Annotated in this window: 102 protein-coding genes, 3 tRNA genes and 1 pseudogene (2 of these 106 running past the window's edge); 56 read left to right on the top strand and 50 right to left on the bottom strand. The window is 65.8% G+C overall.

Annotation, left to right across the window (positions count from 1 at the left end):
* A protein-coding gene (locus ACQR1Y_RS02945; protein WP_434875479.1) for a tannase/feruloyl esterase family alpha/beta hydrolase crosses the window boundary here: on the top strand, positions 1-23 show its final stretch. The gene continues 1,663 nt to the left of window position 1, outside the view; the window shows 23 of its 1,686 coding nt (coding positions 1,664-1,686); its start codon lies off the left edge, out of view; it ends in the stop codon at positions 21-23.
* On the opposite strand, the gene ACQR1Y_RS02940 is transcribed toward ACQR1Y_RS02945, so the two are convergent.
* Together ACQR1Y_RS02940 and ACQR1Y_RS02935 are read right to left on the bottom strand one after the other, a co-directional pair.
* The gene (locus ACQR1Y_RS02940; RefSeq protein ID WP_434875480.1) at positions 4-486 is read right to left on the bottom strand and encodes a DUF488 domain-containing protein; all 483 of its coding nucleotides are present in this window, start codon (positions 484-486) and stop codon (positions 4-6) included. The two genes, ACQR1Y_RS02945 and ACQR1Y_RS02940, sit on opposite strands and share 20 nt — an antisense overlap.
* Positions 487-496: 10 nt before the next feature.
* On the bottom strand, positions 497-1,336 hold the full coding sequence (locus tag ACQR1Y_RS02935) for a DUF72 domain-containing protein (RefSeq protein WP_434875481.1): 840 nt from the start codon (positions 1,334-1,336) through the stop codon (positions 497-499).
* A 155-nt stretch (positions 1,337-1,491) separates the two neighbouring features.
* Here ACQR1Y_RS02935 and ACQR1Y_RS02930 point away from each other — a divergent pair, with 155 nt between their 5' ends.
* From ACQR1Y_RS02930 to ACQR1Y_RS02920, 3 genes are all read left to right on the top strand, one after another.
* Positions 1,492-1,692, top strand: coding sequence for a hypothetical protein (locus tag ACQR1Y_RS02930; protein ID WP_434858532.1), 201 nt, complete (start codon positions 1,492-1,494; stop codon positions 1,690-1,692).
* Between the two features lie 265 nt (positions 1,693-1,957).
* Positions 1,958-3,091, top strand: coding sequence for a glycosyltransferase (locus ACQR1Y_RS02925; protein ID WP_434858533.1), 1,134 nt, complete (start codon positions 1,958-1,960; stop codon positions 3,089-3,091).
* Entirely contained in the window at positions 3,088-4,605 is a 1,518-nt protein-coding gene (locus tag ACQR1Y_RS02920) for a glycosyltransferase family 39 protein (protein ID WP_434875482.1), read from the top strand. The genes ACQR1Y_RS02925 and ACQR1Y_RS02920 overlap by 4 nt, the downstream gene beginning before the upstream one ends.
* An 8-nt stretch (positions 4,606-4,613) precedes the next feature.
* Here the strand turns inward: ACQR1Y_RS02920 and ACQR1Y_RS02915 are convergent, their stop codons facing one another.
* Positions 4,614-5,414 carry an FkbM family methyltransferase gene (locus ACQR1Y_RS02915; protein ID WP_434875483.1) on the bottom strand — a complete coding sequence of 267 codons (801 nt, stop codon included), beginning with the start codon at positions 5,412-5,414 and terminating at the stop codon, positions 4,614-4,616.
* A gap of 515 nt (positions 5,415-5,929) precedes the next feature.
* On the opposite strand from ACQR1Y_RS02915, the gene ACQR1Y_RS02910 reads away from it, so the two are divergent.
* Positions 5,930-7,114 (top strand): tlde1 domain-containing protein, encoded by a 1,185-nt coding sequence (locus ACQR1Y_RS02910; RefSeq protein WP_434875484.1) that lies wholly within the window; start codon positions 5,930-5,932, stop codon positions 7,112-7,114.
* A 649-nt stretch (positions 7,115-7,763) separates the two neighbouring features.
* On the opposite strand, the gene ACQR1Y_RS02905 is transcribed toward ACQR1Y_RS02910, so the two are convergent.
* Positions 7,764-8,087 (bottom strand): hypothetical protein, encoded by a 324-nt coding sequence (locus ACQR1Y_RS02905; protein WP_434875485.1) that lies wholly within the window; start codon positions 8,085-8,087, stop codon positions 7,764-7,766.
* 82 nt (positions 8,088-8,169) lie between these two features.
* Between ACQR1Y_RS02905 and paoA the strand changes: the two genes are divergently transcribed.
* From paoA to ACQR1Y_RS02880, 5 genes are all read left to right on the top strand, one after another.
* On the top strand, positions 8,170-8,811 hold the full coding sequence (gene paoA / locus ACQR1Y_RS02900; RefSeq protein ID WP_434875486.1) for an aldehyde dehydrogenase iron-sulfur subunit PaoA: 642 nt from the start codon (positions 8,170-8,172) through the stop codon (positions 8,809-8,811).
* Positions 8,808-9,758: an FAD binding domain-containing protein gene (locus ACQR1Y_RS02895; protein ID WP_434875487.1), complete on the top strand. Its 951-nt coding sequence runs from the start codon at positions 8,808-8,810 to the stop codon at positions 9,756-9,758. The genes paoA and ACQR1Y_RS02895 overlap by 4 nt, the downstream gene beginning before the upstream one ends.
* Before the next feature lie 3 nt (positions 9,759-9,761).
* Positions 9,762-11,981, top strand: coding sequence for an aldehyde oxidoreductase molybdenum-binding subunit PaoC (gene paoC, locus ACQR1Y_RS02890; RefSeq protein ID WP_434875488.1), 2,220 nt, complete (start codon positions 9,762-9,764; stop codon positions 11,979-11,981).
* A 351-nt stretch (positions 11,982-12,332) separates the two neighbouring features.
* Positions 12,333-12,521: a hypothetical protein gene (locus ACQR1Y_RS02885; protein WP_434875489.1), complete on the top strand. Its 189-nt coding sequence runs from the start codon at positions 12,333-12,335 to the stop codon at positions 12,519-12,521.
* Between the two features lie 105 nt (positions 12,522-12,626).
* Positions 12,627-13,163: an HNH endonuclease gene (locus tag ACQR1Y_RS02880; protein ID WP_434875490.1), complete on the top strand. Its 537-nt coding sequence runs from the start codon at positions 12,627-12,629 to the stop codon at positions 13,161-13,163.
* Positions 13,164-13,280: 117 nt separating this feature from the next.
* On the opposite strand, the gene ACQR1Y_RS02875 is transcribed toward ACQR1Y_RS02880, so the two are convergent.
* Positions 13,281-13,661, bottom strand: coding sequence for a hypothetical protein (locus ACQR1Y_RS02875; protein WP_434875491.1), 381 nt, complete (start codon positions 13,659-13,661; stop codon positions 13,281-13,283).
* Between ACQR1Y_RS02875 and ACQR1Y_RS02870 the strand changes: the two genes are divergently transcribed.
* From ACQR1Y_RS02870 to lepB, 9 genes are all read left to right on the top strand, one after another.
* Positions 13,647-13,717 (top strand) — tRNA-OTHER (locus ACQR1Y_RS02870). The genes ACQR1Y_RS02875 and ACQR1Y_RS02870 overlap by 15 nt on opposite strands.
* Before the next feature lies 1 nt (position 13,718).
* Positions 13,719-13,784: transfer RNA gene (locus ACQR1Y_RS02865), tRNA-His, on the top strand.
* 375 nt (positions 13,785-14,159) lie between these two features.
* On the top strand, positions 14,160-15,311 hold the full coding sequence (locus ACQR1Y_RS02860; RefSeq protein WP_434875492.1) for a slipin family protein: 1,152 nt from the start codon (positions 14,160-14,162) through the stop codon (positions 15,309-15,311).
* A gap of 229 nt (positions 15,312-15,540) precedes the next feature.
* Positions 15,541-15,828, top strand: a complete 288-nt coding sequence (locus ACQR1Y_RS02855; RefSeq protein WP_434875618.1) for a GIY-YIG nuclease family protein — start codon at positions 15,541-15,543, stop codon at positions 15,826-15,828.
* A gap of 284 nt (positions 15,829-16,112) precedes the next feature.
* On the top strand, positions 16,113-16,244 hold the full coding sequence (locus tag ACQR1Y_RS02850) for a hypothetical protein (protein WP_434875493.1): 132 nt from the start codon (positions 16,113-16,115) through the stop codon (positions 16,242-16,244).
* A 202-nt stretch (positions 16,245-16,446) separates the two neighbouring features.
* Complete coding sequence (locus ACQR1Y_RS02845) at positions 16,447-17,787, top strand: RtcB family protein (RefSeq protein WP_434875494.1); 1,341 nt, start codon at positions 16,447-16,449, stop codon at positions 17,785-17,787.
* A gap of 191 nt (positions 17,788-17,978) precedes the next feature.
* Entirely contained in the window at positions 17,979-18,560 is a 582-nt protein-coding gene (locus ACQR1Y_RS02840; RefSeq protein WP_434875495.1) for a 2OG-Fe(II) oxygenase family protein, read from the top strand.
* Between the two features lie 246 nt (positions 18,561-18,806).
* Positions 18,807-20,150 (top strand): RtcB family protein, encoded by a 1,344-nt coding sequence (locus ACQR1Y_RS02835; RefSeq protein ID WP_434875496.1) that lies wholly within the window; start codon positions 18,807-18,809, stop codon positions 20,148-20,150.
* Between the two features lie 72 nt (positions 20,151-20,222).
* Entirely contained in the window at positions 20,223-21,005 is a 783-nt protein-coding gene (gene lepB / locus ACQR1Y_RS02830; protein ID WP_434875497.1) for a signal peptidase I, read from the top strand.
* Here the strand turns inward: lepB and ACQR1Y_RS02825 are convergent.
* A complete protein-coding gene (locus tag ACQR1Y_RS02825) occupies positions 21,002-21,598 on the bottom strand; it encodes a cysteine hydrolase family protein (RefSeq protein ID WP_434875498.1) in 597 nt (198 codons plus the stop codon). The two genes, lepB and ACQR1Y_RS02825, sit on opposite strands and share 4 nt — an antisense overlap.
* Before the next feature lie 142 nt (positions 21,599-21,740).
* On the opposite strand from ACQR1Y_RS02825, the gene ACQR1Y_RS02820 reads away from it, so the two are divergent.
* Positions 21,741-22,580: a LysR family transcriptional regulator gene (locus tag ACQR1Y_RS02820; RefSeq protein WP_434875619.1), complete on the top strand. Its 840-nt coding sequence runs from the start codon at positions 21,741-21,743 to the stop codon at positions 22,578-22,580.
* Positions 22,581-22,970: 390 nt separating this feature from the next.
* Here the strand turns inward: ACQR1Y_RS02820 and ACQR1Y_RS02815 are convergent, their stop codons facing one another.
* From ACQR1Y_RS02815 to groES, 3 genes are all read right to left on the bottom strand, one after another.
* A complete protein-coding gene (locus tag ACQR1Y_RS02815; RefSeq protein ID WP_434875499.1) occupies positions 22,971-23,258 on the bottom strand; it encodes a hypothetical protein in 288 nt (95 codons plus the stop codon).
* An 857-nt stretch (positions 23,259-24,115) separates the two neighbouring features.
* Positions 24,116-25,756 (bottom strand): chaperonin GroEL, encoded by a 1,641-nt coding sequence (gene groL, locus ACQR1Y_RS02810; protein WP_006612114.1) that lies wholly within the window; start codon positions 25,754-25,756, stop codon positions 24,116-24,118.
* Positions 25,757-25,907: 151 nt separating this feature from the next.
* Complete coding sequence (groES, locus tag ACQR1Y_RS02805) at positions 25,908-26,222, bottom strand: co-chaperone GroES (RefSeq protein ID WP_006612113.1); 315 nt, start codon at positions 26,220-26,222, stop codon at positions 25,908-25,910.
* A 381-nt stretch (positions 26,223-26,603) separates the two neighbouring features.
* Between groES and ACQR1Y_RS02800 the strand changes: the two genes are divergently transcribed.
* The 3 genes from ACQR1Y_RS02800 (at position 26,604) to ACQR1Y_RS02790 (ending at position 30,354) form a co-directional block, all read left to right on the top strand.
* Entirely contained in the window at positions 26,604-26,888 is a 285-nt protein-coding gene (locus tag ACQR1Y_RS02800; RefSeq protein ID WP_009030613.1) for an usg protein, read from the top strand.
* Between the two features lie 626 nt (positions 26,889-27,514).
* Positions 27,515-28,120 carry a cupin gene (locus ACQR1Y_RS02795; RefSeq protein WP_434875500.1) on the top strand — a complete coding sequence of 202 codons (606 nt, stop codon included), beginning with the start codon at positions 27,515-27,517 and terminating at the stop codon, positions 28,118-28,120.
* A gap of 158 nt (positions 28,121-28,278) precedes the next feature.
* Positions 28,279-30,354 (top strand): acyltransferase family protein, encoded by a 2,076-nt coding sequence (locus ACQR1Y_RS02790; RefSeq protein ID WP_434875501.1) that lies wholly within the window; start codon positions 28,279-28,281, stop codon positions 30,352-30,354.
* On the opposite strand, the gene ACQR1Y_RS02785 is transcribed toward ACQR1Y_RS02790, so the two are convergent.
* Positions 30,292-31,542 carry a NupC/NupG family nucleoside CNT transporter gene (locus ACQR1Y_RS02785; protein ID WP_434875502.1) on the bottom strand — a complete coding sequence of 417 codons (1,251 nt, stop codon included), beginning with the start codon at positions 31,540-31,542 and terminating at the stop codon, positions 30,292-30,294. The two genes, ACQR1Y_RS02790 and ACQR1Y_RS02785, sit on opposite strands and share 63 nt — an antisense overlap.
* A 117-nt stretch (positions 31,543-31,659) precedes the next feature.
* On the opposite strand from ACQR1Y_RS02785, the gene ACQR1Y_RS02780 reads away from it, so the two are divergent.
* Positions 31,660-32,874 (top strand): MFS transporter, encoded by a 1,215-nt coding sequence (locus tag ACQR1Y_RS02780; RefSeq protein WP_434875503.1) that lies wholly within the window; start codon positions 31,660-31,662, stop codon positions 32,872-32,874.
* Between the two features lie 218 nt (positions 32,875-33,092).
* Here ACQR1Y_RS02780 and ACQR1Y_RS02775 read toward each other — a convergent pair whose 3' ends face one another.
* The 5 genes from ACQR1Y_RS02775 to ACQR1Y_RS02755 all read right to left on the bottom strand — a co-directional run bounded on the left by ACQR1Y_RS02775 (position 33,093) and on the right by ACQR1Y_RS02755 (position 38,552).
* The gene (locus ACQR1Y_RS02775) at positions 33,093-33,845 is read right to left on the bottom strand and encodes an SDR family oxidoreductase (RefSeq protein WP_434858558.1); all 753 of its coding nucleotides are present in this window, start codon (positions 33,843-33,845) and stop codon (positions 33,093-33,095) included.
* A 45-nt stretch (positions 33,846-33,890) separates the two neighbouring features.
* Positions 33,891-34,649 (bottom strand): peptidase, encoded by a 759-nt coding sequence (locus ACQR1Y_RS02770; RefSeq protein WP_434858559.1) that lies wholly within the window; start codon positions 34,647-34,649, stop codon positions 33,891-33,893.
* Between the two features lie 242 nt (positions 34,650-34,891).
* Entirely contained in the window at positions 34,892-35,746 is an 855-nt protein-coding gene (locus ACQR1Y_RS02765) for a transglutaminase family protein (protein ID WP_434875504.1), read from the bottom strand.
* 170 nt (positions 35,747-35,916) lie between these two features.
* Positions 35,917-36,861 (bottom strand): alpha-E domain-containing protein, encoded by a 945-nt coding sequence (locus ACQR1Y_RS02760; RefSeq protein ID WP_434858561.1) that lies wholly within the window; start codon positions 36,859-36,861, stop codon positions 35,917-35,919.
* Positions 36,862-37,133: 272 nt separating this feature from the next.
* Positions 37,134-38,552 carry a circularly permuted type 2 ATP-grasp protein gene (locus ACQR1Y_RS02755; protein WP_434875505.1) on the bottom strand — a complete coding sequence of 473 codons (1,419 nt, stop codon included), beginning with the start codon at positions 38,550-38,552 and terminating at the stop codon, positions 37,134-37,136.
* 229 nt (positions 38,553-38,781) lie between these two features.
* Here ACQR1Y_RS02755 and ACQR1Y_RS02750 point away from each other — a divergent pair, with 229 nt between their 5' ends.
* From ACQR1Y_RS02750 to ACQR1Y_RS02740, 3 genes are all read left to right on the top strand, one after another.
* Positions 38,782-39,519, top strand: a complete 738-nt coding sequence (locus ACQR1Y_RS02750; RefSeq protein ID WP_434875506.1) for a competence/damage-inducible protein A — start codon at positions 38,782-38,784, stop codon at positions 39,517-39,519.
* Between the two features lie 37 nt (positions 39,520-39,556).
* Positions 39,557-40,078, top strand: a complete 522-nt coding sequence (gpt, locus tag ACQR1Y_RS02745) for a xanthine phosphoribosyltransferase (protein ID WP_434875507.1) — start codon at positions 39,557-39,559, stop codon at positions 40,076-40,078.
* A 142-nt stretch (positions 40,079-40,220) separates the two neighbouring features.
* Positions 40,221-40,850, top strand: a complete 630-nt coding sequence (locus ACQR1Y_RS02740; protein WP_434875508.1) for a hypothetical protein — start codon at positions 40,221-40,223, stop codon at positions 40,848-40,850.
* Positions 40,851-40,953: 103 nt separating this feature from the next.
* Here ACQR1Y_RS02740 and ACQR1Y_RS02735 read toward each other — a convergent pair whose 3' ends face one another.
* Together ACQR1Y_RS02735 and ACQR1Y_RS02730 are read right to left on the bottom strand one after the other, a co-directional pair.
* Positions 40,954-43,761, bottom strand: coding sequence for an autotransporter outer membrane beta-barrel domain-containing protein (locus ACQR1Y_RS02735; protein WP_434894294.1), 2,808 nt, complete (start codon positions 43,759-43,761; stop codon positions 40,954-40,956).
* A 455-nt stretch (positions 43,762-44,216) separates the two neighbouring features.
* Positions 44,217-45,239 (bottom strand): methionine synthase, encoded by a 1,023-nt coding sequence (locus ACQR1Y_RS02730; RefSeq protein WP_434858567.1) that lies wholly within the window; start codon positions 45,237-45,239, stop codon positions 44,217-44,219.
* Positions 45,240-45,378: 139 nt separating this feature from the next.
* On the opposite strand from ACQR1Y_RS02730, the gene ACQR1Y_RS02725 reads away from it, so the two are divergent.
* The 3 genes from ACQR1Y_RS02725 (at position 45,379) to ACQR1Y_RS02715 (ending at position 47,890) form a co-directional block, all read left to right on the top strand.
* Positions 45,379-46,083, top strand: coding sequence for a glutathione binding-like protein (locus ACQR1Y_RS02725; protein WP_434875510.1), 705 nt, complete (start codon positions 45,379-45,381; stop codon positions 46,081-46,083).
* 227 nt (positions 46,084-46,310) lie between these two features.
* Positions 46,311-46,913, top strand: coding sequence for a 2-hydroxychromene-2-carboxylate isomerase (locus tag ACQR1Y_RS02720; RefSeq protein WP_434875511.1), 603 nt, complete (start codon positions 46,311-46,313; stop codon positions 46,911-46,913).
* Entirely contained in the window at positions 46,913-47,890 is a 978-nt protein-coding gene (locus ACQR1Y_RS02715; RefSeq protein WP_434875512.1) for an NADPH:quinone oxidoreductase family protein, read from the top strand. The genes ACQR1Y_RS02720 and ACQR1Y_RS02715 overlap by 1 nt, the downstream gene beginning before the upstream one ends.
* 261 nt (positions 47,891-48,151) lie before the next feature.
* Here the strand turns inward: ACQR1Y_RS02715 and ACQR1Y_RS02710 are convergent, their stop codons facing one another.
* The 8 genes from ACQR1Y_RS02710 to ACQR1Y_RS02675 form a co-directional block, all read right to left on the bottom strand.
* On the bottom strand, positions 48,152-49,042 hold the full coding sequence (locus tag ACQR1Y_RS02710; RefSeq protein WP_434875513.1) for a crotonase/enoyl-CoA hydratase family protein: 891 nt from the start codon (positions 49,040-49,042) through the stop codon (positions 48,152-48,154).
* A 416-nt stretch (positions 49,043-49,458) separates the two neighbouring features.
* A complete protein-coding gene (locus ACQR1Y_RS02705; protein ID WP_434875514.1) occupies positions 49,459-50,874 on the bottom strand; it encodes an amidase in 1,416 nt (471 codons plus the stop codon).
* A 66-nt stretch (positions 50,875-50,940) separates the two neighbouring features.
* Positions 50,941-52,104, bottom strand: a complete 1,164-nt coding sequence (locus ACQR1Y_RS02700) for a M20 aminoacylase family protein (protein WP_434875515.1) — start codon at positions 52,102-52,104, stop codon at positions 50,941-50,943.
* 23 nt (positions 52,105-52,127) lie between these two features.
* Positions 52,128-53,627 (bottom strand): M81 family metallopeptidase, encoded by a 1,500-nt coding sequence (locus ACQR1Y_RS02695; protein WP_434875516.1) that lies wholly within the window; start codon positions 53,625-53,627, stop codon positions 52,128-52,130.
* A gap of 297 nt (positions 53,628-53,924) precedes the next feature.
* Positions 53,925-55,571, bottom strand: coding sequence for an ABC transporter ATP-binding protein (locus tag ACQR1Y_RS02690; protein WP_434875517.1), 1,647 nt, complete (start codon positions 55,569-55,571; stop codon positions 53,925-53,927).
* 112 nt (positions 55,572-55,683) lie between these two features.
* Positions 55,684-56,574 carry an ABC transporter permease gene (locus tag ACQR1Y_RS02685; RefSeq protein ID WP_434858576.1) on the bottom strand — a complete coding sequence of 297 codons (891 nt, stop codon included), beginning with the start codon at positions 56,572-56,574 and terminating at the stop codon, positions 55,684-55,686.
* Positions 56,575-56,584: 10 nt separating this feature from the next.
* Complete coding sequence (locus tag ACQR1Y_RS02680; RefSeq protein WP_434858577.1) at positions 56,585-57,526, bottom strand: ABC transporter permease; 942 nt, start codon at positions 57,524-57,526, stop codon at positions 56,585-56,587.
* 419 nt (positions 57,527-57,945) lie between these two features.
* A complete protein-coding gene (locus tag ACQR1Y_RS02675) occupies positions 57,946-59,076 on the bottom strand; it encodes a M20/M25/M40 family metallo-hydrolase (RefSeq protein WP_434858578.1) in 1,131 nt (376 codons plus the stop codon).
* A gap of 337 nt (positions 59,077-59,413) precedes the next feature.
* On the opposite strand from ACQR1Y_RS02675, the gene ACQR1Y_RS02670 reads away from it, so the two are divergent.
* Positions 59,414-60,970: an ABC transporter substrate-binding protein gene (locus ACQR1Y_RS02670; RefSeq protein ID WP_434875620.1), complete on the top strand. Its 1,557-nt coding sequence runs from the start codon at positions 59,414-59,416 to the stop codon at positions 60,968-60,970.
* A 425-nt stretch (positions 60,971-61,395) separates the two neighbouring features.
* Positions 61,396-63,009 (top strand): ABC transporter substrate-binding protein, encoded by a 1,614-nt coding sequence (locus ACQR1Y_RS02665; protein ID WP_434858579.1) that lies wholly within the window; start codon positions 61,396-61,398, stop codon positions 63,007-63,009.
* 93 nt (positions 63,010-63,102) lie between these two features.
* On the opposite strand, the gene ACQR1Y_RS02660 is transcribed toward ACQR1Y_RS02665, so the two are convergent.
* Positions 63,103-63,246 (bottom strand): hypothetical protein, encoded by a 144-nt coding sequence (locus tag ACQR1Y_RS02660; protein WP_434875518.1) that lies wholly within the window; start codon positions 63,244-63,246, stop codon positions 63,103-63,105.
* 241 nt (positions 63,247-63,487) lie between these two features.
* Between ACQR1Y_RS02660 and ACQR1Y_RS02655 the strand changes: the two genes are divergently transcribed.
* Both ACQR1Y_RS02655 and ACQR1Y_RS02650 read left to right on the top strand, forming a co-directional pair.
* On the top strand, positions 63,488-65,098 hold the full coding sequence (locus ACQR1Y_RS02655) for an ABC transporter substrate-binding protein (protein WP_434875519.1): 1,611 nt from the start codon (positions 63,488-63,490) through the stop codon (positions 65,096-65,098).
* Positions 65,099-65,434: 336 nt separating this feature from the next.
* The gene (locus ACQR1Y_RS02650; RefSeq protein WP_434875520.1) at positions 65,435-68,566 is read left to right on the top strand and encodes an autotransporter domain-containing protein; all 3,132 of its coding nucleotides are present in this window, start codon (positions 65,435-65,437) and stop codon (positions 68,564-68,566) included.
* Positions 68,567-68,584: 18 nt separating this feature from the next.
* On the opposite strand, the gene ACQR1Y_RS02645 is transcribed toward ACQR1Y_RS02650, so the two are convergent.
* On the bottom strand, positions 68,585-69,988 hold the full coding sequence (locus ACQR1Y_RS02645) for a methyl-accepting chemotaxis protein (protein ID WP_434875521.1): 1,404 nt from the start codon (positions 69,986-69,988) through the stop codon (positions 68,585-68,587).
* 181 nt (positions 69,989-70,169) lie between these two features.
* Here ACQR1Y_RS02645 and ACQR1Y_RS02640 point away from each other — a divergent pair, with 181 nt between their 5' ends.
* The 3 genes and pseudogenes from ACQR1Y_RS02640 to ACQR1Y_RS02630 all read left to right on the top strand — a co-directional run bounded on the left by ACQR1Y_RS02640 (position 70,170) and on the right by ACQR1Y_RS02630 (position 71,661).
* Complete coding sequence (locus ACQR1Y_RS02640) at positions 70,170-70,499, top strand: ArsR/SmtB family transcription factor (RefSeq protein ID WP_434875522.1); 330 nt, start codon at positions 70,170-70,172, stop codon at positions 70,497-70,499.
* A pseudogene (locus ACQR1Y_RS02635) lies at positions 70,492-70,971 on the top strand (SRPBCC family protein). Before ACQR1Y_RS02640 ends, ACQR1Y_RS02635 begins: the two are co-directional and overlap by 8 nt.
* 30 nt (positions 70,972-71,001) lie before the next feature.
* Positions 71,002-71,661, top strand: coding sequence for a glutathione S-transferase family protein (locus tag ACQR1Y_RS02630; RefSeq protein ID WP_434875523.1), 660 nt, complete (start codon positions 71,002-71,004; stop codon positions 71,659-71,661).
* A 26-nt stretch (positions 71,662-71,687) separates the two neighbouring features.
* Here the strand turns inward: ACQR1Y_RS02630 and ACQR1Y_RS02625 are convergent, their stop codons facing one another.
* Together ACQR1Y_RS02625 and ACQR1Y_RS02620 are read right to left on the bottom strand one after the other, a co-directional pair.
* Positions 71,688-72,419 (bottom strand): SDR family NAD(P)-dependent oxidoreductase, encoded by a 732-nt coding sequence (locus ACQR1Y_RS02625; RefSeq protein ID WP_434875524.1) that lies wholly within the window; start codon positions 72,417-72,419, stop codon positions 71,688-71,690.
* Positions 72,420-72,552: 133 nt separating this feature from the next.
* A tRNA-Leu gene (locus ACQR1Y_RS02620) sits at positions 72,553-72,639 on the bottom strand.
* Positions 72,640-72,959: 320 nt separating this feature from the next.
* On the opposite strand from ACQR1Y_RS02620, the gene ACQR1Y_RS02615 reads away from it, so the two are divergent.
* On the top strand, positions 72,960-73,427 hold the full coding sequence (locus ACQR1Y_RS02615; RefSeq protein ID WP_434858588.1) for a hypothetical protein: 468 nt from the start codon (positions 72,960-72,962) through the stop codon (positions 73,425-73,427).
* A 10-nt stretch (positions 73,428-73,437) separates the two neighbouring features.
* Here ACQR1Y_RS02615 and ACQR1Y_RS02610 read toward each other — a convergent pair whose 3' ends face one another.
* Together ACQR1Y_RS02610 and ACQR1Y_RS02605 are read right to left on the bottom strand one after the other, a co-directional pair.
* Positions 73,438-74,637 carry an FAD-dependent monooxygenase gene (locus tag ACQR1Y_RS02610; RefSeq protein ID WP_434858589.1) on the bottom strand — a complete coding sequence of 400 codons (1,200 nt, stop codon included), beginning with the start codon at positions 74,635-74,637 and terminating at the stop codon, positions 73,438-73,440.
* Between the two features lie 10 nt (positions 74,638-74,647).
* Entirely contained in the window at positions 74,648-74,890 is a 243-nt protein-coding gene (locus ACQR1Y_RS02605) for a zinc-finger domain-containing protein (protein WP_434858590.1), read from the bottom strand.
* A 293-nt stretch (positions 74,891-75,183) separates the two neighbouring features.
* On the opposite strand from ACQR1Y_RS02605, the gene ACQR1Y_RS02600 reads away from it, so the two are divergent.
* Both ACQR1Y_RS02600 and ACQR1Y_RS02595 read left to right on the top strand, forming a co-directional pair.
* On the top strand, positions 75,184-76,335 hold the full coding sequence (locus tag ACQR1Y_RS02600) for a hypothetical protein (protein WP_434875525.1): 1,152 nt from the start codon (positions 75,184-75,186) through the stop codon (positions 76,333-76,335).
* Positions 76,336-76,378: 43 nt separating this feature from the next.
* Positions 76,379-77,128 (top strand): alpha/beta fold hydrolase, encoded by a 750-nt coding sequence (locus ACQR1Y_RS02595; RefSeq protein WP_434875526.1) that lies wholly within the window; start codon positions 76,379-76,381, stop codon positions 77,126-77,128.
* 122 nt (positions 77,129-77,250) lie between these two features.
* Here ACQR1Y_RS02595 and ACQR1Y_RS02590 read toward each other — a convergent pair whose 3' ends face one another.
* Entirely contained in the window at positions 77,251-78,456 is a 1,206-nt protein-coding gene (locus tag ACQR1Y_RS02590; RefSeq protein WP_434875621.1) for a hypothetical protein, read from the bottom strand.
* A gap of 599 nt (positions 78,457-79,055) precedes the next feature.
* Between ACQR1Y_RS02590 and cysE the strand changes: the two genes are divergently transcribed.
* Positions 79,056-79,883: a serine O-acetyltransferase gene (gene cysE / locus ACQR1Y_RS02585; RefSeq protein ID WP_434858594.1), complete on the top strand. Its 828-nt coding sequence runs from the start codon at positions 79,056-79,058 to the stop codon at positions 79,881-79,883.
* 269 nt (positions 79,884-80,152) lie between these two features.
* Positions 80,153-80,365, top strand: coding sequence for a DUF3126 family protein (locus tag ACQR1Y_RS02580; RefSeq protein ID WP_006611186.1), 213 nt, complete (start codon positions 80,153-80,155; stop codon positions 80,363-80,365).
* A gap of 240 nt (positions 80,366-80,605) precedes the next feature.
* On the opposite strand, the gene ACQR1Y_RS02575 is transcribed toward ACQR1Y_RS02580, so the two are convergent.
* A complete protein-coding gene (locus ACQR1Y_RS02575) occupies positions 80,606-81,304 on the bottom strand; it encodes a hypothetical protein (protein WP_434858595.1) in 699 nt (232 codons plus the stop codon).
* 197 nt (positions 81,305-81,501) lie between these two features.
* On the opposite strand from ACQR1Y_RS02575, the gene ACQR1Y_RS02570 reads away from it, so the two are divergent.
* Together ACQR1Y_RS02570 and ACQR1Y_RS02565 are read left to right on the top strand one after the other, a co-directional pair.
* Positions 81,502-81,831, top strand: a complete 330-nt coding sequence (locus ACQR1Y_RS02570) for a DUF6949 family protein (protein ID WP_434875527.1) — start codon at positions 81,502-81,504, stop codon at positions 81,829-81,831.
* 75 nt (positions 81,832-81,906) lie between these two features.
* Entirely contained in the window at positions 81,907-82,437 is a 531-nt protein-coding gene (locus tag ACQR1Y_RS02565; protein ID WP_316170253.1) for a gamma carbonic anhydrase family protein, read from the top strand.
* Positions 82,438-82,441: 4 nt separating this feature from the next.
* Here ACQR1Y_RS02565 and ACQR1Y_RS02560 read toward each other — a convergent pair whose 3' ends face one another.
* Both ACQR1Y_RS02560 and ACQR1Y_RS02555 read right to left on the bottom strand, forming a co-directional pair.
* Positions 82,442-82,609, bottom strand: coding sequence for a hypothetical protein (locus ACQR1Y_RS02560; RefSeq protein WP_434875528.1), 168 nt, complete (start codon positions 82,607-82,609; stop codon positions 82,442-82,444).
* Entirely contained in the window at positions 82,606-82,914 is a 309-nt protein-coding gene (locus tag ACQR1Y_RS02555) for a hypothetical protein (RefSeq protein ID WP_434875529.1), read from the bottom strand. The genes ACQR1Y_RS02560 and ACQR1Y_RS02555 overlap by 4 nt, the downstream gene beginning before the upstream one ends.
* Before the next feature lie 75 nt (positions 82,915-82,989).
* Between ACQR1Y_RS02555 and ACQR1Y_RS02550 the strand changes: the two genes are divergently transcribed.
* From ACQR1Y_RS02550 to ACQR1Y_RS02540, 3 genes are all read left to right on the top strand, one after another.
* Positions 82,990-83,577 (top strand): hypothetical protein, encoded by a 588-nt coding sequence (locus ACQR1Y_RS02550; protein ID WP_434875530.1) that lies wholly within the window; start codon positions 82,990-82,992, stop codon positions 83,575-83,577.
* Between the two features lie 160 nt (positions 83,578-83,737).
* The gene (locus ACQR1Y_RS02545; RefSeq protein ID WP_434875531.1) at positions 83,738-84,043 is read left to right on the top strand and encodes a hypothetical protein; all 306 of its coding nucleotides are present in this window, start codon (positions 83,738-83,740) and stop codon (positions 84,041-84,043) included.
* 142 nt (positions 84,044-84,185) lie between these two features.
* Positions 84,186-84,338: a hypothetical protein gene (locus tag ACQR1Y_RS02540; protein WP_434858792.1), complete on the top strand. Its 153-nt coding sequence runs from the start codon at positions 84,186-84,188 to the stop codon at positions 84,336-84,338.
* Between the two features lie 75 nt (positions 84,339-84,413).
* Here the strand turns inward: ACQR1Y_RS02540 and ACQR1Y_RS02535 are convergent, their stop codons facing one another.
* The 8 genes from ACQR1Y_RS02535 to ACQR1Y_RS02500 all read right to left on the bottom strand — a co-directional run bounded on the left by ACQR1Y_RS02535 (position 84,414) and on the right by ACQR1Y_RS02500 (position 92,537).
* Positions 84,414-85,226 (bottom strand): dienelactone hydrolase family protein, encoded by an 813-nt coding sequence (locus tag ACQR1Y_RS02535; protein ID WP_434875622.1) that lies wholly within the window; start codon positions 85,224-85,226, stop codon positions 84,414-84,416.
* Positions 85,227-85,635: 409 nt separating this feature from the next.
* Complete coding sequence (locus ACQR1Y_RS02530; RefSeq protein WP_434875532.1) at positions 85,636-86,151, bottom strand: hypothetical protein; 516 nt, start codon at positions 86,149-86,151, stop codon at positions 85,636-85,638.
* A gap of 262 nt (positions 86,152-86,413) precedes the next feature.
* A complete protein-coding gene (locus ACQR1Y_RS02525; protein WP_434858602.1) occupies positions 86,414-86,827 on the bottom strand; it encodes a hypothetical protein in 414 nt (137 codons plus the stop codon).
* A gap of 221 nt (positions 86,828-87,048) precedes the next feature.
* The gene (locus ACQR1Y_RS02520) at positions 87,049-89,208 is read right to left on the bottom strand and encodes a vWA domain-containing protein (protein ID WP_434875533.1); all 2,160 of its coding nucleotides are present in this window, start codon (positions 89,206-89,208) and stop codon (positions 87,049-87,051) included.
* Positions 89,198-89,788 carry an RNA polymerase sigma factor gene (locus ACQR1Y_RS02515; RefSeq protein ID WP_434875534.1) on the bottom strand — a complete coding sequence of 197 codons (591 nt, stop codon included), beginning with the start codon at positions 89,786-89,788 and terminating at the stop codon, positions 89,198-89,200. Before ACQR1Y_RS02515 ends, ACQR1Y_RS02520 begins: the two co-directional genes overlap by 11 nt.
* Positions 89,789-90,261: 473 nt before the next feature.
* A complete protein-coding gene (locus ACQR1Y_RS02510; protein ID WP_434858605.1) occupies positions 90,262-90,888 on the bottom strand; it encodes a transglutaminase-like cysteine peptidase in 627 nt (208 codons plus the stop codon).
* Positions 90,889-91,220: 332 nt separating this feature from the next.
* On the bottom strand, positions 91,221-91,835 hold the full coding sequence (locus tag ACQR1Y_RS02505) for a PilZ domain-containing protein (protein WP_434858606.1): 615 nt from the start codon (positions 91,833-91,835) through the stop codon (positions 91,221-91,223).
* Positions 91,836-91,979: 144 nt separating this feature from the next.
* Positions 91,980-92,537 carry a PAS domain-containing protein gene (locus tag ACQR1Y_RS02500; RefSeq protein WP_434875535.1) on the bottom strand — a complete coding sequence of 186 codons (558 nt, stop codon included), beginning with the start codon at positions 92,535-92,537 and terminating at the stop codon, positions 91,980-91,982.
* A gap of 525 nt (positions 92,538-93,062) precedes the next feature.
* Here ACQR1Y_RS02500 and ACQR1Y_RS02495 point away from each other — a divergent pair.
* Together ACQR1Y_RS02495 and ACQR1Y_RS02490 are read left to right on the top strand one after the other, a co-directional pair.
* Positions 93,063-93,857 carry a rhomboid family intramembrane serine protease gene (locus ACQR1Y_RS02495; protein WP_434875536.1) on the top strand — a complete coding sequence of 265 codons (795 nt, stop codon included), beginning with the start codon at positions 93,063-93,065 and terminating at the stop codon, positions 93,855-93,857.
* A gap of 286 nt (positions 93,858-94,143) precedes the next feature.
* Complete coding sequence (locus ACQR1Y_RS02490) at positions 94,144-94,572, top strand: CBS domain-containing protein (RefSeq protein ID WP_434875537.1); 429 nt, start codon at positions 94,144-94,146, stop codon at positions 94,570-94,572.
* On the opposite strand, the gene ACQR1Y_RS02485 is transcribed toward ACQR1Y_RS02490, so the two are convergent.
* Entirely contained in the window at positions 94,559-95,587 is a 1,029-nt protein-coding gene (locus tag ACQR1Y_RS02485; protein WP_434858788.1) for a patatin-like phospholipase family protein, read from the bottom strand. The two genes, ACQR1Y_RS02490 and ACQR1Y_RS02485, sit on opposite strands and share 14 nt — an antisense overlap.
* Before the next feature lie 242 nt (positions 95,588-95,829).
* Between ACQR1Y_RS02485 and ACQR1Y_RS02480 the strand changes: the two genes are divergently transcribed.
* A complete protein-coding gene (locus ACQR1Y_RS02480) occupies positions 95,830-96,903 on the top strand; it encodes a hypothetical protein (RefSeq protein ID WP_434875538.1) in 1,074 nt (357 codons plus the stop codon).
* A gap of 332 nt (positions 96,904-97,235) precedes the next feature.
* The gene (locus tag ACQR1Y_RS02475; RefSeq protein WP_434875539.1) at positions 97,236-97,403 is read left to right on the top strand and encodes an RNA polymerase sigma factor region1.1 domain-containing protein; all 168 of its coding nucleotides are present in this window, start codon (positions 97,236-97,238) and stop codon (positions 97,401-97,403) included.
* An 87-nt stretch (positions 97,404-97,490) separates the two neighbouring features.
* On the opposite strand, the gene ACQR1Y_RS02470 is transcribed toward ACQR1Y_RS02475, so the two are convergent.
* The gene (locus ACQR1Y_RS02470; RefSeq protein WP_434875540.1) at positions 97,491-98,144 is read right to left on the bottom strand and encodes a TetR/AcrR family transcriptional regulator; all 654 of its coding nucleotides are present in this window, start codon (positions 98,142-98,144) and stop codon (positions 97,491-97,493) included.
* A gap of 98 nt (positions 98,145-98,242) precedes the next feature.
* Between ACQR1Y_RS02470 and ACQR1Y_RS02465 the strand changes: the two genes are divergently transcribed.
* Positions 98,243-99,088 (top strand): class I SAM-dependent methyltransferase, encoded by an 846-nt coding sequence (locus tag ACQR1Y_RS02465; RefSeq protein WP_434875541.1) that lies wholly within the window; start codon positions 98,243-98,245, stop codon positions 99,086-99,088.
* 77 nt (positions 99,089-99,165) lie between these two features.
* Here the strand turns inward: ACQR1Y_RS02465 and ACQR1Y_RS02460 are convergent, their stop codons facing one another.
* The 3 genes from ACQR1Y_RS02460 to ACQR1Y_RS02450 all read right to left on the bottom strand — a co-directional run bounded on the left by ACQR1Y_RS02460 (position 99,166) and on the right by ACQR1Y_RS02450 (position 101,188).
* Positions 99,166-99,732, bottom strand: a complete 567-nt coding sequence (locus ACQR1Y_RS02460; RefSeq protein WP_434875542.1) for a TetR/AcrR family transcriptional regulator — start codon at positions 99,730-99,732, stop codon at positions 99,166-99,168.
* Between the two features lie 93 nt (positions 99,733-99,825).
* The gene (locus tag ACQR1Y_RS02455; RefSeq protein WP_434875543.1) at positions 99,826-100,323 is read right to left on the bottom strand and encodes a DinB family protein; all 498 of its coding nucleotides are present in this window, start codon (positions 100,321-100,323) and stop codon (positions 99,826-99,828) included.
* Between the two features lie 49 nt (positions 100,324-100,372).
* Positions 100,373-101,188: a class I SAM-dependent methyltransferase gene (locus tag ACQR1Y_RS02450; protein ID WP_434875544.1), complete on the bottom strand. Its 816-nt coding sequence runs from the start codon at positions 101,186-101,188 to the stop codon at positions 100,373-100,375.
* Between the two features lie 793 nt (positions 101,189-101,981).
* Between ACQR1Y_RS02450 and ACQR1Y_RS02445 the strand changes: the two genes are divergently transcribed.
* On the top strand, positions 101,982-104,450 hold the full coding sequence (locus ACQR1Y_RS02445) for a putative bifunctional diguanylate cyclase/phosphodiesterase (RefSeq protein ID WP_434858616.1): 2,469 nt from the start codon (positions 101,982-101,984) through the stop codon (positions 104,448-104,450).
* Between the two features lie 263 nt (positions 104,451-104,713).
* Here ACQR1Y_RS02445 and ACQR1Y_RS02440 read toward each other — a convergent pair whose 3' ends face one another.
* Positions 104,714-105,277 (bottom strand): nitroreductase family protein, encoded by a 564-nt coding sequence (locus ACQR1Y_RS02440; protein ID WP_434875545.1) that lies wholly within the window; start codon positions 105,275-105,277, stop codon positions 104,714-104,716.
* Positions 105,278-105,584: 307 nt separating this feature from the next.
* On the opposite strand from ACQR1Y_RS02440, the gene ACQR1Y_RS02435 reads away from it, so the two are divergent.
* The gene (locus ACQR1Y_RS02435) at positions 105,585-106,502 is read left to right on the top strand and encodes a hypothetical protein (RefSeq protein WP_434875546.1); all 918 of its coding nucleotides are present in this window, start codon (positions 105,585-105,587) and stop codon (positions 106,500-106,502) included.
* Positions 106,503-106,620: 118 nt separating this feature from the next.
* Here ACQR1Y_RS02435 and thrS read toward each other — a convergent pair whose 3' ends face one another.
* On the bottom strand, positions 106,621-108,687 hold the full coding sequence (gene thrS, locus ACQR1Y_RS02430) for a threonine--tRNA ligase (RefSeq protein WP_434875547.1): 2,067 nt from the start codon (positions 108,685-108,687) through the stop codon (positions 106,621-106,623).
* 254 nt (positions 108,688-108,941) lie between these two features.
* Here thrS and ACQR1Y_RS02425 point away from each other — a divergent pair, with 254 nt between their 5' ends.
* Positions 108,942-110,381 carry a hypothetical protein gene (locus ACQR1Y_RS02425; protein ID WP_434875623.1) on the top strand — a complete coding sequence of 480 codons (1,440 nt, stop codon included), beginning with the start codon at positions 108,942-108,944 and terminating at the stop codon, positions 110,379-110,381.
* A gap of 91 nt (positions 110,382-110,472) precedes the next feature.
* A protein-coding gene (locus ACQR1Y_RS02420) for an MFS transporter (protein ID WP_434875548.1) crosses the window boundary here: on the top strand, positions 110,473-111,588 show its 5' portion. Its footprint extends 60 nt past the window's final position; the window shows 1,116 of its 1,176 coding nt (coding positions 1-1,116); the start codon lies at positions 110,473-110,475; its stop codon lies off the right edge, out of view.

The following is a 111,588-nucleotide window of genomic DNA, read 5'->3' as shown; positions in this document are numbered from 1 at the left end:
CCTTCACCTGCGCCGCGGAATAGCGGTCTCCACTTGCGGCGCGACGAGGTTCTCGACCCGGACCTTGTCGCGCTCCTCGATGATCTCGGCGATCCATTGCCGGTGGCAATGCGCATGGTCGCGCTCGTAGCAGAGCAGGCAGACGGGGCCGGCCGTCTTCACCAGCGACGCCAGCTCGTCCATCTGCTCCCTGGCCTGCGGCGTCTTCAGATGCGCGCTGTAGATATTGTGCAGCGTATCGTAATGGCCGCTGCGCGCCGCCTCGCGGCCTTCCTTCGGTGTGCCGAGCCCGCGCAGATGGACATAAGCGATGCCGCGCTCGTCGAGCCCGGCGGCGAGCTGGCTCTTGGCGAAGCCCGGCCGCCGTGACGCCGCCACGGCGCGGACGTCGACCAGCAGCTTCACGCCGGCCGACTGCAGCTCGTCGAGCACGGCCTTGGCCGGCGTGTGCTCGTAGCCGATGGTGAACAACGTTGTCTTGGCCATCGCCGCCTCGTCAGGCTACGCGTTCGATCAATTCCATCGCGCCGGCTGGCGCGCGTACTTTGCCCTCGTGGATGACGTAGGCGAACACGTCGCGCGGCTTTTTCTTCGCCGGCTTGTCGTCAACTCGCGGCAGGTCGTCCGGTTCATCGCCGCTGGCCCATAGCTGCAGCCGCTTGGCCCAGGCATCCAGCTGCTTCGGCGGATAGCAGGTCTTGAGCTCGTCATTGCCCTTCTGCAGGCGCGCATAGACGAAGTCGCCGGTGACGTCGGCGATCGCCGGATATTTGCCGTGCTCGGCGAACACCACGGGCGTTTCGAATTCGCGCAGCAGCGCGACGAATTCGGGCACGCAGAAACTGTCATGCCGGACCTCGACCACGTGGCGCAGCTTGCGGCCGTCGATCTCGCGCGGCAGCACTTCGAGAAACTTGCCGAAGTCCACCGCATCGAATTTCTTGGTCGGCGCGAACTGCCACAGCACCGGACCGAGCCGGTCGCCGAGCTCGAGCACGCCGGTGTCGTAGAAGCGTTTCACCGAGTCGCCGGCCTCCGCCAGCACCTTGCGGTTGGTCGCGAAGCGCGGACCCTTCAGCGAGAAGATGAAGCCGTCGGGCACCTCGCGGGCCCATTTGCGAAAGCTCTCCGGCTTCTGCGATCCGTAATAGGTGCCGTTGATCTCGATCGAGGTCAGCTTGGACGCTGCATATTCGAGCTCCTTCGCTTGAGGCAGCTTGTCCGGATAGAACACGCCGCGCCAGGGCGCGAAGGTCCAGCCGCCGATGCCGATATAGATCTGGCTCTTGGATGTCGAGCTCTTGGAGTGCGAGGCGCGTGCAGGAGCTTTGCTCACTGGATGTTCCGTTGCTGGCGGGAGGGTGGTTTGGCCTGTGGCAGAGTAGTCAACTGCGGCGCGTCTGACCAGTTTCGGCGGTGTTGCGTTGCCGCTCTTCCAGCCGTGCTGAGCCTCGTGTATCGAGGGGGCGGCTGGGAAGGGGAGATGTGACCATGAAAGCGGAATCGGTCGGCGGCCTGCTGGGCGCGATCGTCGGGGCGGCCGCGCTTGCGGCGGCGTTCTATTACGTTCCCGTCGGGCCGATGGCCCGTCCGGTGCAGCCGGCCAAGGTCGAGGTGCCGCCCACGCCCGTGCAGACCGTTCCGGTCGCGCCGGCCGTCCGTGGGCCGGTCGTGCGCGAGGTTCCGAACTAGGCAAAACTCCGGGCGGCCCTTGCATCTTCGCGGGGGCACCCCATCTAGGTAGGGACGGTGACGTCGAGCTCTCTGGGCTCCGGCACCGAGACGACCACGGCAGAGCGGTTGCGCCGGATGTACGCGCGCCCTTTGTTTGTGGTCGTTGGCATTTTGGGGCCTTGCCGGAACGGTGCAGGCCGGCACCACCGGCCGGGTTTTCTGCGCCATCCCCCAGCGGCCGTGCTTGGCAGTGCTGAAAGCGGCAGATATACGCATCGGCACCATGACCGAAGCCATCCGAACGGCCCCGCCAGTGTCCCTGCAAACCGCTGATATTCCGATCGTTTCGGTGGTCGTCCCGACCTTCAACGAGCGTGACAATGTCACCACGCTGTACCGGCGGCTGGAGGCGGCGTTCAAGGACGTGCCGTGGGAGGTGGTGTTCGTCGACGACAACTCCCCCGATGGCACCTGGCAGGTTGTGCGCGAATTGTCGCGTGGCGACAATCGCGTTCGCTGTATCCGCCGCATCGGCCGCCGCGGCCTTTCCGGCGCCTGCATCGAGGGCATCCTCGCCGCCAGCGCTCCTTTTGCGGCCGTGATCGACGCGGATCTGCAGCATGACGAGACCCAGCTGCCGAAGATGCTGGCGCTGCTGCAGAGCGGTGCCGCCGAGCTCGTCGTCGGCAGCCGCTACATCGAGGGCGGAAGTGCCGCGAGCTTCGACAGCAAGCGGGCAGGGGCCAGCGCCTTCGCCACCGAGATCGCGCGCCGCGCGCTCAAGGTCGAGGTCAACGACCCCATGAGCGGCTTCTTCATGATCCGCCGCGACCGTTTCGAGCAGATCGCGCCAAAGCTGTCGACGCAGGGCTTCAAGATCCTGCTCGACATCATCGCCAGCGCCGAGGGCGGGCTGAAGACCGTCGAGGTGCCCTATACATTCGGCTCGCGCCTGCATGGCGAGAGCAAGCTCGATTCGATGGTCGCGCTCGACTTCCTCGGCCTCGTGCTGGCCAAGATGACCAACGACGTCGTCTCGCTGCGCTTCCTCTTGTTCGCCATGGTCGGCGGCACCGGCCTGGTCGTGCATCTCGCCACGCTCTTTCTCGGTCTCAACCTGTTCGACCTGCCATTCGCGGAAGCCCAGGCGCTCGGCGCCTTCGTGGCGATGACCTCGAACTTCATCCTCAACAACTTCCTCACCTATCGCGACCAGCGCCTGAAGGGCTTTGGCATCCTGCGCGGCCTGCTTGCGTTCTATCTGGTCTGTTCTGTTGGCCTGCTCGCCAATGTCGGCGTCGCCTTCTCGGTCTATGACCAGGAGCCGATCTGGTGGCTGGCGGGCGCAGCGGGCGCGCTGATGGGCGTGGTGTGGAATTACGCGATCTCCGGATTGTTCGTCTGGCGCAAGCGATGATCCCTGCCACTGCTGGCGACGACACGCGGCTGGCGCGCAACGCCTGGCTGACCATTGCGGGCCTCGTCGTTGTCCGGCTGATCGCGGCCGCGGTCACGCCGATCACCTTCGACGAAGCCTATTACTGGATGTGGTCGAAGCATCTCGCCGGCGGCTACTACGACCATCCGCCGATGGTCGCGGTCGTGATCCGCCTGGGCACGATGATCGCCGGCGACAGCGAGCTCGGCGTGCGCTGCGTTTCGATCCTGCTCGGCCTGCCGATGACCTATGCGGTCTATCGCACCGCGCAGATCCTGTTCGGCAGCGTGCGCGTAGCAGCGACGGCGGCGCTGCTGCTCAACCTCACCCTGATGGCCGCGGTGGGCACGCTGATCGTGACGCCCGATGCGCCGCTGCTGGTGGCCTCGAGCTTCGTACTGTTCTTCTGCGCCAAGCTCGTGGAAACGGGCAGGGGCGTCTGGTGGCTCGCGCTCGGCGCGGCCGTCGGCGCAGCGCTGCTGTCGAAATACACCGCGATGTTCTTCGGCGCGGCGATCCTGATCTGGCTGCTCGCCGTCCCAAAGATGCGGCCCTGGCTGGCTTCGCCCTGGCCCTATCTCGGCGGCGCCGTGGCGTTTGCGATCTTCTCGCCGGTGATCCTGTGGAATGCCGATCACCAATGGGTGTCGTTCATCAAGCAGCTCGGCCGCGCCAAAATCGAGGATTTCCGGCCCGTCTTCATCGCCGAGCTGATCCCTACCCAATTCGTCTTTGCGACGCCCCTGATCTTCATCCTCGGGGTGATGGGTCTCTACGGTCTGGCGCGGCGCCGGGCAGGGGATGCGGCGGGACGCGTCCTGATCGAGGCGATGGTCTGGGTCATCGTCGCCTACTTCTTCTGGCATGCGCTGCACGCCCGGGTCGAAGCCAACTGGTTCGCGCCGATCTATCCGGCCTTCGTGGTGGCTGCCGCGGCGGCCGCCCATGCTATGACCTGGTCCCCGCGTGAGCAGCGCACCGCAGCGTTCTGCCTGCGCTGGGCGCTGCCGGCCGGCATCGTCATGTTCGTCGCCCTGATCGTGCAGGCCGACACCGGCGTGCTGTCCGGCTACAAGCGCGACGCCACCGTGCGCAGCGTCGGCGTCGGCTGGCGTCCCCTGGCCGCCGAGATCGAGGCGGCGCGCCGGCGTGCCGGTGCGACCTGCGTGCTCGCCATGGACTACGGCACCACCGCGTGGCTTTCGTTCTATCTGCCGCGCGGCACCTGCGTGCTGCAGCCGATCCAGCGCATCCGCTGGGTCAATTTCCCGGAGCCGGATCCGGCGCAACTGGCGGGCACGCAGCTGTTGGTGGATGAGGCGCAGATCGGGCCGCGGTTCTATGTCACGAACACATTCGGCCGGGCCGAAAAGATCGGCGAGGCCGAGCGCAAGCGCGGGCCCTTGACCATCGAGACCTATGCCTTCTACGCGCTCAGCGAGCCCAAGCGCGACGTGCTCGACCGCACGCCGCCGCTGGAGTTGCAGCGCTGACGCTCGCGTCAGGATTGCTGTGGAATGATATCCGCCAGCGACGGGTCCTGGGCATGGATCCCCACCATGTTGATGCCGGCGTCGACCGTCTTGTAGCCGCGGCGCTCCAGCCATTGCCGCAACTGGTCGGCATCGCTCTTGATCTTCTCGATCAGCATGATCGGCGTGCAGCGCTCGATCGTCGCCGCGGCGCCTTCCAGCGCCTCCAGCTCCATGCCCTCGACATCGAGCTTGATCAGGTCGCAACGCGGCAGGTTGAAGTCGTCGAGCGGAAGCTTGCGCACCTCGACCGTGTTGTTTCCATAGTCGATCGGCTGGCCGATGAACTCGGTGTTCGGCCGCTGGCGCAGCTCGAGGCTGCCGAAGCTGGACGGGGTCAGATAGTCCGGACACGGGATGTTCAGCACGCCGCGTTCGGACGACACGGCGGCATGGATGGCGATCGCATTGAAGCAGTTGTTGATCGCGACGTTGCCGGCGAGCGCGTAGTAGATTCGCTCCTGCGCCTCGATCGACAGCACCGATCCCCAGCCGGTCATCGCCTTGGCCCACTCGATCGTATGGACGCCGATATTGGCGCCGCAATCGATCGCGACCGCGCCGTCGCCATGATGCTTGCGGCGGATGGCGAGCATACGCACAGCCAGTTGGACCTCGGAGGGGTCGAAGGCGCCGGTCTGCAGGAGCTGGTAGCCGACGCCGTAGCCTCTGTTGGCGTCGACCATCCGATAGTCGAGCCGGTTCACGATCATCGTGCCGTGGTTGCTGGAGGCGAGAACGAAGGCCAGCTTCCGGTCGGGAATCTGCATGGGTGTCCTTATCGTGTCGTCGCGGCAGGAAGCGGACGCGGTACGATGTGCCGACGAGGCGTTGCGGAGAATCGGTCGCTACCATACTGCCGTCGTGGCCCTGGCGGCGCAAAATCCGGAAGGTTACGGGGGCGGGCAGGGTCCTCAAACCTTGGAAAACCGCGCATTGCTTGCGGCGAGTTGGTGAAAGACCGAGATGATCGGCCGCACAGCGGCGCCGCAGCCCAATGGTTAACGCCGCGTGCGATGTTTTACTGATCCGCACCGAGTAAAACCGCACCGTCTCCGGAGTTGTGCGGGGCTGATTTCCCGGCCCGGAGCGCAATTTTGCCCTGTTTCCGCCCTGTTTGGCGGCAAAACAGAACTCCATGGTTAACCCGCCCTTAATCCGCCAAAACTTAATCAGCATTTAACTAAAAGTCGCCTTAATGAAGCTCTGTGCTTCTGCGAGATGCAAAGCGGGTGTCCGTGGCGCATCGAGCGAGAGTTTCAAGTCTTCGTTCGGGCGTGAGTAAATGAGTAACAGTCGAGCTGCGTTGGCCGCACGAAATCGCAGGAAGTCCTCCCTGATCGCTCTCTCTCACAAATTGATCGGTGGCGCGGCAATCGCATGCCTGATCGGGGGCTGCGCGGTGACGGTCTATACCAAGATCATCGCGGCCGACGCCTATCCGACCCTTGGCCCCTCTGTTGGCAGCATCGAGCAGGATGAGCCCGTCGCGCGCCCGGCGCCGCGGATCGCGACCCGCAGCGCCGCGGAGGCCGTCGGCGACGCGTTCTCGGCGCTCCCGGAATCGCCGCCGGTGACGACCGTCGCCGCGATTACGCCGCAGATGTTCAACGACCGCTTCGGCGCAGCCGTGCCCCAGGGCGTCGCCTCCAACGCGGCCGCCGGCGCACCGCCGCTGCCCAGGCTCGCCGACACTGCGCCCAAGCTGCCCGACCTGAAGCTGGCCGATGCCAAACCGGCCGAGACCGCCAAGGTCGCCGACGCGCCGAAGAAGGACGCCCGGCCGCCGATGCAGCTGGCTCTCGCCAATACCAATCCGAAGCAGGCGCCGAAGCCGCAGGCCGACGCGCCGGCGCAGGCGACTGATGCCAATTCCTCGAAGTCCGGCGGCTTCTCGCTGCGCGCCATGACCGAACGCGCCAAGGCTGCCGTGATGTCGATCGCCGGCGAGCGCCATTCGATCCAGGAGAAGCTCTGGGGCAAGCCGGAGAACCAGGAGGGCGGGCTCTTGGCCTACGCCTCGGCCGACTCCAACATCACCGCCTCGATCGCCAAGGATCCGACCCGTGGCGGCCGGCCGCCTTACGATTTGAGCACGGCGGTGTACGACATCTCGGCCAAGGCGGTGTACCTGCCTGACGGCACCAAGCTCGAGGCGCATTCCGGCCTCGGCGAGAACCTGGACAAGCCGAGCTCGGAGAAGATCAAGATGCGCGGCGTCACGCCGCCGCACATCTACGAGCTCAAGCCGCGCGAGGCGCTGTTCCACGGGGTGCCGGCGCTGCGCCTGAACCCGATCGGCGGCGAAGACGCGATCCACGGCCGCAACGGCCTGCTGGCGCACACCTTCATGCTCGGACCGAACGGCGACTCCAACGGCTGCGTGTCGTTCCGCGACTATTACGCATTCCTCGATGCCTACAAGAACAAGGGCATCCGCAAGCTCGCCGTGCTCGCCCGCATCGATTGAGGCGGGCAGGGGGAAGCATCCTCCCGTTCCGTCGTTGGTGATCAGCTGAACTTTCTCCGCATTGTCATTCCGGGGCAGCCCGCAGGGCTGAGCCCGGAATCCATAACCACGATCGTGAGTATGGATTCCGGGCCCAGCCGCTGGCGCGGCTGTCCCGGAATGACGAGCTGAGCTGGGTTGCGACATCCCCTCTCTGTCGGTTTTGCAAGGGCAGCGCGTCGAAGTTGGTGCCTCGCTCACGCGCCTCTCGACGAAATTGTTGATCGACGACGGACACGAGGCGGTGCTTCTGTCTACAAGTGCTGCAGCCCGAGTCATGACATCGCAATCTCGCGGCCGATGACGCCCGAGTCTTGCTGACGATATCGCCCTCGAAATCGTTGAGAGGGCGCGGGGAATGCCGGGTGAGGGCCTCACCCATGGCCCGCCTGCAACAAGAAAAGCAGGCGGCAGTCACCACAGGTTCAGCCGGACACTCCGGCATTCCCCGCGCGATGGCGTTACGGCTTATACGTGGTCTCCCTGGTGCGCCGGCTGTCTGGCCACCATCGGTCGGAGCATGTCGGGCTCCTCGCTTGACACCAGCATCGGGGTGTCAGGACATCACGATTTCGCCGTGCGCACCGGATCGTTCGTCCGCATGATCAGATCACGCTGCGACCGGCGCGCCCACCGCATCCCGCCCTCCACGTTCGTGACGATCGCGAGGCGCCCCTCTCATGAGAGCAGGACAGGCCCAGATTGCACGATTTCTGATTTTTGGAAAGTAAAAAATCGGCGCGTTTCGGCTGATCGGCGCGATCGCCTTGGCGGCATTGATCAAATGAGCTTTATCGCGCACGCGCTTTTCTGACGATTGGAGCGAGGCCTGCGTCGCGTGCTGACCGGACCGCGCAATTGATTTGCCCGTCGGGCAGGGTTCGGTGGAGGGCAACCAGGCGCGGGAACATGCGTCACCGGCGGTCAGCGCCATCGGGTGAGACACGTGATCGCGACGACGCAACCGATCCGTGCGGGGCGCGTTGCTCCTCACGAGTCGAGGATCGAGAACCGTGATGGACAATCCACCCTTCAGAATGAATCGCCGCGACCTGATGGTCGGCGGCGCCGTGTCGGTGGCCGGGCTGGCGATGGCGTTTTCGCCCGGCGCCTTTGCAGCAGAGCCCGCCGCCGCGGTGCCGCCTGCGACGACCAAAGTCTCCCTTGCAGTCAATGGCAGCGTCAGGGAACTCGAGCTCGACACGCGCACCACCTTGCTCGATGCGCTGCGCGAGCATCTCCAACTGACTGGAACCAAGAAGGGCTGCGATCACGGCCAGTGCGGCGCTTGCACCGTGCATGTCGACGGCCGGCGCATCAATTCCTGCCTGACGCTGGCGGTGATGCACGAGGGCGATGCGATCACCACGATCGAGGGCATCGGCACGCCCGACCATCTCACGCCGATGCAGGCGGCCTTCGTCAAGCATGACGGCTTTCAATGCGGCTATTGCACGCCCGGACAGATCTGTTCGGCCACCGCCGTGCTCGACGAGATCAAGGCCGGCATTCCGAGCCACGTCACCGGCAGCCTGACCGAGCCGCCGCAACTCACCCGTGACGAACTGCGCGAGCGCATGAGCGGCAACATCTGCCGCTGCGGCGCCTATTCCAACATCGCCGAGGCGATCCTCGAGGTCGCGGAGAACAAGGCATGAAGCCCTTCACCTATGAGCGCGCTCAATCGCCAGCGCAAGCGGCCGCTGCCCTCGCGACCAAACCCGGCGCCAAGTTCATCGCCGGCGGCACCAATCTGCTCGACCTCATGAAGCTGCAGATCGAGGCGCCCACGCATCTGATCGATGTCAACGGCTTGGCGCTCGACAGGATCGAGGATACCGGCGACGGCGGCGTGCGGATCGGCGCGCTGGTGCGCAACACCGATCTCGCGTCCGACGCCCGCATCCGGCGCGACTACGGCCTGCTGTCGCGGGCGCTCGTCGCCGGTGCCTCGGGGCAGTTGCGCAACAAGGCGACCACGGCAGGCAATCTGCTTCAGCGCACGCGCTGCCCGTATTTCTATGACACCAACATGCCGTGCAATAAGCGCCGGCCCGGCAGCGGCTGCTCGGCGATCGGCGGCTACAGCCGCCAGCTTGCGGTGATCGGCGCCAGCGAGGCCTGCATCGCCACGCATCCGAGCGACATGGCGGTTGCGATGCGCGCGCTCGACGCCAGCATCGAGACCGTGAAGCCGGATGGCGCGACGCGCAGCATCCCGATCGCAGCGTTTTATCGCGAGCCGGGCACGACGCCGCATCTCGAGACCGCATTGGCGGCGGACGAACTGATCACCGCCGTGACCTTGCCGAAGCCGATCGGCGGCACGCAGATCTACCGCAAGGTCCGCGATCGTGCGTCCTACGCCTTCGCGCTGGTCTCGGTGGCCGCCGTGGTTCAGCGCGACGGCTCGGGACGCGTGGCGCTGGGTGGCGTCGCGCACAAGCCGTGGCGCCTGGATGAGGCCGATGCGCAGCTCGGCCAAGGCGCCAAGGCTGTCGCGGCAAGGCTGCTGGGCGATGCCAAACCGACCAACGACAACAGCTTCAAGATCCGTCTGGCCGAGCGCACTCTCGGTGCCGTCATCGCCGAAGCACGAGGCTGAGCCATGAAGTTCGACACTCCCGCCACCACCAATCCGATCGATCAGCAGAAGGTCGTGGGCCGGCCGACCGATCGCGTCGATGGCCGCTTCAAGGTCACCGGCACCGCGCCCTATGCCTATGAGCGCCACGACGTCGCGCCGAACCAGGCCTATGGCTACGTGCTCGGTGCCGGCATCGCCAAGGGCCGCATCCGATCGATGGATCTGGGCAAGGCCAAGGCGGCGCCCGGCGTGATCGCGATCGTCAGCACGCTCGACATGAACAGGCTCGAGCTCGGCCGCATGAACACCGCATCGCTGTTCGGCGGGCCGGAGGTTCAGCACTATCACCAGGCCATCGCGCTGGTCGTGGCGGAGACATTCGAGCAGGCGCGGGCTGCGGCTTCGCTGATCGACGTCGACTATCAGAAGCAGGAGGGCCGGTTCGATCTCGGCGCTCTGGCCGGCAGCGCGCCGCCGGTGGCCGGCGACAGCGGTGAGGGCAGCGGCGCCAAGCCGGTCAACGGCATCGGTGATTTCGACGGCGCGTTCGCGGCCGCCCCGGTCAAGCTCGATGCGATCTACACCACGCCCGACGAGAGCCACGCGATGATGGAGCCGCACGCCAGCATCGCGGCGTGGGACGGCGACAAGGTGACGATCTGGACCTCGAACCAGATGATCGCCTGGGGCAAGGGCAGCATCGCCAGGATTCTCGGTCTCAAGCCGGAGAACGTCCGCCTCGACTCGCCCTTCATCGGCGGCGGCTTCGGCGGCAAGCTGTTCATTCGCGCCGACGCCGTGCTGGCGGCACTGGGCAGCCGGGCCGCGAAGCGCCCGGTGAAGGTCGCGCTGCAGCGGCCGCTCGTCATCAACAACACGACGCACCGTCCGGCAACGATCCAGCGCATCCGCATCGGCGCGTCGCAAGATGGCAAGATCACCGCGATCGCGCATGAGAGCACGTCCGGCAATCTGCCCGGCGGCCGGCCGGAGACGGCGGTCGACCAGACCAAGTTGCTCTACGCGGGCGCCAACCGGCTGACCGCCATGAAGCTCGCCGAACTCGATCTGCCCGAAGGCAACGCCATGCGCGCGCCCGGCGAGGCGCCGGGCATGATGGCGCTCGAGATCGCGATGGACGAGATGGCCGAGAAGCTCGGCCTCGACCCGGTCGACTTCCGCATCCGCAATGACACGCAAGTCGATCCGGAGAATGCCGAGCGGCCGTTCTCACACCGCAATCTCATCGGCTGCCTGCAGCTCGGAGCGGAGCGCTTCGGCTGGGACAAGCGCGTAGTCCGTCCTGCGCAGGTCCGTCACGGTCGCTGGCTGGTCGGCATGGGCATGGCGGCGGGTTTTCGCAACAATCTGCTGCAGAAGTCCGCAGCGCGCGTGAAGCTCGGCCGCGACGGCATCGTGACGGTCGAGACCGACATGACCGACATCGGCACCGGCAGCTACACGATCATCGCGCAGACTGCGGCCGAGATGATGGGGGTGCCGCTCGACCGCGTCGTCGTGAAGCTCGGCGATTCCGACTTTCCAGTATCCGCCGGCTCGGGTGGACAATGGGGCGGCAACAACTCGACGGCGGGCGTCTATGCGGCCTGCGTGAAGCTGCGCGAGGCCGCCGCGGCGCGGCTCGGCTTCAACTCATCGGAGATCGTGTTCGCCGACGGCGAAGTCCGCGTCGGCAACCGCAGCGCGCCGCTGACGCAGGCGGCGGCCGATGTTGAGCTCGTGGCCGAGGACGCGATCGAATATGGCGATCTCGCCAAGACGCATCAGCAATCGACCTTCGCGGCGCATTTCGTCGAGGTGGGCGTCGATGCCGCGACCGCCGAAGTGCGGGTGCGGCGCATGCTGGCGGTCTGTGCGGCGGGGCGCATCCTCAATCCGAAATCGGCGCGCAGCCAGGTGATCGGCGCGATGACCATGGGCGTCGGCGCCGCGCTGATGGAGGAGCTTGCTGTCGATCGCCGCTACGGCTTCTTCGTCAATCATGATCTCGCCAGCTACGAAGTCCCGGTCCATGCCGACATTCCGCATCAGGACGTCATCTTCCTCGACGAGACCGATCCGATGTCCTCGCCGATGAAAGCCAAGGGTGTGGCCGAGCTCGGCATCTGTGGCGTCGGCGCAGCCGTGGCCAACGCCGTCTACAACGCCACCGGCATTCGGGTGCGAAAATATCCGGTGACGCTGGACAAGCTCATCGGTGGCTTGCCGGAGGTTGCGTAAGCCGCGCCATGTTGCTCCGCCTTGCTCCGACGCGGAGCGGGGCGAAGGCCGCTGCTCTTGACGATCCCGGGAAAATCTGCGCATAGGACTGCCCCATCGCAACTGGGCCGCCGATCATCGCCGGCCTGCTGCTCTCGAGGATCACGACCGTGTCGAGCCTAGGCTCACATTTTGCGAACGCCACCACCAGCGAACGACCCTTCGATCGGTCGGGCGGCTGGTCGGGTCTGCGCGTCGCCTGTCAGGGTCCGCGCTATCTGGTGATGGCCCCGAAATGGTCGGGCCTGCGGATTTCAGCAAGAGCATAACAGCGGCGGGCACTCCCCCTCCGCACATTGAGCGGAGGGTCGGATGACCCGGACAATCAGCGAAGAGACCGATATCTGCGATATGTCACGCGTGCTGGCCTCGCCGGTGGCGACGGCCTTCGTGCGCATCGTGATGGCGTGCCGCGGCGTCACCGAGGCGCGCGCCCGGCAGCTCTACCTCGACTACATCAACCGCGCCCAGCCCGACGGTGTGCCGTCGGCGCGTGACTGATTGCGCCCAGCGCCGAGGCGCGGACACGCGTCTAGCCTGGCTGATCGGCGTGTCATGGGCGCGCCAACGAATTTCGATACGGTCGCCACGGAAAGGAGGTCGACGATGTCTGCAACTCATCCCGCACTCGTTCTCAACGCCGACTTCCAGCCGCTGAGCTACTTTCCGCTGTCGGTGTTCAGCTGGGAAGATGCGATCAAGGCCGTGGTCAGCGAGTCCCACGTCGTCGTCGCCGAGTACGACCGGGTCGTTCGCAGCCCGAGCGTCACCATGCGGCTGCCGTCGGTGATCGCGCTGCGCGACTATGTGAGGCCGGCGATGCGCGTGCCGTTCACGCGCTTCAACGTCTTCCTGCGCGACCGCTTCGAATGTCAGTATTGCGGTGGCCGTTATCTCCACGGCGAGCTGACGTTCGATCACGTCGTGCCGCGCGCCGATGGCGGCGAGACGTCGTGGACCAACATCGTCGCGGCCTGCAGTCCCTGCAATGCGCGCAAGGACCGGCGTTACCTCAAGCCGCGGCGGCCGCCGTTCGAGCCGACACGGCACGAGCTGATGGCCTCCCAGCGCCTGTTCCCGCCGCGATTCCTGCATGTGACTTGGCAGGATTATCTGTATTGGGACGTGGAGCTGGAGCGATGATGAAAAGCGTGTAGCCCGGATGAGCCTGCGTCGATGCCCGAAGGGCATCGGCGTAGGCGACATCCGGGTTTTCATCGGCCGCGCGTGTGAACCCGGATGTCGCTTCGCTCATCCGAGCTACGAAACGGTTTGCATATATACGGCCGTCATTCCTGGTCGCGCATAGCGCGAGCCCGGAATCCATAGCCACATCTGGTCATGTGGCGCGAGATGCGAGTGGCCAAAGTCTTCGACCAGCTGCCGTTCGTGGTTATGGATTCCGGGCTCGCGCTGCGCGCGCCCCGGAATGACGATGTGGATGTAGTTGCACCAGTCACGATCGACCGATCCAGAATATTCGACGAAGCGACAAACTAACACTTGCATCGACATATTAGTTGATATATGTGCACCGTCCTTCGCTTCGGACATGGGTTCGGGCTCGCTGAGATCCCGACTGGTGCGCGCCGGTTTCCGGTGGCGTATTCCGCTGAAGAGAGGATGTGCTTCGAAGCTCATGGTGAGCATCGGGTGTGAGCCCGACGGCATCGGTTCGAATCCGATCGACGCAACCAAGGATAGCTCAGTTGGTTAGAGCAGATGACTGTGAATCATCGGGTCGCGGGTTCGACTCCCGCTCCAGCGCTCCGCGCATTAGCCTTGCAAGCTAATTTCCTCTGACGAGGACCGGACGCGTGCTTCAGTCGCGGTTCGGCCGTTTTGCTCGAAAGAGCAGTTCGACCTGATCAGGACACTGCAGAGCCGGCTCTGTGCCGCGGTGGATACCGCGTCGCGCATGGCCGGGACAGCCGGCGCATCGCCGCGTCCGCTTCGGCGGCCGTGAGGTGTGCAGGCGCCCGGTCGCACCCGACGCTCAAGCCGCAGCCCGCTCGGTTCAGGCAGGAAGCGCCGTCCGGTCCTCACGTCCTTTGAATTTCAAACTGCTGCAGGCAGAGGCCGGCAGCCAACAGAGCAGGGCCCGGCATCCGGCCGGACCTTGCATGACAGGAGAGTGCCATGAGCTGGCATGTGATGATGAAGACGCAGACGGTGGCGGATGGCGAGCGGGCGCTGGTCTGGCGCGACGGCCAGCTGGTGCGCGTGCTCGCTCCCGGCCGGCATGCGCTGCTCGATCCGCTGCACCGGCTGACCGTGCAGGTGTTCGACGTGGTCAAGGCCGAATACCCGGCTGATCGTTACGCGGTGCTGAAGGCGGCGCGGCCCGATCTTGCGGCCGAGCTGTTCGAGGCGGTGGAGACCGGCGCGAACGAGATCGCGATCGTGAGCCTCGACGGCCGGCCGGCGCACCTGCTGACGCCGTGGCAGACCCGCGTCTACTGGAAGGTGGCGACGCGGGTCGAGGTCGAGCGGATCGACGTCACCAGCGACGTGCGCGTGAGCGCGCGCCACCTGGCGATGATCGAGCGCAACCGCCCGGGCATCGTGACCGAGGCCGTGGTCGAGAACCACGAGGCCGGTCTGCTCCACGTCGACGGCAAGCTGACGGAGCGGCTGGCGCCGGGACGGCATGCGTTCTGGGTGGTCGGCCGCAAGATCGAGGTCAAGCGCCTCGATCTCAGGCCGACCGCGCTCGAGATCACCGCGCAGGAGATGCTGACCAAGGACCGCATCGCGTTGCGGGTGACGCTCACCGCGTTCCGACGGATCGTTGATCCGGAGGCGGCGGTGGCGACGACGCCGGACGTGGATGCGTGGCTGTACCGGCTGGTGCAGTTCGCGATCCGGGAGGCGGTGGCGTCACGCACGCTCGACGAGGTGCTGGCGGCGAAGGCCTCGCTCGATGCCGAGCTGCGTGACTACGTGCGCGCGCGGCTCGATGGCTCGGGTGTTGAGGTGACGGAGCTCGGCGTGAAGGACGTGATCCTGCCCGGCGAGATCCGCGAGCTCGTCAACAAGGTGGTGGAAGCGGAGCGGCTGGCGAAGGCCAATCTGATCCGCCGCCAGGAGGAGACCGCGGCGACGCGCTCGCTCCTGAACACCGCCAGGTTGATGGAGGAGAACCCGCTGCTGCTGCGGCTCAAGGAGCTGGAGTCGCTGGAGCGCCTCGTCGAGAAGGTCGGCCGCATCGACCTGCACGCCGGTGAGGGTGCGGGCCTGGATGCGCTGCTCACAAGGCTGGTGCGGCTGAAGGCGCCGGATGCTGCGTGAGGCTGCATTGCCGAGTTACTGATGAGAAAGGCCGCCTACGGGCGGCCTTTTGTTTGTCTGAAACAATCGGAAGAGGCAGTTGTAAATCCAACTGGGTTTCGGGAGTATGGATGCCGGGCTCTCGCTGCGCGAGCCCCGGAATGACGAGCGGATAGAGTACGGACTCTCTCCGCTCGTCATTCCGGGGCGCCCGAAGGGCGAGCCCGGAATCCATAACCACGGCTGTCCGATGGCGTATTACGTCTATCTGCTTGCGAGCAAGAAGCATGGCACGCTGTATCTTGGCGTGACGAATGATCTTGTGCGGCGTGTCTACGAGCACCGTACCAAGGCCACGCCAAGCTTCACGTCCCGTTACGACGTTGGTAAGCTCGTCTGGTTCGAGGTCTATGATGATCCCGGCACCGCCATCACCCGCGAGAAGGAGCTGAAGAAATGGCGGCGGGATTGGAAGATCAGGCTGATCGAGGAGCAGAACCCGAACTGGGATGATCTGTATCCGGGGATCTGTAGATGAGCAGCGGGGCTCAAATGCTCATAATGAGTATGGATTCCGGGCTCTCGCTGCGCGAGCCCCGGAATGACGGATGAGAGAGTGCGTCATCCATCCTCCCGTCATTCCGGGGCAGCCGCGCAGCGGCTGAGCCCGGAATCCATAGCCACGAAACTCCATGACGTGCTTCGGCGGTCCCACATCGTCAGGATTGCTCATCATTAGTAGACTCCTCGCTTTACAAAACCGAAATCACCCTGTATCTGCACGCGCCAAGTTACATGCGGATGATCCGCAGCGAGAGACCGATGTCGTATCCGACCCCACGCCACATCATGGACAGCGCGCTGCCGCAATCGCGGCGCCGTGGGCTGGTCCTGCGCGTGCCGGCGGTCTCCGCGGCCAACGCGCTACCCGTCAATATCAGACTGATAGCCTAACGCGGCAGCGGGATCGTCCCTCTGCCGACCCGGCCAGAGCGACGATCATCCCGAGACTGGGCTCCCCGTGCGGAGTCCCCCTCAACTCAGATCCACCTCCTGGCCTGCACCACCTGCTTGCGCGACGGTTCGCGCGAGCGTCGATCGCGGAAGCACCGTGTTGGTGCTCCGTGTCCTGATGCGAGCAAGAAAGGAGGATCCGATGCGAGCCGATCCCTACAAAGACCGAGCGCGAGAGCTGGCCATCGAGGCCGGGCTCGATCCGGATGCGCGGATCGAACGGCCGGGGCAGCGCTCGATGCCGCTGTGGTGCACGTTCCGTGACGCCGCGCGCAAGGAGCAGCTCGCGCGTGAGGCCGAGGCGCTGGCCGATACGGTGGCGAGCCGGCCGCAGGCGGCGCAGTACCAGAACAGCCCGCTGAAGGTGTTCGGGGCTCATGAGGACGCGACGATCGCGCAGATGCGTAACTGCATGAGTGTGGGCAACGCCGTCGCCGGCGTGATCTGCGCCGACGGCCATCTCGGCTACGCCCAGCCGGTCGGCGGCGTCATCGCCTATGAGAAGCAGATCAGCATCTCCGGCGTCGGCTTCGACATCGGCTGCGGCAACATGGCGGTGCGGCTCGACACACCGTTCAGCGCGATCGCGGACAAGGTCGGCGCGATCATCAAGGACGTGTCGAAGGTGATCTCGTTCGGGGTCGGCCGCAAGAATGCCGAGCGCGTCGAGCATGAGCTGTTCGACGATGCCGATGCCTGGCGGGAGTCCGACATGGACGCCTACCGGCAGAAGGCGGTCGGGCAGCTCGGCACGGTGGGCTCGGGCAACCACTATGTCGATCTGATGCGCGACGAGGACGGCTTCGTCTGGATCGGCGTGCATTTCGGCAGCCGTGGTCTCGGCCATACCTCGGCGACGCGCTACCTCAAGGCCGCGGGTGGCAAGGACGGCATGAACGTGCCGCCCGCCGTGGTCGACGAGGACTCGGAGGTCGGGCAGCGCTACATCGCCGCAATGCAGCTCGCCGGGCGCTATGCCTATGCGGGCCGCGAGTGGGTGGTAGAGCGCGTGCGCCAGATCATCGGCGGCGCGGTCACCGACAGCGTGCACAACCACCACAACTACGCCTGGCGTGAGACCCACGACGGGCGTGATCTGTGGGTGGTGCGCAAGGGCGCCACGCCGGCCTTTCCGGGCCAGCGCGGTTTCGTCGGCGGCTCGATGGGCGACGATGCCGTCATCATCGAGGGCGTGGAGTCGGAGGAGGCGAAAGCTTCGCTGTACTCGACGGTGCATGGGGCCGGGCGAATGTTCGGGCGGCGTGAGGCCAAGCGGCGCTTCACGCGCGACGAGATGGACGCCTGGCTGCAGAGCCGCGGCGTCACCCTGATCGGCGCCGACCTCGATGAGAGCCCGATGGCCTATCGGCGCCTGCCCGAGGTGCTCGCCGAGCATGCCGGCTCGTTGAAGGTGGTGCATACGCTGCGGCCGTTCGCCGTGGTGATGGCCGGCGAGGGCGAGTTCGATCCGTTCAAGGATTGAGCTTGTCCTTGCGCTCCCCTCGTCATTCCGGGGCAGCCCGCAGGGCTGAGCCCGGAATCCATTACGACCAGCGGGAGCGGAGCGAACAGGACCGCCATTTGCATCTCGTCCCACACGAGCGGCGGTGGCTATGGATTCCGGGCTCGCGCTGCGCGCGCCCCGGAATGACGGCGGCAAAGGAGGATATGATGATGACCGAGCTCACGTGGCACGCCGACAACATCGAGACGATCGCGAACTTCCTCTCTGCCGAGGAGTGCGACGCCGCTATCGCCTGGGGTGAGGCGATCGGTTTCGGCGACGCGCCGATCTCGACATCGATGGGCATGATCATCGCGAAGGACGTTCGCAACAACGAACGGCTCATGGTCGACGACCCGGAGCGGGCGCAGACGCTCTATGCACGTCTTGCCGGTCGTCTCGCACCGTCGTTCCAGCATCGCTGGCAGCCGGTCGGGCTGAACGAGCGGTTGCGGCTGTATCGCTACGACGTCGGCCAGAAGTTCGATTGGCATCGCGACGGCCATTTCGCGCGCGACAATGGCGAGCGCAGCCTGTTCACCTTCCTCATCTATCTCAACGATGATTTCGAAGGTGGGGCGACGTCGTTCTGCGACGACACGGGCTTGATGCCGGAGGGTCCGCTGCGCATCACGCCACGGAAGGGCATGGCACTGCTGTTCCATCACCCGATCATGCATCGTGGCGATCGGGTGACGCGGGGACGCAAATACGTGCTCCGGACCGACGTGATGTACCGGCGGACGAGGTGAGAGGGCAAACTCTCTCCTCGTCATTCCGGGGCAGCCGCGCAGCGGCTGAGCCCGGAATCCATAACCACGAGCTTTGGTGGGGCGAAGACAAGCGCCACGGCCATCTCGCGTCTCATAGACCCCTGGGGCTATGGATTCCGGGCTCTCGCTGCGCGAGCCCCGGAATGACGATTGGAGAGAGCATCGGCTGTGAACGCACGCGTCGCCAGCGGCGACAAACGACTCTGTTCAAGCACGAGAACCGCCATGATCGACGGAAACACTCTGATCGCCTGGGGCTTCAAGCCGGGCCGCTGGTTCAAGGACGGGCTGGCGACGGCGAACGCGATGCGCGCGAATGGAGCGGATGATGACGCGATCTTCGTCGCGCTGCAGGCGCTGCAGCCGGCGGAGGCGTTGATGCGCACCAATGGCGTGCCGTTTGCCATGCTGATCGAGGCCGAGAACGAAGTCGAGCGAGCCAATGTCGCGGCGGTGGCGCAGCACATGGATGCGCTGATGCGGGTACCGACCATCGTCGCCGGCGCCGTGATGCCCGACGCATGCCCGTCGGGCACGGCGCTCGGCACGATTCCAGTTGGCGGCGTGGTCGCCTGCGAGGATGCCATCCATCCCGGCTTCCATTCGTCTGACATCTGCTGCTCGGTGGCGGTGACCGTGTTCGCCCGCAAGGACGATCCCAAGCGCATCCTCGATGCCGTTCATGCCGTCACTCATTTCGGTCCCGGCGGCCGCGACCGGCTGCACCAGCCGCCGGACGAGGTGATGCAGGGTTTTGACGGCAATCCGTTTCTGAAGGGCCTGGAGCGCTTCGCGGTCGGCCATTTCGCCACGCAGGGCGACGGCAATCATTTCGCCTTCGTCGGTCATCTCAAATCGACCGGGCAGGCGGCGCTGGTGACGCATCACGGCTCGCGCGGCTTCGGCGCGCAGCTCTACAAGCGCGGCATGGCCGTGGCGAAGCGGCACGCCGCGATCCACGCGCCGAAGGTCCCGGAGCACTCAGCCTGGATCAAGGCGTCGAGCGACGACGGCCGCGCCTATTGGGACGCGCTGCAGGTCGCGCGGCTGTGGACGCGCGCCAATCATCATGCGATCCACGATCTCACGGCGGCGAAGCTCGGCAACGCCGTCGCCGACCGCTTCTGGAACGAGCACAATTTCGTCTTCCGCAAGAGCGACGGCCTCTACTATCACGGCAAGGGCGCGACGCCGAACTGGTCCGGCTTCTCGGCCGACGATGACGGCCGCACCATCGTGCCGCTCAACATGGCCGAGCCGGTGCTGATCCTGAAGCACCGCGACAACAAGGAGGCGCTCGGCTTCGCGCCGCATGGCGCCGGCCGCAACCTCGGCCGCAAGGCGTTCTTGCGCGAGCATCGCCCAGAACTGCCTGATGGCATCGATGCGCGGTTCTATTGCGGCAAGCCCGATTTGTCGGAGCTGCCGCAGGCCTACAAGAACGCAGCCTCGGTGCGGGCGCAGATCGCCCGCTTCGGGCTGGGCGAGGTCGTCGACGAGGTTGTGCCTTACGGCTCGATCATGGCCGGCGATTGGGAGGACGATGCGCCGTGGCGGAAGAAGCGTTGAGCATGGCGCGCGGGTGATTGCGCAGCGCGCGGTGTTCGGTCATCCTGGCGCTGCGATCGGATGGGGGACATCGTGACGAGCTTGGATGCGGGTGAGATCAGGCCGAAGCGGGAGCCGTGGTGGGCGATCCTGGGTATCTTCGTCGCCGGGTTCGTGGCGCTGTGCCTGCTGCTGGCCTCGCCGATGCTGATCCGCAACTTCCTGTATCAGCCGTTCAATGCGCCGTCGGGCTCGATGAAGCCGACCATCCTGGTCGGCGACTACTTCTTCGTGTCGAAATATCCCTATGGCTACAGCCGTCTGACCTGGCCGTTTCCGTGGCCAACCGGCTTGTCGCCGTCCGCTCGCATCTGGGGAGCGATGCCGGCGCGCGGCGACGTGGTCGCGTTCTTTCTGCCCAAGGACAATGCCACCGTCTACATCAAGCGCGTCGTCGGCCTGCCCGGCGACCGCGTCCAGATGAAGGGCGGGGTGCTCCACATCAACGGCGCGGCCGTGCCGCGCGAGCGGCTGGAGGATGTGATCGGAATAGAGGCCTGCGGCGACGACGAGGACGAGCGTGTCAAGCGCTGGCGCGAGACGCTGCCGGACGGACGGAGCTACGAGACGCTCGATTGCGTCGATAACGGCTATTTCGACAACACCAACGTCTACGTCGTTCCGCCGGGGCATCTTTTCATGCTCGGCGACAACCGCGACAACTCCAACGACAGCCGCGCGATGTCACAGATAGGGTACGTTCCCGTCGAGAACGTCATCGGCCGCGCTGCGATGATCTTCTTCTCCCTCGCGGCCGGGGACGAGGACCAGGCCGGCCGCCTTCGCCCCGGGCGCATCGGGAGCGTGATCCGCTAGACGAGCGCCGCGCCGTCGCGCGCGATGATCGCGAAGCGGTCGGCCAGCTCGGCCAGCGCCACCTCATGGATCAAGGCGGCCGATAAGGCGCCGCCCTTGCCGTCGGGCAGGTCGCGCGTCGCGCAGCTCCCGGCATCGATGGTGACGCGCCAGCCGAGATCGAGCGCGGCACGCGCGGTCGACGACACGCACATGTGGGTCATGAAGCCGGCGAGCACGATGTTCTTGTGGCCGGCGGCCGTCAGGCGCGCCTGCAGATCGGTGCCGGCGAAGGCGTTCGGCAGCGTCTTTTCGACGATCGCCTCGCCGGGCAACGGCGCAACCGCGTCGACGATCGCGCCTCGCGGCGCGGTCCGGTCGAACAGGCTGCCCTCGCGGCCCTGATGGGCGACGTGAATGATCACGCTGCCGGCCGCGCGGGCACGGGCCAGCAGGCGGGTCGCCTGCGCGATCGCCGCCTCGGCGTCCGGGAGCGCCAGCGGGCCCTCGCGATATTCGTTCTGGATGTCGATCAGCACGAGGCTGGATTGCGCGAGGGAGGGAAGGCTGAGGTCGGCACCGGCAAGCTGCAGCAGCGTCGAGGGGGTGGTCATGGCGAGGTCCTGCGGATGGAATTGACGAGGTGATGCTAGGCCGGATGGGAGCCTGCAGGAATGCAGGTGTTTTGCAGCCGTTGGCTGCGGCATTGCAGGCGCCGCGGGAGCGTGCTAGCGGCGGAGCATGAGCCCGAGCGATCTGAACTGGGACGATCTGCGGATCATCGCGGCCGTGCATGAGGCCGGCAGCTTCGCCGGAGCCGGCAAGCGGCTGCGCATCGACGAGACGACAGTCGGGCGGCGGCTGGCGCGGATCGAGGCCGCGCTCGGCGTGCGGCTGTTCGAGGCGGTCGACGGCGTACGCCGGCCGACCGCGGCCTGCGAAACGGTGGTGTCTCACATCGAAGCGATGGCGCACCACGCCGCCGACATCGCGCGGGTCGGCGCGGCGCAGGCCGGCGTGACCGGACGGTTTCGCATCGCTGCGACGCCGGCGGTCGCCGAGAGCATCCTGGCGCCGCGCATCGCGACGTTGCTGGTGGCGCATCCCGGCCTGCGGCTGCAGCTTCTGACCGCGAGCCACAATGTCAGCTTCTCCCGCTGGCAGGCCGATTTCGCGATCCGGCTGCGCAAGCCGGAGAAGGGCGACTTCACCATTACTCGGCTCGGCAGTCTCGGGCTCTACCTTATCGAGCCGGCAGGCGCGGTCCCGAGCTTTGTCTGCGGCTATCCCGACGAGCTCGATGGAATTCCCGAGCAGCAGATATTGAAGCAGCGCAAGCTCATCGACGCCGCGCGCTGCATCACCGATGACGTGCGGGTGATGTCGGAAGTGCTGCGGAGCGGGCAGGCTGTTGCCGTGCTCCCCGAACATGCCTGCCGCGATCTCTTCGACGATCCTTCGCTGCGTGTGACGCAATTGCCCAGGCGGCGCGATGTCTGGCTGCTGGTGCAGACTCATCTGAAGCGCGATCCCGCCGCGCGGGTCGTGATCGATTGGCTGCGCAGTTGTTTTGTGGACTACCAAGCGCAGGCGTGACCTGGGGTCGGTGGGGTGGGCAAAGCGGCCGCCGTCAGGCGGCGGCGTGCCCACCGTCGTGCGGCGAACACAACGGCAAGACGGTGGGCACGGCGCGCAACAACGTGCCACAAATGAGCGGCGTGCCATGCACCTTTGCCCACCCACAGCAAAACAAAAAGGGCGCGGCTTGCGCCGCGCCCTTCGTGTGTTTTCGCGAGGAGGCCGGACTTAGAAGTCCATGCCGCCCATACCGCCGCCCGGGGGCATCGCGGGCCGGCAGCGGCCTTCTTCGGCAGATCGACAACCATCGCCCAGGTGGTGATCAGCAGGCGCGCCACGGAGGTGGCGTTCTGGATCGCGGTGCGCACGTTGACCCCAGAGTGAGTCAGTCGAGTCTTATCAAAAATGTTAAGCGGCGCCGCGCTGCGCAACTTTTAGTAACTTCGCTCGCTCACTCCAGACCAACTGAGATATCTGCAGCGCTTGCCCTTGAAGTAACTGATCCGTTTTCGGGTCAGGTGCGCGATCGATAAAGGCGCGCTTTTCAAGGTCGAGACGCAGTGCGAAGGATTGGCAATCACCTTCGGTCAAACCACGGACTACCACGAATTTCGAGTTATCCTCCCACCACTCGGCAGTCACGGTGCTGAATTTACCAACCCGATTCGTGAGATCGATGATTGTTGTTTCAGCCATAGCTCACCCGAATTAGAAAATGTTGTAGCGGTTTGTGATCCAAGCTGGCGGAATGTTTCCGTGCACAAGGATCTCGGCGTCTCTCATCGCGAAAACCAGCGCCTCGAGTTGGATCGTCAGATGGGGAGGTCTCGGCGCTCCGCCCGCCATGCCAGGAGCACGAGGCGCGACAGCAACGCCTCCTCCACTTGCCATAGGATATGCAACAATCCCTAAGAAGTTTTGATCCCCGTCATGATGATATGAGGGTGAAACAAGTGGGTTTGTATTGTGCGATGCAATGTATGCGACCGGATCGATTATATTGACACCGGGCTGCTCGGGCACAAGGACTTCATAGACGTACCCTGGCACTGCGGCCGTGGGCCTAGTCAGGCTCGCGTTCATTGCATAGTCTCGAGCAACGCCGAACGACTTCGTTAGCGAAATGCAGGGCGAAGTCGTGGTGCCGCGGGCAATATGTTGCTCGGCCACGACGACGTTCAATGCCGATGTTGTCCTAGGCATTATGCCGGTCGTTCTCAAGTCGATGGAATGGTGGTGCGTTCCAACACCGATTCCCTTGTAAAATAGTGTGGTCATTCAATGATGTTCCGCGACCAATTCCTAGATCAAATATTATTCATTCGGCACGGGTTCCGCGGTCAATACGACAGCCGTGGTACATGTCAAATTGTGCCAAGGACCACAACGCTTTGTATTTAGAAGTCAATTTTCTAGAATAGATATGTTGCGAATGAGCAACAGTGGGCAAAAATTACTCTCTACCGCGTGCCGATCCTGTCGCAATCGTGCGGATATAAAAGAAAGGCCCCTGGCGAAATATACCAGGGGCCCTCTTTACGAGGAGGCCGGACTTAGAAGTCCATGCCGCCCATGCCGCCGCCCGGAGGCATCGCGGGGCCGCCGGCGTTCTTCTTCGGCAGCTCGGCGACCATCGCCTCGGTGGTGATCAGGAGGCTCGCCACGGAGGCGGCGTTCTGGATCGCGGTGCGCACGACCTTGGTCGGGTCGATGATGCCCTTGGACACCATGTTCACGTAGTCGCCGGACTGCGAGTCGAAGCCGTAGGCATACTGCTCCTTCTCGAGGATCTTGCCGACGATGACCGAGCCGTCCTCGCCCGCGTTGATGGCGATCTGGCGGGCCGGAGCGGAGAGCGCCTTGCGGACGATCTCGACGCCGGTCTTCTGGTCCTCGTTCTTGGTGCGGACACCCTTGAGCTGCTCAGAGGCACGGAGCAGGGCGACGCCGCCGCCCGGCAGGATGCCTTCCTCGACAGCCGCGCGGGTCGCATGCATCGCGTCATCCACGCGATCCTTGCGCTCCTTGACCTCGACCTCGGTCGCGCCGCCGACGCGGATCACCGCGACGCCGCCGGCGAGCTTGGCCAGACGCTCCTGCAGCTTCTCACGGTCGTAGTCCGAGGTGGTCTCCTCGATCTGCGCCTTGATCTGCGCCACGCGCGCCTCGATGTCGGCCTTCTTGCCGGCACCGTTGACGATCGTGGTGTTCTCCTTGTCGATCATCACCTTCTTGGCGCGGCCGAGCATGGAGAGGTTGACGTTCTCGAGCTTGATGCCGAGGTCTTCCGAGATCGCCTGACCGCCGGTCAGGATCGCGATGTCCTGCAGCATGGCCTTGCGGCGGTCGCCGAAGCCCGGCGCCTTGACGGCAGCGACCTTCAGGCCGCCACGCAGACGGTTCACGACGAGCGTAGCCAGAGCCTCGCCCTCGACGTCCTCGGCGACGATGACCAGCGGCTTGCCGGTCTGCACCACCGCCTCGAGCAGCGGCAGCAGCTCGTTCAGCGACGACAGCTTCTTCTCGTTGATGAGGATGTAGGCGTCGTCCATCTCAACGCGCATCTTGTCGGCGTTGGTGACGAAGTAGGGCGAGATGTAGCCGCGGTCGAACTGCATGCCCTCGACGACGTCGAGCTCGGTCTCGAGCGACTTGGCTTCCTCGACCGTGATCACACCCTCGTTGCCGACCTTCTTCATGGCGTCGGCGAGGAACTTGCCGATCTCGGAGTCGCCGTTGGCGGAGATGGTGCCGACCTGGGCGATCTCGTCGTTCGACGTGACCTTCTTGGAATTCTTGACGAGATCGGCGACGACCGCTTCGACCGCGAGGTCGATGCCGCGCTTCAGATCCATCGGGTTCATGCCGGCGGCAACCGCCTTGGCGCCCTCGCGCACGATGGCCTGGGCCAGCACGGTCGCGGTGGTGGTGCCGTCGCCAGCCGCGTCAGCGGACTTCGAGGCGACTTCGCGCACCATCTGCGCGCCCATGTTCTCGAACTTGTCGTCGAGCTCGATCTCCTTGGCGACGGTGACGCCGTCCTTGGTGATGCGCGGCGCGCCGAACGACTTGTCGAGGACGACGTTGCGGCCCTTCGGACCGAGCGTGACCTTCACGGCATTGGCGAGAATGTCCACGCCGCGCAGCATGCGGTCGCGGGCTTCGACGCCGAACTTTACGTCTTTCGCTGACATATTGGGTTTCCCTGAGTTTTGATCGAGGTCCTCGTCCTGAGGAGCCCGCGCACGTCGCGGGCGTCTCGAAGGACGAGATGAGGAGGTGGTTGGGGCCTCATCCTTCGAGACGCCGGCTGCGCCGGCTCCTCAGGATGAGGATCGACAGCGCTTAAGCGGCCTTCTTCTTGGCGCCGGCGTCGGTGATGACGCCCATGATGTCGCTTTCCTTCATGATCAGCAGCTCCTGGCCGTCGATCTTGACCTCGGTGCCCGACCACTTGCCGAACAGCACGCGATCACCGACCTGGACGTCGAGCGGGACCAGCTTGCCGCTCTCGTCGCGGGCGCCGGGGCCCACCGCGATCACTTCGCCCTGCGAGGGCTTTTCCTTGGCCGAGTCGGGGATGATGATGCCGCCAGCGGTCTTCTCTTCGGCGTCGATGCGCTTGACCACGACGCGGTCGTGAAGCGGACGGAAAGCCATACAGTCCTCCTAAGCAATTGAAGCGATTGTCAGTTTCTGGAGATTTGGCAGTCGATGCCGGCGAGTGCCAGCACGCGGCCTGGATTTAGGGGAGAGTTTCCAGCCGGGCAAGGCCTTGTAGCAGAAAAATTAGCAGTCAACTGCGCGCTCTGCCAAAGCGTTCCTATAGCGTTAACACGAGCGGAACGAAACGCGAAACACCGTATTAGCACCTGGGCTAAGTGGCTGCTAATGCAGCATTTTTCAACATACCGTTAAACATTTAAGCTTGAGATGGGTTGAGGACATGCGTCACATTTCTTTTGCAGTGAGCGCATCTTTGCCGGGTGGCTCCATCCCGGTTGGCCACGCGGACATGCGCTCCAGAAACGGAGGGTTGGCATGGTGTCGAGGGTTGAGGTTTCCGAGGACTTTCGGAAACAGGTGCTGGGTTATGGGCTGACGACCGCGCAGATCCTGTATCGGATGCCGGACCATCGCTCGCTGCTGCAGACCTATGTCTGGCAGAACTACGACCTGTTCCCGAAATTTCCGGCGCTGCAGGATTTCCTGGCGTTCTGGCAGGAGAAGATCGAGGGCCCGCTTCACTCGGTCACGGTGGCGCATTCGAAGCTGATCAAGCCGGCCGAACTGCGCGCCGTTGACGGCGTGTTCCGGCTGCATTGAGCTGAAGGTCACTGCAGCATCTCCACCCACCGCTGTGATTCCGGGGCGCGCGTCGCGCGAGCCCGGAATCCATTGGGCGGCAGAACGCGCGGAGGAATGGATTCCGGGCTCGTGCTACGCACGCCCCGGAATGACGACCTTTATTGGAGACGCTGCTGAGTCTCTCCAATCCTTATCGCCCTTGCGACGAGGTTCCCAGTTCGTAGCCCTGCAGTAGCCCAGGTCGCCGCCCCATCACCGCTGTCATTCCGGGGCGCGCGTCGCGCGAGCCCGGAATCCATTGGGCGGCAGAACGCGCGGAGGAATGGATTCCGGGCTCGTGCTACGCACGCCCCGGAATGACGACCTTTATTGGAGACGCTGCTGAGTCTCTCCAATCCTTATCGCCCTTGCGACGAGGTTCCCAGTTCGTAGCCCTGCAGTAGCCCAGGTCGCCGCCCCATCACCGCTGTCATTCCGGGGCGCGCGTCGCGCGAGCCCGGAATCCATTGGGCGGCAGAACGCGCGGAGGAATGGATTCCGGGCTCGTGCTTCGCACGCCCCGGAATGACGACTTTTGTTGGAGAAGCTGCTGAGGTTCGACAACATGTGCTACCCTCGCTGCGAGGACTCGCAGGGAGAGCACCATGGCCAGCAAGAGCCGTACGACGAAATCAGTAACACGCGCCGCTGCCAAGGCTGCGGCGCTGAAGATCAGCAAGGGCAGCAAGGCGACGGTGAAGACGTCCGCCAAGCCCGGTGTGAAGACCATCGCGAAGACGCCCGCCAAGCCGGGCAGGGCGGCTGCGCCATCGGCACGCAAGGCGCTCGTGAGCCAGGGCAGGTCGGCGCCCGCGCCGCGGCGGCCGAAGCAGAAGGTCGCGATCTCTCACCACCGCGAGGAAGACTTCAAGGCCGACGGCCTGCGCGCCTATGCGCATTACCGCGACCTCGGCATCGCGGACGCGACGCATGGCCTCGCCCGCGCGCATGTCATCCGCATGCTGCCGCCGTGCAACCCGCAGGAGGTCTCCAAGCTGCACACCCATGCCGTCGACTTCCAGATGGTCTATGTGCTCAAGGGCTGGGTGAAGAGCTACCTCGAAGGCGTCGGCGAGACGCTGATGAAGGAGGGCAGCTGCTGGACCCAGCCGCCGAAGATCCGGCACATGATCCTCGACTATTCCGATGACGTCGAGCTGCTCGAGGTGATCCTGCCGGCCGATTTCAAAACGGTCGAACTCTCGACCTAAAGCCGACAGAAACGGATGGAAACATTCGCGCGCGGTGGGCGGCGGTCCGATCGCGCGTGTGTGTTGACGTCCAGTCTCGCGTCATCGGGGATGGACGGGCCGGCGACCGGTCGGAGTGCCGTGTTCAGCGCCGGCTTGCGGAAGGCGTATCTGTTCCGTTGCCGTCCTATGTCGTCCAGTTTCGTCCGACCGCAACGTTTGCGCCGCGCAGGCTCGTCGCGCTGCGGCCCGGCATGGGCGAGGCGAGCGCGAGCTCGGCTGTCGCGCATCGCGAGGACATCGACTGGCTGCGCGCGATCGCGGTGCTCGCCGTCATCGGCTTCCATTTCGAGGCGCCGGGCATCTTCGGTGGCTTCGTCGGCGTCGACATCTTCTTCGTCATCTCGGGCTATCTGATCACCGGCATCATCACCGCGGAGATCGCGCAGGGACGTTTCTCGTTTGCGCGCTTCTACGAGCGGCGGATCCGGCGGCTGCTGCCGGCGCTCTATGCGATGGTGGCGTTTGCAGCGCTCCCGGCCGCGGACATGCTGAGTTCGGAGCTGGCCGAATTCTTCCGCGCCGCCGCCGCCGTCGTCACCTTCACATCGAACATCTTTTTCTGGCTGCAGTCGGGCTATTTCGACCATTCAGCGATCGAGAAGCCGCTGCTCCACACGTGGTCGCTGGCGGTCGAGGAGCAGTTCTATCTGGTGCTGCCTGTCGTCGTCTGGTCGGTGCTGATGATGGCGCGGAGACGCCGATACGTTCTGCCCATCATCCTGGCGCTGCTCGCGGCCGCGTCTTTCACGCTCAGTCTGATGCTGATGCGCGACAACGCACCGGCCGCCGCGTTCTTCCTCAGCCCGTTCAGGGCCTGGGAATTTCTGCTCGGTAGCCTCGTGGCTGTCGCGGGGCTGCCGGCGCCGCGGTCCGGCGCGATGCGGATGGCGGCACGCGGGCTGGCACTGCTGCTGATGGCGATCCCGATCCTGTCGCTGCGGCCCGGTCCAGGCTTTCCAGGTTTGAACGCGCTGGCGCCGTGCCTCGGCGCCGCGCTGTTCCTGTGGAGCGGGACGGGGAGCGTCGCCGTTGCGCGCAGCCCGCTGTCGCCGCTGACCGTGCTGTCCCTCATCGGCCGCATCTCGTACTCGCTGTACCTCTGGCACTGGCCGCTATTCGTGTTCGCGCGCCTCGCCAAGCCGGGACTTGCGCTGGACGGCTGGGAGCGGGCGGCCTTGTTCGTGCTGACGCTCGGTGTCTCCGCGCTGTCGTGGCGCTTCATCGAGCAGCCGTTTCGCACGCGGCAGTTCGCGCCGACGCCGCGCGCGGCCTTCGGTCTTGCGGCGCTTGCCAGCGTGCTGCTGCTGGCCGGCAGCGGCATGGGGCTGATGCGCAGCGGGTCGGTGCCGGATGCGGATCGCAGGGCGCAGCGTCTCGACGCCTACAACGCCTATGACATGAAGCCGGTCTATCGCTACGGCTCCTGCTTCACGACGCCTGATGGCCGGGTGCCCGAGGAGTGCCTGCGCGTGGTGCCGGGCAAGATCAACGTCCTGCTCTGGGGCGACAGTTTTGCGGCGCATGCCTATCACGGGCTGGCGGCCAGCGTTGATCCGCTTGAGGTCAACATCATGCAGGCGAGCCAGCCGACCTGCATGCCGACCTTTAGCGCGGAGACGCAAGGCGCCCCGGCCTGCCGCGCCTTTGCGCGCCAGATGCGCGACGGCATCGGCGCGCTTCGGCCAGATCTCGTGGTGATGGCGGCGGACTGGCTCGAGGATGCCCGCCCGCCGCGCTTTGCCGGCATGGTGCGCGACCTCCGGCTGACCTTGGCCCGCCTCAGCGAGGCCGGCATTCCCGTGGTGCTGCTCGGCCCGCCCGTGCAGTTTCGCGCCCGGCTGCCGGCGATGCTGGCGCGAGCGACTTTGCGCGGCGTCACGCCTGATCCTGCGGCGTTCGTTCGCCCGGATGTCTTCGTCCTGGACCAGGCGATGCAGGCGGCCCTGCCGAGCGGCGAGGGCCTGTCCTACGTCTCGATCCTCTCGGCGGTCTGCGAGCAGCGCGCTTGTCCGCTCACCGCTGGCGACGTGCCGCTGTCGTTCGACCATGCGCATCTGACCGCTGAGGGATCGGTGCACGTCATGGCCAAGGTCGCGCCGCTCTTTCTGCCGCGGACGATGCTGTCAGGCTCAATTCAGCAGGCCGACGATCGCGCCCATCAGGCAGGTGGTGAGGGTGCCCGAAACGATTGATTTCAGGCCGAGCGCGTTGATCTCGTCGCGCCTGGTCGGCGCCATCGTGCCGAGGCCGCCGATCATGATGCCGAGGCTTGCGAAATTGGCGAAGCCGCACATCGCATACAGCATGATCAATCGCGCGCGCGGATCGAGCGCCGTGGCGTCGAGCTTGGCCAGCTCGACATAGGCGATCAGCTCGTTGAGCACCGTCTTGGTGCCCATCAGGCTGCCGGCGGTGACGGCTTCTGACCACGGCAGACCCATCAGCCAGCACACCGGCGCCATCACGAGGCCGAGCAGCCGTTGCAGCGAGATCGGCGCACCGCCGATCGCGGGGAGCAGCGACAGGATGGCGTTGGCGAGAGATACCAGCGCGACCAGCACCAGCAGCAGTGCGACGATGTTCATCAAGAGCTCGAGCCCGGCACTGGTGCCCTTGACGATGGCATCCATGGTCGATGAGGCCTGCATGTCGGGATCGGCGAGCGCACCGCCGGTGAGCTGCTTGGAGGTCTCCGGCACCATGATCAGGCTGATCAGGATCGAGGCGGGGGCACCGAGCACCGAGGCGATGACGAAATGCGCGGCGGCATCGGGAATGAGCGGGGCGAGCAATGTGGCGTACAGCACCAGCACCGTGCCAGCGATGCCGGCCATGCCGCCGGTCATCACCAGGAACAATTCGCTGCGCGTCATCTGCGCCAGGTACGGCCGGATGAACAGCGGCGCTTCGACCATGCCGAGGAAGACGTTCGCCGCCGTGGAGAGGCCGACGGCGCCGCCGACGCCGAGCGTGCGCTCGAGCAGCCAGGCCATGCCGCGCACCAGCGGCGGCAGCACGCGCCAATAGAACAGCAGCGTGGTCAAAACGCTCATCACAAGCACGATCGGCAGCGCCTGGAACGCGAGCACGAAGTCGGCCCCGGGCGCCTTGAGGTCGAAGGGCAGGGCGCCGCCGCCGACATAGCCGAACACGAAGGACGTGCCGGCGCGGGAGGCTGAGGAGATGGCGCCGACAGCGTCGTTGATGGCACCGAAGGCGCGCGCCACGACCGGCACCTTGAGCAGGACGAGCGCGGTGAGCAGCGTCACCACAAGCCCCAGCGCCGCCTGCTTCAGCGAGACCGCGCGCCGGTTCTCAGCCAGCGCCCATGCGACCGCGAGCAGCGCGACGATCCCGAACGCCGATTGCAATTGCAGCATCAGATCCCCCAAACCCCGCGCAATTATGAGCGCAGGGCACGGCCCCGCGCAATGCGCTGCGGCCATGCGGGGCTTGCGATTGACAAGCAGTGGGGCCTGCGCCACCCAGGCCCCACCATGTCGACCACCGTCCCGATCGGCGCGCGCGATCTCCTGAAGCAAAGCGCGTTCCTGTTCTTCCTGTCGTCCCGCAGCCTGTCGCGCTTTGCCAGCCAGATCGCGGCGGTGGCGATCGGCTGGCAGATCTATGACCTGACCGGGCGGGCGTTCGATCTCGGCATGGTCGGGCTGATCCAGTTCCTGCCGACGGCGCTGCTGGTGTTCGTCGCCGGCAATGCCGCCGACCGCTTCCCGCGCAAGCGCGTGGTGCAGCTCTGCCAGCTCGCCGAGGCGCTCACGGCGCTGTATCTGGGCTGGGGCGCCTATGCCGGGCAGCTCGGGGAAGTGCAGCTGTTCGCGGCGGTGTTCGTGCTCGGCATCGCCGGCGCGTTCGAAAGCCCTGCGACGGCCGCGCTACTGCCGCTGATCGCGCCGGAAGGCACGTTGCAGCGGGCGAGCGCATTGTCGAGCGGCGCAGCGCAACTGGCCACCATCGCCGGTCCCGCGATCGGTGGCTTTGCCTATGCGGTCGCGCCCGGACTGCCCTATGGCATCATGATGCTGTTCTGGATCGCCGGCATGGCGCTAACGGGACTGATGCAAGTGCCGGCGGAGCGGCCCGACGGCAGCAAGGACGACCTGTTCGCCGGCGTCCGCTTCATCCGCGCGAATCCCGCCATCCTCGGCACGATCTCGCTCGATCTGTTCGCGGTGCTGCTCGGCGGCGTCACCGCGCTGCTGCCGATCTATGCGCGCGACGTGCTCGACACCGGACCGTTCGGCCTCGGCGTGCTGCGCGCGGCGCCTGCGGTCGGTGCCCTCGCGATGACCGCCGTGCTGGCGCGCTACACGATCCAGCGGCGGGTGGGCCTGCGGATGTTTCAGGCGGTGATCGTGTTCGGCGCGGCGACCGTGGTGTTCGCCGTGTCGAACGTGATGTGGATCTCGGTCGCCGCGCTCGCGATCCTCGGCGCGGCCGATACGATCAGCGTCGTGATCCGCTTCTCATTGGTGCAACTCGCCACGCCCAACGAGATGCGCGGCCGCGTCGGCGCTGTCAATTTCCTGTTCATCAACGCCTCCAACCAGCTCGGCCAGTTCGAAAGCGGCGTCACCGCCGCGCTATTCGGCGCCATGCCCGCCGCCATCCTCGGCGGTGTCGGCACGATCGCAATCGCGCTGTTGTGGATGAAGCTGTTTCCGACGCTGCGGAAGGTGGAGAGATTGGAGTAGGGCGTTTCGCTCTCCCCATCTTACCGGAACGTACAAATCTTTCCGTCGTCATTCCGGGGCATCGCGCAGCGATGAGCCCGGAATCCATAACCACGACACGCCGTGTGGCGAGACGATCGCCACAGCCGTCCCGGACAACATGACCGCTTGTGGCTATGGATTCCGGGCTCGCGCTTCGCGCGCCCCGGAATGACGAGCGGAGAGAATTGGAAAGGCGACTAGCCCCGGCCGACGAACGGCATCTTGGTCGCCATCACCGTAATGAACAGCACGTTGGCGCTGAGCGGCAGGCCGGACATGTAGACGACGGCATCTGCGACGGCCTGCACGTCCATGCGCGGCTCCGGCATCATGCGGCCGTCGGGCTGCAGCACGCCGCCGACCATGCGCTCCGTCATCGGGGTCTCGGCATTGCCGATGTCGATCTGGCCGACCGCGATGTCATAGGCGCGGCCGTCGAGGTTCGAGGCTTTCGTCAGGCCGGTGATGGCGTGCTTGGTGGAGGTGTAGGGCGAGGACAACGGCCGCGGCGCATGCGCCGAGATCGAGCCGTTGTTGATGATGCGGCCGCCGCGCGGGCTTTGGTCCTTCATGATGCGGAAGGCGTGCTGGGTGCACAGGAACGGCGCGGTGAGGTTGGTCGCGACCACCGACTGCCACTGCTCCATGGTCAGGTCTTCGAACGGCACCGGCGGCGCGCCCATGCCGGCATTGTTGAAGAGAACGTCGAGACGCCCGTAGGTCTTCTTTACGGTGTCGAACAGCGCTGCGATCGAGGCGGGGTCCATCATGTCGGCGGGCACGGGAAGGCTCATGCCGGCAGGGCCGAGCTTGGCGGTCTCCTCCAGCATCTCCTTGCGGCGGCCGGCGAGCACCACGGTGAAGCCCGCGTTCATCAGCGCCAGCGATGTGGCGCGGCCGACACCCGTGCCTGCGCCCGTCACCAGCGCGATCTTCTTAGCTTCAGCCATGTTTCCTCACCTTTTCACGTTTGCCGTTTTGAGCAGAGTGCAGCGTCAGTGCTTCACGTCGCTCTGAGTCTTATAGGGCGGCCGCGGGATGTTGTTATGCGCCGCGCGCAGGGCCGCCGACCAGCGCGAGCGGAGGTCGTGGAAATAGGGCTCGCCGGCCTCGATGCGGTGGTTGAGATCGGCCTCGCAGGCGTCGGCGCGCACCACCAGCACGTCGATCGGCAGGCCGACGCCGAGATTGGAGCGCATCGTCGAATCCATCGAGATCAGGCCGGTCTTGAGCGCCTCATAGAGCTCGACGTCGTAATGCATCGCGCGGTCGAGCACCGGCTTGCCGTATTTGTGCTCGCCGATCTGCAAATACGGCGTGTCGGTGGTGCATTCGATGAAATTGCCGGCGGTGTAGACCATGAACAGCCGCATCCGCGATCCCTTGATCTGGCCGCCGAACAGGAAGGATACGTCGAACGAAATGTCCTCGGCCTTGAGCGCCGGCCCCTCGGTGGCGTGCACCATGCGGATGGCCTTGCCGATGCGCTGCGCCGCCTGGAACATGGTCGGCGCGTTCATCAGGGTCTCGACCTCGCCGGTCTCGGGGTCCTCGATGCCTTCGGTCAGGGTCGAGAGCACGGACTGGCTGATGGCGAGATTGCCGGCGCTGGCGACCGCGACGATGCGCTCGCCGGGGTTGGAGAAGATGTGCAGCTTGCGGAAGGTCGAGACGTTGTCGAGGCCCGCATTGGTCCGGGTGTCCGCGATCATGACGAGTCCGTCACGCACCAGAATTCCGCAGCAATAGGTCATCGTCGTCCCCTCGAGCCAGAGCGCGAATTAGTAGCGAAAATCGGTGGCGCGTCCAACCCTGCAGAGAAGGCTGGGGCTTAGGCAAGACGCCGCTCCACAACAGGTCGTCATTCCGGGGCGGCGCGAAGCGACGAGCCCGGAATCCATTATTCCGCGTACTCTGCCGCCCGATGGATTCCGGGCTTGCGCTGCGCGCGCCCCGGAATGACACCGCTGGTGGGGTTACGGGCGCGTTCCGGAATTCAGGACTGGCGCTGGGACTGCGATTGCGATTGCGACTGGCTGCCGCGGCCGACCTGCTCGACCTTGACCTTCACGGTCAGTGTCTCCGAGCCGCCGCCATAGCGGGTGCCGCGCACCGGGGCGGCGCCGAGATAGTCGAGTCCGATGGCGACCCGGACATGGGCGTCGGTGGAGCAGATGCAGTTGGCGGCATCGAAGCCGACCCAGCCAAGGTCCGGCACATAGGCTTCGGCCCAGGCGTGGCCGGCTTCCTGGTGCACTGCACCATCCGAGCGCAGGAAATGGCCGGAGATGAAGCGCGCGGGGATGCCGGCGGCGCGGGCGCTGGCGATGAAGATGTGCGCGTAATCCTGGCAGACCCCGCGCTTGAGCGCGAAGGCCTCGGCGGCCGAGGTGCTGCTGTGGGTCGGATCCTCGTCGAAGGTCATGTGCTCGTAGACTTGCGTCATCAGCGTGTGCAGGAAGCCGAGCACGTCGGTCTCGGATTCCGCGCGCAGGTCGCGCACGATGGCGGCCATCGCCGCGTTGGCCGTGGTCAGCGGGGTCGTGCGCAGGAAAAAGCCTGGCGGAAAGCGCTCGTCCGCGCCCTTGAGCACGCCGCCGGTGTCATGGGTCTCGACCAGGCCCTCGGCGGTGATCGTGAGATCCTCAAGGGCGCCATGGGTGATGACGTGGGTGACGTTGCCGAACGCGTCCTCGTGCATGTCGAGGCGGGAATCCGTCGAGACGTCGATCTGCCATTCCGCCACATATTGGCCGTCATGGCTGCCGGGCGTCATGCGGATGATCTGGATGACGCCGGTCGCCGCCGGCTCGTAGCGGTAGGTTGTGGAATGGGAGATACGCAGGCGCATGGCAGTCGACCGGTCTCGTCAGATGGGCTGTCCGCGGTAGCTCGTTTCACCTCTCCCTGAAAGGGGGAGGAGGACCCCCGACGCCGAGGGGACGGCGCCGGGCGCCGGACGTGGTCCCGCAGACACAGTGCGATGGCCGTCCATCGCGGTTTCTGCGGTCTTCGAACGCTTCAGATCAGATATTGCTTGGTGATGATCTCTCCGAGCCGCGAATTGTCGGTGATGAACTCCTGGATGAACTCGTGGACGCCGCGCTGGAAGATGTCGTCCATGTTGGAATGCTCGAGCCGGTTGCGCACGCCGCGGGCGTGGCGCTGCGACGGCCCCTGGCGGCCATAGGCGACACCGATCTGGTCGAGATTGCGGACGAGGTTGCCGTAGCAGCTGGCGAGCGAGCGCGGCAGGGTGTCGTTGAGGATCAGGAGGTCGGCGATCAGCCAGGGTTTCAGCGTCTCGCGATACACCCAGTGATAGGCCGTCAGCGCCGACACCGAGCGCAGGATCGAGGTCCACTGGTAGTAGTCCAGCGGGCCGCCGACATGCTCCTCCTCGGGCAGCAGCACATGGTACTTCACGTCGAGAATGCGCGCGGTGTTGTCGGCGCGCTCCAGATGCAGGCCGAGCCGCGAGAACCAGTAGGCGTCGTTGCGCAGCATGGTGCGGTAGGCCGAGCCGTCGAAGCGCAGCGAGGTCTCTTGCACGAAGCGCAGGAAGCGGGCCAGCTCCTCGCGCGTCTTGGTGCCCTTGCTCCAGACTTCCTGCAGTTCGATCCAGGAGCCGTTGAGGGTGTCCCACATCTCCGACGTCAGCGCCGTGCGCACCGAGCGTGCGTTGAGGCGGGCGGCCTCGATGCAGTTCTTGATCGAGGACGGATTCGACTGGTTGAACGAGAGATATTCGATGACGTTCTGCTCGTTCGCCTCGGAATAGTGCTCGTAGAAGCTGACATTGACGCCGGCGGTCATCAGCGCCGATTCCCACTCGTTGGTCTTGCCGATATAGGCCGCGGGAAGGGCGGTGACGCGCAAGGTCGCGTCGATGGTGCGGGCGAGATACTCGGCCCGCTCGACATAGCGGGCCAGCCAGTACAGGTTTTCGGCGGTGCGCGACAGCATGGGCAATCTATGAGGTGCGGAGGGAGCCGGCCCCGGCGGGGCAGGTGTGCACGGCTAGAGAGAAGTTTGTTGGCGAGCTGATGCCGCGAGCACGGTGCGCTCCCTCTCCCCGTCCTTCACGGGGAGAGGGTTGGGGTGAGGGGCAGCCCCAACCACCGACCCTGCGGAAAGCCCCCCTCACCCGGATCGCATCTGGCGATGCGATCCGACCTCTCCCCGCAAGCGGGGAGAGGTAAGAGCCCCTGCGTTTCGCGTCCTGCGTAAACCAACGCTTATTCATCCAGCACCCATGTGTCCTTGGTGCCGCCGCCCTGGCTGGAATTGACCACCAGCGAGCCTTCCTTCAGCGCGACGCGGGTGAGGCCGCCGGGCACGATGGTGGTGCGGTCGCGTCCTGTCAGCACGAACGGCCGGAGATCGACATGCCGCGGCGCCAGCCCTGAGGCGACGCAGGTCGGGCAGGTCGAGAGCGCCAAGGTCGGTTGCGCGATGAAGCCCTCGGGCTCGCGCTTCAGCTTGTCGCGGAACGCCTCGATCGTCGCCTTGGTCGCGGCCGGGCCGATCAGCATGCCGTAGCCGCCGGAGCCGTGCACCTCCTTGACGACCAGCTCGCCGAGATGGTCGAGCACGTAGGAGAGATCGGCCGGCTCGCGGCAGCGCCAGGTCTGCACGTTCTTCAGGATCGGCTCCTCGCCAAGATAGAACTTCACGACGTCAGGCATGTAGGAATAGATCGCCTTGTCGTCGGCGATCCCAGTGCCCACCGCGTTGGCGAGCGTGACGTTGCCGGCGGCATAGGCCGACATCAGGCCGGGCACGCCGAGCGCGGAATCCGGGCGGAAGGTGAGGGGATCGAGGAAGTCGTCGTCGACGCGGCGATAGATCACGTCGACCCGCTTCAGGCCCTCGGTGGTCCGCATGAACACCTCCTCGTTCTTGACGATGAGGTCGCGGCCCTCGACCAGCTCAATGCCGAGCTTGTCGGCCAGGAACGAGTGCTCGTAGTAGGCGGAATTGTAGATGCCGGGCGTCATCAGCGCCACCGTCGGCTCGGCCGAGGCGCTGAGCGGCGCGACCGAGCGCAGGCACGACAGCAGCTCGTCCGGATAGCGCTCGACTGGGGCTACGCGGTGGCGCGCGAACAGGTCCGGAAACAGCCGCATCATGATCTCGCGGTTTTCCAGCATGTAGGACACGCCCGAGGGCGTGCGCGCATTGTCCTCGAGCACGATGAAGTCGTTGGCGTCGACGCGGACGATGTCGATGCCGGCGATGTGGACATAGACGTCGTGCGGCACGTCCTGGCCGTTCATCTCCGGGCGGAACACCGGGTTCTGGAAGATCAAATCATCCGGCACGACGTTGGCGCGCAGGATGTCGCGGCCGTGATAGATGTCGCGCAGGAACATGTTCAGCGCCTTGACGCGCTGCTTCAGCCCCTTCTCCAGCAGGGTCCATTCCTTGCCGGAGAGGATGCGCGGGATCACGTCGAACGGAATCAGCCGCTCCTGAGCCTCGGCCTCGCCATACACCGCGAAGGTGATGCCGATTCGCCGGAATAGCAGCTCCGCCTCATGGCGGCGATATTCCAGCGCTTCCGGCGGCGTTTCCTTCAGCCACCGTGACAGCTCCTGATAAGCCTGACGGACGTCGCCGCCCGGCTCGTTCATTTCGTCGAACGCAACTGCCATAGATGCCCGTGTGTCCCAGCCTCGCCATACACTGCATGACTCCACGTGATGGTAGCAAGGGCCGGGCCAGCGCGATATGCATTCTCCTGCGGCATTTCGTGGGAGACGCGGAAAAGCCTGCCCGAAAAACCGGCTGCACGATGCTCAAATCCGCGGCATAGACTGCGACGTTCCGGATGACATTGGCGCCGAGGCGGGCCAAAAGAGACGGGGAATGCGAGGAGATATCATGAGCGAGATCGTCACCGCGGGGTTGCTGGTCATCGGCGACGAAATCCTGTCCGGCCGGACCAAGGACAAGAACATCGGCTTCATCGCCGAATACCTGACCAATCTCGGCATCGACCTCAAGGAGGTCCGGGTGGTCTCGGACGATGAGGGCGACATCATCGCGGCGCTGGACGCGCTGCGGCACCGCTACACCTATGTGTTCACCACCGGCGGCATCGGGCCGACCCATGACGACATCACGGCCGACTCGATCGCCAAGGCGTTCGGCGTCGGCATCGACCATCATCCCGAGGTCGTCGCGCGCTTCCGCGAGCGCTGGAGCGAGCAGGAGCTCAACGAGGCCCGTCTGCGCATGGCGCGCATCCCCGATGGCGCCGAACTGATCCAGAGCGCAACCATCCTGGCGCCAGGCTTCAAGCTCGGCAACGTCATCGTCATGGCCGGCGTGCCCTCGATCATGCAGGCGATGATGGACATCGTCGCGCCGAAGCTGAAATCCGGCGTTCGCATGCTGTCCGAGACGGTGCGCGCCAACGCCCGCGAGGGTGACATCGGCGGCCCCTTACGCGAGATCGCGAAGGCGCATCCGGACACCATCATCGGCAGCTATCCCTTCATCGACGAGGACCAGAAGCCGAACACGCATCTGGTGGTCCGCTCGCGCGACCAGGACAAGCTGTCGGCGGCGATGGGAGCCGTGAAGGAGATGCTCGCCGGGCTGAACGTGACGCGCTAAAGCAGGTGTAACTTTCAGAGAGCCACGGACGAGAGCAATGGCGGACAAGACCTTGAGCGCAGAGGAACGGGCAGGCCGGGCCTTTCCAGTGTCCTGGGACCAGTTCCACAGGGACTGCCGGGCGCTGACCTGGCGGCTCAACGAGATCGGACCGTTTCACGCCGTCGTGGCCATCACCCGCGGCGGACTCGTTCCGGCGGCGATCGTGGCGCGCGAGCTTGGCGTGCGGGTCATCGATACGATCTGCATCGCGAGCTATGACCACACCAAGCAGGGCGAGCTTCAGGTCCTGAAGGGCATTTCGCCAGACACCGCCAAACTCGGCGGCGGCACCGGCAAGGGGCTCCTGATCGTCGATGATCTCGTCGACACCGGCAAGACCGGACGAATGGTCCGGGAGCTGCTCCCCGACGCCCATTTCGCCACCGTTTACGCCAAGCCCAAAGGCCGGCCACTGGTCGACACCTTCATCACCGAGGTGTCGCAGGACACGTGGATCTTCTTCCCCTGGGACACCGCGCTGTCCTTCGCGCCGCCGCTGCGCGACGGGGCGGCGTAGCTCAACGCCGTCATTGCGAGCGCAGCGACGTGTCCGCCATAGCCCGAAGGGCGACGGCGGAAGCCATCTAGAGCTGTGGACGGGACTCTGGATTGCCTCGTCGCTTCGTTCCTCGCAATGACGGCTGATGCGGAGTGCCGCCATGCCGCTGCAGAACCGCGTCACCCCGACCGGCGAGATCGTCGCCACGCCGCATCGCGGGCTGTTCACCGGCAATCGCGGCATCATTCATGATCCCGCGACCAGGACGCTGCTGAACAAGCGCTGGTCGAGCCCGGCCTGGCTGGTCTGCCTGTGCGAGTTCCGCGGCAAGCGCCGCGAGGTCATGGCGAGACGGAGCTGGACCGAGCTGTTCTTCCTCGACGAGGCCACCGCGCTCGCCGCCGGCCACCGTCCCTGCTTCTATTGCCGCCGCGACGATGCCGAACGCTTTCGCGCCGCGTGGGAGACGGGCAACGGCGTCAGCGCTATCCGTGCGTCCGAGATCGACAAGGTGTTGCATCGCGAGCGGCTGGATCGCAGTCGCAAGCGCTTGCATCCGCTGCCGCTGTCGATGGATCAACTGCCTGATGGCGCGATGGTGCAGGCGGCTGAAGAGAGTTTCGTCATTCTGCGGGGCAGGGCGCTGCCATGGTCATTCGCGGGCTACGGGGCTATGCGCGACGATATCGTCGCGCCGCTGTTGCTGACGCCCCCGTCGACGCTGCGCGCGCTCCGGGCCGGCTATCGACCCGTGCTGCACCCGAGTGCGCAGCCGCCCCAGCCCGGATGAGCACAGCGATATCCGGCGTCTCACGCGCCGCTGTGTCGAACCCGCATGTCGCTTTCGCTCATGCGGGCTACGGCATCGTGATGACCTTACGCACAGGCACCCATCACCACGAATAGCGCACCACCGCCTTGCCGCCATAGCTGCGGGTGACGTTGGAGAACTCGCCCTCGAACGTTCCTGCGGCCGACCAGCCATTGGTCCACTTCATTTCCGCCGACGCCGAGGTCAGCGCGGAATCGCTGGCTTGCCGCGCGCCATTGACGACGAAGGCAGCACCCGGAAGCGCCTGGAAGGTCGCTGCGATCGAGCGGTCCGGGTTGAAGTCGTGCGCCCAGGCGAAACGGCCGCGCAGTGTGAAGATGCCGTCCGACAGCGCGAAGGATTTGTCGGTGCGCAGACCGAGTTCGCTGCGCGTCGCCGTGATGTTCCTGGCGCCGTAGGCAAGCGCGAAGGTGTTGTTGCCGACGACCGCCCGCTCGCCGTAGCCCGGCAGGGCGAAGGTGGTGAACTGAGCGGCCGCGTAGGGCGTGATGCCCACGGTCGTCCAGGGGGTGAGGAAGCGATGGCCGCCCTCGATCCGGCCTGAATAGGTGTTGGCGTTGAAGTTGGCGCGCAGCTGATCGATGCCCGCGACCGTCACGGTCCGGTTCGTGGTGATATCCTGCCAGCCATAGGCCAGCGCGCCGGTGATATAGCCCGCGCCGATATTGTGCCGCACGAAGCCGCCGGCCTGGAACAGATCGGACCGGCCCCCGCCGCCATTGAAGACGTTGAAGTTCGTGCCGCCGCCCGCCATTGCGAAGCCCGCGACAGTGTAGGGCGAGAAGCGATAGTCGGCGCCGACCGCGGTCGCGTAGAGATTGCTGGTGGCGGTGTTGGAGCCGAGCGCGGCGTTGCCGTCGGTGGTCTGGGCTCCGCCGAACGCGGCCGCCCATACGCTCCAGCCGGCCCTCGCCATCACTGCGGGAGGGGCCTTGGTGTAGATCGCCGCCAGCGCATCGCTCGGATTGCGCTTCTGCGCATAGGCGAGCTCCTGTCCGGCATAGGCCGTCGGACCGGTCGGCGGCGTCGACGGCTCGCCGCGGCCGCCGACGAAGGGATCGGTCATGACGCCCATGAACTGCGTCATCGCATTGAAGGTCGCCTGCTGGCTGCCAGTGGCGGTCTCGCCCGAGATCTGCGTCAGGCCGGCGGGCGTCAGCCCGGTGAAGGCGATGGGGATGCTGCCGTTCGTGTTGAAGTAGTTGCCGAGCGCCCGGTTGACGTTGGTCTGGTTGATGTTCCCGCTCAGCACGGGAGCGAGATCGAGATTGAGGAAGGCGTTATTGGCGTCATAGCTCAAGGATGACGTGAAGCCCGCCGGCGCGCTTGTCGCCGTCACGCCGCTGAAGGTGCCGCTGACGCCGCCCGTCGCGGTCAGGATCGTGTATTTCTTCGCGACATAGGTTCCGGCGGCGTAGACCGCATTGACCGTGGCGCCGTTGAGGGTTGCGATGCCGGTCACGCTGGCGCGCGAGGCGGTGGTCGGATCGACCTGGACCAGGTAGATCGCGCCCGACTGGAAGGCGAGATTGCCGCTGACCGTCATCGTGCTGGCCGGCGTGCCGTTGCCGGGAGCGAAGGTGCCGCCGGCATTGATCTGGGTGCCCCTGACGGTGCCGACACCCGCCAGCGTGCCGCCGGAATTGACCGAGGTCAGGGCCGAATTCGCCGCTGTGCCGTTCACCTCCAGCGTTCCGCCATTCACGACGGTGTTGCCGGTGTAGGTGTTGGCGGCCGTCAGCACCAGCTTGCCGCTGCCGGTCTTGACGAGGGCGGTGTTGATGCCGCCGGTGGTCAGGCCGGTGCCGGCGATGGTGTTGGCATAGGTGAGGGTGCCGCTGGATACCGCGATATTGGCGGTGACGCCGCTGATGAAGATGCCAGACCCCTGCGCGGCGCCGGCCGCTGCTGAAAATCCGTTGATGGCGCTGGGTCCGATGCCGATGCCTGGGGTGCCGGCAGCACCACCGGTGACGGTATTGCCCGAGATCGGCGAGTCGAGAATCGTGAGCGTGCCGCCGGTGGCGACGTAGATGGCGCCGCCATTGCCGGCGCCGCCGTTGCCGCCGGCGCCGCCGTCGGAGCCGGGTCCAGGACCGCCCGCGCCGCTGGCGTTGGTGGCGCCGTCGCCGCCGGTGCCGCCGTTGCCACCATTGGCATTGCCGGTGCCGCCGGGATTGTTGTTGGTGTAGGTGGTGCTGTTGGTGGTGCCGGAGCCGCCGCCGCCACCGCCGCCGTCACCGACCGAGGGGCCTGCGGTACCGGCCGTGCCCTGCCCACCGGCATGTCCGCCGATGCCGCCCGCGCCACCGCCGCCGCTGGCGCCACCATTGTTCGCCGCACCACCGGTGCCGCCATTGCCACCATTCACCGGGTCGGCCGCCGCGTTCTGCGCGCTGCCGCCATTGCCACCGGCGCCGCCGGTGGCGCTGTTGCTGGTGAAGGTCACTGCGGCAATCGTGACATTGGCGCCGCTGCCGACGAACAGGCCGCCGCCGGCCCCGAGGCCGCCACCACCGCCGCCGCCGGAGCCGTAGGCCAGACCGCCGCTGTAGTAGCCGTTCTGACCGTTGGTGCCGTTGCCGCCGATCGCCGCCATGTTGGTGATCGACAGGCTGGAGATGTTCACGGTCGGCGCATTGGCGCCATTGACGACGATGCCCTGAAACGACGAGGCGCCGTTGATAGTCTGGCCGTTGCCGGTGATGTTCACCGTGACGTTGGCGTTGGCGGCCTGCAGCTGCGCCAGCGAGCTCGACAGTGTGAAGCCGCTGATGATGTTGATGGTCACCGTCGAGTTGGCGCCGGCGGCTGCGACCGCAGCGACCGCCGTGTTCCAGTCGGCCTGATTGGCGACGTCAATCGCCATCGCCTGGGTACTCAGCATCGTTCCCGCGAGGAGGATCGACATGGCCAGAAAGCGACGCGCCTTTGACTTCGGCGCAGCAAACATCGTTCTCGCAAAGCAAGCCATCTCAGTCCCCAGCAATGAAGGCAAGTGTCAGACTCGAACTAATTTAGGCGGCAGAAATTTCACGCCAAACTTGTGTTCCGAAATGAAATGTCGGGACGCATCTTGTCAAGAACAGCAAAGACACACCCGGAAACGAATGATGTTCCATAGGTGCTAAAATACCCTGGGGCCGATTGAACTGTGGACCGGCGTGTGCGGCGGATGCCGGCGGCAGCGCGCACGGCATTCTGATGCGGACGAGGTGATGGCCGCAACGCATCGTAGGATGCGCAAGCGATGCCGTGTCTCGCATCGCTTCCGCGTCATTATCGCACGTGAGGTCGCAGGTGGCCTGCGGATCGGTGATTCCCTTACGCGAACCGCTGCCGCGCCAGCTTCGCGCCGGTGCCGAGCGCCATCAGCTTCGCCTCTGCGACTTCGCGCCGCATCGGGGCCATGCCGCAATTGGTGGTCGCGATGATGTTCTCTTTCGGCACCACCTTCATGACGTCCTCGAGTGTCTTGCAGACGTCTTCGGCGGTCTCGATCTCGTCGCTGGCGACATCGATGACGCCCGCCTGGACGATCTTGTTCTTGAGCAGGCCGAGCAGCTCGATCGGCACCTTCGAATTGCGGCATTCGACCGCGACCTGCTGAATGCTGCTGGCGTCGATGACCGGGAAGGTCTCCTCATATTGCCGCCACTCGCTGCCGAGCGTTTCCTTCCAGTCGGTGTTGGCCTTGATGCCGTAGCCGTAGCAGATGTGGACCGCGGTCGGGCACGTCAGGCCTTCGGCGGCGCGCTCCAGCGCCTTGATGCCCCAGTCGCGCACCTCGTCCATGTAGACGTTGAAGGCGGGCTCATCGAACTGGATCATGTCGATGCCGTCGTCGTGCAGCGCCTTGGCCTCCTGGTTCAACAGCTCGGCGAAGGCGAACGCCATCTTGACGCGGTCGCCATAGTAGTTGTCGGCGATGGTGTCGATGATCGTCATCGGCCCGGGCAGCGTGAACTTCACGGCGCGCGTGGTGTGCGTGCGCGCGATCCGCGCCTCGTCGCCATGGACGCGGCCCTTCAGCGACAGCGGCGCCACGACCTGCGGCACCATCGCCTTGTAGCGGTCCTTGCGGATGCCCATCTCGACCTTGTGCGCGAAGTCGATGCCCTCGACGCGCTCGAGAAAGCCGTGCACGAAATGCTGCCGCGACTGCTCGCCCTCGGTGAGGATGTCGATGCCGGAATCCTCCTGCAGCTTCAGCGCCAGGATGGTGGCATCGCGCTTGGCGCGCGCGAGCTCGTCGCCCTTCGACTTCCACGGCGCCCACAGCACGTTCGGCTCGGCCAGCCACTCCGGCTTCGGCAGCGAGCCCGCGATGGTCGATGCAAACAGCATGGTCGTATTCTCCGGCGTAGGGGCAGTCAGGCTTGAGCGCCTGTCTGCCATGGCTTACCCTTCCCGTACAGAAGAACGAAGCCGCGTCATGCGTTCCGCAGCGCGGCATAATGGGTCGGGGACGAAGCTCGGGGAAGGAATGATCGACCTCTATTATGCGCCGACGCCGAACGGCTGGAAGATCTCGATCATGCTCGAGGAACTCGGGCTGCCTTATACGGTCATTCCCGTCGACATCCGGGCCGGCGACCAGTTCAAGCCGGAGTTCCTCGCGATCAGCCCGAATAACCGCATTCCCGCGATCGTCGATCGCGCGCCGGCTGACGGAGACGAGCCTTTCTCGGTGTTCGAGACCGGCGCGATCCTGATCTACCTCGCCGACAAGACCGGGCGCTTTCTGCCGCAGGAGATTCGGGCGCGTTCGCGCGTGATCCAATGGGTGATGTGGCAGATGGCGGGTCTCGGGCCGATGATGGGGCAGCATGGCCATTTCGCGCTGTATGCGGCGGAGAAGATCCCTTACGCGATCCAGCGCTACCGCGACGAGGTCGCGCGTCTCTTCCACGTGCTCGACGTCCAGCTCGGCAAGACCGGCGCCCACGTCGCCGGCGACGACTACACCATCGCCGATATGGCCTGCTTTCCCTGGATCATGACGCACAAGGCGCAGGGTTTCACGCTCGATGACTATCCGAACATCAAGCGCTGGTACGCGAGCTTGCGCGCGCGGCCGAAGCTGCAGGCGGGGCTCGCGATCGGCAAGTTCGTGAAGGAGCCGTTCAACGACGAGACGCGCCACGTGATGTTCGGCGCGCGGGCGAAGGAGATGACGGGGAGATCGTGAGCGGACTCCACGGCGTCGCGAGGAGAGTGGTGGCAAACTGTCCAGACTGTGCCTCGTAGCCCCTGGATTGCTTCGTCGCTTCGCTCCTCGCAATGACGGAGAGAGTAGGGACGCCAGCTCTCTCCGCCGTCATTGCGAGCGGAGCGAAGCAATCCAGGGGCCGCAACGTACGGTCGGGATGGCGACGCGATGTGGTCGATGACGAATAGAAACCTTGAGGAAACACGATGATCGAATTCTTCTTCGACTGCTCCAGCCCCTGGACCTATCTCGCCTTCCACAACATCCAGCCGCTGGCAAAGGAGTTCGACGTCGACATCGTCTGGCGCCCCATTCTGGTCGGCGGCATCTTCAACACTGTCAATCCCAGCGTCTATGCGCAGCGTGAGAAGCCGGTGCCGGCCAAGGCGGCCTATATGCTGAAGGACCTGAACGACTGGTCGCGCTCGGCCGGGCTCAAGATCAAGATGCCGCCTTCGGTGTTTCCGGTGAACAGCGTCAAGGCGATGCGCGGCTGCATCTGGCTCGGCCAGGACATGGTGCCGTTCGCGCGGGCCGTGTTCGAGATCTATTGGGGCGAGGATCAGGACATTTCGCAGGATGCGGTGCTGACCGAAGTGTGCCGGCGTGTCGGCGTCGATGCCAAGGCATTGTTCGACGGTATCGCGCAGCAGGGCATCAAGGATCAGCTGCGCATCAACACCGAAGAGGTCGTCAAGCGCGGCGGCTTCGGCTCGCCGACCATTTTTGTTGACGTCAACGACATGTATTTCGGCAACGACCGGCTGCCGCTGATCCGCGAAGCGCTGGCGAAGCGGAACGCGGCCTGATGCCGCGCGCGATCGTCTGCCGCGAACTCGGGCCGCCGGAAAAGCTCAAGCTCGAGGAACTGCCGTCGCGCACGCTTGGTGAGGGCGAGGTGAGGGTGAAGATCCGCGCCGCCGGCATCAACTTCCCGGACATTCTGATGGCGGCCGGCGAGTATCAGTTGAAGCCGGAGCTGCCGTTCACGCCCGGCGTGGAAGCGGCGGGCGCCGTCATGGAGCTCGGGCCCGATGTCAACGGCTACGCCGTCGGCGACCGCGTCATCGTGCGCATGCGCTTCGGCGCCTATGCCGAGGAGGCGGTCGTCGCGTCGAGCCAGCTCACGCCGCTGCCGTCAGCCTTCGACGATGCGGAGGGCGCGACCTATCTGGCCGGCCACGGCACCGCGCATCACGCGCTGGTCGATCGCGGCCAGCTCAAGCCGGGCGAGACGCTGCTGGTGCATGGCGCCGGCGGCGGCGTTGGCCTCGCCGCCGTCGAGCTCGGCAAGCTGCTGGGCGCCACCGTGATCGCGGCGGCGTCATCGGAGGAGAAGCTCGCGGTGGCCCGTGCGCGCGGTGCCGATCATCTTGTGTTGTATCCGCGCGAGCCGTTCCGCGATGCGGTCAAGCGGATCACCGAAGGCCGCGGCGTCGATGTGGTGTTCGATCCGGTCGGCGGCGAGGTGTTCGAGAACAGCGTCCGCTGCATCGCCTGGGGCGCACGGCTGCTGGTGATCGGCTTCACCGGCGGCATCGGCCTGGCGCGGACTAATTTGATCCTGATGAAAGGCGCCAGCGTGCTCGGCGTCCGCGCGGGCGAGGCCGTGCGGAAAGATCCCGCGCTCGGCGAGCGTCGCATGGCCGCGCTGCTGGACCTCGCGGAGCAGGGAAAGCTGCGGCCGAACGTGTCGCACCGGGTGCCATTCGAGGATTATGCCGCGGCGATGCGGCTGCTGATCGATCGCAAAGCGATCGGCCGCGTGGCGCTGGTGATGGAGTGAAGGGAGGCTGCACAGCCTGGCCGGCACCGCGCAAATGAATGCACACTCTCTCGTTTGTCATTCCGGGGCGCGCGTAGCGCGCGCCCGGAATCCATAGCCACAGGTCGTCATGTGAGGCGAGATTTCCGTGGCGCGGTCTTCGACAAACCCTCCGTTCGGGGATATGGATTCCGGGCTCATTCGCGCGCGAAATAGCGAAGCCATTTCGCTCGCGAATGCCCCGGAATGACGTGGGAGAGAGGCGGGCTCACCCTCGCAGACCTACTTGTACTCCCGCTCGTCCCACCACGGGAAATAGTCCGGCATGTCGGCCGTCACCGTATTCTTGAACTGCGCCGGGCGCTTCTCCAGGAACGACACCACGCCTTCCTTGACGTCGTCGGAACGACCGCGTGCGTAGATGCCGCGGCTGTCGACCTTGTGCGCCTCCATCGGATCATCGGCGCCCATCATGCGCCACATCATCTGGCGGATCAGCGCGACCGACACCGGCGCGGTCTTGTCCGCGATCTCGCGCGCCAGCGCGCGTGCGGTGGGCAGCAACTCGTCCGGCGGCACGACCTTGCTGACGAGACGGCCGGCCAGCGCCTCCTGGGCCGGGAAGACGCGGCCGGTGTAGCACCATTCCAGCGCCTGCGAGATGCCGACGATGCGCGGCAGGAACCAGCTCGATGCCGCCTCCGGCACGATGCCGCGCTGGGAGAACACGAAGCCGAACCGCGCCGCTTCCGAGGCGATGCGGATGTCCATTGCGAGCTGCATGGTGACGCCGATGCCGACGGCAGGACCGTTCACCGCGGCGATGACCGGCTTCAGCGACTTGAAGATGCGCAGCGTGACCTGGCCGCCGCCGTCGCGCACCTGCGGATCGGAGTAGTCGACGCTGCCGTCGGCATGCCGCTTCACCGGCCCGCGCTTGGCATCGCGGTCGAACGTGTCGGCGCCGGAGGAGAGATCGGCGCCGGCGCAGAACGCGCGGCCCGACCCGGTGACGATGATCGCCCTGACACCATCGTCCTTGTCGGCGCGGTCGAAGGCGTCGATCAGCTCTTCCATCATCGTGCCGGTGAAGGCGTTCAGCTTCTCCGGCCGGTTCAAGGTGATGGTGAGGATCTTGTCGGCGACGTCATAGAGGATGGTCTGGTAGGCCATGAGCGTTTCCTGATGTTGTTGTCGTGGCGTTTGTTAGTTGGTTGCTCGTGCCACAATCTCCGCCGTCATTCCGGGATGCGCCCTATTGGGCGCTGGCCCGGAACCCATAACCACGATCGTGAGTATGGATTCCGGGCTCGTGCTTCGCACGCCCCGGAATGACGACGAAATTGAGATCGGCGATGGGGATACAGTAGTTCAGCGCGCGGCCAACGCAAAGTGTGCATGACATTCCGCAGGGCGGGCAAAAACAATGCGCGCAGCATTGCTCTCCCGGCAAGCGATGCAGCAGTGATCGGGTCTACGCTCTCTCCCGCGTCATTGCGAGCGCAAGCGAAGCAATCCAGAGTCGTGGGCGGGACTCTGGATTGCTTCGCTTCGCTCGCAATGACGGAGGAGGAGGCAGTGGATAGGCTTCACTTGACCTTCGGCCACGGCCGCTGCTCGCCACGCAATCCTTCGAACGTCTTGGCCATGCCGAGCACGCCGACATCGTCGAAGCGGCGGCCGACGATTTGCAGGCCGATCGGGAAGCCGTGGTCATCGTACCCGGCATTCACAGAGATCGCCGGGTTCTCCGACATGTTCCATGGCACGGTGTAGGTGATGTGCTCGAACGGCTTCTCGGGGTCGTTGACCGGCGAGGCGAATTCGGCCGGGAATTTCACGCCCGGCGAGACCGGCGAGATGATGTAGTCGAATTCGGTGAACAGTTTTGCGGCGGCTGCGCGCAGCGCCATCGTGACGTTGAAGCCCCTGACGACCTCGACGCCGGACAGGTCAGCACCGCGCTCGGCCCATTGGAGGATGTAGGGCAGGGTCTTCGCGCGCACTTCCGGCGCGAGCCGGGCGAGATCGTCCCACAGCCGCGCGCGCCAGAAATTGTCGAGGCCATCGAGCATCTCGCGGGTGAGAAAGCCCTTGGTCTCGGTCACGACCGCGCCGGCCTCCTCGAACGCTTTGGCCGCCGCCAGCGTCGTCGCGCGCACCGGCTCTTCCAGCGCTTGGCCGACGCCGCCGAGATCGAGCATCAGCCCGATGCGCAGCTTGCGCACCGGTTTCTCCGCGACCTTCCAGTGCAGGTCGGACGGCGGCAGCGCCGTGCCGTCGCGGCGGTCGGGTTTCGACAGCACGCTCATCATCAGCGCGGCATCGTCGACGATGCGCGTCATCGGGCCGGCGACGCGGCCGACATAGGGGGGATCGATCGGTACGCGGCCGAAGCTCGGCTTGAGGCCGACCAGGCCGCACCACGACGCCGGCAGCCGGATCGAGCCGCCGATGTCGGTCCCGACATGCAGTGGGCCATAGCCGGCAGCGGCCGCGGCGCCCGCACCGGCGCTGGAGCCGCCGGGGTTCATGCGCAGATCCCACGGATTGCGCGTCAGCGGGTGGAAGCTCGACAGGCCCGACGACAGCATGCCGTAGTCGGGCATCGTGGTCTTGGCGAAGATGATCGCGCCGGCTTCGCGCAACCGCGCCACCGGCGGCGCGTCGGCCGCGAGCGGCGCCCGCGCGACGCTGGCCGCGCCGAGCGGCATCGGCTGGCCCTTGGTCGCGATGTTGTCTTTCACCGTCGCCGGCACGCCGTCGAGCACGCCGGCCGGCTCGTCATTGGCCCAGCGTTCCGTCGAGGCCTTCGCCGCGGCGCGCGCCGCGTCGACGTCGAGCAGATACAGCGCCTTGATCTCAGGCTCCCATGCCGCGACATGCGCCAGCACGTCGTCCATCACTTCGGATGGCGAGAACTGGCGCGCGCGGTAGCCGGCGATCAGGTCGACGGCGGAGAGATCGTGCAACGAGGTGACGTCGTCTGAAACGGGCTTGTGCATGCTGGTCCTCCGTCGCCGAAGTTCGTCTCAATTCCGAGCCCGCTCATTGACATACGTCAGGCGGCGCTAGGCCGCCGCCAGACGGGTCTCGATGATCCGGGCGAACATGCTGGCGCCGATCGGCAGGATCTTGTCGTCGAGCACGTAGCCGGGATTGTGCACCGGCACCGAGCCGTCATGGCCGACCCAGAAATAGGCGCCCGGGATGGTCTGCAGCATGTCCGCGAAATCCTCGCTGCCCATCTTCGGCGTCGAGCGCGTCAGCACCTTGGACGGCTCGACGACGGTGCGCGCGACCTCCTCGACGACCTTCGACTGCTCTTCCTGGTTGACCAGGACGCTGAACGTGTCGCGGATGTCGACGTCGATCTCGCAATTGAACGCCGCCGCCATGCCGGCGCAGATGGCGCGCATGCGCTCGCGCACCAGCGCCCGGACATTGTCGGAGAAGGCGCGGACGGTGCCACACAGCCAGGCATCGCCGGGAATGACGTTGTAGGCCGATCCGGCATGGATCTGGGTGATCGAGACCACGGCGGCCTGCAGCGGTTCGACGTTGCGGCTCACGATGGTCTGGATCGCCTGCGCGACGCTGGTCGCGATCACCACCGCGTCCTTGGAGCGCTCGGGCATCGCGCCATGGGCGCCGTAGCCGGAGATGCGGATGTCGAAGAAGTCGGCGCCGGCCATGGCGGGGCCGGGCAGGATCGCGATCTCGCCATGCTCCAAGTCCGGCGCGTTGTGCAGGCCGTAGAGCTCGTCGCAGGGGAACTTCTGGAACAGGCCGTCCTTGATCATCGCGCGCGCGCCGCCGAGGCCTTCCTCGGCCGGCTGGAAGATGAAATGCACGGTGCCGTCGAAGTTGCGCGTCTCGGCGAGATAGCGCGCGGTGCCGAGCAGCATCGTGGTATGGCCATCATGACCGCAGCCGTGGAAGCGGCCGGGAATGGTCGAGCGCCAGGGCAGGTTGGTGTTCTCCTCCATCGGCAGCGCATCCATGTCGGCGCGCAGGCCGATTTTTTTGGTGCCGTCGCCCTTGCCCTTGAGCACGCCGATCACGCCGGTGCCGCCGAGGCCGCGATGCACCTCGATGCCCCATTGCGCGAGCTTCTCGGCGACGATGCCGGAGGTGCGCGTCTCCTCGAAGCCGATTTCGGGATGCGCGTGCAGGTCGCGGCGGATGGCGGTGAGTTCGTCGGCGTAGCCTTGGATGCGATCGATCGTGGGCATGGGTGTGTTTCCGTTGATGAGGTTTAAGCGTTGAACGCCGGGCCGTTCGGCTTGAGGCGAATGCCCGGACGCAGGCGCGCCCAGGGCAGGGTGGAGGGATCGGCGGGCATCGCGCCGGGCGCGGCGCAGATCAGGAGCTGCTCTGCGATCGGTTCGAAATCGGCGCGGAAATGCACCGAGCTCTTGTTGACCAGGATCGCCTGCTCGGTCGGCTCGATGCCGACGAAGCGATACATCTCCTGGTCGGCGAGCTGGGACTTGTGCGAGGCCACGACCACGCGGACGTCGCCGATGCGCAAGCAGGCGGAGGGTCCCATCTCCATCTTGCGGCCGCCATAGAACGGGCCGGGCGCGATGAAGCGGCCGTCGGAGATCTTTTCGACGATGAAACTCTCCTCGAACGGCGCATCGCCGGGAATGCCGCTCTTGCCGCCCAGCGACAGCGTGATGGTCGCGCCTTCGCCGGCGGCATGCGCGGCGAGCGCGGCTTGCGGATCGTAGATCATGCCGATCGCCGCGCGGCTGGCGCGGTTGCGCACCAGCGCGCGGAGCATGCCGGTGGTGTCGGAATCGCCGCCGGCTCCGGGATTGTCCTGGGTATCGGCGATCACGATCGGCCGCGTCGCATTCTTCGCCAGCATCATGGCATGGCGGACGCCGTCATCGGGGGTGTAGATGCGGCCGTCGAAATCATCCTCGTGGCCGGTGACAATGGCCGCGATCGCATCTGCGGCGGCGTCCGCATCGGCCTGCGTGCGGCCATAGGCGAACACGCTGGGGCCGCAATGCACGAAGTCGGCGGCCGGGAAGCCCGGCGCGAAGGACAGCGTCGGCACGGCCTCGCTCTGCAGCGCGGCGAGCTTCTCGTAGATGCCTTTGGTCGGTTGGTCGTTGGTGCACTGCCAGCTGATCGGGATCAGGAACGGCAGCTGCCGGAACGCCTTCGCCAGCGGCTGCTTGGTCCGCAGCAGCAGCGTCAGATGCTCGGCGCAGGCGCGGCCGGTGTCGGCCATGTCGGTGTGCGGATATTTGCGATAGGCGATCAGCGCGTCCGCATGCGCCATCATCTCGGGCGTGACGTTGGCGTGCAGATCGAGGCTCGCCACCAGCGGCACATCGGGGCCGATCGCCTGGCGCACGCGCGCGAGGATCTCGCCTTCGCCGTCGTCGAAATGCTCCGGCACCATCGCGCCGTGCAGGTCGAGATAGACGCCGTCGAGCGGCAGGGCCGCCTTGATGCGGTCGACCATCACGGTCGTGATGCGCTCGAACGCATCCTTGGTGACATGGGCCGAGGGGCTTGCCGCGCAGGCGATGGTCGGCACGATCTCCCAGCCGTTGGCTTCCGCAACCGCGATGAAGCCCGACTGGCCGGCATTGATGCCGCGCATCGTCGTCATGACGCTCGCTGCGTCAGCGATGGAGGCGCGGCCGCCGCCATGCATGAAGTCGTCGTAATCCGCTTTCGTCGGTGCGAAGGTGTTGGTTTCGTGCAGAAAGCCGCCGATCGCGACGCGCGTCATTACTTCGCCTCTGGCCGTGACATGGAGTGGCGACGTTAGACTGTGCCCTGCGGCCCGCGCAAGCGACGGAGCGATGCCGTTTTGCATGTGGGCCACGATGGCGGCGCGCCGATCTGGCCCAGCTATCTCCGCGCGTCATTCCGGGGCATCGCGCAGCGATGAGCCCGGAATCCATAACCACGAGCAGGAGTTGCGAAGCACGCGCGTCGGCCAGCCGACATCCCTACACCCGCCTGTGGGTATGGATTCCGGGCTCATGCTGCGCACGCCCCGGAATGACGGCGGTGGGTGGCGCAGCTACGCCACCGCCTCCGACACCGGACGGAAGTTGGCAAAATCCCAGTTCCGGCCCGGGGCGGCCTCGAGCAGGGACTTGGTGTAGGCCTCCTTCGGATGCGTCAGGATCTCGCCGGCCGGACCCTGCTCGACGATGCGGCCCTTCTGCATCACCACGACCTCGTCGCAGATCTGCGCGGCGACGCGCAGATCGTGGGTGATGAACAGGATGGCGATGCCGAGGCGGCGCTGGATCTCGTCGAGCAGCTCCAGCACCTGCGCCTGCACCGACACGTCGAGCGCGGACACGGCTTCGTCGGCCACCAGCACGTCCGGATCGAGCGCGAGCGCGCGCGCGATCGCGATGCGCTGGCGCTGGCCGCCGGAGAACTGGTGCGGATAGCGCGAGATCGCATCCGCCGGCAGGCCGACCAGCTCGAGCAGCTCGCGCGCCCGGGCCATCGCCTTGTCGTGCGAGGTGCCGTAGTTGATGGGGCCCTCGGCGATGCTTTCGCCGACCGTGAGGCGCGGGTTGAGCGAACGGTAGGGATCCTGGAACACGATCTGGATGCGCTTGCGGTGCGGCTGCAGCAGCCGACGCGTCAGGATCGAGATCTCGTGGCCGGCGAGGCGGACGCCGCCGGAGGTCGGATCGATCAGGCGCACGATGCAGCGCGCCACCGTCGACTTGCCGGAGCCGCTCTCGCCGACGATGCCGAGCGTACGGCCCTTGCGCAAGGTTAGCGAGACGTTCTGCGCGGCGACGACCTCGCGCGGCTTCCCGAGGAAGGAGCGCTCACGATAGACCTTGCCGAGATCGTTGGTCTCAAGCACCACCGGCTCGGTGCTGTCCGGGCGCGGCGGCCGCGGAATGAGGCTCGGCACCGAGGACAGCAGGTTGCGCGTGTAGTCCATCTCGGGCGCGCGCAGGATCTTGTCGAGCGCGCCGGTCTCGACCAGGCGGCCCTGGCGCATGACCGCGACGCGGTCGGCGATCTCGGCGACGACGCCCATGTCGTGGGTGATGAACAGCACCGCGGTGCCGTGATCGCGCTGCAACTCGCGGATCAAGGAGAGGATCTGCTTCTGCGTGGTGACGTCGAGCGCGGTGGTCGGCTCGTCGGCGATCAGGAGCTTGGGCTCGAGCACCAGTGCCATCGCGATCATGATGCGCTGGCGCTGGCCGCCGGAGAGGCGGTGCGGATAGGAGCCGAAGATGCGCTCGACGTCGGGCAGGTGGACCTGCTCCATCATGTCGAGGATGCGCTTGCGGCGCGCGCGCGCATCCAGCGAGGTGTGGGCGCGCAAGACTTCGTCGATCTGACGACCGACCGGAACGACCGGATTGAGCGCGGTCATCGGCTCCTGGAAGATCATCGCCATCCGCGTGGCGCGCAGCTCGCGCAGCCGGCGATCACTGGCGGTCAGCAGCTCCTCGCCGACGAGCTTCACGCTGCCGCCGACGGCATGCAGCGCGTTCTTCGGCAACAGGCCCATGGTGGTCAGCGAGGTCACCGACTTGCCGGAGCCGCTCTCGCCAACGACGCAGAGCGTCTCGCCCTTCTCGACCTTGATCGAGACGCCGTCGATGATGCGCGGGCCGTTCGGGTTCTTGGTCTTGCCGACGGTGACGACGAGATTGTCGATGTCGAGGATGGTATCGGTCATGCGTTCATTTCTCCACCGTCATTGCGAGGAGCGTCAGCGACGAAGCAATCCAGAGCTCCGGGCGCGGCCCCTGGATCGCGTCGCTTCGCTCGCGATGACGAAAAAACCAATGTCACTTGCCGGCCTCGCGCTGCTTCATGCGCGGGTCGAGCGCGTCGCGGGCGGCGTCGCCGATCAGGTTGATCGACAGAATCGCGATCGACAGCAACAGGCCCGGCCAGAAGATCAGCGACGGCTTGACCTGGAAGTAGGAGCGGCCCTCGGCCATGATGTTGCCCCAGGTCGGCGTCTCCGGGCTGATGCCGGCGCCGAGGAACGACAGGATCGCCTCGGTGAGAATCGCGGCGGCGCAGATATACGTGCCTTGGACGATCAGCGGCGCGATCGTGTTCGGCATCAAATGCCGCCACATGATCTTGGGCATCGAGGTGCCCAGCGAAATCGCGGCCTCGACGTAGGGCTCCTCGCGTGCGGTCAGAACGACCGAGCGGACGAGGCGCGCGACGCGCGGAATCTCGACGATGGTGATCGCGATCATCACGGTGCCGACGCTGGCGCCGGACAGCGACACCACGGCGATGGCGAGCAGGATACTCGGGATCGCCATCAGGCCGTCCATCACGCGCATCATGATGGCGTCGACCCAGCGGAAGAAGCCGGAGACGAGGCCGATGACGAGGCCGATCGCGATCGAGATGATCGCAGCGCCGACGCCGACCAGGAGCGAGATGCGGCCGCCATAGATGGTGCGCGACAACAGGTCGCGGCCGTAGGCGTCGGTGCCGAGCAGGAATTGCGCGCTCGACGGCTTCAGCCGTTGCGACGGTGCGAGCAGCACCGGATCATGCGGCGCCAGCAGCGGCGCCAAGACCGAGACGATCACGATCAGCGACAGGCACACGGTGGCCACCGCGATGATCGGGGTCGAGGTGAGGAAGCCGAACCGGGGCCCCAGTCGCGTGGTGACCGGAATCGACGGCTCGGGAGTGGTAACGATCGCCATCGGGTTGGCCTCAGTAGCGGATGCGTGGATCGAGGATAGTATAGGCGAGGTCGATCAGGAGATTGACCGCGAGATAGATGAAGGAGGTCAGCAGGATCATGCCCTGGATCACCGGGTAGTCGCGCGCCAGCACGGCATCGACCGTGAGCCGCCCGATGCCGGGCAGGTTGAACACGCTCTCGGTGACGACGACGCCGGAGATCAGCAGCGCAAAGCCGGAGCCGATCACGGTGATGACGGGCACGGCGGCATTGCGCAGCGCATGGCGCAGCAGCACCGCGACTTCGCTGACGCCCTTGGCGCGCGCGGTGCGCACGAAGTCCTCGCCGAGCACGTCGAGCATGGCGGCGCGCGTCATGCGCGCGATCAGCGCGACGTAGATGAAGGACAGTGCGCAGGTCGGCAGGATGATGCGTTCGAAGAACGGTCCGAAGCCGACGCTGATGCTGCGGAAGCCCTGCACGGGCACCCAGCGCAGGTTGATCGCGAACACCTGGATCAGGATGTAGCCGATCACGAACACCGGCACCGAGAAGCCGAGCACCGAGAGCGCCATCACGAAGCGGTCGATCCAGGTGCCGTGCTTCCACGCCGCGATGACGCCGAGCGGGACGGCGACGAGTATCGAGAGGACGATCGTCGTCAGCGCGACCGAGATCGACGGCTCGATGCGCTGGCCGATCATCTGCAGCACCGGCACCTTGGAGATCAGCGACACGCCGAGATCGCCGTGCAGCAGCTGATTGATCCAGGTGAAGAACTGGATGTAGAGCGGCTCGTTCAGTCCGAGCGTGGTGCGAATGCGCTCGAGCTGCTCGGGCGTCGCGTTGTCGCCGGCGAGAATCGCGGCGGGGTCGCCGGGCGTCAGCCGCAGCAGGAGAAAGACGAACAGCGCCACCACGCCCATCACGGGGATGGATGCGAGGATTCGGCGAAGCAGGTAACCGATCATCTTGAGAGAACCGCCTTCATGGTGCTGGGACGACGCTCACGACGTAACAGAGTTCTTGCGTGAGCGAGTTTGCATGTCACCGATATCAATCGCTTTCAAGGTCTCCGACGGCATCGCTGATGACGCGGCATTCGCGTCCATCGCAACTCGTCGCAATTGCGAACAATGTCGCAGGAACTTTGCAAGGCGCATGCCATCATGCGCGCGCCGTTGCGCGAAAGTCCATCGTTTTGGTCCCGGAAAATGAAACCTTGCTGCTACGCAGCAGGAATTGTCCCGAGGCAGGAGCTGGCCGGTGGCAGAAACGCGGCGATCCTATGTACACAAACGAAATCGCCGTGGCGGCGTACCGTCGAAAGCACCGCTGAGCGCGCCCAGCGATGCCTGGCCTTAGCCGCCGCTCTGCCCATGCCGCGGGCTCATGCCAGCGTCGCGAGCAGGCCGGCCATGAGCCGGCCGCGCTCGGCGAGGCTGTCGATCTCGATATACTCGTTCAACGTGTGCATGTCGGCGCCGCGCACACCCAGGCCGTCGAGCGTGGGGATACCGAGCGCGCCGGTGAAATTGCCGTCGGAGCCGCCGCCCGCGGAGCCGTGGGGCAGGGACATGCCGAGCCGCTCGGCAATGCCGCGCGCCTGCTCGTAGAGCGCCATGGTTCCGGAATCCGGCTCCCATACGGGGCGCGTCACGCCGCGTGTGACCTTGAACGCGACGTCATCATTGGTGCCGGATAGCGCCAGCATGCGCTCGACGCCGCGATCGAGATCGGCCTGGCGCTTGGCCATGCTGAGCGCTTCGCCGGTGCAGGTGGTGGCGACACAGTTGACCCATTGGCCGCCATGCACGATGCCGACCGAGAAGGTGCAGTCCTCCGTGGTCATCGCATCGATCGCGAGGACCTGCCGCGCCATTTCCCGGATTGCGGAACGGCCGGCGCCGAGCCGCGCACCGGCATGGCTCGGGCGCCCCGTGGCTTCGAGATTGAAGCGGGCGATGGCGTAGCGGCCGGTGACGACGCCGTTGTCGACGCGGCCCGGCTCGGGCACCAGCACGTATTTGTTGCGCTTCGCCTCGGCCTCGATGATGTCGCGTGTCGACGGCGTGCCGACTTCCTCGTCCGGCGTGAACAGGACGGTGATCGGCAGCGGCGTCGCGATCGAAGCCTGCATCAGCTGGCGGATGGCTTCGAGCGACAGGTAGTTGCCGCCCTTCATGTCGCAGATCCCGGGGCCATGACAGCGGCTGCCGTCGCGTCGCCACGGCAGCTTCGCCAAGGTGCCAACAGGGTGAACGGTATCCATGTGACCGGCGATGAGGATGCCCGGCTCGCCCTGGCGCGGGTGGGGGAAGCGGGCGCGGACGCAGCCGGCGAAGCCGTCGCGGCCGGCGATGCGTTCGATCGTCGCACCCATGATCGCCATATCGCGTGCGGCGAGGCCGAGCATGCGCTCGACCGCCGCAGCGTCCCAGGTTGGACTCTCGCACTCCACCCAGCCGCGCAAGCCCTGCAGCATGGCGTCGGTATCGAAGGGAAGATCGGCTGGATTCATGGTGGCTCTCTTTTGGCGGCGCTCTTCGAGCTTGTCGTTGTCTTGTCACACGAGACGGAGTCGGGCGCTTTGTAAAGCGAAAGCTGTGCGAGCGTTAACGCCGTTCTCGGCTGCAACGGGCATGCGCGGAATGCGGATTGACGTGAAAGGCGACCTCTGCAACTGTCAAAATCTCACGTCTTGCAGCGTGTTAGTTCGCACAAGGATTGATCTGCACGCACAACGAATGATCTGAATCTGATCGATTTCAGGTCAACCCTTCCCTTCAGGAGACCTCGTAATGTTCCACACCCCGCGCTGGAAAGGCCTGATGCTCGCCACGAGCGTCGCCGTTTCCATGCTCTCGATCTCGACGGCGCTGACTACACAGGCGATCGCAGCGGGCAAGAAGACCATCACGGCGGTGATGCATTCGGATCTGCGCGTCATCGACCCCGGATTCACGACGGCCTACATCACGCGTGACCATGGCTACATGGTCTACGACACGCTGCTGGCGACCGATTCGAACTTCAAGATCCAGCCGCAGATGGCGGACTGGAAGGTCTCCGACGACAAGCTGACCTACACCTTCACCCTGCGCGACGGCCTGAAGTGGCACGACGGCACGCCGGTGACGGCGGAGGACTGCGTCGCCTCGCTGAAGCGCTGGGGCCGCAACGACGGCATGGGCCAGAAGCTGATGGACTTCACGGCGAGCCTCGAGGCGCCGGATGCCAAGACCATCGTGCTCAAGCTGAAGGAGCCCTACGGCCTCGTGCTGGAGTCGATCGGCAAGCCGTCGTCGCTGGTGCCGTTCATGATGCCGAAGCGTCTCGCCGAGACGCCGCAGGGGCAGCAGATTCCCGAGCAAATCGGCTCCGGCCCGTTCAAGTTCGTCAAGGCTGAATTCCAGCCCGGCGTGAAGGCGGTCTACGAAAAGAACACCGACTACGTGCCGCGCAAGGAGCCCGCAAGCTGGGTTGCCGGCGGCAAGGTCGTGAAGGTCGACCGCGTCGAGTGGATCACGATGCCGGACGCGCAGACTGCGGTGAACGCGCTGCAGTCGGGCGACATCGACTTCATGGAAAACCTCCCTTACGACATGCTGTCGGTGCTGGAGTCGAATCCTGAGCTCAAGATCGATGTGCTCAACAAGTTCGGCTATCAGACCCTCGGCCGCATGAACTTCCTGAACCCTCCGTTCGATAACGTGAAGGTTCGTCGCGCGGCGTTCCTGGCGCTGAACCAGAAGGACGTGCTCGACGCGCTGGTCGGCAATCCGAAGTACCAGAAGGTCTGCGGCGCGGTGTTCGTCTGCGGCACGCCGCTGGAGACCGATATCGGCGCGGAGACGCTGATCAAGGGCAACGGCATGGCGGAGGCCAAGAAGGCGCTCGCCGAATCCGGCTATGACGGCACCCCGATCGCGATCATGGCGCCGGGCGACGTCACCACCCTGAAGGCGCAGCCGGTCGTTGCGGCGCAGCTGCTGCGCGAGGCCGGCTTCAAGGTCGACCTGCAGGCGACGGACTGGCAGACCGTGGTGACGCGGCGCGCCAGCCAGAAGCCGGTCAAGGAAGGCGGCTGGAACATGTTCTTCACCAACTGGGTCGGCGCCGACGTCGCCAATCCCGTGGCGAACGTGTCGGTCGGCGGCCGTGGCACCAAGGGCGGCTGGTTCGGCTGGGCCGAGGACGCCGAGATCGAGAAGCTGCGCGACGCCTTCGCGCGCTCGTCGTCGGCCGACGAGCAGAAGAAGATCGCCGCGGAGATCCAGAAGCTCAACTACGAGCGCGTGATCTACGTGCCGCTTGGCCAGTATCTGGTTCCGAGCGGCTGGCGCAAGTCGCTGACCGGCATTCTCGATGGTCCGGCGACGCCGCTGTTCTGGAACGTCGACAAGAGCGAGTAGCTCGCGGCGTTCGATCGATCGACGTCACCAAGCGGCGGAGGCAACTCCGCCGCTTTTGTTTGCGGGGAGGCGGGGTGCCGTAGGGTGGGCGAAGCAGCCGCCGAGAGGCGGCAGCGTGCCCACCATCAGGCGGCATGTTCCGTGGTGATATGGTGGGCACTGCGCCTCTGCGATCTCGCAAGTACAAATAGCACTGCCGCGCCTTTGCCCACCCTACGGGAGCGGGACTGGTAATTGGATGCACGGCGGCCGGCGAAGGGCGCCAGCAATGCCGATTGACGTCCGCGAGAACTGTTGCAAGTCTTTCGCCCGCGGAACGAACGCTGGGCGGAGACCCTGAGAACGATGCTGCGACGCCCCAGCGGTCGCCGTGTCTCGATGAGTTTCGAGGCCGTCGTTCACCCCGTCACGTCAAGAGAGATCGCATGTCACCTCATCCGCGCCGGGCCCGTTCCGTGCTCGCGTCTTGGCTTGTTGCGTCCGCCGTCCTGCTCACACCGTGCCTCGTGCCCCAGGCCCTCGCCGCCGGTAAGAAGACCATCACCGCGGTGATGCATTCCGACCTGCGCGTCATAGACCCCGGGTTCACCACGGCCTACATCACCCGCGACCACGGCTACATGGTCTATGACACGCTGGTCGCCACGGATTCCAACTTCAAGATCCAGCCGCAGATGGCGGACTGGAAGGTCTCCGACGACAAGCTGACCTACACATTCACCTTGCGCGACGGCCTGAAATGGCATGACGGCACGCCGGTGACGGCGGAGGACTGCGTCGCTTCGCTGAAGCGCTGGGGCCGCAACGACGGCATGGGCCAGAAGCTGATGGACTTCACGGCGAGTCTGGAGGCGCCGGATGCCAAGACCATCGTGCTCAAGCTGAAGGAGCCTTACGGCCTGGTGCTGGAGTCGATCGGCAAGCCGTCCTCCTACGTGCCTTTCATGATGCCGAAGCGTCTCGCGGAGACGCCGCAGGGCCAGCAGATTCCCGAGCAGATCGGCTCCGGCCCGTTCAAATTCGTCAAGGCGGAATTCCAGCCCGGCGTGAAGGCCGTCTACGAGAAGAACACCGACTACGTGCCGCGCAAGGAGCCGGCAAGCTGGACCTCCGGCGGCAAGGTGGTGAAGGTCGATCGCGTCGAGTGGATCACGATGCCCGACGCGCAGACCGCGGTGAACGCGCTGCAGTCGGGCGACATCGATTTCATGGAGGCGCCGCCTTACGAGATGCTGCCGGCGCTGGAGGCGAACGCCGAGCTCAAGGTCGATGTGCTGAACAAGTTCGGCTTCCAGACACTCGGCCGCATGAACTTCCTCAACCCGCCGTTCGACAATGTGAAGGTGCGCCGCGCGGCCTTCCTGGCGCTGAACCAGAAGGATGTGCTCGACGCGCTCGTCGGCAATCCGAAGTATCAGAAGATCTGCGGCGCGGTGTTCGTCTGCGGCACGCCGCTGGAGACTGACGTCGGCGCGGAGACGCTGATCAAGGGCAACGGCATGGCGGAGGCCAAGAAGGCGCTCGCCGAATCCGGCTATGACGGCACGCCGATCGCGGTGATGGCGCCGGGCGATGTGGTCGCACTCAAGGCGCAGCCGATCGTCGCGGCGCAGCTGCTGCGCGAGGCCGGCTTCAAGGTCGACCTGCAGGCGACGGACTGGCAGACCGTGGTGACGCGGCGCGCCAGCCAGAAGCCGGTGAAGGAGGGTGGCTGGAACATGTTCTTCACCAACTGGGTCGGCGCCGACGTCGCCAATCCCGTGGCGAACGTGTCGGTCGGCGGCCGTGGCACCAAGGGCGGCTGGTTCGGCTGGGCCGAGGACGCCGACATCGAGAAGCTGCGCGACGCCTTCGCGCGCTCGTCGTCGCCCGAGGAGCAGAAGAAGATCGCCGCCGAGATCCAGAAGCTCAACTACGAGCGGGTGATCTATGTCCCGCTCGGCCAGTATCTGGCGCCGAGCGCGTGGCGCAAGACGCTGTCCGGCGTGCTGGACGGTCCGGCCACGCCGGTGTTCTGGAACATCGACAAGAAGGAGTAGGGGGCGTCGGGCGCCTCAACTCAGGCGCGCTCGAAACAGAGCACGCGGCGGGGCTGAGCCTCGCCGCGCGCAGGACCACAGGGCTGCACAGTCTCAGCAATGTGTGTCGCGGACGGCTTCCAGTCCTTCCACCATCAGCGGAGGCGTGAGCTGATCCTGCGACGGCGTCTTGCTCGCAGGAATCGGCGCGGCGGCGCGGCTCTTGTGCTGGGGCTTGACGGCGGCTTCGGTCGGCATCTCGTGCTCCCTGGTTGCGCTCATAACGGGCCAGCGTGTGCCGGGTTCCACGCGGCGGGACCGCTTCCGCCTGCGCGTGAGCGGGAGGCGATCCTTGCCATGCATCCAAGCCGATTGACCTCGGATGGAACTGCTGCAAGTCTGTGTTCCGCAAGCTTGTTTGCTCCGCGCTTTCATACGCTTGCCGGGCCTTGATCGCGGTCGGGACCGTCGGATGAAAGCTCACATCAAGAGATATTGCATGTCACATCCTTTGCGGCGGACCTCATCCGCGCTGATGTCCTGTCTGATTGCCGCGGCGATAGCGCTGTCGATGGGGCCAACGAGCACGGCCCTGGCTGCCGGCAAGAAGACGATCACGGCGGTGATGCATTCCGATCTGCGCGTGATCGATCCCGTGTTCACGCCGGCCTACATCACCCGCGACCATGGCTACATGGTCTATGACACGCTGCTCGGGACGGACGCGAAGTTTCAAGTCCAGCCGCAGATGGCGGAGTGGAAAGTCTCCGACGACAAGCTGACCTACACCTTCACGCTGCGCGACGGCCTGAAGTGGCATGACGGCACACCCGTGACCGCCGAGGACTGCGTCGCCTCGCTGAAGCGCTGGAGCCGCAACGACAGCATGGGCCAGAAGCTCATGGAGGCCACGGCCTCGCTCGAGGCCACCGATGCAAAGACGATCACCCTGAAGCTGAAGGAGCCCTATGGCCTGGTGTTGGAGTCGATCGGCAAGCCGTCCTCCTACGTGCCGTTCATGATGCCGAAGCGCCTCGCCGAGACGCCGCCCAACGCGCAGATCTCGGAGCAGATCGGCTCGGGACCGTTCAAGTTCGTCAAGGCGGAATTCCAGCCGGGCGTGAAGGCGGTGTACGAGAAGAACACCGACTACGTGCCGCGCAAGGAGCCGCCGAGCTGGACGGCCGGCGGCAAGGTGGTGAAGGTCGATCGCGTCGAGTGGATCTCGATGCCCGACGCGCAGACCGCGGTCAACGCGCTGCAGTCCGGCGACATCGACTTCATGGAGTTTCCGCCGCTCGATCTCGAGCCGGTGCTGTCCGCCAGCCCCGATCTGACGATGAACGTGCTGAACAAGTTCGGCTACCAGACGCTCGGCCGGATGAACTTCCTGTTTCCGCCGTTCGACAATGTGAAGATCCGCCGCGCGGCCTTCCTGGCGCTGAACCAGAAGGACGTGCTCGACGCGCTCACCGGCAATCCGAAATACTACACGATCTGCGGCGCCGTGTTCGGCTGCGGCACGCCGCTCGAGAGCGACGTCGGCTCGGAGACGCTGGTCAAGGGCAACGGCATGGAGCAGGCCAAGAAGCTGCTCGCCGAGGCCGGCTATGACGGCACGCCGGTCGTCATTCTCGCGCCCGGCGATGCGATCACGCTGAAGGCGCAGCCGGTGGTCGCCGCGCAATTGTTGCGCGCGGCCGGCTTCAAGGTCGATCTGCAGACGACGGACTGGCAGACCGTGGTGACGCGGCGCGCCAGCCAGAAGCCGCCGAAGGAGGGCGGCTGGAACATGTTCTTCACCAACTCGGTGATCGCCGACTCGGGCAACCCGATCGGCAGCACCTTCGTCAGCGCGCGCGGCCAGAAGAGCCCGTTCGGCTGGCCCGACGATCCGAAGATGGAGGAGCTGCGCGACGCCTTCGCGAAAGCCGGCACGCCGGAGGACCAGAAGCGCATCGCCGCCGAGATCCAGAAGGAAATCTACGACCAGGTGATCTACGTGCCGCTCGGCCAATGGTTCATGCCGAGCGCCTGGCGCAAGTCCATCACCGGCGTTCTCGAAGGGCAGGCGGTGCCCGTGTTCTGGAACGTCGACAAGAGCGAGTAGCTGACAGCGTGTGTAGCCCGCATGAGCATAGCGACATGCGGGTTCACCACCACCGTGCCCGAGACCCCGGATGTCGCTGCGCTCGTCCGGGCTACGCGCTCATCAGACTAATTGCTGATGAGTTGTCTAAGGGAAGATGGGCAAGCGGCCGCATTGCCCAGCCCATCGCGCGACATCATCCGCGCGCTCTGGCCAATGTGTCAGCGAATGCGCCAATCATCGAACGCAGTGCTACTCATCCGTGCAATCACGCGCCAAAGTTGTAACGTATAGTTAACTCTTGGTTAGATCGAGTTGTCCTAGATTCGCGTTCCATCAGCGGAGCGCATGCACCAGATGGCGCGTTTCTTCAGACCGCATCGCGGTCACGGCCTGGCGGCGACATCTATCATCATGGGAGCGGTCCTGGCGCAGACGACGCCAGCCATTGCCGTCGACTGGACCGGTCTGGTGTCGACGGACTGGTTCAGCGCCGGCAACTGGACGGGCGCCGTCCCTGACAATACGACGAGTGTGGCGATCGACACCATCACCCCGAATACGGCGTTGGTCGGCGCGCCCGGCGCGACGGCGGCCGATCTGAGGATCGGCGTGTCCGCAACCGGCGCGTTGATGGTTCAGAGCGGCGGCACTCTCAACGCCACCCTCGGCGTCATCGGCGACACAGCGGGTGCGATTGGCACAGCGACTGTGGATGGCACAGGTTCAAGCTGGATCAACAGCGCCGATGTGATGGTCGGGAGCGCGGGCCAAGGCACGCTGATCATTCGCAATGGCGGCGCGGTGAGCAATGACTACGGTTATGTCGGCAACGATCATGGTGCGACCGGCGTTGTGACCGTGGATGGCGCCCATTCGACCTGGAGCAACATCTCCGATCTGCTCGTCGGCTCCAGCGGCAACGGCACGCTGACCATCCGCAACGGCGGCGCCGTGAGCAATGAATTCGGTTTTGTCGGCAATGACAGCGGCGCGACCGGCGTCGTCACGGTCGATGGCGTCGGGTCGACGTGGACCAACCGGGGGGAAGTGTATCTCGGCTCAGCCGGCAATGGATCTATGAGTATCCAGAACGGCGGCACAGCCACCAGCGGGACAGGCCTTGCTGCCATCAATCCCGGCTCGACCAGCGCTGTGACGGTGAGCGGCGCCGGCTCGCGCTGGACGGCTGCCGGCGATCTGTATTTCGGCAGCCGCGGCAGCGCGACGCTGACGATTCAGAACGGTGGTGTCGTGAACATTGGCGGCGGCAGCTATCTTGGCGTCGCATCGGGCGCAGTCGGCGGCGCGACCGTCGACGGCACCGGCTCGCGCTGGATCAGCACCGGCAATCTCGGCATCGGCTACCAAGGCAGCGGCGCGGTGACCATCCGCAACGGCGCAGCCGTGAGCAACGTCTTCGGCTCGCTCGCTGTCCAGGCCAATTCGACCGGCAATGTGACGGTGGATGGGACCGGCTCGACCTGGACGAATAGCGCGGATCTCCACGTCGGCTATGGCGGCAGCGGAGCGTTGACGATCAGCAATGGCGGCAGCGTGTCTGCCTCGACCATGTTCATCGCCTATCAGCCCGGCTCGAGCGGCAAGCTGATCATCGGCGCAGACGTCGGCCAGGCGGCCACCGCGCCGGGAACGCTCAGCGCCGCTTCGGTCAACCTGGGGAACGGCAACGGCGAGATCGTGTTCAACCACACCGGCACGAACTACACCTTTGCGCCTCTCATCACAGGCAGCGGCGCAGGTACGCGAATGGTGCACGTCGAGGCCGGCAAGACGATTCTCAGCGCGGCCAGCACCTACACGGGACCCACGATCATCAATGGCGGCACGCTGTCGGTGAACGGCTCGATCGCCGGTTCGGCTGTGACGGTGAATGCTGGCGGCACGCTTGGCGGCAACGGCACGGTCGGCAACACCACGATCAATGGCGGCAGGCTTGCCCCCGGCAATTCGATCGGCCTGCTGACCGTGAATGGCAGCCTGTCGTTCACCACGGCGGCGTCCTACATGCTCGAGATATCCCCGGCGAGCGCCGACCGCGTCAATGTGAGGGGAGCGGCGACTCTCTCTGGCGCCACGGTGAACGCGTCGTTTGCGACCGGAAGCTACGTCGCCAAGCGGTACACCATCATCAGCGCCGATGGCGGCATCCGCGGCACGTTCGGTCCGGTGGTGAACAGCAATCTGCCGTCGAATTTCACATCGAGCCTGAGCTATGACGCGAAAAATGCCTATCTCGATCTGGCCCTGGCCTTCATCCCACCGGCCAGGACCGGCCTCACCATCAATCAGACCAACGTCGCCAACGCGCTGGTCAACTCCTTCAACAGCCATGGCGGCATTCCGCTGGTCTATGGCGGGATGACCGCGCCGACGCTGACACAAGCCGCAGGCGAAATTGCAACCGCGGTGCAGCCGACCATGGTGCGCGCGATCACGCAGTTCACGACCGCGATGACCGAAATCGGCGCCGCCGACCGCAGCCGCGACCAGGCGACAGCAACAGGCGCGCCCGATCAGGCCGATCTCGCGAACGCCTATGCCAGCGTCCCGCTCCGCGGCACCGTGGGTGATGCCTTCCCAAGTGCGGGCCATGCACCGCATGCACCGCCATTCGAAGCGCGCTGGCGAACATGGGCCGCAGGCTTCGGCGGTGGACAGACCACCGACGGCCATGCGGTGCTCGGATCCAGCGCCGCCACCAGCCGCATGTTCGGCGGCATGGCGGGGGCCGACTACTGGCTGTCGCCGTCAACGGTCGCCGGCTTTGCGTTGGCGGGCGGCGGCACGAATTTCAGTGTCGCCGCGGGCGGCAGCGGACACAGCGACGTCTTCCAGGCCGGCGCATACGTCAACCACAGGACAGGCTCTGCCTATGTCACCGCAGCCGCAGCTTATGGCTGGCACGACGTCACGACGGATCGGACGCTCACCATCGCCGGCATCGACCAGCTGCGCGCTCGCTTCAGCACCAGCAGTTTCGCAGGCCGTCTCGAAGGCGGCAGCCGCTTTGTGACACCCTGGTTCGAAGCCGTTGGCCTGACGCCCTATGCCGCCGCGCAGGTGACCACCACGCGGCTTCCTGCCTATGCCGAAACCGTAACCGCCGGCGGCAACGCCTTTGCACTGTCCTATCTCGCGAAAACCGTGACGGCGGGGCGGAGCGAACTTGGCGTGCGCAGCGATGCGTCATTCGCCGTGAACGATGCGCTGCTCACCTTGCGCGGTCGTGCCGCATGGGCCCGTGATTTCAACGCCACCACATCCGCTTCGGCCAGCTTCCAGGCATTGCCCGGCGCAGGCTTTGTGGTGAACGGCGCTGCGGGAGCGCGTGATGCGGCATTGACGACGGTCTCTGCCGAAATGAACTGGCGCAAGGGCATCGCGCTCGCCGCGACCTTCGAGGGCGAGTTTTCCGCCGTGACCCGCTCCTACACCGGCAGGAGCGTTGCGAGCTACCGGTGGTGAACGGAGCGCGATGCGCCGTTACTCCTTGATCTGATCGAGCGCCGCCAGCACCTCGCTGGAGGCCACCTCGACCTTGCCGATCTCGTTGAGCGCCTCGTCGATACGTCCAGAGCTGAACAGGCGTGCGGCCTCCTTGCCGTGGCGATGCACGGCTTCGTGCGGCCGCTCGAGCCGGCGAAACGCGGGATCGCCGGCGAGACGCTGGCCGCCTTCGCCATAGTACCATTTGCCCAGCCGGCAATTGTGATGGTCCGAGAGCTCGTCGGCCCGCAGCTGCAGCCGTCCGACGGACATGTCGACCAGCCGCTTCTTCCAGATCACGTGATCGGCCTTGGCCAGGCGCACGACCTGGTTGTCGAGCGAGAGCTTGGACATCTCGGCCAGCATCTTGCCGACCTTCGCGTCGGTCTTGCCCATGGTGTCGGCAAGCGACATCACCTCATTCGCGTTGGCCGTCGCGAGATCGGCGATGATGGTGATGCCCTGCGCGACCTCGTCGGTCGCCGCGGTCTGCTCGGTGAGAATGCCGGAGATCTCGTCCATCTTGCTGCTGACCATGGCCGTGCGGCTGCCGGCCTGATCGATCGTCTGCGCCAGATCATTCATCTCGGTCATGCCAACCTCGACCGCCTTGGCGCCGCCGGCCATGGCCTCGACGATGCCGCTCATCTCCGCCTGCAGCCGTTCGATGCGGCCCTTGATGTCTTCGGTCGCCTTGGTCGTCTGCTGCGACAGGTTCTTCACCTCGGCGGCGACGACGGCAAAACCCTTGCCGAACTCGCCGGCCCGCGCCGCCTCGATGGTGGCATTGAGCGCCAGCAGATTGGTCTGGTTGGCGATGGCATCGATGGTGCCGACGATCGAGCCGATCTCGGCGGAGGCGGCGCTGAGGTCGGCGATCTTCGCCGACGTGTCGCGCACCGAGCTCGCGATGCCGTTCATCGTCTGCAGCGTCCGGCGCACCGCGGTCACGCTGTTTTCGACCGCCTGGCGCGTGGCAGCGGCCTCGGCTGCGGCTTCGGTCGATGTCGAGCGGATGGTGTGCACGGAGGCCTGCATCTGGACCGACGCCGAGGCGAGGCTCTGGCAGCGCTCGGACTGATTGTTGGAGGCGCCGATCAGGCGGGCGGCGCTGATCGAGGCCTCATTGCTGTTGATGCAGAGGTCGACCACTGCGTCGAGATCCTGAGAGGCGCGGCCGGCGAGCGTCGTGCCGAGGCGGTGGATGGCCTCGATCAGCTCCGGCTTGAGTTTGGCGCGCAGCGCTGCTGCATCGACGTCGGCGACATCGCGGTCGAGCTTGCCCCCGGCCCAGTCGTCGAGGCACTGCGCGAGAGCGGCTTGAAACGCCTCGTGTGCGGCCACGTCGAAAGCGGGCGGGGCGTCCCGATGATCGGTCTTGCGGCTGCGGAATCCAAGCATCGTGCCCCTCACATGGCGCCGGCCAGCCCGAGCCATGTCGCCGAGTCGAATGGTGGCAGCCGCTGTTCCAGCTTTGGGCGGTCATGGTTAACAGGCGGTTTCTTCTGCAACCGGCGGTAGCGAGGTGCGTCGCGTGGAGATCTCCCTTGACCCATTCGTAAGTCGTGGCTTACGGTAAGTCATGGCTTACGAAACGGCATTGGCAGTCCTGGCTGATCCGACGCGGCGGCAGGTGTTCGAGCGCCTGCGCGGCGGACCGTCGCCCGTCAACGTCATCGCGGCGGGGCTGCCGGTGTCGCGGCCCGCGGTGTCGCAGCATCTGAAGGTGTTGCGTGACGCCGGCCTCGTCGAGGAGCGCAGCGAAGGTGTGCGGCGGATCTATTCGCTGCGGCGGGAAGGGCTGAGCGAGCTGCGCGACTGGCTCGACGGCTTCTGGGATGACGCGCTGCTCGCCTTCAAGATCGAGGCGGAGAGCTCGCATCGAAAAATGAAAGGGAAGGCGGATGAGTGAGCGGGGCGTGATCGCGCCGGTGGAGAAGCAGGTTCGCGTGCGCGCGCCGATTGATCATGCCTTCGCCGTCTTCACCAGCGGGCTGACGCGCTGGTGGCCACACACGCATGGCGTCGGCGGCAAGCCGATCGCAAAGGTCCTGCTGTAGCCGAAGCTTGGCGGTCGCTGGCGCGAGATCGCCGAGGACGGCACGGAGGTCTCGGTCGCCACCATCATTCTGTGGGAGCCGCCGCATCGTTTCGTGATGCTGTGGCAGGTCGATGCGCAATGGCGGCCTGATGTTGCGATGCGCTCGGAGGTCGACGTGCAGTTCTTCGCCGAGGGACCGGACATCACGCGCGTCGAGCTGCTGCACCACAAGTTCGAGACCATGGGCGAGGCGGCCGGCGCGTCGATGCGGCGGGATGTCGATGGCGGTTGGCCCGGCCTGCTGCAGCGCTTTCTGGCCGAAGCCGAGAGCAACCGCTCCTAAGTCCAATCATTCATCAGGGGGGAAGTCGTCATGTCCGAGGTCGTCGTTCATTCCGTGCCGGGAAGCCCGTTCGGGCGCAGCGTGCTGGCGACGCTGGAAGAGAAAGGCGCGCCGTATCGTCTCGCCCCTCTGGGACCTGGCGACTCCAAGTCGGCAGCCCATCTCGCGCGTCATCCGTTCGGCCGTGTGCCGGCGATCGAGCATGACGGCTTCGCGCTGTACGAGACGCAGGCGATCCTGCGCTATCTCGACCGCGTGCTGCCCGAGCCTGCGCTGACGCCGGCCGACGCGAAGCGCGCGGCGCGCATGGACCAGGTGATGAATATCAGCGACTGGTACCTGTTCCAGGGCGTCTGCAACGTCATCATTTTCCAGCGCATCGTCGGCCCGCAGTTCTTCGGCACGGCCACCGACCAGGCCGCGATCGAGCGGGCGATGCCGCAGGCGCGGGCCGTCATCGCGGAGCTGTCGCGTCTGCTCGGCGAGCATCCGTTCATGGTGGGCGAGCAATTGTCGCTCGCCGATCTGCAAGCAGGACCGCAGGCGAGCTTCCTCGCCCTGACCCCGGAATGGGCGGAGCTGACCGAGCCCCATGCCAATCTCGCCGCCTGGGTCGACCGGCTGGAGGCGCGGCCAAGCTTCAAGGCCACGACACGGGCCCGGCTGACGGAGCAGGCGAAGGTGGCTTAGGCGGGACAGACCGTCCGCGGTCGCGATCACCAGCCGAGCGGCTGGCCGTCGCGTAAGAAGCCGCCGGTCGGTCCGTCGTTGCCCAGCAGCGCCGCCCAGACGACGCCGGATGCGCCCTCGGCCACGGGGCGTGCGCCCATCGCCGCGCCGCCCTCGAACGTCGCGGTGAACCCCGGACACACCGCGTTGACGCGGAGCGACGGGTTCTCCCTTGCGAGCTTCACCGTCAGCGCGTTCAGGGCTGCCTTGGCGATGCCATAGGACGCGGGCATCGGCGCCGGCGTCGCCAGGCCGAACTCCGGATCGGCGTGCGAGCCGGCACCGCTCGAGACGTTGACGAGCCGGCCGTGGGCGCTGCTCCGCAAGAGCGGCAGGAAGATCTGCGCGACCGACCAGGCGCCGAACAGCGTGCTCTCGAAGTTGGCACGGACCTCCGTGAGGTCAGCGGACGAGGCGGTCTCGTCGTAGCTCCCCAGGGTCGCGGCGTTGTTGATCAGAATGTCGATCCGGCCGAACCGCTCGTCCAGCAGCGCCGCGACCTTGCCCGTGGCATCGGTGTCGGTGATGTCCATGACGTGCCCCTCGGCCGCGATGCCCGCTGCGGTCAGCTCGGCCGCGCGGGCCTTGGCATCCTCGGCCTTGCGCGCTGTCAGGACGATATGATGGCCGCGCTGCCCGAGCTGCCGCGCCACCTCGAACCCGATCCCCGTCGCGCGCCCGGCACCCGTGATCAGGGCAATGGAAGTTGCTGCGCTCATCATCACCTCGCTGTCGGATGCGTGGGGGGACACTCGCAAAGCGGAACGCTGCCGACGTCGGCTCGGATCGATGTTTGGGCCGCTGAGCTTTTTGATCGACGGCGAGATTTTGTCGCCAAGGACTGTCGCGCCTTGGTGCGGACGGTGGGACTCGAACCCACACGACGTTGCCATCGAGGGATTTTAAGTCCCTTGCGTCTACCGATTCCGCCACGTCCGCGTTTGACATCAGAGACTTGGCGCAGGATCCGGCGAGGCGGAACGAGCTCTGCGGGGGGCTCTGACGTTCATGCTCTGCTTAAGCCAGGGCAACCGCCTTGGTAAAGCCTCAATCCGGCCGTCACCACCTGCTTGAACTGCGTCCGAGTTCAAGCGAGCTGCCAGCTCCGAGGCATGACGTCCTGCAAGACATGGACGAGGTGGCTGTTGTAAGGCACGGATGCATCACGGGAAACGATTCTGGCCCAGCGCCGCCGGTCAGGGACATTCTCGGCGCGTGAGCGCGGCGATGTCTTGAGACCACTGCATGATCGAGGCTGCATGACCACCGACTGCCACCGTTCACGCCTTCAACGTCTCGCCGTCCTCGCGGGACTGCTCGCCGGCGGATCGCTGCTCTCGGGCTGCGCGGGCATGAGCGACAGCGTCTCCACGGCTTTCGCGGACCCGGCCAAATACGAGCTCTACGATTGCAAGCAGCTCGAAGCCGAGCGCAAATCCCTGGCCACCCGCACCGCCGAGCTGCAGGGGCTGATGGCCAAGGCCGAGACCGGGGCCGGCGGCGCCGTCGTCGCCGAGGTCGCCTATCGCAACGACTACATCGCCGTGCGCGGCCAGTCGCAGTTTGCCGAGGAGGCCTGGCGCAAGAACAAATGCGTGGAAACGCCGCCGCAGCCGGTTGCCGCCAAGCCCGGCAAGCCGGCGAAGCCCGCGCGCGCGATGCGGCCGATGGCCTCGTCGAATTCGGCCGCCCCCTCGACGCTGCCGCGGGACGGCTCGGTCTACTGAACCTCCGCCGTCACGGACGCCAGCCGTAGATCCAGTTCTGCCGGGCCGACAGCCGCTGCGGCCCGAGCGCCTGGATGCTGATATCGCGGGCGAGCGCCAGCGGCCCGGTCATGTGATAGATCCGGCCCTGTTGACGGGCGGTGCGCTGGACGCGGCCGACGCGCGGCCGGCGCAGCTTGGCGTAGCGCTTCAGCGCCGCGGGGATCGCGCCGGGTCCGTCGGAGCGCGCCTCGGCCAGGCTGTTCGCGAGCACCACCGCATCCTCGATCGCCATGCCCGCGCCCTGCGCCGCGAACGGCAGCATGGCGTGGGCCGCATCACCGAGCAGGGCGACGCTGCCCTCGGTCCATTCGATGCCCTCGGGCACCGCGAACAGCGCCCATTTGCGCCAGCCGTCCACGGCATTGAGCAGCAGCCGCGCCGTCGAAGGCCAGCGCGGCGACCCGAACACTGCCTTCAACTCGGCCGGATCGCCCTCGGAACTCCAACCCGGCCGGTTCCAGGTGCCCGGCACCACCGCGACGACGTTCACCTGGCGGCCCGCGGCAATCGGATAGGCGACAAGATGCGCGCCCGGGCCCATCCAGAGCTGGACCCGCGCCGCGGTGAACTCGCGCGGCAGCTGCCGGGCGTCGAGCGTTCCGCGCCAGGCGATCAGCCCGGAGAATTCGGCGCCGATGTTGGGAAACAGATGATGGCGGACCGCCGACCAGACACCGTCGGCGCCGATCAGCGCCAGCGCGACGTCCTGGCGGCGCTCATTGCCGCGGCGATGGACGACCGTCAGGCCGCGGGTATGCGCGGTGACATCCTCGAACTGGCATCCGAGGCGCAGTTCGACGTCCGGATGCGCCATGACCTCGGCCGCGAGCGCAGCCTGCAGATCGGCGCGGTGGATCACCCAATAGGGCGCACCGGCCGCCTGGCTTGCGGCCTCGCCGAGCGGCAGGCGCGCGACTTCGCCGCCGGCGCGCGCGCTCATGATGCTCACGGCCTCCGGCACCACGGCGCGCGCGGTGAGCCGCGGCTCCAGGCCGAGATCGATCAGGATGCGGCTGGCATTCGGCGACAGCTGCAGGCCCGCGCCGACCTCTTCGAGCCGCTCGGCCTTTTCCAGCACGACGACGCGGAAGCCCTTCGCGGCGAGCGCGAGCGCGGCCGTCAGGCCGCCGATCCCGGCTCCCGCCACATAGACGGTACGCAGTGTCACGTTACGCCGATCAGGCGACGTCCTTCAGCACGCATTCCGGCGGCCGCGCCTCGCCGGCGGCGAGATCCGGCGCATGGCGGTACAGCGTCGAGCAATAGGGGCAGATGATCTCTTTGTCGTTGCCGAGATCGAGGAACACATGCGGGTGATCGAACGGCGGATTGGCGCCCACGCACATGAACTCATGCGAGCCGATCTCGATGACGGGGACACCGGCATCGTTGTGGAAATGCGGGACGATGTTATCGGCCATCGGGTTCACCTCGAGGGGCAGCGGGAGTGTAGACGGTCAGCACGACGGCGTAGCACCAGCGGCGGTCGCACGGCCGCGCGCGTCGAAAACGGCGCGACCATACTGAGCCTTAAGGCCAATTCCTAGTGTTGGGAACCCGCGTCTGGTGCAACGCACGCCGTTATGTTCTGGCCTGTGGATTCGACACAAAGCGGGGCCTTCCGAGAAGCCCTTCTTTCGTCGGGGCCGTTGTGTCCCGGACCGGGCATCCTATGTTTGTCGGCAGTGTCGGCGCGCGAAAACGTGAAGGCGACGTGATCCCTCAGCGAATCAAACCGGGAATCGTCCTGGCCGTGGCCGGGCTGCTCGCCAGTGCCGCGGTCGGCGCGGCGTGGTGGCCGCATGCCTATCGTGCCGGCGCCGTGATTGCGGCGCAGGAGGATCCGGCACGGCTGTCGGACCTGCAGATCGCAGTACTGCTCAAAAGCGATTCGGCGCTCGTTGCGCGCCAGATCGAGGAGGCGCTCGCGGCCGGCGATCCCGATCTCGCGGAAAGTTTCGTCGCGCTGGCGCGTGAGCATCGAGTTGCGCTCGATGCGGCGCTGGTCCAGCGGGTGAGCGACGCGGTGGCCGCCGAGAAGGCTCCGACCGCGGTCGCGATGCGGTTCGCGACCGGCCTCGTCACGGGCCAGGCGGATGACGTGGCGAGCCTGTCGGGCACGGTAGCCGGCGATCTGTTCGTGTTCGGCGACATCCGCGACGCCGTCCGCGAAGGCAAGCATCTGGTGATGGGCGAGGAGACCGACCGGCTCGTGCTCGGGCTTGCGACCGCAGGTCTTGCCGTGACCGCGGCGACCTATGTCTCCGCCGGTGGCGCGGCGCCGGTCCGGGCCGGTCTGACCCTGGTCAAGGATGCGCGGAAGGTCGGCCGGCTCGGCGAGGGACTCGCCGCGTGGGCCGGGCGGTCGGCGCGCGAGGTGGTCGACGCGCCGCTGCTGCAGCAGGCCGTCGCATCAGGCTCGGTGCTGCGGCCGGGCGAGACCGCGACCGCGATCCGAGCCGCGTTCCGCGCCGAGAAGGCCGGTGCGTTGATCCGGCTCGGCAAGGATGTCGGCCGCATCACCGAGAAGGCCGGCACCCGCGGCGCACTTGATTCGCTCAAGCTCGCCGAAGGCCCAAAGGACGTCGCCCGCGCCGCCCGCCTGGCCGAGGCCAAGGGTGGACAGACCCGCGCCATCCTGAAGCTGCTCGGGCGCGGCGCGCTGCTGCTGACCGCCGGCGCGTTCAATCTCGCGCTCTGGCTGTTCGGCGCGCTGATGTCGCTGTTCGGCTTCGTCGCGTCGTTGAAGGCGACCACGGAGCGCGCGACGCAGGCCTGGATCGACCGCGGCAAGCGGCGGCGTCTGCGCCGGATGCAGGCGGCCGCGGCACGCGCCGAACTGGTCGCGCCGGCGGCCTGCGGCTAGACTGCGGCCGCACTGACCCTCATTGCACATTCCGGGATAAGCGATGCCGAGCTTCCACAACGGCGCAGTTGAAATCGCCTTCATCGACGAGGGGGAGGGCGATCCGATCGTGCTCGTCCACGGCTTCGCCTCGACCAAGAACGTCAACTGGATCTATCCCGGTTGGACTACGGAGCTGCGCAAGGCCGGCCGCCGCGTGATCGCGCTCGACAATCGCGGCCATGGCGACTCCGCCAAGCTGTACGATCCGAAGCAGTATGCGATCGCCGAGATGGCGAGCGACGTCACCGCGCTGATGGATCATCTCGGCCTCTCCAGCGCCGACGTGATGGGCTACTCGCTTGGCGGCCGCATCGCCGCGCATATCGCGCTGACCACGCCGGAGCGGCTGCGCTCGGCGATCTTCGGCGGCATCGGCATGGCGATGATTGAGGGCGGTGGTCCCGGCGAGAACGTCGCGGCCGCGCTCGAGGCGCCCTCGATCGACGAGGTTACCGATCCCGTGGGCCGCACCTTCCGCGCCTTCGCCGACCAGACGCGCTCGGACCGGCTCGCGCTCGCCGCCTGCATGCGCGGCTCGCGCGGCTTGATCACGCGCCAAGACGCCGGCCGGATCGCGGTGCCGGTGCTGGTCGCGGTGGGCACGACCGACGAGGTGTCGGGCTCGGGGCCGGAGCTCGGTGCGCTGATTCCCGGCGCCGAGGTGCTCGACATTCCCAACCGCGACCACATGCGCGCCGTCGGCGACAAGGTCTACAAGGCCGGGGTGATCGATTTTCTTTCGCGGCGGTGACGTTTAGAAGCGCTTTTCCTTCGGCTTGCTCCGTCATTGCGAGCGCAGCGAAGCAATCCAGAGTCCCATCCGAGCTCTGGATTGCTTCGCTGCGCTCGTAATGACGCGGGGTGAGAGGCGGACTACGGCACGCCTGACGCCGCCGCGTCAGAGCGTTCGCCCGCAAACCACTTGGCCACGGCAATCAGCGCCGTGAACGTCGCGATCCACACCAGCCGGGCGCCATAGCGGTCGTGCGGGCCGGAGATGACGCCGCAGATCACGGCATTGCCGAACAGCGCGATCGTCACCGTGACGGCGAGCAGGGTGATGTCGTCGCGACGCCGACGCCAGATCGCGTGCGCGGCGATCGCCGCCACCGCCAGCATCGAGCCGAGCGCGACCGGCACGTGCAGCCAGTTCACGACGGCGAAATTGATCTCCCAATGCTGCTGATGCGCGGCGCGCATCTGCTTCACCTGCGAGGGGATGTAGCGTTCGATGATCCCATAGGTGTGCGGCACCCAGCCGCTGGTGCCTTCGCCGGTCGCCACATGCATCAGCTGATCGGCGGTGGCCACGGCCGCCGCCTTCGCCTGCCACAAGGGATAGGCGGCGAGCGACCGCTTCACGATGAAGCCCATCTCCTCGTTCATGCCCTCGAAGCGGCCGAGCTTGTTGAACATGCTGTTGCCCCACAGGAAGTCATCGGCGGTGGGCGGCAGCTCGTTGCGATAGGGGCAGAGCTTGAGTTTTTCCTTCGCGCAATGGTCCTTCAGATATTGCGCGACGATACCATCCTGCAGCATGCGGCCGAAGGCGACGCCGGTGCCGCCCGGCGTCCACGCCAGCTGGCCGGACAGGGCAAAATTGGCCGCCAGCAGCATGGCCGCGCTGGCCACGATGGTCATGCTGGCCTGCACCAGGCCGGAGAGCGCGATCTGCCGCCGCATCCAGGGATAGGCGATCCAGCCGACGCAGCAGAGCCCGAACAGCACGCCCAGCGTGGCGCTATGCGTCGCCGAGGCGAAGGCGACGAAGCCGAACAGCGCCGCCTTTTCCAGCACCGTGGTCCGGCGCGCCTGGGTGACCATGATGTACAGCGCCAGCACCGAGAGGCCGGCGAAGATGTCCGTCAGCAGCATGCTGGCGAGCCAGGGCAGGGCCGTGGTCAGGATCAGCAGCAGGCCGATCCACAACAGCCGCAGCGGCTGCGCCAGTCCGAGCGCGCGCAAAGTGAGCTGCAGGATCCACAAGGTCGCCAGCGCCTGCAGGCCGAGATTGAGCCAGAAGCTCGAGCCTTCGCCCCAATGCAAATAGAGGCCGAACACGGTCGAGCGGCTCGGCACCAGATAGCCTTCGTACCAGCGCGCAAGATAGCCGCCGGTGTCCCACTGCAGCAGCGGGTATCCGTTCCACAGCGCGGGCGCGACCAGGAAGAGGGGGATGACGATGACCGGGAGCCAAGCCGTTCCGGCCTCGGCAGCGCGTTCGTCCAGGATCTGAGCGTTACTGATGCCTGCGTCCCCCGTTCGGAGCACCATGGCCAAAACATGGTCAAGGCGATATTCATCAATAGACGCAGCGTGATGGATGGTAAAGCCGAACCCGTGATCGCGCGGGGGACAGCCGGCTTTCGACGCCGTGTGGTTCCTTTTTGCCGCGCTCCCGGTACCCCGCGGCCGATCGACCTGATTTTTCGTCCGGATCGGCGCGGTTCATTCCGAGCGATGGCGCTTGATTTCCGGTTCCTGCTGCCCACCTTGATCCGGCCGGGCCACAGGGGGGCGGGCGGCGGAACCGTCGCGTAACGGAAATGTCTCAATCCCGTGCTCTCTGGGACCAAGGCTGGATGGAATGGACGATCGAGCTCTCACGCAGCCTGCAGAGGACATCATTCCATGCCCCGTGCTATAATGCCTGCCCACTGAACGTGCGAGAAGCAGCCATGGTGATGCATCAGACCAGTCCGCAGGGCGGAAAGCTGGCGACGCTCGATCCGATCTGGGATCGGATCCGCCACGAAGCGGAGGAAATCGTCCGCCGCGAGCCCGAACTCGCGACCTTCATTTATTCGACGGTGTTGCATCACAGCCGGCTCGAGGACTCGGTCGTCCACCGCGTCGCCGATCGCCTCGATCATTCCGCGCTGTCGGGCGACCTGATCCGCCAGACCTTCAATGACGCGCTACGCGACGAGCCGGATCTCGGCCACGCGTTCCGCGCCGATCTCGTGGCGGTCTACGACCGCGATCCCGCGACCTCGCGCTTCATCGATCCCTTGCTCTATTTCAAGGGCTTCCATGCGCTGCAGACGCACCGCCTCGCGCATTGGCTGCATCGCAAGAGCCGCAAGGACTTCGCGTTCTACCTGCAGAGCCGATCGTCGGCGGTGTTCCAGACCGACATCAATCCGGCGGCGCGGATCGGCCGCGGCATCTTCCTCGATCATGCCACCGGCTTCGTCTGCGGCGAGACCGCCATCATCGAGGACAATGTCTCCATCCTGCACGGCGTCACGCTCGGTGGCACCGGCAAGGAGAACGAGGATCGTCACCCGAAGATTCGTCACGGCGTCCTGATCGGCGCCGGCGCCAAGGTGCTCGGCAACATCGAGGTCGGTCACTGCGCGCGCATCGCAGCGGGATCGGTGGTCGTGAAGCCGGTGCCGAACAACGTCACCGTCGCGGGCGTGCCGGCGAAGATCGTCGGCGAGGCCGGCTGCGCCGAGCCGTCGCGCACCATGGACCAGATGATCAACGCCATCGGCATTTGAACGCGGACGCGCTTCCGCGATCGCGAAGTCAAGACCTTCTCATCCAGGGAATTTCGTGCCAACACATGGCGGTCTGTGGATTTGACGATCCGGCATTTGTGTTGGCGGAATGAATGTGAGATCCACGGCGTCCCTTTTCAGGTCGTTCGACATCGCCGGTCCATGTTGCCTCGATCAATGGACCGACGCGCCGAACTCATAACGGCACGGACGTTCGCGCTTGCGACGTCCGCATCATCTGCAAACCTCGCTGTCGATTGGAGATCACCGTGGACGTTCAGGAAGTCAGGAAGCTCGACGCGTATCTGAAGCGCGTGTTCGGCAATCCCAAGATCCGCGTCGTGCCGCGGCCGAAGAAGGAAGACTCCGCCGAGGTCTATATCGGCGAGGAGTTCATCGGCGTGCTGTTCGTCGACGACGAGGACGATGATCGCTCGTTCCAGTTCCAGATGGCCATCCTGGAAGACGATCTCGTCGAGTAGCGCGTGCTCAGTTCACGCGCGTGATCTCTTCGTCATTCCGGGGCGCGCGCAGCGCGAGCCCGGAATCCATAGCCACCAGCGGTTATTTGTCGAAGACATGTGCGGCGTACTGCCCGCGATACGATGCGGCCTGTGGTTATGGATTCCGGGCTCATCGCTATGCGATGCCCCGGAATGACCCGTGGGAAGAGTTTCCGCTTTAACCAGCGCACGTGGTCGTTGCGCGAGCTACTCGCCCGACTACTTCACCGCATGCATCTGTGCGGTCAGTCGCTCCATGGCCGCGGCGACGTCCTGCCAGTTTGACAGCCAGCTGCGCGGAAAGCGGAAGACGAGATCGGCACTCTCGATGCGTCGTTCGCTGAGGCACATGCCGGGCGTGGCGGCGTCACGGGTGCAGCGGGCGACCAGCGCGGGCTGCTCACCCACGAACAGGTCCTCGACATCGTAAGGCGTGCCTGCGCGAAAGCCGCGCATGGTGAGACCGTCCTGAACCGCGATCCCCGACGGATTCAGATAGCGCGGATAGATCGTCTTCAGCCGCGTCTCCGGCGACATGGCATCGTGATGCGCCGAGATCGATACGAAGATGCGATCGATCGGATGCGGCGCCTGATCGATCTGGTCGGCGCTGACGTGATGCGGGGCCTCCGGCGGCGTCAGCGACGGATAGTCGAAGCCGAGATCGACACGCTCCTGTGGCCCGGTATGGCGCTGGATCTTGACCCGGATGGCTGCCGACGGAACGTTGAAGATCGTGCCGCCGATGCTGACGGGCAGGCGCTCGGGGCCCTTGAAGGCCGCGGCCCGCCAGGTCGGCCACAGCAGATAGGCCACGACCGCAACCGCCGACGCCGCCAGCATGCACCCGACGACGATCGGCACGGCATGGCCATGTCCGTTCGAAGGGCGGGCACTGCGAACCGAAAACATCGTCATGGCGGGCAGGGGATCTCGAGGCCGAATCAGCGCCGACTATGCCACGTCGATGCGGCATGTCTTCAGAATCTTACCGGTGGACCTTGCGCGCCAGACGCGGCCATCATTAACCGTTTCTTAAGGATAATGTGGCGCGCCCGGTCGGTTTTTGCCAAACCGGCGTTGGGCAGTTCTGCAAGTGTGTGTGGGTGCGTTCGATGACGGCAGAAGCGTTCAATTCCCTGTTCTCGCTCTTGATCGGTTTTGCCTTGGCCGGTGCCCTGGCGAGCGGTTATCAGGTCTATGCCGAACGTCCGCCCGGGTTCGAGCTGCTGCAGGAAGGCGTCACGCCCCGGCGCTTCGCCGCGGTGCCGTTCCTGGTGTTCGCCGCGCCCTTCATCATCATGCGCAACACGCTGCGCGGCGCGCGCATCGAGCGCCGTCGGTTCGAGTTCGTGATGCTGGCGACCGTGATCGCCGGCTTCTGGAGCATGATGTGCGGCACCTTCGTGGTGATGACCCTGCGCGCCGCAGGCGTGCTGGCCTAGTTCCATCGCCGCGGCCCGCTTGCTTGAATTCGCGCTGCTGCCTGTGCCAAGGTCTCTCGCGAATGGGAGATCTCGATGGCCATCTACGAACTCGACGGGCAGGCGCCCGAGTTGCCGGCGGACGGAAATTACTACATCGCCGACAATGCGACGGTGATCGGCCGCGTGAAGCTCGCGAAGGAAGTCACGGTCTGGTTCGGCGCGGTCATTCGCGGCGACAATGACTGGATCGAGATCGGCGAGAGCTCGAACATCCAGGACAATGCCACCTGTCACGTCGATCCCGGGTTTCCCTTGCGCGTCGGCCGCAACGTCACGGTGGGCCACAACGTCATCCTGCACGGCTGCACCGTCGAGGATGACGCGCTGATCGGCATGGGCTCGATCATCATGAATGGCGCCCATATCCGCCGCGGCAGCGTCGTCGGCGCCGGCGCCATCATCACCGAAGGCAAGGACTTTCCGGAGTACTCGCTGATCATCGGCGCTCCCGCGCGCGTCGTGCGCACGCTGGAGCCGGCGCAGGTGGAGCGCATGGGGATCGCGGCCAAGGCCTACGTGGCCAAGGGGCCGCGCTACACCAAGGGCCTGAAGAAGATCGGCTGACCGCTCAGGTCCCCTCGGATTCGTTTGCCTCGGCCGCACTCGCAACACGCTCATGGCCGCTCGCCCACAGGGCGTGCTGGTCGGAGCCGTCCTGATACGGATTGGCCTCGGCCGGGATGTTCTCCCGCGCGGCGCGCTGGCCCTGTTCGAACGGATCGGGGTCGGTGGTCATGCTGAAATCCTGCTCCTCTTGTTCGGCTTGGTCTTTGCTTTGCCGTCGGTTTCGCTGCCGTTGATTTTTCTCTTCGCCTTCCGCTCGGGCTTGCGGGCGCCGCCGTCTTCCTCCGCAGCGCTCTTGCGCAGCGCGTCCTTGAGGTCGGCCGGCACGCCGTGCTTCTCCAGCAGATCCATGAACGCCTCGTCGGCGAGATCCTGCAGACTCAGCATCTGATCGCGGCCGAGCTGCTTCAGCTTGTCGAAAGTATCCTCGTCGAAGGCGATCAGCTTGCGCACGGCCCCTTGCTCTCCTCGCGCCATCAATCCGCTCCGCGTCCGTTTCGTTCCGGAACACGGTCTGTCCGCTCGGGTTGAGATGTAAAGGGAGATCGTCCGATGGCGAGAGTTTCACTGGGTACGTTGATCGTGATCGCAGGCCTCACCACGGCGACGGCCGTGTTCGCCCAGGGCGGCGGCGGAGGAGGTGGCGGTGGTAGCGGCGGAGGGGCGGGTGGAGGAGCCAGCGCCGGCGGTGCTGCGAGCGGCGGTGCCGCAGGCGGCGCAACGACGGGCAGCACGAGTGGAGCGGGCGCAACGAGCGGAACGGCATCCGGGACCGGCAACGTCGGCGCGCCGAGCGCCGGCACGACCGGGATTGGCGGCGGCGCCAATGGCGCTCCTTCAGGCAACGCGGCCGGCCTCGGCAATACGCAGGGCAATCCCAACGCCGCGGGCAACGGGGCGCAGCTGTCTCAGCCGGGGGCGACCGATGCGAACGGCACCAACAGCCTCGGCACGGCGCAATCCTCCGGCTCCGGCGCGAGCGGGTCGTCGGGCGTGACGACCGGTTCAGGTCGCGGCGCAACGGGCGGCACGTCGGCAACGGGACCAAACCGGACCGGGGACTCCACTGACGAGGCCGCGATCCAGCAGGAGAACCGGAAGGTCGATCAGAGGGTCAAGAGTATCTGCCGCGGTTGCTGATTGTTGCCAGCCAGGCTGAGGGCATGGGCAGACACCACATCGCGCAGATGTGAGCAGACGTGTCCGCGAGCTGTTCCAAATCAGGCTTTAAGCATCGGCCTGCAATGATGGCCTCATTGCAGGCTGTTTGTTTGGCCGGTTTGAATTTGGAGACAGATCGATGCGCAGGACATGGATGGGATTGCTGGCAGGTGGCGTGATGGCGCTGGGGATGGTCCCCGGCGTGGCATCGGCACATGGGCCGGGCGGTTTCCACGGCGGCGGATTCTACCACGGCGGATTTCACCGCGGGTTTGGTCCGGGCTTCGGCTTCGGTCTGGGGTTCGGCTATCCCTATTACTACGGCGGCGGATACCCTTACTACTACCCCTACACCTACGAGGACCTCGGCGGCTGCTATGTCGCCCGCAAGCGCGTGCGGACAGCGCACGGCTGGCGTACTCGCCCCATCGAAGTTTGCGAGTGAGCCCTCGCACGGTGAAACCGGCGCGGGAGTGATGAGTTAGCTGATCACTTCACGTTAACGACAACTCGTCACCATCATTGTCGCTGCGCTGGACGAGCGGCGACGGAGAGAGAGCTGGCGCAACGCTTGCATGGAAACAGGCATGATGAACTCACTTACATCCCCTGAACTCACGCTGGTTTTCATGGGCGTCGTCGTCAGCCTCGGCGCCGCGCTGGTCTGGATGGCCTGGGAGCTCGAGCGAGGCGCTCGGCAGCCGGCAAAGATCCGCCGCGGCGATCGCCGGCTGCGCTGAGCTGATCAGCTCGCGTGCAGGGCGCGGGTCCACGGGCGCTCGACTGGCCCGAGGACGACGGCCTTGGTGCGCTGCTTAGCCCAGCACGCCGTAGGTCTTGAACCACGCCTGCATCTGTGCCCAGCCATCTTCCGCTGCGTCCTTGCGATAGCTCGGGCGGTAGTCGGCGTGGAAGCCATGCGGCGCGCCGGGATAGATCTTGAACTCCGCGGTCTTCTTGTTCTCCGCGAGCGCGGCTTTCATCGCCTCGACGCTGGCGACCGTAATGCCGGTATCGGCTTCGCCATAGAGACCGAGAACAGGGGCCTTCATCTCGGGCGCGAGCTGCGTCGGGCTCTTCGGCCATGCCGGATTGGGCGGATCGATCAGCGGGCCGTAGAACGCGACGCCGGCCTTCAGCGCGGCGCTTTTCGCGGCATACTCCCACACGGTCCGGCCGCCGCGGCAGAAGCCGACGATACCCAGGCGTGAGGTGTCGCCGCCCTGCGATTTTGCCCAGGCGACGGTGGCGTCGAGATCGGACAACAGCTCGGCATCCGGCTTGGCATTCACGATCGGCAGCAGGTCCTTGATCTCGGTGATCTTGGTGAGGTCGGTGCCGGCGCGGAAGTAGTAGTCCGGGGCCACGGCGAACGCGCCGAGCTTGGCCAGACGCCGCGTGACGTCCTTGATGTACTGGTGCAGGCCGAAGATCTCCATCGCCACCAGCACGACCGGCGGGTTGCTGGCGCTCGCGGGGCGGGCGAAATAGGCGGGCATCTCGCCATCTCCCACCTTGATCCTGGCGTCTCCCGCGTTGAGGCCGTTGCTATCCGTCGTGATGGCCTCGGCTCGGACCGGGCCAGCAGCCAGCGTGTAGCCCGCCGTCACGGCCGCGGAGGCGGTCATGAAGCCGCGCCGGGAGAAGGGGGCGACCTTGGTCAGCCCGATGATATCGGAGGTCAGCGCGGGATCGACGGACATGAAGGCTCCTCTGCGGATTGCGGGGGGCATTGAGCCGGGAATGGCAGCCGAAAAGCAAGTCACCAGCTGGAGAGCCGTCCAGGAACTGCGAGGGTGCGCGGATGGCGCGCCGCGTTCAAGCATCCTGACAAAGAACAAGGCCGTCGGCGCAGTATGGCGCCAACGGCCTTGCCAGCCCCGGATATTGAAATTGGCCCTGCGCCATCCTGAAATTGGCTCGCCATCCGGTGACCACAGGATGGCCTGAATCCGTGTCTGGCTTTGTGAAGCACTTCACAAGACACCGGGAAAATTCGGCAGGATTTGTACTGTCAGCGCAACGCGCCGTCGCGATTCAGGATCGGCTGCGACGCCCTCGGTGTGCACTGCGGCTCGCGTGAGACCGTGCGCGAATGCTGCGGTTACGCGAAGCGGGAGCGGCCTGCTCCGAGCTCTGGGTGCTGGCGAAGGATTGGCGGAGGCCGTCGATGGACTCCTTCAGCGTCGAGACCTGGTCCGAGAGGCGCTTGGTGTCGGCCTGCTGGGCGGCGAGCAGGCGGCGCATGCTCTGCAACTGCTCCTGCATCAGCTGCAACTGATCGATCGATTCCTGCTGGGTGGCTTCGAGCCCCTTGGTCTTCTCGACCAGCTGCTCGGAGGCCTGCACCGTGCGGGCCTGCAGTTGCCGCGTGACCGCACCGCGGTCGACCTCGACCGGAGCGCCGCCATAGGCTCGCCAGAGAACGATGCCGCCGATACCGGCGATGATCACCGCGAGCGTTGCGGCGGCGAGGGCGATCGGTTGGCCCCGCGTTGGACCCGGCCGGGTCGTGTCAGCATAGCGACTGGTGTCGCGCGTCACAGGATTCATCACGAAACCACCCAATCGAAAAGACTTCGCAGTCCTCTCCGCAGAAAATGCGGGAGGCGGGGACATTCGAGAAATCAAACGCGGACCGTTCGGCGCAGGCGTGCGCTGAACGGACAAACCTCATCGTAAAGATTTGGTGAGCAAATCGGACAAAAGCGAGGCCCGCAACCCCGAAAGAGTGCGGCGCGGCCATGCCGCGGCAAGCTTCCGGCCGCCGATCGGCCGGGGCGACGCTCCGCAAAAGGGTCAACTGATCAGGAGCTTACTGGCCCGAATTGCAGTTCCGGCAGATCGTGAGCTTCTGCTTCAGACGGGCCTCGTCGGCGAGGTCGGCAGCCTGTTCCTCCTCCCAGCTCATGCGGCCGCGTGAGCCAGAGCTGGACTGCGCGGACATGACGTCGACCCGGGAATCGCCGCGGCGCCTGGCCGGCTTGCGGGCGGTTCCGATGTCCGGCTCCATCACCATGTCGGTGTCGGTCTCGGAGGCGACCCGGCCATCCCAGTCGGCCGCCTGCGGCTGCGGGCCAGCCGCGACCGGCGTCGCCGCCATGGCGGGCGTTGCAGCCGGCGTGTTGGCCGAGGCCATCGGCCCGGAGCAGCCGGTCCCGGACATGCAGCAGTTCGCCAGGGTCAGGGCCGCCGCCAGCACGGTCGCGCTTCGCAGGATCATCATCATGCCGACAACCTAAACCCGACCATCGAGGGAAAACAAGGTTGGCGGCCGACGCCGCGCCCCGACTGCGACATATCTGCCGAGCAAGGCCAAAAAAAGTTGCGGCTAGGCCTTGGGGGCCTAGCCGCGACCGAGGGCGTTGACAAATTTCAGTCGTCTGACCCTTTTCGCCTGCGCTGGTCGCAAGTTGCGTACCGATGCCGTGGTCGAGAATCGCACATCCATTAAGGTCGCAGCGGCTGCATTGCGCTCGCGGTTTTGGCCGCGCGCACCAGCTGAAGGAACTCGGCGCGATAGGCGTAAGGATCGTCTCCGCGTGCTGCCGAGGCGATACGCAGCACGTCGTCGTAGCCGAACTGTCCGGTGTGCTTTCCACCACGTAGAATCTCGCCGAACGCGGCCACGCCGGTCGCAAAGCGGGCATCGAGCGGCGCGTCCTCGAACCGAGCGCTTTCGGATCCGCGATCGACGGGTGTGCTGATCAGCGTGCTTCGATCGGATCGCGGCAGCTTGTAACGGATCTTGACGAAGGCATATTCGGTCGGCGACGGCGAGCCGCTCGCGGGGGCAGGCGCCCCGTATCTGAGATCGTCGACCGTCCGAGGCCCGCCGACGGGCACGATGTCGTAGAGCGCCGTCACGGTTTGCCCCGAGCCGACGTCGCCAGCGTCGACCTTGTCGTTTGTGAAATCGGCACGATTGAGAAGTCGAGTCTCGTAGCCGATGAGCCGATATTCGGCGACGGCTGCTGGATTGAACTCGACCTGAATCTTTACATCCTTGCCGATCGGAAACAGCGTCGAACTTGCCTCTTGGACCAGGACCTTGCGCGCCTCGTTGATCGTATCGATGTAGGCGGCGACGCCGTTTCCGTTCTGCGCGAGCGTCTGGGCCAGCGCGTCATTGTAATTGCCGGCACCAACGCCGAGCACGGACAGGAAAATGCCCTTTTCGCGCTGACGCTCGACGAAACCCTTCAATTCATCCTTGTTGGTGATCCCGACATTGAAATCGCCGTCGGTCGCGAGGATGACGCGGTTGACGCCGCTTGCGTCAAAGTTCTGCTCGGCGAGCGCATACGCCCGCCTGATGCCCTCGGCGCCCGCCGTGCTGCCGCCGGCCTCCAGCCGGTCGATCGTCGCCAGGATCTTCGCTTTCTCGGATACCGAAGTGGATTCAAGCGCCGTTCCGGCATTCCCTGCATAGGTGACGATCGCGATGCGGTCCTCCGGTTGCAACTGGGTCACGAGCATGGCGAGCGACTGCTTCACGAGCGGCAACCGGTTCGGCGGCTGCATCGAACCCGATGTATCGATCAGGAAAACCAGATTCGCGCGCGGCCGGTTTGTCTGTTGCAGCGCATAGCCCTTGATGCCAATGCGAACGAGCTTGCGGCCCTCCGCCCAAGGGTTCGGAAACACGGCCACATTGGCCCGGAACGGCTCGTCCGGCGATGCGGGCGCTTCATAGTCATAGGGAAAGTAATTGATCAGCTCCTCGGTCCGAACGGACGCGGCCGGCGGCAGGACATTGCGGTTGAGCTGTGCGCGGACGAATGCGTATGACGCCGTGTCGACGTCGATGGAGAATGTCGAGACCGGTGCATCGCGCGCGACCTTGAAGGCGTTTTCCGGCGCATTGGCAAACTGGTCGCGGCCGACAGGCTCGGACACGCCAGGAACGCGCTCGCGCTGTGTGTGGTCGCGCAGGCTTTCGGCCGGCGCCATCTGCTGGGCATAGGCTGGCGGCGAAACGCGGTTGAATCCGTCATCGATCATGTAGTCCGCACGGCTCCGAGCGGAATAAGGCGACGGTGTCCCCTGCAGGGGACCCTGCACCCGGCCCGTCGCGAAAGGCGCCTGCGGAACCAACAGGCGGGCGGCCTGATTTTCCACATGCGGCTTGGCGGGAGGCGGCGCCGCGGCTGCCGAAGGGGCAGCGGCTTCCAGATTGGGCTTTGCGGCCGGAGTGACGGTTTGGACTCGCGTTTGTGGCCGGTCCTGGTTTTCGCTTTCCTTCTTTGCTTGGACCGTCGGCTCAGCCTGAGCAACCTCGTTGCTCGCCACCTTCTGTTCGACGGGCGCAGCGAAGTGCGCCAACTGCGGTGACCGCGCCAGATGGAGATAGGCGCCCGATCCGGCAACAACACAGGCCAGGCTGGCAGCCAGGAGATATCGCGTTCGCTTCATGACAGGTCTCTCGCGTGACGGCCGCGGGGACGCGGCGGTTCGCTCGATGAGACGGATGTCGGTCGCGATTCCTTGGACGTTCCCCGCGCTTTTTCGATCGAAGCGCAGCAGCGCCTGTTGCACAGCCGCATCACGTGCGTCCGGCGCAGGCGGCGGGGGAGAGGGCAAACGATTCATGTCGTGATCAGAGCTCATCGCTGATGTCCTTCGCGAGACCTGCTCGTCGCCTCACCTCGTGCATGCGGCCGGAGATCGTCGACTCGGAGACACCGAGGGCCGTGGCCGCCTCCGCGTGCGTCATGCCTTCGCCGACCACGAGCACGACCGTCTCGCGTAGCAGCGGCGACAGCTGCGCCAGCTCGCTCGCGAGCCAGCTGCGACGGAAGAGATCCCTGCCATCGGGCAGCGCCGCCATTCTCGCAAGCACGGCGAGGTGGCCTTTCAGGCGCGCCAATGTCGAATGGCGCCGATGGTGGTCATGACAGGCGTTGCGCACGATTCCGATCAGCCAGGTCGTGAACCTGGCCTCGCCCCTGAAGGACGCGATCCGTTCCACCAGCGCGCAGCAGACGTCCTGGCAGATGTCCTGCGCGTCGGTCCGGGAGCCGGTCATGCGCCAGGCGACGCGGTGCATGAGGTCGTAATGACGCCGCAGCAAGGCTTCGAACGCGGCGCGGTTGCCCTGCGTGGCCAGACGGACGAGGTCGTCATCCGTGGCCTCGCCGCTCGACGGCTCAGTCGCCCCTGCTGTCGCACGCTGAATGACGCCCCCCATGTCGTTTCCTCAGGGCCGACAGGATCGAGCATGACAATTCGGACCGTCACCCGGCCCTTCGGCCCGTCCCGTCCAGGACCGCGCTCGCATGTGACCTATCCCTGCCATGGTCGTTCCACCCATACACCGGACACTGGGAAAGGGATTTTCCCGGCATTCACCCAGTGAGACGCATGGAACGGCGGACTCCTTGGGTCAGGTCAGGGAAAATTTTGGACCTCGCGACGCCAGAGCTCGAGGCCAGCATCGGGGCATCCAGGGCAGCCGATCGGTCCGCATGAATCCGGCTCCCGCGCCGACGCAATGGGGCGGCTTTCGAACGGGTGAAGAGAATCGGCCCCGCGGATTGTCGGGCCACCCGCCCAAAAAAGTTGCGGCCAGGCCTTGGGGGAGGCCTGGCCGCGCGCGAACCGGTCTGGGACGGGGAGGGGTGGGGATGTGACCGGGTCGCGTAACTCGAAACTGTTGTCCTCTTAGCGCTCCCTTGCGCTCGCGGTGGCCACCGCCGGGCGGGCATCGCCGAGCGAAACCCACACGTTGGGATCGCTCTGCGACTGCCGCTTGACGAAGCGGTAGCCGGTGTCGGTCCAGGCGACGACGTTCTCGTTCTGATTGTCGAGCACGTATTCGCCCTTGTCGGTCTTTACGGTGAGGACGGCATGTCCTTCACCCTTCTTGTCGCGCACCACCGTGATCAGCAGCGCCTCGCGGGGCCAGCCGGCATCGATCAGCAGCTTGCGCTTCAGCAGCACGTAATCTTCGCAGTCGCCGTAGCCGTCGGTCGGCAGCGACCATTTCTCGACCACGCCCCAATGGTCCATGTCGGTGATGGGCTTCACATTCTCATTGACCCAGCGATTGACCTTTAGCAGATCGCGCCAGGCGGTCTGGGACAGCACGATGTCGCGGGGCTGCGACGCGCCGCCGCGGCATTCCTCAGGGGTCTCGGTGCAGAACTCGATCCAGCCGATCGGGGCCCGCGTGGTGTCGCCAAGGCTCGCATAGAGCACGCGGTCATCACCGGCATGCGCCATCGTCCCCATCGCCATCAGGATGGCTGCGACCGCCAATCCCTTCGCCTGTCCCGTCCGCTTGACCATTTTGGCCCCCGTTTTCGTTGGGACCATGTGTCTCACAAAGATTTTTCGCTGCCGCTAAATCGCCACGATGGATTTGACGAAAACCCAATTCAAACAAGGCGCTAATTAGGATCTTTGTTGAATCGAATAAGCATAAAATTTGAATCGATCGCACTTAGTTCAAATGCATCGCATTAAGCCGCAAACCGCTGTGATTGCAGTCATGCCGACGCGTTTCAGGCTGCGTATTAACTGCGCCGGGCACAGCGTGCGGTCGCCGAACGGCACACGGCGCCCGCGGTGGCGGACGCCGTGTGCCCCGGAGAGTTGCGGGATTTGCAGGAGTTGCGGCTTTACCGCGCGGTAACGCTCTCTTCGAGCGTTTCGGCGAGCTGGGCGTGGATGAACTCGATGGCGAAGCCGCCTTCGAGATTTCGCACCACGCGCGCCTGCACGCGGCCGAGCATGACCTGCGATTTCATCGGCGGCTTGGTCTCCGCCGCGATGGCCGCGCCCGACAGCGACATGTCGATGATGCGGCAGGTCATCTTGGTGCCGTCCTCGAGGGTGAGCACCGCGATCGGGTTGCGCGGGATGATACGGTCGTGGCGGCGATCCTCGGGCAGGTTGAGGATGTCGCGGTTGGCGAGCCAGGTCAGCTGCGCGGCGAGCTTGTCGCGCTTGCGGGCGGTCGCGCCGATCGTCATCGCAAAGCCGTTGTCGATGATCCGGGTGATCTTGCCCTCGACGCGGCCGATATGGTCGAGATAGGCGATCACGCGGTCGCCGACATTGCCGATCCCCGGCGCGAGCAGCGCGAGGCCACCGGGCGACATGTTGATCACCTGGCAGGGAAACTCACGGCGGTCCGGCAGCATGTAGCGGCCGAGCAGATGGACCTTGACCCGCTGGAAGCGGCGGCGCTCCTCGGCGGCCGGAAGAGTCAGTTTTTTGTTCGGCAACGCCATGTTTCGCCACTTCAAAGCCGGCTCTTAGCAGCGCCGGACGGTCCAGCAACGAAACTAAATCCTACAGGGTTAATTCAGCGTTATCGCAGCACCGCAAGCGTTCATGTTGCGCACGTGTTGCGGGAAGGATCGGGCGACGTGCTATCAGCGCAGGCCCTCATACACCAACAGGCCGCGGGCGAGCGCGAGCTTGCGCAGGGCGCGCGGCACGATCGGCTCGACCGGGGGATGGATGTAGCGCCAGGAGACGACCTCGAGCGGGCCCAGCGCGCCCTTCGGGGTCTCGAACGGGGCGAGCAGGCCGGTCAGGCTGATCGGCTCGTGTGCGCGCGTGGCGAACGGCAGTAGCAGGAGCTCGAAATGGGCAATCGTGCGGTCCGGCGCGCCGGCCTTCACGCCGGCGATCGCCGGCAGCGTCTCCTCGCAGACCACGGTCGTGATCTCCTCGATCTCGCGGCGGCTTTCGGACGTGAAGTGCGACGGGAAACTCTTGTCCTTCACGTCACCGCCGAGCAGGGCGCACAGCCGCGTGCCGGCCATGCGGAACGGGAAGCCGCTCCCGGCGTCGCAGGACAGCACGAAGATGTCGCCGAGCAGCTCGCGCACGGCCTGTGGCTCGAAGTCGCTGCGCTCCGGCGCCTTGGCATAGCCGCGTCTGGCGTTCCAATAGGCGAAGAGCTCGCGATTGGACGGATGTTTCATCTGAAGACCCCTCGCGCACTGGATGTCGTCGGGACATCGCTGTCCCGCTTTCGTCCAGGCGCCTCCCTGGATTGTTGTCGCAGGAGGGGCGGTGCAGCGTCCATGCCGATGGTGCGATCGTGCCGGCTTTCCCCCGGCCTTCCGCGCGTTAAGGTTAAATTAACGATGAGCTTGGCAGCCGCGGCGTGATCGTTAAAAATTCGTTTCGTCAGACCGCGGCCGGGCGATGAAAGCTCCGCCGCGATCGGTCCAGGACACGAAGGCGGCGTCAAACAAGTCCGGTCGTCGCGACGGGGAGGGGTGGGGATATAACCCCGGGCTCCCCGGATGCCAACAAGGCCGGCGCTCTTGCGAGGGAGGGTTTTCTCAGGACCCTCCCTCTTTCTTTTCAAGTCCTTCCAGATCCGGCCCGCGCCGCAACGCGCCGCTGCGCCGCACATCAACTCTGCGCCGGTGCGCTTGCGTAACCGCACCAAAGCCGCCTATCTGACGGGTCTGTTCCTCTCGTCGAAGGCGTGCGTTCCGTTGGATTCTTCGTCAGATCTCACGCAAGGGCAGCCGCTGCAGCAGGCCCGCGAGCCGATCCTCAATCTGCCGGGGGCGCTTACCGCCTACATCCTGCTGATCGCGGTGATCCACCTGCGCGTGCTGCTGCCGGAGGACTGGGACGACTTGATCATCAACCTCTTCGCCTTCGTCCCAAAACGGTACGACCAGTCGCTGATGGACGGGCCGTTTCTGGGCGGCACGCCGGCCAAGGTCTGGACCTTCGTCAGCTACTCGCTGCTGCACGCCAATCTCGCCCATATCGGCTTCAACGTGCTGTGGCTGCTGCCGTTCGGCAGCGCGCTGGCGCGACGCTTCGGCGCGCTCAGGTTCTATCTGTTCATGGCGGTCACGGCGGCCGCCGGCGCGCTCGCCCATCTCCTCACCCACGAGCACGCGCTGGCGCCGATGATCGGCGCCTCGGCCTCGGTGTCCGGCACCATGGCGGCGGCGATGCGCTTCGCCTTCGTCCGCGGCAGCTTCCTGTCGTTCAGCCGTGGCGACGCTGTCGCGGCCGCGAAGGTGCCGGCCTTGTCGCTCTCGCGTGCGCTGCGCAATCCGCGCGTGCTGGGCTTCCTGGTGGTCTGGTTCGGTGTGAACATCGTGTTCGGGATCGGCGGCATCACGCCGGGCGCCGAGGGCGCCGACGTCGCCTGGCAGGCCCATATCGGCGGCTTCGTCGCCGGGCTGATCCTGTTTGCGCTGTTCGATCCCGTTCCGCATGTGCGTGACGATGCTGCACCTGCGTTGCCGTCCGACGCGGTCGACAGTTAGTTGCCGTTTTCCTGCGCTTGCGGGCGCGGCTGATTTCATCCATCATTTGCGTCCGCTGCAACCGGAGCACGATTCCGGAACAATGAGCAGTGCCGGTTTTTGCCGTGCAGATCCTGCGACGCAAAACGGCCTGCCAAGGGCACTGCAACCGGAACGCGATCGGTGCATTGCCAGACTGTTGATTGACTCTCGTGACTTAAGCGATCCGCTTGACGGACGACTGCAGGCATCAGCCGCAACGACGCCTCGCTCAAGAAGGCGCATCGGCCTCTCAAGGAGACGAGCAATGACAGTACGTGCGATCCTCGACACCAAGGGCCACAAGGTCGAGAGCGTCGAATCCCAGACCACACTCGCCGAAGCCGCCAAGCTGCTCGCCGACCGCAAGATCGGCGCGGTGCTGGTGATGTCGGGCACGCGGATGGAGGGCATCCTCTCCGAGCGCGACATCGTCCGTTCGCTCGGCGAGCGCGGCGCCGCGGCGCTCACCGAGCCGGTGGCGAACGTGATGACGCGCCGCGTCGTGAGCTGTCGGCCGCAGGACACGGTGGCCGAGATCATGGAGATGATGACGAACGGCAAGTTCCGTCATCTGCCGGTGATCGACGGCGGCCTCGTGGTCGGCCTGATCTCGATCGGCGACGTCGTGAAGTGGCGCGTCAACGAATACGAGACCGAGCAGGAAGCGCTGCGCACATACATCAAGACGGCGTAGCTCCGCCGCTGGCCGGCGAGCCCGCGCCCGCCGGCTGGCCGATCGCCTCCTGGATCGAATCCAGCGCGCGTTCGGCGGCCCTGGTGCCGAACGCGATGAGATCGGCTGCGCGATGAAAATCGAACCAGCCGATCTGGCCGACGCGCGGCGAGATCAGAAGGTCCGGCGGATCGCCGGCAAGGCGCGCACGGGTGATGCGGTCCTGCATGATGTTGAAGGCGTCGACCATGACCGAGGAGATCCCCGGCCGTCCGCCGCCGCCGAAGAACTGCCGCTTCACGGCCTTTTCCGGCGAGAACAGCTTGCCGAAGCGGCGCTTCGGCGGAGCGGTTTCCATCACCGTCTCCGGCACCTCGACGGGCTGGCCGTGCGAATAGATCGTGGTCGAATGCGTGAACACGTCGCTCGACAAATTGGCGGCGATGACGATCTCGGCGCCCAACGCGCGGGCCGCCGACACCGGCACCGGATTGACCATCGCGCCGTCGACCAGCCAGCGGTCGCCGATCAGCACCGGCGCGAAAATGCCGGGCAGGGCGTAGGAGGCGCGCATCGCGTCGACCAGGCTGCCATGGGTCAGCCAGATCTCGTGCCCGGTGCGGATCTCGGTCGCGACGGTGGCGACCTTCATCGGCAGGTCCTCGATTCCGATGCGGCCGAGCGAGGCTTCAAGCTGGGCGGCCAGCTTCTCGCCGCCGATCAGGCCGGAGCCGTTGAGGCGGATGTCGAGATAACCGAGAATGTTGCGCATCTGCAGGCTGCGCGCCCATTCCTCGAGCGTGTCGAGCTGGCCGGCCGCATAGGCGCCGCCGACGACTGCGCCTATCGAGGTTCCGACCACGACGTCGGGCACGATGCCATGCGCCATCAAAGTGCGGATCACGCCGATATGGGCGAAGCCCCGCGCGGCGCCGCCGCCCAGCGCCAGCCCGATCACCGGTTTGCGAATGGTGCCCAGCCCGATATCGGCGCTTTCGGTTCCGCTGTGACGGCGTCCCTTCAACATGTCCAGCACTGTCATCTCCACGCTCACGCCATCGTGCCGCGAGTCGGTCAACGGCTCGTGACACCGGTCTCGAATGTACCAGAGGCATTCTTTATGCCGGCTGACGTGAGCAGCGGATGCCGCCGAATTGAAGTTCCCGCCGCCGCGTCTGTCCCGCTTCCTGCGACCAAGCCGCGCGCCACTCCGGCGCGGCGCGGGAAGGGGCTCAGTAGAGGCTTGAATTCGCCGCGTTTTCGGTCAAAAGCAGGATGATGACGAGAGGTCGCGGATCCCCAGGTTTCCGGCGCAGCGGGCAGCTATGGCTTGCGCTCGCCTGGTCATGCGTGCTGGCCGGCCTCGTTGCATCTCCTGCCGCAGCGCAGTTGTTCAGCGACAGGCCGCCGCCGGTGCCGCCGGCATCGGTGCCGGACCCCGGCAACGCCGTCAGCCTGGCGCCGCCATCAGGGCCGGGCGCGGGTCCGGTTCTGCCGCCGGCGCCGCAGGTCGTGCCCGGGCCGCCGGTCGCTGCGATCCCGCCGGGCGCACCGGCCGCCATTCCCCCGGTGGCACCGCCGCCCGCGGCCCCGAACCAGGGCGTGCTGTCGCTCTCGGCGCGCTACGGCAAGGATCTGCCCAATATCAATGGCGGGCTGGTCTGGCGCGTCTTCGCCGACCGGCCCGACGAGACCGGCGCGTTCAAGATGCTGCGCGAGGATCGCGGCGCCACGCCGAACATCGTGCTGCCGCCGGGCAACTACGTGGTGCATGTTGCGCTCGGCCTGGTCAGCTCGGTCCGCTCGGTCAATCTGAAGGCGGAGACTGATCGCGAATCCTTCGTGCTGCCGGCCGGCGGCCTGCGCCTGGAGGGCAAGGTCGGCTCCAGCAAGATCCCGCAGAACCAGATCTCGTTTGCGATCTACAAGGGCAGCCAGTTCGACGGCCGCGAACGCGCGCCGCTGGTGCCGAACGTTGCGGCGGGCGACATGCTGATGCTGCCCGAGGGCACCTACTACATCGTCTCGAACTATGGCGACGCCAACTCGGTGGTGCGCTCGGACATCCGCGTCCAGGCCAGCAAGCTCACCGACGTCACCGTGACGCATCGCGCGGCCGTCATCACGCTCAAGCTCGTCAGCGACCGCGGCGGCGAGGCGCTCGCTAATACCGCCTGGTCGGTCATCAACCCCGGCGGCGACGTGATCAAGGAATCGATCGGCGCCTTCCCGAAGGTCGTTCTCTCCGAAGGCGACTACCGCGCCATCGCCAAGAACGAAGGCAAGGTGTTCGAGCGCTCCTTCACGGTCGTCAACGGCGTCGACGGCGAGGTCGAGGTGCTCGCGCGCTGAGGCGCCTCCGCGGTTGCCGTAGCCCGGATGAGCGCAGCGACATCCGGATTCTCACGCGCAGCCTCTGTGAACCCGGATGTCGCTGAGCTCATGGGGGCTCCAAGGCTTCGGTGAGTGGCAAGCTCTTTCCACACGTCATTGCGAGCGCAGCGAAGCAATCCAGAGTCCCGCCCGCCAACCTGGATTGCTTCGCTGCGCTCGCAATGACGGGGAGAGCGCGGGGGTGTTGCCCAACATGCGTTCAGTTCGGTGCGTTCGCACCTTCAAGAGGCCCTTGTCGAACAGAGCGACTCTTATGCCCATAGATGAGAGCCGTCATCCGGGAGAGCCGCATGCAATTGTCCGACATCATCCGCCGCGCCATCGAGATCGGGGAACGCAAAGGCTTTGTCACGTTCGACGAGCTGAATGAGATCTGTCCGGCGACTTGCGCCCCCGAGGACATCGAGCAAGTCATGGAGGCGCTCAGCGACGCCGGCATCCGCGTCGAGGAGGACTGACACGGAAGCGCCGGTCGCATCACCGCCTCCGGTCATCGCGCCCGACACCGCGTCCGAGATATCTACGCGAGCCCTGTCTCGACAGGTCTAGGCCGGGCGAGTTCCCGGTCGCCGTGACGGCGGCCCGGCCTTTCCGTCGGCATGTCCCCGACCATGCATGAGTCCAGTGCCCGCCAGCGTCAGCACCCGGCGGATGACGTCCTCCAGGTCGCCGTCGCGCACGATCTGGCGGTCGACGAGCAACAGTCCCAGGCCATGCACGAGCGCCCAGAGAAACAGTGCGGCGATCGGCAGCTCCGCAGCCGGCAGTCGGGATTCGAGGCTCGTCTTCATGATCTCGTAGCTGCGTGCCCGCAAGCCGCGGATTGCTGCGCTGTGCTGCGAGACTTCCGGAAAACCCTCGCCGAACATCAGCCGATAGAGCGCCGGATTGGCGCGCACGAACGCGACATAGGCTTCGCCATAGGTCAGCAGCGAGCCGCCGGAGTGCGGTGGCGCGGCGGCAAGAGCCGCGGCGAGTTCGGCGGCGCCTTGTTCGGCGAGGCCGAGCGCGATCGCGTCGCGGCTTGGAAAATGATGATAGGACGATGGAGCCGACACGCCGACCCTGCGCGAGATCTCACGCAGGCCGAGAAACGATGGCCCGCGCTCCTCCAGCACCTCGCGCGCCGCCGTCAGCAGGGCGTTGCGCAGATCGCCATGATGATACGTCTTGCGTGGCTTCTTCGCCGTCTTGGCCATGCGGTTGCTCTCAGATCCCTATCTTTACACTGTTAGAATTATGCGCTACCAGGTGATCGCCTGCAACGGCAGGCATCGCGCGGGGAGAGACGATCGTCATGCAGACGGGACAGCCCAGCCGGACCGCCTTCGGCGCGGCCATTCTCCGCGCGGTGCATCAGACCGCCGACGGCGCCAGCATCTTCGTCGATCCGCTCGCCCACGTGCTGCTCGGCGACGATGCCGATGCGCTCATCGCGGCCTCCGCGGCCGATCCGAGCAGACAGCAGTTGCGGCTGTTCCTGGCGGCGCGCAGCCGCTTCGCCGAGGATGCGCTGGCCGCGGCGGTGTCGCGGGGCGTACGCCAGGCCGTGATCATCGGCGCCGGTCTCGACACCCTCGCGCTTCGCAATCCGCACCAAGCGATCGGACTGCGTGTGTTCGAGGCCGATCATCCGGCCACGCAGGCCTGGAAACGGGAGCGCATCGTGGCTGCAGGCCGCGCCGTGCCGGACTTGCTCACCTTCGTGCCGGTCGATTTCGAACGGCAGCATCTCGGTGATGCCCTCGCTGCCGGCGGCTTCCGGTCCTCCGAGCCGGCCTTCTTTCACTGGCTCGGGGTCGTGCCCTATCTGCGACGCGAGGCGGTGCTCGCCGTGCTGTCATTCCTGGCGAGGCTCCCCGCGGCGGAGGTCGTGTTCGACTACACCGAACCACTCGCCAACTACGCGCCCGCGCGCCGCGTCAATGTCGCCGCGCTCGCCGCACGCACCGCCGCGATCGGCGAGCCCTGGCTGAGCTATTTCGACCCGTCGGATCTCGCCGCCGAGCTGCGCAAATGCGGCTTCGACGAACTGGTGGATGTCAGCCGCGACGACATTGTCGGACGCTATCTCGGTGTGCCCCAGGCCGAACGGGCGCGCGAGGCGGGAGCCCATGTGATGCAGGCGAGGCGGCTGACGTGAGACGGCGCGTCCATCTGATCGGCTGTCTCGGCAGTCTGGACCACGATTGGCATGTTGCCCTGCGTGCCGGGCTGGCGTCATCTCGCCGATGACCCGCCTTGCAGATAGCCGACGATCATGCGCGTCACCTCATTCACGAACTCGAGCGCGCGCGTGTCGAGAGGGTCGGGGTAGAGGATTGCGAGCTTGTGAGAGAGGTTGTCGATGGTCGAAACGCAGATAAGCGTTGCGGCGTCAATGTTCTCCACACTGATCTCGCTACGACGCTGATCGAGATACGACCTGACGAGCGCCACGATCTGGCGATCGATTTGCTCGATCTCGGCGAGTTGGCCCATGCGTGGGACCTCATCATTGAAGATACGGTGCAACTCGGCGTCGGCCTGATGAGCCGTCAGAATCGCGGTCATCATCGTGCGGACGCTGGCTGCAAGGCTGAGCTGAGCGGAATCTTCAATCTTGATACGAAGCAGCTCCAGCATGTCGCGATTGTGCCGGGCGACCAGCGCGCCGACCAACGCCTCCTTGTTGGGAAAGTACTGGTAGAGCGAACCGATGCTGACGCCGGCCGCCGCCGCGATCCGGTTCGTGGTCGCCCGCTCGTAACCCACCTGCTTGAGAACGCGGGCAGTGGCATCGAGCATGAAGTCCACCAACGCACGCGATCGGTCTTGAGAGGCAGATTTTCGCGGAAGCGACGCTCTGGCCATGAGCCCATCATCCTGGAGATGCCGGCATCATAGGCGGTTTTGCAATTCGAGCACAAGAAAATCGGTCAACCGGTCCTGGTTCGGCGCGATGCCGTTCTTCTGCAGCAGCAGACCGACATTGCCACGATGATAGCAGCCATGCGCCGCGACGTGGAGCAGCATCTGGCCCGGTGTCATGGTCATCGGCTCGCCGTTGGTAAAGCTGAACATAATGGGCTCGTCGCGGTCTTGCGGTGACAGATGGTCCGCAAAGGCGACATACCACTCGGCAGAACTCCGCGCCGTTCGTTCGAGTATCTCAAAGGATGGCAATTTGGCCGAGCGCGCCGCGCTGTAGCCATGCGTCCGCCGTTCGAGATGGTGGATGAAGATCTCGTCAACCGCCTGAACGTGATCGAGCAGTCGGAGGACAAGTCCCTGGTCGGGCTCAGCCATGCTCCGCAGGGTGTCGCTGAGCACGGCATAGAGATCCAGCGTCGCCCACCTCTTGTAGTGCATCAGCGTGCGATAAGGACAATCAGCCATCTGTACGTCTCCGCGATACGTGGATCTTACGAAAGTCGTTTCGTCGCGGTTATCCAGCGCGCTGTGGCGCGCGGCCACGATAGATCGATATCGAGCCGCTCGGAGTCGCGAACAGGTCGGTCTCTACGACCTCGGTGAAGCCTGCCTCGCGCATCAGCTGCGGGAGAAGGCCGTCGGCATTTGGCTGTGTATCCACGAACCCGTCGACACATTGCACGAGCTTGAACAAGCTGCGCATCAGCATGGTGCGTTGCAGGCCATAGTCGGCGATCAGCACAGTCCCGCCCGGAGCCAGCGCCCTGACCATGGCTGCGAGCCCGGCGCGCTTTTCCTGCATTGGTACCTGGTGAAAGACGAGACTGCTTGTGATCTTGGAAGCCTGGCCCTCGCCGATCACCGCGCACACATCGCGCAGAAACCCATGCTTCAGATCGGCCTGAACGCTGGCGCGCGCGAGCTTGGCGGCCGCGCGATCAAGAATGCGGGCATCGGGATCGATGCCGATGAGACGCGCTCCGGAGGCCTTAACGCCTAGCAGCATCAGCAGGGAGCCGGTGCCGCAGCCAGCATCCACGATCAGCTCGCTGTCCCGAGCATCGAGCCTGTCGATCAGCGCCGACCGCCACGCTGTCTCGCGGCTGACCCATCTGACGATCAGATCGTACGCGCCAAGCACGGGGAATGCAGGGGTGAAGGCCGAACCGGGCGCCGGTGAGCGTTCGAGTTCTGGAGTCGAAGGTGATGTTTTCATGCTCCTCAAAATGAGCGTCGCCGCCAACTCTGTCCACTCGCGTTGGATGGAGATAAAGGGAGGCGTCAGCGGCCGCATGTTGATCGGGGAGAATGACCGCGTGTCGCTCGTCAATCCGGACGGTGCTCGCATTTTTGATCGCGTGAGTTTCGGCGGATCTCGGCCGCAATCAGGTACACGCCGCATGCGGGCGAAGCTCCGACTGCCCGTCGGGTTACTTTGCCGCACTTATGAGTTCTTGCGCCGTCGGGCAAATCAGGCCGATCCTCTCGGACATCCCGTCCCGAGATGAGGGGCGTATCGCGGTCGTCACGACACGCGGGGCGGGGAGCGGTGGGCGTGGTGGATTGCAGCGCGGGGGTGCTCGCGCCGACGAACAATTCGCTGCGCACGGTCAAGTCGCGCGGTCCTGATATCCCGATGCTGATATCAACTCACGTTGAGGCCCCTGAGCTTCGCGTGGGGATGGTGGCCAGAAAGCCCGGCGCACCAGGGAGAACGCGAAGCAGCCGTTAGAGCCATCGCGCAGGGAGGGCCGGGTCTGTCCGGCTGAACCTGTGGTACCTGCCGCCTGCATCTTTTTTCCGCAGGCGGGCCACGGGCCTCAGTCGAGGTCCGGTCCTCCTTGCGCCCTCACGTCACGAGGGTCCCGATCGACGCATCACCCGGACGGACATTCGCCGCGGGAGCGCGGCGCCATGGACGCCTGCGGCTGCGTTGCGCAATGGATCGCAGCCGCGCCGATGTCATAGTTGCTAATGAGCGATAACCATGAGGTGACTTAAAACCGTCACATGCGCGCGCGGCGGGACGAAGCTTCCGCGCCTTTACAACTCATTAGAACACGGCGACGCATGGGTAATGGGAGACCGCCTGTAGGCGGAGTATGGACGACGTAGGACATGCAATGAGTGCCGCCAAGACGACGCTGGATAAGGTCAGCAGCGATCTGTTCGACGATATCCCGGTGCTCAGGCGAAAATGGCAGGCGGCGCTCAAGCCCGGCCAGTCCCTGCCGCGCTATGAGGACGTGATGCTCGGCAGCCTCGGGCGTCTCGCCGACCACATCGCGGTGATCAGCAACGAGCGGGATCACCTGGAGATTTCACGCAGTGGCCGCTACATCCAGGAATGGCTGCAGGACGAGCGCTGGGACATTCCGGTCGACGCCGTCTCGCCGGATTGCGCCACCGTGCTGGCGGAGGCGGCGCATTGCGCGCTCGCGGGCCGCCAGCCTTATCTGGCCCATGCGCATTGCGTGCGCGACGGCATGGTGAGGACCTACGATGTCCTGGCGCTGCCGACCAGTTCGCGCTGGGGCAGCACGCTGGTCGGCGCCTACGTCAATGAGCGCGCGACCCAATACAATCTGCTCGATGCGATCTTCTCGACCACCGACGACGGCGTCGTCTCGCTCGCGACCATCCGCGACAGCGCCGGCACGCCCTGCGATTTCCAGGTCGTGCATCATAACCGGGCCGCCGCCGATCTGCTCCGGCTGCCTTCGCCAGACCTGCAATGGCGGCGGCTGAAGCAGGGCGGGCACATGCTCTGCACGCCCGAGGTGATGGCGCGGCTGTTCAAGGTGGTGATCCAGGGCGAGCGCGATCAGTTCGAGCTCGATTGCGACGACCGCAGCCTGCGGCTCGGTGCGCATGCCTTCGGCGACATCGTCTCGCTGACCATCGCCGACGTCACGGCGCTGAAGCGGCGCGAGCACTCGTTCCGCCTGCTGTTCGACGCCAATCCGGTGCCAATGTGCATCCTCGATAAGGCGACCGCGCAATTCCTCAACGTCAACGATGCGCTGGTCCGGCATTACGGTTATGGCCGGGCCGACTTCCTGCGCATGAGCGTGTGGAATCTGTGGCCGCCAGGGGAATGGGAGATCCTCGACGACGCGCTGCTCGGGCTCGCCGACGGCAATCTGTTTCACCGTGACTGGCGGCATCGCAAGGCGGATGGCAGCGAGATCGAGGTGCTGACCTACGGACGCGAGATCACGTTCGACGGGCGTGACGGGGTGCTGGTCGCGATCGTCGACATCACCGAGCGGCGGCGTGCCGAGGCCCGCATCGCCTATATGGCGCATCATGATGGCCTGACCGGCCTGCCGAACCGCGAGTTCTTCCAGCAAAGGTTGACGCAGGCGCTCGACGGCGCCGTGTCCGGGGCCAACCGTATCGCGGTGATGTGCATCGATCTCGACCTGTTCAAGAACGTCAACGACTCCTTCGGCCATCCGATCGGCGACCGCCTGCTGCAGGCGGTGGCCGGCCGTCTGCGGCAGAACATGGATGGCGGCAGCCTCGCGGCGCGGCTCGGCGGCGACGAGTTCGCCGTGATTGTCTCGCAGACCGGAGCCGATGATGCCAGCGAGTGCGCGACGCGCCTGATCGCCGCGCTCAGCGCGCCCTACGACATAGACGGCAACGAACTGGTGATCGGCGCCTCGATCGGGATCGCGCTCTCGCCGTCCGACGGCACGAGCTGCGAAGAGCTGATGAAGAACGCCGACATGGCGCTGTATCGCTCGAAACAGGATGGCGGCCGCGTCCACCGTTTCTTCGAACGGGAGATGGACCTGCAGGCGCAGAAGCGCCGCGACATGGAGCAGGACCTCCGTCACGCCTTCGCGCAAGGCGAGTTCGAGCTGCACTACCAGCCCTTGATGGACGTCGCGACCAACACGGTATCCGGCTTCGAATGCCTGCTGCGCTGGCGCCACCCCGACAAGGGCATGATTTCGCCCGCGGAGTTCGTGCCGGTCGCGGAGGACATCGGCCTGATCGTGCCGCTCGGCGAGTGGGTTTTGCGCGAGGCCTGTCACGAGGCCGCGAAATGGCCCGATGGCGTCGCAGTGGCGGTGAACCTGTCGCCCGTGCAGTTCCGCAGCCGTCATCTGGTGCAGGTCGTGGTACAGGCGCTGGCGCAATCGGGGCTGGCGCCCGAGCGGCTCGAGCTCGAGATCACCGAGTCGATCCTGCTCGCCGAGACCGAGGCAAACCTCGCGACGCTGCACCAGTTGCGCCAGCTCGGCATCCGCATCTCGATGGACGATTTCGGCACCGGTTATTCCAGCCTCAGCTATCTCCGCAGCTTCCCGTTCGACAAGATCAAGATCGACCGTTCTTTCGTGAAGGATCTCGGGCTGCGCTCCGACTGTCTCGCCATCGTCCGCGCCATCGCCGGGCTCGGCCGCAGCCTGAACATCACGACCACGGCCGAGGGTGTTGAGACCTCGGACCAGCTCAATTGGCTGCGCGCCGAGGGCTGCAACCAGGTCCAGGGCTTCCTGTTCAGTCCGGCCAAGCCCGCGTCGGAAATTGCGGCGCTCCTGGCGCAGTTCGGGGCAAGAGCATCGAAGGCGGCGTGATGGGACGAGGAGAGGGCAGGGAGTGCCGAGCTGCGAGTGGCGTCCTCAGCTCTCTCCAAACGTCATTCCGGGGCTCGCGCAGCGAGAGCCCGGAATCCATAACCCCGGGCGCCGGTTTGGCGGTGACGGGCGCCACAGCCAGCTCGCGCTTCATGAATGCTCGTGGCTATGGATTCCGGGCTCATCGCAGCGCGATGCCCCGGAATGACAAGTGGAGAGAGCATGGCATGCTCCTCGCTAGTCGCGGTTCTCCATTCGACCCGTCAGAACCGTGTCACGATGTCGGCCAGCGCGGGGCGCGGGCGGTCCTCGCTCGGCTTGGTCGGCTTGCCGATGTGGATCAGTCCGGCGAGCTTCTCCTCCGGCTTCAGGCCGAGCCCGTCCATCACGTCGCGGTCGAACATGAACCAGCCGGACAGCCAGCAGCCGCCATAGCCGAGCGCGGTCGCCGCGGTCAGGATGTTCATCGCGCTGGCGCCGGCGGACAGCTCTTGCTCATAGGCCGGCACCTTCGGATGCGGTTTGGTGAAGCTGACGAGACCGATCACCAGCGGCGCTTCCATGAAGCGGTTTGTCTCCACCTCGAGCTCGGCTGCGGTCGCCTGCGGGTGCTTCCTGGCGAACACCGACGCGATCACCTCGCCGGCGCGGCGGCGGCCGTCGCCTTCGAACACGATGAAGCGCCAGGGCGCGAGCTTGCCGTGATCCGGCACGCGGGCGCCGATCGTCAGGATGGTGTCGAGCTCCGCGGCAGAGGGGCCGGGGCCGCTCATCTCGCGCGGCTTCACGGAGCGGCGGGTCTTCAGGAGTTCAATCGCGTCGGGCACGTCGTTCGATCTCGTTCGTTGCACACGTGACAGATAGCACGCGGCCTGGCCCGCAACGAGGCCATGGCACGCCGTTTTGATCGCTTCTACCGTTGTCGGCGGGATCGCACGGCCCGCCTGACAATCCCTGCAACTCGGCCACGTAGCGCTGAGGGGCCTCGCGCAATGCGACCCGCGGACGATGGGGTGGCTGCGGCCTTCTGTCCGGATCGCGAACGTCGGCCCGAATTGTCGAACCTTGCGCGGGCCGGTAAAAACATAGTGCTGAGAGATCTGCCGGGGGGCCGCTTCAATTGCACGTTCTGACATGCCGAGCACCGAACTGATGCCGACAGCCGACGCCATCACGCGGCTGCGCGGGTTGCCCGGCTTCGCCGAAGCCATGCGGGCATCGACCGCCGCGGCCGTCCGCTTGTACCGGGGCGACCGGATCCTCAATGCGCTGCTGAGCGATCGGGCCCGGGCGCTTTTTCCACACGTCGCGCTGTACCTGCATTTCGCCGAGCACCGCGAGGGCGAGCTGGGCCTGACGGTCGGCGCCATGAAGGAGATGTGCCTGAGGCTTGGCCTGTGCAGCGGCGGCCGCTGCGAGGCGATGCTGGCGCTGATGCGCGCCACCGGTATGGTCGCCTCGGCGCCGCATCTCGACCGTCGGCGGCGGCCGCTGGTGCCGACGGACAAGCTGATCATGCTGCATCGTGAGCGCTGGGGCGCGCAGTTCGACGCGATGAGCGCGGTGCTGCCGGCCGCCGTGGCCTATCGCTCCGCGTTGAACGATCCGGCCTTCGTCAAGACCTTCGTGCTCGAACTCGGCGGCCGCTTCATCGCCGGGTTGCGGGTGCTCGACGGCGCCCCCGAGCTGGAGCCGTTCGCCGAACGCACCGCGGGCATGGTGATCCTGTTCAGCCTGGCGCAGAGCGCGGGCCCGAACGAGGCGTTTCCGCCGGCGAGTCCCGTGCCGCTCTCCATCAACGGCCTGGCGACCCGCTTCTCGGTGTCGCGCAAGCACGTGCTGACGCTGATCCGTGACGCCGAGGAGCGGGGCTTGCTCGCCCGCGGCGGTGCCGGCAACGACGCCATCACCATCCTGCCTCCAGGCCGCGAGGCGATCGAGCGGATGCTCGCGACGATGTTCCTCTACATGTCCGAATGCGCCGATGTGGCGCTGCAGGCGGCGGCCAGGGAAGGGCGTAGGGTTGGTGCGGTGGCCAGCCTTTCAGCATAGCCGCGTCGCCCGGATGAGCTCACGCCCGAGCCCGCCAGGGCTGAGGCGGGAGCGACATCCGGGCTCACGCATGCTCGTGGTGAACCCGCATGTCTCTACGCTCATGCGGGCTACGACGTCAGGCCGCCTCGCGCGCGCGGCGCCGCACATCCGGCGGCGTCGCCTCGTCGACGAGCGCGGCGATCGCCTCCGCGGTCGGCATCACCGTCTGGCCGTCGCGGCCGAGCCGACGGACGGAGACCGAATGCGTCTCGGCCTCCTTCTTGCCGACCACGAGCAGCGCCGGGATCTTCTGCAGCGAGTGCTCGCGGACCTTGTAGTTGATCTTCTCGTTGCGAAGATCGATCTCGGCCCGCAAGCCGGCCCGGCGCAGCGCCGCCAGCACCTGCTTGGCGTATTCGTCGCCTTCCGAGGTGATGGTGGTGACGACGACCTGGGTCGGCGCCAGCCACAGCGGGAAGCTGCCGGCATAGTGCTCGATGAGGATGCCGATATAGCGCTCCATCGAGCCGCAGATCGCGCGATGCACCATGACCGGCGCCTTCTTGGCGCCGTCGGCGTCGATGTAGAACGCGCCGAACCGCTCCGGCAGGTTGAAGTCGACCTGCGTGGTGCCGCACTGCCAGTCGCGGCCGATGGCGTCGCGCAGCACATATTCGAACTTCGGCCCGTAGAACGCGCCTTCGCCCGGATTGATCTCGGTGCGGATGTGGTTGTTCTGCGCCTTGATCTCGTTCAGCACGGTCGCCATCACGCGCTCGGCGTGATCCCACATCTCGTCGGTGCCGACGCGCTTCTCCGGCCGGGTCGAGAGCTTCACCGTCAGATCGCCTTCGAAGCCGAAGTCGGAGTAGGTCGACAGGATCAGATCGTTGATCTTGAGACACTCCTCGGCGAGCTGATCCTCGGTGCAGAACACATGCGCGTCGTCCTGCGTGAAGCCGCGCACCCGCATGAGGCCGTGCATGGCGCCGGAGGCCTCGTAGCGGTGCACGACGCCGAACTCGGCGAGACGCATCGGCAGGTCGCGGTAGCTCTTCAGGCCATGCTTGAAGATCTGCACGTGACCCGGGCAGTTCATCGGCTTCAGCGCGAACCAGCGCTTGTCCTCGGCCTCGTCGCCGGCGGACTGCGCCGCGAACATGTTCTCGCGGTACCAGTTCCAGTGGCCCGAGGTCTCCCACAGCGACTTGTCGAGGATCTGCGGCGCATTCACCTCGTCATAATCGCCGGCGAGACGCCTGCGCATATAGGCGATCAGCGCCTGGAAGATGCTCCAGCCCTTGGGGTGCCAGAACACGACGCCGGGGCCTTCCTCCTGGAAGTGGAACAAATCGAGCTCGCGGCCGAGCTTGCGGTGGTCGCGCTTCTCGGCCTCCTCTATCTGCTTGAGGTAGGCGTCGAGCTGCTCCTGCTTGGCGAAGGCGGTGCCGTAGATGCGGGTCAGCATCGGGTTGTTGGAATCGCCGCGCCAATAGGCGCCCGCCACCTTCATCAGCTTGAAGGCGTTTCCAATCTTGCCCGTCGAGGTCATGTGCGGGCCGCGGCACAGATCGAACCAGTCGCCCTGGTAGTAGATCTTGATCGGCTCGTTGCCGGGAATGGCGTCGACCAGCTCGACCTTGAACGCCTCGCCCTTGTCGCGGAACACCTGCTTGGTCTTCTCGCGGTCCCACACCTCCTTGGTGAAGGGTTTGTCGCGGCCGATGATCTCGCGCATCTTCTTCTCGATGGCGGCGAAGTCCTCGGGAGTGAACGGCTCGTTGCGGAAGAAGTCGTAATAGAAGCCGTTCTCGATCACGGGACCGATCGTGACCTGGGTGCCCGGCCACAGCGACTGCACGGCTTCGGCGAGCACGTGCGCGCAATCGTGCCGGATCAGCTCCAGCGCGCGCGGGTCGTCGCGGTCGACGAACTCGAGCTTGGCATCCTCTTCGATCGGATCGGTGAGGTCGACGACGTCGCCGTTCAGCGCCATCGCGACCGTGCGCTTGGCGAGCGAGGGCGAGATGCCCTTGGCGATGTCGAAGCCGGTGGTGCCCTTGGGATATTCGCGCTTGGCGCCGTCGGGGAAGCTGATGGTGATCTTCTCTACCGGGGCGGCGGGCTTCAGATTGCTGAGGCTGTACTGGAAGCCGGCCTTGGACTGGTCGGATTTCGAGTCGGGGGATTTCGAGTCAGGCATTGTCTCTCTCCTGTAGCTCACTCCTGCGAACGAGCGCAGGTAAGCGGGAGCCAGGGGTATAGCAGGGGAATCGGAGGCTGCAACCGGGGGAAAGGCGGGAAAACCGCTCGATCGCGGCCCGCTGTTGCGGTGCGGACATTGCCGGAGAGGGGCGGTATGATACAACTTAAGGTCTTCGGGGACGTGGGGATGCGTGGGTGATGATGGCTGCAGGGGAGGCACCTGTTCCTCTGTATCGGCGCGGCGGCATGCGAATGGTCGCCGTGGGCCTCGCCGTCGCGCTGTGGAGCGCTCCTGCGCTGGCAGCCGTTCCCGCCGCGACGCCGTCCGTGGACCGGGCGAAACTCTCGGTCCCGCAGAAGCCTGTGCCGCCGCAACCGCTGCCCCAGAGCTCCTCGCCGCAGAAGCCCGTCGCGCAGCCGAGGCCGGCTCCCGCGCAAAAGCCGGCGACATTGGCGAGGCCCGGGACGCCGATCATGCCTGCGGCGGGCGGCAAGCCGCCATCTCGCCGTGCGGCGTCGCCTCGGATCGGCGAAGGCGTGGCGCCGATTGCGTTCGCGCTCGTGAAGGGGCCGACCGACGCCTGCGGCCCCGGCTGCGACAGCTGGATCGCGGCCGAAGGCAAGATCGACAACGACGCCGCGGCGCGCTTTCGCAAGTTCATGAAGCAGATCGGCGACCGCAAGCTGCCGATCTACTTCAACTCGCCCGGCGGCAATCTTCAGCAGGCGCTGGCGCTCGGCAACATGCTGCGCGAGCGCAAGGCTGTGGTCCGGGTCGGGCGGACGACCGTGCGCGAGTGCGGTTTCGAGCCCCAGGAGGGCGACGTCTGCACCAGATTGAAGCTGTCCGGGCGCGAGCTGCATGGCGAGGTGTGGACGCGCGGGGCGATCTGCAACTCGGCCTGTCCCTATGTGATCCTCGCCGCGCCGACTCGCGAGATCGCCGCCGACGCCACGCTTGCTGTGCATTCGCCACGCGTGATCCTCAATTTCACCGGCGGCGTGCCGACCCGTGAGATGCGCGCACAGGCGATGCAGCAGGCGATGGCGCGCGCCGACAAGATGGTGCTCGACTACATCGTCAAGCTCGGTGCCGACCCGGGCCTGCTGACGGTGGCGCGCTCGGTCCCGTTCGAGAGCATGCGCATCCTGACCCGCGAGGAGATCGTACGCTTTGCGCTCGACCGGCGCCAGCGGGTGGAGAGCCCGTGGATGTTCGAGATGGCCAGCCGCGGCATCGCCTACAAGACCATTCTTGCCCGCAAGGACGGCGAAGGCCCGTTCCAGACCACGCGCATCCAGCTCGTCTGCTTCGATCAAGACCGCTTCGAGCTCGACGTCGAGCGCAGCGCGCCGGCTGGCTCGTCCGGGCTGCTCGCGCTGGCGAGCGGCGGCATTCGGCTCAATTTCCTGTCGCCGCCGCGGAGGTCTGGAGACCGTGAGACATGGGGCGTGTTCTTGAACGCAAGCCAGGTCAAGACGCTGGCGGCGATGCCTGCGGCCGAATTGAGCGATGCCGTGCTGAACGTCGCGCGCCCGAACCTCGCGACATTCGCTGTGAGCAGCGAGGGCCTGCCGAACGCCGTGAAGATGCTGACCGAGAGCTGTCCGCCCCCGAAGGTCGTCGCCCGTTCATCCGGCACGCCGGTCTCGCCGCAGGCCTCCGCGGCGCCATCGGCGCCGGCGCGCTGAACGGAGGAGGAGAGCAATGGACAAGAGAAACTCATGCAGCGCATGAGAGAATTTCATGCAGATGCATGAAATTCTCTGCTATTGAGACGCGATGACATCCGCCTTCGCGTCCCCGCGCTTCGCCCCGACCGCGCTCATGCTCGGCAATCTCGTCACCGGCTGCTCGGTGCTGGCGCCGGCGGGCATGATTCCCGAACTCGCCGCGGGTCTCGGCGTCGAGATTCCCACGGTCGGACTGCTGATCACCTTCGGCGCGGTCGTGCTCTGCATCTGCTCGCCGCTGACGGCGTGGCTGACCAGCCGCTTCGACCGCCGCAGCCTGCTGGCGGTCACGCTGCTGGTGCTGGCGCTCGGCAATCTCGCGTCGGCCTTCGCGCCCGACTATGCGACCCTGCTGGCGCTGCGCCTGGTGATGCTCGCCGTCGGCGCGCTCTACACGCCGCAGGCGGCGGGCACCGCAGCCCTGATCAGCTCCGTGGAAAAGCGCGGCAGCACCATCGCCTATGTCTTCCTCGGCTGGTCGCTGGCCGCGGCAGTGGGCCTGCCGCTGATCACCTTCATCGGCAGCCATTCCGGCTGGCGGACATCCTATCTCGCCGTCGGCGCCGTGGGAGCGCTGAGCTTCCTGCTGCTGACCTGGCGGCTCCCGTCGGGCCTGAAGGGAGCTCCGGTCGAGCTGAAGACATGGACGGAACTGGGTCGCAACCGGATGGTCGTGCTGCTGCTGCTGATCACCACCCTGCAGATGTCCGGGCAGTTCGTGATCTTCACCTTCATGGGGCCGCTGCTGAAGCGCCTGACAGGCGCCGACGCCAACCAGATCGGTCTTGTCTTCGCAGTCTACGGCGCCTGCGGGTTCCTCGGCGTCGTCGTCGCCACCCGAATCGTCGACGGCTGGGGTGCGTACCGGACCTCGCTGCTGTTCACCTGCCTGATGCTGGCCGGTGTGGTGGCCTGGACCATGTCGGCCGGCGTGTATCCCCTGATGGCGGTGGCCGTCGCCATCTGGGGCCTCGGCTTCGCCTCGACCAATTCGATGCAGCAGGTCCGCCTGGTCACGGCCGCGCCGCCGCTCGCCTCGGCCTCGGTGTCGCTCAACACCTCGGTCCTCTATATCGGTCAAGCCATCGGTTCCGCCGTCGGCGGCAGCCTGTTCGCGCGGGATCTGCTCGGCGTCACCGGCTACGTCGCGACGGCCTTCGTGGTG

Source organism: Bradyrhizobium sp. HKCCYLRH3099 (assembly GCF_051167855.1).
Taxonomy (GTDB): Bacteria; Pseudomonadota; Alphaproteobacteria; order Rhizobiales; family Xanthobacteraceae; genus Bradyrhizobium.
Note: the sequence above shows the minus strand (reverse complement) of the source record. Positions and strands in the feature narration are given on the sequence as shown.

What these genes read in the sequence shown, in the direction of transcription:
- ACQR1Y_RS02940 (WP_434875480.1), bottom strand. Translation starts at nt 486, where the DNA reads ATGGCCAAGACAACGTTGTTCACCATCGGCTACGAGCACACGCCGGCC.
- ACQR1Y_RS02930 (WP_434858532.1), top strand. Translation starts at nt 1,492, where the DNA reads ATGAAAGCGGAATCGGTCGGCGGCCTGCTGGGCGCGATCGTCGGGGCG.
- ACQR1Y_RS02925 (WP_434858533.1), top strand. Translation starts at nt 1,958, where the DNA reads ATGACCGAAGCCATCCGAACGGCCCCGCCAGTGTCCCTGCAAACCGCT.
- ACQR1Y_RS02920 (WP_434875482.1), top strand. Translation starts at nt 3,088, where the DNA reads ATGATCCCTGCCACTGCTGGCGACGACACGCGGCTGGCGCGCAACGCC.
- ACQR1Y_RS02915 (WP_434875483.1), bottom strand. Translation starts at nt 5,414, where the DNA reads ATGCAGATTCCCGACCGGAAGCTGGCCTTCGTTCTCGCCTCCAGCAAC.
- ACQR1Y_RS02910 (WP_434875484.1), top strand. Translation starts at nt 5,930, where the DNA reads ATGAGTAACAGTCGAGCTGCGTTGGCCGCACGAAATCGCAGGAAGTCC.
- ACQR1Y_RS02905 (WP_434875485.1), bottom strand. Translation starts at nt 8,087, where the DNA reads ATGGCGCTGACCGCCGGTGACGCATGTTCCCGCGCCTGGTTGCCCTCC.
- paoA (WP_434875486.1), top strand. Translation starts at nt 8,170, where the DNA reads ATGGACAATCCACCCTTCAGAATGAATCGCCGCGACCTGATGGTCGGC.
- ACQR1Y_RS02895 (WP_434875487.1), top strand. Translation starts at nt 8,808, where the DNA reads ATGAAGCCCTTCACCTATGAGCGCGCTCAATCGCCAGCGCAAGCGGCC.
- paoC (WP_434875488.1), top strand. Translation starts at nt 9,762, where the DNA reads ATGAAGTTCGACACTCCCGCCACCACCAATCCGATCGATCAGCAGAAG.
- ACQR1Y_RS02885 (WP_434875489.1), top strand. Translation starts at nt 12,333, where the DNA reads ATGACCCGGACAATCAGCGAAGAGACCGATATCTGCGATATGTCACGC.
- ACQR1Y_RS02880 (WP_434875490.1), top strand. Translation starts at nt 12,627, where the DNA reads ATGTCTGCAACTCATCCCGCACTCGTTCTCAACGCCGACTTCCAGCCG.
- ACQR1Y_RS02875 (WP_434875491.1), bottom strand. Translation starts at nt 13,661, where the DNA reads ATGAGCTTCGAAGCACATCCTCTCTTCAGCGGAATACGCCACCGGAAA.
- ACQR1Y_RS02860 (WP_434875492.1), top strand. Translation starts at nt 14,160, where the DNA reads ATGAGCTGGCATGTGATGATGAAGACGCAGACGGTGGCGGATGGCGAG.
- ACQR1Y_RS02855 (WP_434875618.1), top strand. Translation starts at nt 15,541, where the DNA reads ATGGCGTATTACGTCTATCTGCTTGCGAGCAAGAAGCATGGCACGCTG.
- ACQR1Y_RS02850 (WP_434875493.1), top strand. Translation starts at nt 16,113, where the DNA reads ATGTCGTATCCGACCCCACGCCACATCATGGACAGCGCGCTGCCGCAA.
- ACQR1Y_RS02845 (WP_434875494.1), top strand. Translation starts at nt 16,447, where the DNA reads ATGCGAGCCGATCCCTACAAAGACCGAGCGCGAGAGCTGGCCATCGAG.
- ACQR1Y_RS02840 (WP_434875495.1), top strand. Translation starts at nt 17,979, where the DNA reads ATGACCGAGCTCACGTGGCACGCCGACAACATCGAGACGATCGCGAAC.
- ACQR1Y_RS02835 (WP_434875496.1), top strand. Translation starts at nt 18,807, where the DNA reads ATGATCGACGGAAACACTCTGATCGCCTGGGGCTTCAAGCCGGGCCGC.
- ACQR1Y_RS02825 (WP_434875498.1), bottom strand. Translation starts at nt 21,598, where the DNA reads ATGACCACCCCCTCGACGCTGCTGCAGCTTGCCGGTGCCGACCTCAGC.
- ACQR1Y_RS02815 (WP_434875499.1), bottom strand. Translation starts at nt 23,258, where the DNA reads ATGGCTGAAACAACAATCATCGATCTCACGAATCGGGTTGGTAAATTC.
- groL (WP_006612114.1), bottom strand. Translation starts at nt 25,756, where the DNA reads ATGTCAGCGAAAGACGTAAAGTTCGGCGTCGAAGCCCGCGACCGCATG.
- groES (WP_006612113.1), bottom strand. Translation starts at nt 26,222, where the DNA reads ATGGCTTTCCGTCCGCTTCACGACCGCGTCGTGGTCAAGCGCATCGAC.
- ACQR1Y_RS02800 (WP_009030613.1), top strand. Translation starts at nt 26,604, where the DNA reads ATGGTGTCGAGGGTTGAGGTTTCCGAGGACTTTCGGAAACAGGTGCTG.
- ACQR1Y_RS02795 (WP_434875500.1), top strand. Translation starts at nt 27,515, where the DNA reads ATGGCCAGCAAGAGCCGTACGACGAAATCAGTAACACGCGCCGCTGCC.
- ACQR1Y_RS02785 (WP_434875502.1), bottom strand. Translation starts at nt 31,542, where the DNA reads ATGCTGCAATTGCAATCGGCGTTCGGGATCGTCGCGCTGCTCGCGGTC.
- ACQR1Y_RS02780 (WP_434875503.1), top strand. Translation starts at nt 31,660, where the DNA reads ATGTCGACCACCGTCCCGATCGGCGCGCGCGATCTCCTGAAGCAAAGC.
- ACQR1Y_RS02775 (WP_434858558.1), bottom strand. Translation starts at nt 33,845, where the DNA reads ATGGCTGAAGCTAAGAAGATCGCGCTGGTGACGGGCGCAGGCACGGGT.
- ACQR1Y_RS02770 (WP_434858559.1), bottom strand. Translation starts at nt 34,649, where the DNA reads ATGACCTATTGCTGCGGAATTCTGGTGCGTGACGGACTCGTCATGATC.
- ACQR1Y_RS02765 (WP_434875504.1), bottom strand. Translation starts at nt 35,746, where the DNA reads ATGCGCCTGCGTATCTCCCATTCCACAACCTACCGCTACGAGCCGGCG.
- ACQR1Y_RS02760 (WP_434858561.1), bottom strand. Translation starts at nt 36,861, where the DNA reads ATGCTGTCGCGCACCGCCGAAAACCTGTACTGGCTGGCCCGCTATGTC.
- ACQR1Y_RS02755 (WP_434875505.1), bottom strand. Translation starts at nt 38,552, where the DNA reads ATGGCAGTTGCGTTCGACGAAATGAACGAGCCGGGCGGCGACGTCCGT.
- ACQR1Y_RS02750 (WP_434875506.1), top strand. Translation starts at nt 38,782, where the DNA reads ATGAGCGAGATCGTCACCGCGGGGTTGCTGGTCATCGGCGACGAAATC.
- gpt (WP_434875507.1), top strand. Translation starts at nt 39,557, where the DNA reads ATGGCGGACAAGACCTTGAGCGCAGAGGAACGGGCAGGCCGGGCCTTT.
- ACQR1Y_RS02740 (WP_434875508.1), top strand. Translation starts at nt 40,221, where the DNA reads ATGCCGCTGCAGAACCGCGTCACCCCGACCGGCGAGATCGTCGCCACG.
- ACQR1Y_RS02735 (WP_434894294.1), bottom strand. Translation starts at nt 43,761, where the DNA reads ATGGCGATTGACGTCGCCAATCAGGCCGACTGGAACACGGCGGTCGCT.
- ACQR1Y_RS02730 (WP_434858567.1), bottom strand. Translation starts at nt 45,239, where the DNA reads ATGCTGTTTGCATCGACCATCGCGGGCTCGCTGCCGAAGCCGGAGTGG.
- ACQR1Y_RS02725 (WP_434875510.1), top strand. Translation starts at nt 45,379, where the DNA reads ATGATCGACCTCTATTATGCGCCGACGCCGAACGGCTGGAAGATCTCG.
- ACQR1Y_RS02720 (WP_434875511.1), top strand. Translation starts at nt 46,311, where the DNA reads ATGATCGAATTCTTCTTCGACTGCTCCAGCCCCTGGACCTATCTCGCC.
- ACQR1Y_RS02715 (WP_434875512.1), top strand. Translation starts at nt 46,913, where the DNA reads ATGCCGCGCGCGATCGTCTGCCGCGAACTCGGGCCGCCGGAAAAGCTC.
- ACQR1Y_RS02710 (WP_434875513.1), bottom strand. Translation starts at nt 49,042, where the DNA reads ATGGCCTACCAGACCATCCTCTATGACGTCGCCGACAAGATCCTCACC.
- ACQR1Y_RS02705 (WP_434875514.1), bottom strand. Translation starts at nt 50,874, where the DNA reads ATGCACAAGCCCGTTTCAGACGACGTCACCTCGTTGCACGATCTCTCC.
- ACQR1Y_RS02700 (WP_434875515.1), bottom strand. Translation starts at nt 52,104, where the DNA reads ATGCCCACGATCGATCGCATCCAAGGCTACGCCGACGAACTCACCGCC.
- ACQR1Y_RS02695 (WP_434875516.1), bottom strand. Translation starts at nt 53,627, where the DNA reads ATGACGCGCGTCGCGATCGGCGGCTTTCTGCACGAAACCAACACCTTC.
- ACQR1Y_RS02690 (WP_434875517.1), bottom strand. Translation starts at nt 55,571, where the DNA reads ATGACCGATACCATCCTCGACATCGACAATCTCGTCGTCACCGTCGGC.
- ACQR1Y_RS02685 (WP_434858576.1), bottom strand. Translation starts at nt 56,574, where the DNA reads ATGGCGATCGTTACCACTCCCGAGCCGTCGATTCCGGTCACCACGCGA.
- ACQR1Y_RS02680 (WP_434858577.1), bottom strand. Translation starts at nt 57,526, where the DNA reads ATGATCGGTTACCTGCTTCGCCGAATCCTCGCATCCATCCCCGTGATG.
- ACQR1Y_RS02675 (WP_434858578.1), bottom strand. Translation starts at nt 59,076, where the DNA reads ATGAATCCAGCCGATCTTCCCTTCGATACCGACGCCATGCTGCAGGGC.
- ACQR1Y_RS02670 (WP_434875620.1), top strand. Translation starts at nt 59,414, where the DNA reads ATGCTCTCGATCTCGACGGCGCTGACTACACAGGCGATCGCAGCGGGC.
- ACQR1Y_RS02665 (WP_434858579.1), top strand. Translation starts at nt 61,396, where the DNA reads ATGTCACCTCATCCGCGCCGGGCCCGTTCCGTGCTCGCGTCTTGGCTT.
- ACQR1Y_RS02660 (WP_434875518.1), bottom strand. Translation starts at nt 63,246, where the DNA reads ATGCCGACCGAAGCCGCCGTCAAGCCCCAGCACAAGAGCCGCGCCGCC.
- ACQR1Y_RS02655 (WP_434875519.1), top strand. Translation starts at nt 63,488, where the DNA reads ATGTCACATCCTTTGCGGCGGACCTCATCCGCGCTGATGTCCTGTCTG.
- ACQR1Y_RS02650 (WP_434875520.1), top strand. Translation starts at nt 65,435, where the DNA reads ATGGCGCGTTTCTTCAGACCGCATCGCGGTCACGGCCTGGCGGCGACA.
- ACQR1Y_RS02645 (WP_434875521.1), bottom strand. Translation starts at nt 69,988, where the DNA reads ATGCTTGGATTCCGCAGCCGCAAGACCGATCATCGGGACGCCCCGCCC.
- ACQR1Y_RS02640 (WP_434875522.1), top strand. Translation starts at nt 70,170, where the DNA reads ATGGCTTACGAAACGGCATTGGCAGTCCTGGCTGATCCGACGCGGCGG.
- ACQR1Y_RS02630 (WP_434875523.1), top strand. Translation starts at nt 71,002, where the DNA reads ATGTCCGAGGTCGTCGTTCATTCCGTGCCGGGAAGCCCGTTCGGGCGC.
- ACQR1Y_RS02625 (WP_434875524.1), bottom strand. Translation starts at nt 72,419, where the DNA reads ATGAGCGCAGCAACTTCCATTGCCCTGATCACGGGTGCCGGGCGCGCG.
- ACQR1Y_RS02615 (WP_434858588.1), top strand. Translation starts at nt 72,960, where the DNA reads ATGACCACCGACTGCCACCGTTCACGCCTTCAACGTCTCGCCGTCCTC.
- ACQR1Y_RS02605 (WP_434858590.1), bottom strand. Translation starts at nt 74,890, where the DNA reads ATGGCCGATAACATCGTCCCGCATTTCCACAACGATGCCGGTGTCCCC.
- ACQR1Y_RS02595 (WP_434875526.1), top strand. Translation starts at nt 76,379, where the DNA reads ATGCCGAGCTTCCACAACGGCGCAGTTGAAATCGCCTTCATCGACGAG.
- cysE (WP_434858594.1), top strand. Translation starts at nt 79,056, where the DNA reads ATGGTGATGCATCAGACCAGTCCGCAGGGCGGAAAGCTGGCGACGCTC.
- ACQR1Y_RS02575 (WP_434858595.1), bottom strand. Translation starts at nt 81,304, where the DNA reads ATGACGATGTTTTCGGTTCGCAGTGCCCGCCCTTCGAACGGACATGGC.
- ACQR1Y_RS02570 (WP_434875527.1), top strand. Translation starts at nt 81,502, where the DNA reads ATGACGGCAGAAGCGTTCAATTCCCTGTTCTCGCTCTTGATCGGTTTT.
- ACQR1Y_RS02565 (WP_316170253.1), top strand. Translation starts at nt 81,907, where the DNA reads ATGGCCATCTACGAACTCGACGGGCAGGCGCCCGAGTTGCCGGCGGAC.
- ACQR1Y_RS02560 (WP_434875528.1), bottom strand. Translation starts at nt 82,609, where the DNA reads ATGACCACCGACCCCGATCCGTTCGAACAGGGCCAGCGCGCCGCGCGG.
- ACQR1Y_RS02555 (WP_434875529.1), bottom strand. Translation starts at nt 82,914, where the DNA reads ATGGCGCGAGGAGAGCAAGGGGCCGTGCGCAAGCTGATCGCCTTCGAC.
- ACQR1Y_RS02550 (WP_434875530.1), top strand. Translation starts at nt 82,990, where the DNA reads ATGGCGAGAGTTTCACTGGGTACGTTGATCGTGATCGCAGGCCTCACC.
- ACQR1Y_RS02545 (WP_434875531.1), top strand. Translation starts at nt 83,738, where the DNA reads ATGCGCAGGACATGGATGGGATTGCTGGCAGGTGGCGTGATGGCGCTG.
- ACQR1Y_RS02540 (WP_434858792.1), top strand. Translation starts at nt 84,186, where the DNA reads ATGATGAACTCACTTACATCCCCTGAACTCACGCTGGTTTTCATGGGC.
- ACQR1Y_RS02535 (WP_434875622.1), bottom strand. Translation starts at nt 85,226, where the DNA reads ATGACCGCCTCCGCGGCCGTGACGGCGGGCTACACGCTGGCTGCTGGC.
- ACQR1Y_RS02530 (WP_434875532.1), bottom strand. Translation starts at nt 86,151, where the DNA reads ATGAATCCTGTGACGCGCGACACCAGTCGCTATGCTGACACGACCCGG.
- ACQR1Y_RS02525 (WP_434858602.1), bottom strand. Translation starts at nt 86,827, where the DNA reads ATGATGATGATCCTGCGAAGCGCGACCGTGCTGGCGGCGGCCCTGACC.
- ACQR1Y_RS02520 (WP_434875533.1), bottom strand. Translation starts at nt 89,208, where the DNA reads ATGAGCTCTGATCACGACATGAATCGTTTGCCCTCTCCCCCGCCGCCT.
- ACQR1Y_RS02515 (WP_434875534.1), bottom strand. Translation starts at nt 89,788, where the DNA reads ATGGGGGGCGTCATTCAGCGTGCGACAGCAGGGGCGACTGAGCCGTCG.
- ACQR1Y_RS02510 (WP_434858605.1), bottom strand. Translation starts at nt 90,888, where the DNA reads ATGGTCAAGCGGACGGGACAGGCGAAGGGATTGGCGGTCGCAGCCATC.
- ACQR1Y_RS02505 (WP_434858606.1), bottom strand. Translation starts at nt 91,835, where the DNA reads ATGGCGTTGCCGAACAAAAAACTGACTCTTCCGGCCGCCGAGGAGCGC.
- ACQR1Y_RS02500 (WP_434875535.1), bottom strand. Translation starts at nt 92,537, where the DNA reads ATGAAACATCCGTCCAATCGCGAGCTCTTCGCCTATTGGAACGCCAGA.
- ACQR1Y_RS02490 (WP_434875537.1), top strand. Translation starts at nt 94,144, where the DNA reads ATGACAGTACGTGCGATCCTCGACACCAAGGGCCACAAGGTCGAGAGC.
- ACQR1Y_RS02480 (WP_434875538.1), top strand. Translation starts at nt 95,830, where the DNA reads ATGACGAGAGGTCGCGGATCCCCAGGTTTCCGGCGCAGCGGGCAGCTA.
- ACQR1Y_RS02475 (WP_434875539.1), top strand. Translation starts at nt 97,236, where the DNA reads ATGCAATTGTCCGACATCATCCGCCGCGCCATCGAGATCGGGGAACGC.
- ACQR1Y_RS02470 (WP_434875540.1), bottom strand. Translation starts at nt 98,144, where the DNA reads ATGGCCAAGACGGCGAAGAAGCCACGCAAGACGTATCATCATGGCGAT.
- ACQR1Y_RS02465 (WP_434875541.1), top strand. Translation starts at nt 98,243, where the DNA reads ATGCAGACGGGACAGCCCAGCCGGACCGCCTTCGGCGCGGCCATTCTC.
- ACQR1Y_RS02460 (WP_434875542.1), bottom strand. Translation starts at nt 99,732, where the DNA reads ATGCTCGATGCCACTGCCCGCGTTCTCAAGCAGGTGGGTTACGAGCGG.
- ACQR1Y_RS02455 (WP_434875543.1), bottom strand. Translation starts at nt 100,323, where the DNA reads ATGGCTGATTGTCCTTATCGCACGCTGATGCACTACAAGAGGTGGGCG.
- ACQR1Y_RS02445 (WP_434858616.1), top strand. Translation starts at nt 101,982, where the DNA reads ATGAGTGCCGCCAAGACGACGCTGGATAAGGTCAGCAGCGATCTGTTC.
- ACQR1Y_RS02435 (WP_434875546.1), top strand. Translation starts at nt 105,585, where the DNA reads ATGCCGAGCACCGAACTGATGCCGACAGCCGACGCCATCACGCGGCTG.
- thrS (WP_434875547.1), bottom strand. Translation starts at nt 108,687, where the DNA reads ATGCCTGACTCGAAATCCCCCGACTCGAAATCCGACCAGTCCAAGGCC.
- ACQR1Y_RS02425 (WP_434875623.1), top strand. Translation starts at nt 108,942, where the DNA reads ATGGTCGCCGTGGGCCTCGCCGTCGCGCTGTGGAGCGCTCCTGCGCTG.